Genomic DNA, 115343 nt, shown 5'->3' with positions numbered 1-115343 from the left:
GAATGAGCGTATCGATCGCCGCTTCGATGAACGCGGCTTCATCGCCATTCAGGAATTCGTAGGCCGCGACCGGTTCCTCGTCGGGGCCCGTTGTTTTGGCTACGGGATGATGCATGCCGGCCATGGCGTTCTCGGCAGCCGCGTCGCCGGCCGGCAATACACCCGATGCAGCACCGGCGCCGATGAGCTTCAGCCATGCGCGCCGATTCACTTTCTTCGGCTCGACATTGTTTTCTTCAGACATCCTTCCCCCGGTCGACGCAGGTTCGCGCTATGACAGTGCGGTGTCCTCATAAACACGCTTCGATGCATCGATGCGCGTGAACAGTATCGCCGCCACCAACGAGTAGCCCGCCAGCACGAAGAACGCAGCCGTCCAACCGCTGGCGGTCACGATATAACCAGTCATCGCCGCCGCGATGGCGGCGCCCAGATTGCCGAAAGTGTTCATCACCGCGGATACCGAGCCCGCATACACCCCGCCGATGTCCAGCGTCACCGCCCAGGAAACACCGACGGTCAGTTCGATGCCGAACACGGCGAGCGCGAAATAGCCGACGCTGACGAGCGGGTCGTTCGCGAGACAGGCCAGCGGAATGGTCACGGCAGCGATCAGGAACCCCGGAATCGCAACGACACGCCGCGCGAATTTCAGATTGCCCGTGCGCTTCAACGCGAGGTCGGAGAACCAGCCACCGCAGACATCGCCAGCCACACCGGCGAGCAGCGGCAGGCTCGCGTAGATACCCATCTGCTGAAGCTCGAACTGACGCTCGGCATGCAGATATTTCGGGAACCAGGTGAGAAAGATGCCGATGTCGTAGCCGTAACAGAAATACATCGCTGACAGCAGCCACATCTGCGGGCTGCGCAGGATGGGTCGCCAGGGCACGATCTTCGATCGATTGGCGGTGTGGCCCAACGCGCTGGCGATCAGCTCCCGCTCGGCGGCGTTGACCATGCGGTGTTCGTTGGGAGAATCGCGGTAGAACCAATACCAGATCGCCGCCCACAACAACCCCAGCACCGCGAAGATATAAAAAGGCGCGCGCCAGCCGTAGTGAGCGATGATGAAGACGACGACGATCGGCGTGAGCGCGCCGCCCAGTCGGGAACCCGCGTGCGTGATGCCTTGGGCGAAACCTCGCTCCGAGGGCAGCATCCAGCGCGACAGCGATCGGGTCGCGATCGGAAATGCGCCCGCCTCGCCCATGCCAAACAGGAATCGACAGACGATCATCGACGTCGCCGACCAGGTGAGCGCAGTCGCGGCGGTGAATGCCGACCACCATGCGACGATCGCAGGCAGCGCACGCCGGGGACCGAAGCGATCTCCCAGCCACCCGCCAGGAATTTGAAACAACGCATACGACAGTTGGTAGGCGCCGAGAATCCAACCCATCGTGACGATGGAGAAGCCGAACTCCTGCTGGATGGAAGGGACCGCGGCCGAAATCACTACCCGGTCGATGTAAGTGATCATGTATGCGGCGACGGTGAGCCACAGCACCGTGTGACGCACGCGCGTGGGCGCGATGGTCGCAGTGTGATCCACCGACGCAGCAGCCGGCGCTACGATGGCCGCATCACCGCTCGCCATGGCTGCCGCCACCTGCTGTGCTCTTGCACTCCGTTGCGGCTCGGCCCGCACAGATCGACCAGATCGTGGCTGCCGGCTTGCCTGCTACATACACCGCATGAATCGTTCGAGTGTTACGAATGTCGGCGAGAGGATCCGCATCGAGCACCAGCAGATCGGCGCTCTTGCCTGGCTCGATCGTGCCCAGATCTCTGGCGCCGATGAGTTTCGCATTGGTCGCCGTGGCGGCGGTCAATGCCTGCAGCGGCGACAAGCCCGCCTGCACCATCAACTGCAGCTCCCAATGAAGAAAATGACCCGAGAAACGCCCCGAGGGTCCGCTGTCGCTACCGACGCCATAAGGCACGCCCGCTTCGATCTCACGCTGGGTATTCTTCAACGCCAGCTCGAGCACGCCGGGGTACTGGCTGAAGTGCTTGCCCGCCGCCAGCTTCCGCTGACGCTCCGGGCTCTTCAGCGTCGTCAGTGCGGCCGGCGTGATCGACCGGTTGAAGAAGGGATCGTCGAGGAATGGCAATTGTGTGTAAGTGAACGAGGCTTCGCGGCTGAGCGTCGCCGCCATCTGGACGGTGTGGTGTCGCTTCATCTCATCCAGCAGCGCTCGATCGACGGGCAGATCGCGCACGCTGTGCGCGAAACCGTCGACGCCTTGCGAAGCGAGGGTCTTCGCGTTCTCGAGATAAAAGATGTGAGCAATGGCGCGCAGCCGATGCCGGTGCGCCTGATCGATGATGGCCTGGCTGATATCGGGCGGCATGCGCGAGGGCAAGTCGCCGAATTCGTCATCGACCCACAGCTTGATGAAGTCGACGCCCTTGGCTACCTGCTCATCGACGGCCTGGCGCGCTTCCGCCGCGTTGGCCACCGGTTTGTTCAGTCCGGCGACGCCGCCATAGGAACCTTTGAACACCAGTCCCTGGCCGGACGTGTACACGCGCGCCATGTTCGTCTGCGCCTGACGCTGATCCGCGCGGATACCGAATATCACATCGGTGTCGGTGCCGAGTACCTGCACCGCCGTCACACCGTAGGCTGCATAGATGCGCAGCTGTTGTTCCACCAGCTCGCGCGAGTAGAAATTCACGTCTTGCGTGAGGTCGTGAACCAGACCGACGTGCACGTGATTGTCGATGAGGCCGGGAAGCACGAACTTGCCGCTCAAATCGACCACTGTCGCGCCGCTGGGAAGTTTCAAACTCGCACGGGATCCCACCCAGGAGACGCGACCGTCGTCGAAGACCAAGGCGGAAGCAGCAACGGGAGCGCGGCCGGTGCCATCGATCAGCGTGAAGTTCGTCAGCACGGTCGGCGCCGCCTGAGCTGCGCACACGACCCCTAAACCGAGAACAGCGGCGACCACACGGACGGACAGCGGCACTCATCCCCCTTCGGTATCCGGCGCCTTATTGGCTGGCGCCTTAGATGGCTCATATCCTATATGATATCGGTATCATCGCGGCCGACCGGGCCAAAAGTCAAATGGTATCGCTATCAAATCTAAGGCCACCGCTGCCGAGGCGCAAGAAAAAGGCGCGAGCGGGCTATTCGCGAGTGAACTTCACGAGGCGCTGATAGGACTTCTGGAGATGCGCGCGCATGGCCGCTTCGGCCTGGTCGGGATCGCGCTGTTGTAGAGCCTTGGTTATCAGCGTGTGTTCGGTCACCGCTTCATTGGTCACCTCGCGGTGGAAGCGCAGCCGGAAGATGTGTAAATGAATGTGCAGCCGGCTGAGCGATTCCGCGATCAGATCGTTGTTGCTGCCACGGGCGATCTGGTCGTGAAATTCGGCGTCCTGATCGGCGAACTGGTCGTAGAGAGTACGCGACTGCGTCGCTTGATCCGGATTCATCTCGAGCGCCAGTCCGCATAGGTCGATCAAGGCTTTATCGCTCATTCGCTCGGCCGCGCAGCGGGCCGCGTAAGGCTCCATCAGCAAGCGGATTTCGAACAATTCCTCGAACTGCTTGCGATTCAACGTCGGCGCCGTGCAGTAGCCGATGAAGCGCTGCTTGGTCACCAGACCATTGGCCTCGAGCATGCTGAGCGCCTCGCGAATCGGCGTCTGCGAGATGCCGAACTCGCGCGCCATGCTGTCCACCGAGATGCGCGTGTTGGGTGGAATCTTCAGCGACATGATGTCTTCGCGAATACGGCTGTACGCATCCTCGACGAACCCGGACGCGCGCTTGATCTGACGTGAGTTCTCTGGCGCCGCCGGGGGTGAATTCTTGGAATGGCTGCTCATGGGGATCGGCAATCGGTCATTGGCCACCGGTATGAACGGCATTGTCGGTTACCGTGCTTGGTAATTCTATCATATATGATATAGGATGAGTCGCAGTGGACGGCCAGTCGCCATCCCGTAACGAGAGCTTTATGAGCCTATTCGGCGCCATGCGGCTGCCCAGGTCCGTGCTGTTCGGGTCCGGCCAACGGCAGGCGCTGCCGGCAGTGGCCCGGCAATTTGGCCGACGAGTGTTGATCTGCACCGATCCGAGATTGGGTGCCGACCGGGAGATCGAGACACTCATCGCCGATCTCGAGCGTCTCGGCGCGGTGGCACTCGCGTACGACCGCACTCTGCCCGATCTGCCCACCGAATCCATCGTGGATTGTTTGCGCACGGCGATGCCCTTCATGCCTGAAGTGATCATCGGCATGGGCGGCGGCAGCTGCATGGATATGGCCAAGGCCGTGGCGGTACTCGTAACTCACGGTGGCGAACCATCCACGTACTACGGCGAATATAAAGTTCCTGGCCCAGTCACTCCTCTAATCGCAGTCCCCACGACGTCAGGCACCGGCTCCGAGGTGACCCCTGTTGCCGTGATATCGGACACGGCAAGGGGCACGAAGATCGGCATCGCCAGCCCCCACCTCATTCCGCAAGTTGCAGTGTGCGATCCCGAGCTGACGTTGACTTGTCCGCCCGCGTTGACTGCATGTTCCGGCGGCGACGCGCTCACTCATGCCATCGAGTCTTTCACGGCTCTGGCGCGACCCGCGAGCCACGATCTGACCTTGCAGCACGTGTTCGTGGGCAAGAACGCACTCTCGGATCATTTCGCTCTGCTGGCGATCTCTTCGATCTGGAAGAGCCTGCATAGAGCCTACGTCAACGGTAAGGATCTGCAGGCGCGAGAGCATCTGATGATGGGCGCGCTTGCCGCGGGCTGTGCGTTCGGAACGGCGGGCACTGCCGCCGCGCATGCCATTCAATATCCCGTTGGAAATGCCACGCATACCGCACACGGCGATGGCGTGGCGTCGCTGTTGCCCTATGTGATGGAGTTCAATCGGCCGGCTTGTATCGATAGCTTTGCTCAGATTGCGCGGATGCTGGGCCTCGGCGACGCCAGCGGCAGCGACGATGATCTGTCGCGCATTCTCATCGAAGCAGTGGCCGGGCTGTTCGCATCAGTGGGCATTCCTCGCACCTTGAAAGATCTCGGGCTGCCCGCCGACAAACAACAGTGGACCGCCGAGAGCGCCATCGCGATTCAGCGTCTGGTCAAGAACAATCCGCGCCCGCTGGACCTGCCCGCCATGCAAGCCATCACCGCCGCCGCCTACTCCGGCGATCGAGCAGCGTTGCGTCACCAATGAAAGCCACCAACAACTATCTGCTGCCGGCCTCCTCCGCCGCCCCGGGACGAGCGATCCCCACCGATCTGTTGATTGGCGATCGCTGGCGTACGGGGGCCGAGAACGAGCGCATCGAAGTCATCAATCCCTCGACCGGTGAAGTGCTCGCCTGCGTTGCGGACGCCACCGTCAAAGATGGAATCGAATGCATCGAAGCCGCGTCGCGGGCCGCATCGGCATGGGCCGCGACCCCGCCGAGAAAACGCGCCGAGCTGCTGCGTTCGTGCTTCGACAGGATGGTGGCCAACAGCGACTGGCTGGCGCAGCTGATCTCGCTCGAAAACGGCAAGGCGTTGGCGGACGCCAAGGGAGAAGTGCTCTACGCCGCCGAGTTTTTCCGCTGGTATGCCGAAGAGGCCGTGCGACTGGAAGGAGAAATCAGCACCGCGCCGAGCGGCACCAATCGCATCGTCGTGATGTATCAGCCCATCGGTGTCTCGCTACTGATCACTCCCTGGAATTTTCCAGCGGCGATGGCCACTCGCAAGATCGCTCCAGCGCTCGCGGCGGGCTGCACGTGCATTCTCAAGCCCGCCGAAGAAACACCGCTCACCGCCTACGCTGTCGCGCAGCTCATGCTGGAAGCCGGCATCCCGCCCGGCGTCGTGAATGTAATCACCACCGCAAAGCCGGCGGCGGTCGTCAAAGCTATGTTGCACGAGGGCCGGGTTCGGAAGCTCTCCTTCACCGGCTCGACCGAAGTGGGTCGCCTGCTGCTGCACGAAGCCGCCGATACCATCGTCAATTGTTCGATGGAGCTTGGCGGCAACGCGCCGTTCCTGGTGCTCGACGATGCGAATGTCGCGGACGCAATCGCCGGCGCCATGGTCGCCAAGATGCGCAACGGCGGCGAAGCCTGTACCGCGGCCAATCGTTTCTACGTTCAACGTGGCGTCTACGCAGAATTCACCAGGCAACTGGTCGCGAAAATGGCTGCCGTAAAGCTCGGCGAGGGCTGCGCTCCAGACACCGGCTGTGGCGCGCTCATCAATCAGGCTGCGGTCTCCAAGATCGAGACGCTGGTCGCGGACGCGGTGAAACGAGGCGCTCGCGTGCTCTTGGGTGGCACTGCGCCGTCTGGCCCCGGTTTCTTCTTTCCACCGACCGTGTTGAGCGACGTCGCGCCAGGCTCCGAGATTCTCGAGCAGGAGATCTTCGGTCCGGTGGCCGTGCTGATGCCGTTCGATTCGGTCGATGAGGCGATTCGATTGGCGAACGACACCGAGTACGGCCTGGTCGCTTATCTCTATACCGGCGATCTCAAGACCGGACTGCGCGTCGCCGAGCGCCTGGAAAGCGGCATGATCGCGCTCAATCGCGGTTTGGTGTCGGACGCGGCCGCGCCGTTCGGCGGAATGAAACAGAGCGGCCTGGGACGCGAAGGCTCACATCATGGCATTCGCGAATTCACCGAAGCCAAATACATCGCGGTCGATTGGTGACCGGAATCTCAGATTTGCAGTTGAGCTATTTGCCACTCCACTGCGGCACGTCCTTGTTCTTGGCCATGAAGTTCTGGACACCGCGCTTGAAGTCTTCGCTGCCGTAAACCTGCTCGATGAGATCGTCGATGTTCGGCAGATTGGCGACGCTCAACCGGCGAATCATTTCCTTGCTGGCACGAGTCGTCAGCGGCGCATTCGACACCGCGCGCTGACAAAGGGTCTCCACCGCGGCGTCCAGACCGGCGGCCTCGATGAGGTTGTATAGCACTCCGCTGCTCATCATCTCCTGCGCCGAGATCACCTCTCCGAGCAACAGCATTCGCTTGGCCATGGTGACGCCGATCGCACTGGCGATGCGGGCGCAGCTGCTCATCGACAGACAGTTGCCGATGGTGCGACCCAAGGGCGATGCGAAGCGCGCGTCGGGCGTGGCGATGCGAATGTCGGCGGCGCTGAAGATATTCAACCCACCTCCCACCGCCCAACCCTCGATGATGGCGATGGTGGTCATGGGCAACGCGTCGACCGCGGCCATGCATTCGTCGATGTGTCGTTCATAGTCGATGCCGTCGCGGCCCGACGTAAATCCGACAAAGCCGCTGATGTCCGTGCCGGAGATGAAGGCCTTGCCACCCACGCCACGAAATGTCACGGCGCGAATACTCGAATCTCCCGCGATGCGCCGGCAAGTGTCGCGCAGGTCGCACCACATTCGATGCGTCAATGCGTTGTGAGCCGACGGATTGTCGAAGGAGAGCTGTGCGACGGCCTCGCGCCTCTGGTAGACCAGCCTGCCTTCACTCATGACAGCAGCCCTTTCTCGGACAACTCGCGACGAATCTCTTCGCTATGCTGATCGAGCAATGGCGGCGCATGGCGCACTCGCTGCGGCGTGCCTCGCATCTTGACCGGAAAGCCCAACGCTCGGAACGAACCCTCGACGGGATGCGGAATATTCATGACCATCTCACGCGCCGCCACGTGATCGCTCGCCAACGCCTGCTCGTAGTTGTAGATCGGACCGGCGGGCACGCCGGCCGCCAGCAAGGCCTCGACCCATTCGTGGACCGTGCGCCGTGCCAGCGTGGGCCGCAACTCATCGATCAGCTCGATTCGATTCGTCACACGCAGCGCATTGGTGGTGAAGCGAGGATCGGAGTTCAGCTCCGAGCGCTGCACCACCTCGAGAAACGTGAGCCACAGCTTCTGATTGGCCGCGCCGATCACGAAATAGCCGTCGCAAGCTCGCACCGCCTGATAGGGCGCCGACATGCGGTTCGCGCTGCCGATCGGTTGTGGCGATTTACCCGTGCCCCACAACTCCGTTGTCTCCCACACCGACAGGCCCAACGCCGCTTCGAGCAGCGAGGCGTCGATGAACTGGCCCCGCCCGGATTTTTCTCGACCCATCAGCGCGCTCAGAATGCCATAGGTAGCAAACAAGCCCGCTCCCAGGTCGGCGACTGGAATGCCATTCTTGACCGGCTCGCCGCCGGGCAGTCCGGTCGCGCTCAAGGCGCCGGACATGGCCTGAGCGATCAGATCGAAACCCGGGCGCTGCGCCCAGGGCCCCGTCTGTCCGAAGCCTGAAATGCTCGCATACACCAGTCGAGGATTCAGCTCCGACAACGTTTCGTAACCCATGCCGAGGCGAGCTGCGACGCCAGGGCGCGCGTTCTCCACCAGCACGTCCGCGGTTTTGACGAGTGCGTACAACACGTCGCGATCGGCGGGATTCTTCAAGTCGAGCGCGATGCTGCGTTTGTTTCTATTGAGGGCGAGAAAGCCCGGGCTGTCCTCGCCCTTGAGCCGAAACCCCATCGAATGTCGGGTCGAGTCGCCGACTTGCGGCGGCTCGATCTTGATGACATCCGCCCCCATGTCGCCCAGGAGCATGCAGCAGAACGGCCCCGCCATCACTTGCGTGATGTCCAGCACGCGAATTCCCGCCAGCGGCAAGCCCGTGCTGTCGTTTTGATTGGATGTATCCACGCTCTTTCTCAATGGCCTCCGCGATGATCGTCGAGATCCTGCTCCAGGTCGACGACCCGGGTCGGCCAGGCGAACTGGCAGACGCTCATTGCCGTGGCTTTCATATCGTATATGATATCGGACCTGGTAAGGGACGACAACGCGGAAGTCATAATGAAGCGAAGTCTCGTCATCGCCGTGCTCAGCGCCTTGGTAACCGCCTGTACCAGCCCGCCCGTCTCGATCGATTGGCCGACCTATCACCGCGATGCCGGTGGCTCGCGCTTCTCCCCTCTGGATCAGATCACGCCGGCGAATGTTTCGAAATTGCAGATCGCCTGGACCTACCAGATGAAGCCGCCGAGCACCACGCCGCAGCCGCCCTCGAGCGATGGTGGCGATGAAACACCGACGCGCCGCAGCCGCTTCATTCCTTCGGAGGCGACGCCGGTGGTCGCGGACGGCCGAATGTTCCTGTCGACTCCGTACGGACGTGTCGTCGCGTTGGATCCAGAGAACGGTCGCGAGCTGTGGGTCTACGAGGTGCCCAACCACGATCAGGCATCGATGCGTGGCGTCGAATACTGGCCGGGCGGCGACGGCGCGGAGCCTGCGATTTTCTTCGGCACACGCAGCGGCAAGCTCATCAAACTGTCGGCGGCAACCGGCCAGCCCATCGCGTCGTTCGCTCAGTCCGGCCTGCTCGATATGAAAACGCCCGAGGTGATGAACGGCTCGCCGCGCGCCGCATTCGGGATGAGTTCGCCGCCCCTGACTTATAAGAATCTCGTGATCACCGGATCTCGCGTGCAGGAAACTCCCTCCTTGGGAGCGGCCGGCGATGTGCGCGCTTGGGACGCCCGCACCGGACAGCTCGTCTGGACGTTTCATACCGTACCTCGCCCTGGAGAGTTCGGGCACGACACCTGGGAGGGCGACAGCTGGAAGAATCGTTCAGGCGTGAATGTATGGACTTCGCCCGTGCTCGATGCGGAGCGCGGCATCGTGTACTTGCCCATCGGCGCGCCCACCTTCGATCGCTGGGGCGGTGATCGCAAAGGTGCCAACCTGTTCAGCAACTCCATCGTCGCCGTCGAGGCGGCCACGGGCAAATACCTCTGGCACTTCCAGACCGTGCATCACGACATATGGGATCTCGATCTGCCGGCCGCCACGCTCGTCGAGGTGAAGAGAAACGGCAAGCGCATTCCCGCCATCGCGGTCATGAACAAAACCGCGCTGCTGTTTCTGCTCGACCGTGTCACCGGCAAGCCGTTGTACGACGTCAAAGAAGTGCCGGTGCCCATGGACACGGATATTCCAGACGAAGCCCCGTGGCCCACGCAGCCCATGCCGGTTACTCCGCCTCCGCTCGTGCGCATGGAATTCAAGATGTCAGATCTCGCCGACCTCACACCGGATCACCGTGCCGCCTGCGAACAATTGATCCGCGAGAAGAACATCGTCGAGAGCCGCGCCTTTCAACCCTTGCGCGGCGACTCCGCCGTGGCGAGCTTTCCCGGCAGTCTCGGCGGCATCGATTGGGGCGGCGGCGCATTCGACTCACGCCTTGGCTACTTCGTCGTGAACGTCAACGAACTGGCCAGCCCGCAGCAGCTCGCGAAGCGCCCCGACGGTTCGTGGGGTTTGAAAGACGGCTACGTGTACTTCTGGGATCAGCAGACCCGCCTGCCCTGTCAGCAACCGCCGTGGGGCAGCCTGGTGGCCGTGGATGTGAACACAGGAAACATTGCGTGGCGCTCAACCTTGGGTGTCAGCGACAACCTGCCGGAACACTTGCAAAAGACCGGCCGCATCAGCGCAGGCGGACCGATCCTCACCGCCAGCGGCCTGACGTTCATAGGCGGCACCGACGACAGTCGAATCCGCGCCTTCGACACACGCACCGGCACCGAACTGTGGACCTTCAAGCTGACGGCATCGATCTACGGAACACCGATGACTTATCGGGGCGGCAGCGGCAAGCAGTTCGTTGCGGCCGTGAACACCGGTGGGTTCGTCGGCGGCCCGATCGAGAGCGATACCGTCACCGCGTTCTCGCTGCCGTAAGTCGAGGTCGCCGATGTTTGTTCTCAGGCTCGCCGTTGTCGGATCGATGCTCGCCGGTGTGTCGCTGCAAGCCGAGCAGGCGCCGGGCGAGCCGCCGGCTGGACCGGGACTCGAGCTGATTCAGCGCAGCTGCGTCAGCTGCCACGATATCTATATGATCACTTCGAAGCGCAAGACGCCTGAGCAGTGGGCCGAGGTCATGGACCTGATGTCGGCTCGCGGCGCGGAAGTGACGCCGGAAGAAATGCAGATCATCGAAGAATATCTGTCGCGGAACTATTCAGCATCGAAGCATTGATCGAGGAGAAATCGCGAGTGGACAGCATCCTCCGACAGCTGAGCTGCCTGCTAGCAGGCTCCCTGTGCCTGAGCGGCGCACTGGCCCAACAGCCCGCCGCTCCACAGCGACCGCAACCGCTGGTTGCCTGGTCGGCAAAGCCGGAGCACGTGGCCGACTGGAACGCACCCAACAAGCCACATTGGAAACTCTCCGAAGTGCTCGCCAAACATTCCGGCCAGCGCAGCTGGCAGGAAGACATCGTCAGCGATCGGGAGTTCATCGCTCGTTACATCAGCATGGCGCCCGGTGAGAAAACCAAGCGGCAGTTCTTCGCCGACGACCGCGTTTTCTGGATCGTGCAGTCCGGCCGCATGCGCGTCGCCATCGATGGCCAGGAGCCGTTCGTCGCAACTCGCGGCTTCCTGGTGCAAGTTCCCTACCGCCTTGCCTATAGCATCGAAACCGACGGTCCGGAGCCGTCGCTGCGCTTCGAAGTGACCGGCGCGCAAGCCGTGCCGCTCTATCCGATCGATGAAACGCCGGCACCGCTCGCTGGCAGGAAATATATGAAGGTGACTTACACCGGGCACGGCACTTACGACGACATCAACCAGCCGTATCTGGATTTCCAGAAGCAAATCGTTGCCGGCGATGGGCGCGGTGGCCCATTCGTGAAGGACGACAAAACCTTCGCCAATATCATTCGCGGACCCGGCCAGCCAACGCCTCCCAGCAGCAGCCTGGGTCATTTTCACATCGGCTATTCGGAGTTCTGGCTGGTACTGGAAGGCAAGATCGATTATCTGATCGAAGGCCTGCCGCTGTTCACCGCCGAACCGGGTGACGTGGTTTACGCGCCTCAAGGTCGCTGGCATCGCGCCAGCTTCGGCGGCACGGGGCCAGCCACCCGGCTCGCGATCAATCCACGCCCGGACGGAATGCACAACTTCCAGCCACCTGAGAGCAATCGATCCCCGTGACCGTCGTGGGCAAGAATTCAACGCGGCGGATTCCGCCGCCTCTTCCGGCGAAACTCCAACTGCTGTGAAGCCTTGAACTTCGTCTCCCAACGCTTCTATACAATTGACGCTCGACGCTGCGCCATCTCTCGGCTATTCTTGCCCGATCTCCATAAATAAAATCTGCCAACCCTCGATTTCCCTGATCGTTTGGTGTGACTCTTGATCGGTTGGTCATAGGTTCGAGTCCTGTGCGGGGGATCGCTCCCTGTGTCAAAGCACTATCCGGACGCTGCGTTCGATGAACCAAAAGCTCGCAGTGACGCCTGCCATGTAAGCCGGCACCCGGTACAGCGATGCCGGCAATTGCCGCGCGTACCGCCGCCACAGCCACGTCAGCGCCAGCACGACAGCCACGAATGCGATCTGTCCCGCTTCCACGCCCAGGTTGAACGAAACCAGCGCGAGCGGTAGCGCGTCGTCGGGCAGGCCGATGTCATGCAGCGCCGAGGCGAAGCCGAATCCGTGTAACAGGCCGAACCCGAACGCTGCAATCTCAGGGCGAAGTTGCGTCGAGCTGGGTCGGCCTGCGCGCGTCTTGATGACTTCGGCCGCCACGAAGGCGATCGACAGTGCTATGCAAGCCTCCACCGGAGCGCTCGCCAGACGCAGCCAGCCGAATGTCGTGCCTGCGAGTGTGATCGTATGCGCCACGGTGAAGGCGGTAATGGCTGAGAGCAGGCGCTTGCGGTCGGCGACGAGCATCAGCAGACAGAGCACGAACAATAAATGATCGAAGCCGAAACAGATGTGCTCGACGCCGAAACGGAAATATTCGCCAGCCAGCTCCCCCATGGACTGCCGCGCGGGAATCTCGATGAAAGGCGTGGCGCCATTCACGCGCAGGGTCTTGGGTGAGCCTGCGAGCGGCTCGAAGCGCACGATCACATCGGTCAGCGTGCTTGCGAGATTCTCGAAGGCGATCTGCCTGCCGGAGATCCCGCCTTCGCAGACGATGCGCCGGTGCTCGATGGCGGCGGCATCGACGAGCGTCGCGCGCGTCGCTCCGAGATCTCGACACTGTGGCGGCATGACGGCGTCGAGTGCCAGGCGCATGTCCCCCTGCGCCGGAGTCTTCCACAGCACATCGTAGGTCGACTGCTCGATCTCGCGAATCTGCAGGAACGCGGGGCGAATTTCATGGGCCGAGGCCGGCGCGCCCGCTATCACGAGAACAGCGAACGGGATCGCAAGAATGACGAGCGTCCGCAATGGCATGCACTACATTTCCGGCCACTCGACCGTCACCGAATAACGTTGGCGCAGTCGAGCGAGGAACTGCTCGCGCTGTTGCCGGCGGCGCGCCTCGATCCAGTCCGATCGCAATTTGCCACGAATGTCCGCAAGCTCCGGGGCGCGCGCCGGTTCTCGCGTCAATACCAGTATGAGATGTGCGCCCAGCGGCGTGACGAGTGGACCGAACCAGCCCTCGCCCGCATGCGCGAACAGTGCGTCGGCAAACGTTTCGCCGAATGACGCGGCTACGCCACGTTGTGTCGTCGGCGGCAATGTCGCTGGCAACATGGATGGATCGCCCAGCCTGCTCGCGTCCGCGCCCGAGCGCAGTTGGTTCAGTAGTGCGGCCGCCTCCTCGTTCATGCGCTTCCCGCGCACGTCGGCGCTCGCCATGACCTGTCGAAACGAAATGCGTTCCGGCAATCGATAATCCGCGGCATGATCGGCCAGCCAGCCCGCGAGTTGCTCATCCGTCGGCTCCTCGCTGGCCTCGGCCTCCTCGGCCAGAAACTCGAGCTTCTGGCGCATGCGTCGACGGACGATGGTGTCGTCGGCATCGAGCCCCAGGGCGATGGCCTCGCGATAAGCGATCTCCTCGTCCGCGAAGTCGTTCACCAGCGCCTGCAACTCGGCCCGGCTCGGCATGCGCCCGGCAAGCAACCGGTAGCTCTCGGCAATCTGTTGCACGCGTCCTTGCGAGATAGTGATGAGCTCATTCGAGAACTGAACGCTGCCACCATGCATCAACTGGTTGGCCGCGAACAGGACGACGGCGATGCCCAGGAACTGCAGCAGCGGCTCGCGCATGGCGCGCGTGAACAGGTTGTTCGCGCCGCGAGCGGCCCGTTCGCTGACTGCATCATTCGGCATGCTTGGTCGGTACGAACCAGATCGGCGATGTATAGGCACGCTCCTGGATCGTCCTTGGGAGCTTCGGGTTGGGTGCCACTCCGGCACGGATCGCATCCCACGTGGACCAGCGACAGGTCGGATTCTCGATCACGCGCGCGTAGTAGAACGCATGCCGACTCGGTTCGAACTCGGGATCGCTCCAGGCGCTTTGCAGCTGACCGGCGCCTTTGTCGCGTGAGAATTCGCATGTGCCCGGATCGACGGTCGCGCCGTTGTCCGGACAACGACGAGTCGCGGCATCGACCTTGCCGCCATCGGAACAGACCACATCGAAGATCTTTTCGTGAGCCGTCCCATTGGGATCCAGCCAGCCCTTGACCATCTGGATGCGCTGAAGCGGTGCCGAATGGAGGTCGCGCATCGCGATCACGACGAATTGCGGCTCGTGCCCCGGCTCGTCGACCAGATCGCCTCCCATCGGCACTGCCTTCGCATAGGCGGTGCGCACCCCGGCTTCAGTCGCCAGATTGACTCCCTCCAACCCATGGCCCGCGAACAGCCGCACGCGGATGCGCGGGCCCGTGGTGGCAAATGTTTCCTTCCGTCGAAGCGCCGCGAACAGCGACTCGCGCGTGTTCTGCTCCGCCCATATCCCAGTCAGCCCCGCAGATCCCCAGGTAGAAGTGACCGACACGGTCTTGCCGGCCGCATAGAACTCATCCCAGCTCCGGTAATCGGCCGGCGGAACGGCACCGCGACGATCGGGCGATCCATCCAGCACGCCCACCTTCGAGAAATAATGATCCTCTTCATAAGCGCCGGCCGAGTTGTGACTGTCGCTGCCCGCGACGAAGCCCAACTTGTAGGGATTGGCGCCGAGCTGAGCCTCCAGCTCCATGCCCCGCTTCAGAGCGTCGCGCACATAGCCACCCTCGAACTTCGTGATCGGCCGGTTCACGCCGATGTATGAAGTCATCAATTCGAATCCGGCGAGCTCATCGTTCGGCGACAGCAGCGGCAGGGTCTCGGACTGCCCTTTGGACTGTGTGATTTCGACCAGCGGCTCGTTGCGCGAACGCAGCTCGGCGTAGGCGCGATCGATGGGTTGGCCGTTCCACAGGGTGCGTTCGAACATGGTGCCGTCGGAGCCGTTGCCGTTGTGAGGGATCGACAACGCTTCCATGCCTTCGCCGCGCCGCTGCTCCATCCAACGCCACAGATCCTCCGGATTCTGCGAGTCGAGCGCCGAGTAAGGCATCGCTGGAGCACGAGCGCCCGAGAAGATGATATTTCGATGCAGGTTGCGCGACTCCGGCATCGAAGTGAATTCGTAGCCGATGAAGGTCGTGAATCTACCGGGATCGTTGTTGCGCTCGGCGCTGCGCAGGGTTTCCTGCCATGCCGAGCGTGTCGCGGACAGGTCCGAGAGCTCGGGCAAGCGCTTGCCGCCGCTCAAGCTGTCGGCAAAGCGCGCGAAAGCGGCGAGGATGCCGGAGCGCTCGCTCGAGAACAGATCGCGTGCGTATGGGACCTTTGAATACGTCGTACCCGGCGTATCGATCGCCTGAACCACGCCGAGATATTCGGCGTGGTCGGTGACTGCGAGAAAATCCAGCGGCGCATGCGTGAGGCGCAGATCGAAGCCCATGGCGTGCTTGATCGTCTGGCCTTTCGCGTAGGCGTATGCGTCATCGGGATTGGCGCGCACGTTGAAGACGTAGGCATCGAATGAATTGCGCGTGTGTAGATGCAGGTCGCCGAAATACACGTCGCGCAATGGATTGGCCACAGGCGCCGCGACGGCGGCTGTTGCATCAGCCGCCGCCGTGGCCTGCGCGTCGAGCGAATCCTGCTGTCGCGGCTGCATGCATGAAGCGAGCAACAGCGAGACAGCCAGCATCGCACGACGTTCCAGCATCAGAAGCTCATCCTGAGGCCGATCTCGGCGGTGCGGCCCAGCGGATTCGCCGTCCACGGGTCGTAGCCGAACTCCTCCTGAGCCGGAGGCGGATCGCGGTCGAACGCATTGGCCACGGTGGCCGAGAGCGCCAGACCGTCATTGAACTCGAAACGATAAGTGAGATCGACGGTGATCCAGTCCTCGCCGTCCTCGCCATACTGCACACCCGGCCGCTCGTCCTTCACGGCCGACACATAGTTCACGCCGACTCGCATGTTGTGACGATCGAAGCGGTAATTGGCGGCGAAGTTGGCCCGCCATTCCGGCGCCGCCTGCGCGAAGGTGGCGAAGTTCAGCATGCCCAACCGGTCGTCGCCGGTCGAGACGATGACGCCGTCGAGCGCGGTGGGGCCGGTTTTCAACTCGGTGATCTTGGTGGCGTTCAGGCTCAGCGTCAGATCGCCGGCGGCGAGCGGCATGTCGTACATGCTCTGGAAGTCGAAGCCGTTGGTGGTCTGACCCGGACCGTTGCCGTAGCGAGTGGACACCGACGAGAACGAACCGACGCCGCTCATGCCGACGGTGCAGCCGGCATTGAAGGTCACGCGGTTCAGCAGCGGCTGCGCGCCCGGATCGCAGGTCGTGATCGTGCCGCCCGGTCCGTTGAACACCAGGCTCGCGATCTGATTGGGGTCGGCCACCTGACCGATCTGATCCTTGGTGCGGATGTCGAAATAATCCACGATCGCCTGGAAGTGATGGCCCGGCGCGAAGCCGTCGCTCTGCCAGATCACGCCGAAGTTCCTGGCGGTCGCCGTTTCCGGTTTCAGATTCGGATCGGTGATGAATTGCGCGGCCAGCCAGTTGCTGGCCGCGGCCGTGTAGGTGCGGGCCGCGACCGTCACCTGGCCAGGCACCACGCCCAATGGCGGCGCCTGATAGTTGGTGCCGTACGAGCCACGCAACGACAGCGGCCCCCAGACATTCCATTTGCCGGCGAGTTTGTAAACAGTGGCGCCGAGCCCGCCTTCGAATTCCTCGTGACGCGCGGCGGCCTGGAAATCCAGGTTCGAGAGCACCGGAATGCGCAGCTCGGTGAACGCCGAGTATTGAGTGCGTCCCAGCGAATCCGGAGGATTGGGCGCGAACAGCACGAACGGTCCCGGGCTGTCCGGCGTACAGCCGCGGAAGTTCGGATCGTTGGTCGGCAACGGCGATGCCGGCAGATTGGGCGATCCGACGCCGTTGCCGCTGGTGAATTGGGCGGGCCACTCGCACGCCAGACTGCCGTTGTACAGCGGATCCGGAATGTCTTCGCGACTCTTCACGTCGCGATACTGACCGCCCACCGCCCAACCCACTTCACCGCCCGGCAGATGCACGCCCAGACGGCCGTCGAACACCAGATCCACGGTGGTGTTCTCGTTGATCGTGCGCGTGGCGCGAGGATCGAACAGCCAACGCGTCAGCTCCAGTGAATTTTCCGAGCCCGCGGCATAGTTTGGATTGGCGAGATTGCGGACCGGCTGACCCGCGAACGAGGTGGAGAACGGATTCCACCACATGCAACCGCTCTGACCGGCGGCCGCGGGATTCTGCGTACCGAAGCGTGTCGGATCGAGGTCGGCCGCCTGACAGTTGGGGCCGCCGAAACCGTTGAGAGCCTGTTGCAGACGATAGCCGATCGTGTCCGGGTGCGTGTTGTACGCGTCCGAATGGTTGTAAGTCACCGCAAAGTCGTAACCCACGTCGCGCGCGATACCCGCCCAGTCGCCCAACGTTCCGTTGACACCTGCCGACAGACGCCAGATCTCGTTGTCGATCCGATCGGGCACACCGTAGCCCTCGCCATCGCCGAACGCGAAATTGCCACCGTGACCCAGCAGTCGATAGGTCACCGGCGTGAAGCCCGAGGCGCCGACGATACCGTTGCGAGCTGCGAAATCCGCCGCGTATGGATTCGTGATCGGCACGTAGATCTGAAACGTCGAGCCGGTCGCCATCGCCGGGCCTCGCACCATCGGCTGCGCCGGCGAAGCGAACACCTGAGGCGAGGTCACTCGGGCGTAGGAAGCATCGGCGTGAAAGTCCATGCGCTCCGAGAGCTCTGCGTTGAGTTGCAGATAGCCGCGATAGATGTCGTTGTCCTCGACCAGGCTGTAGTACGGAATGTAGTTGTAAGCGCAAGTGAAGTTGTTGTCGTACCTGCCGCCGACCGCTTCGCACGACTGACGCGTGAAATCGGCCACGATGCCCCCGACCGGCGCGCCGAATTCGCCGTCGATCGTGGCAGTGGGAACGGCCGGCAGCGTACCGCGCGGCACCCATCCTGCCAGGTTGGTCAGCGTCGACCACGGCGCGGGGTTGTATCCGGTCTTGGTGGGATCGAGCGAGTCGCGAGTGAAATCCCGTTCCAGAGCGCGCAGTCGCGAACGATGTTCGTACTCGACCGATGCGATCAGATTCACGCGCCCTTCCCCGACGCCGCCGAGGATGCCGGCGGAATAGTCGCCGTCGGAGCCATCGATGTATTTGTATTGCGCGCTCATATCGAGACCGACGAAGCGATCGCGAGTGATGAAGTTCACCACGCCGCCGGTGGCGTCGGCGCCGTAGATCACGGCTGCGCCGTCCTTGAGAATTTCCGTGCGAGCCAACGCCAGCGAGGGAATGTTCGCCGTGTTGATGTCCATGCGGCGGCCGTTGAGCAGGATCAGCGTCTTGTCGGAGCCCAGCCCGCGCAAGTTGTAGTTGACCGAGCCGATCAAGGTGGGGCCGCCGAAATAATAGGACTCGCCGGTGGTCGGCCCGGCGATGGTCAGGCTCTTGGCGAATTCCAGCGCGGACGGCGCGCCGCGCAACTCGAGGTCCTCCTGCGAATACACTTCGACCGGCAACGCGGTGTCCACCGCGGTGCCCCGGATGAACGAACCGGTGACGATGATTTCGGTCAATGCCACCTCGTCATTCGTCCCTGGAGCGGGCACCGACTGTGCCCAGACCGGCCCTGCGCCGCCGGTCACACCGATGAGCAATGCAACGCCCGAAGCCCCGTATAACGCGAGTTTCATACTGATCCCCCTGTTGGTCGTCCGATCTATCTTGATCTTCATTCACACGTGAGTGAGTAACTCACCGAAAAAATCAGCGGGCATTGGTCGGTTGGGTCACCTGCCGCACACTTCGCGAAAGCCCGCCGCCATGAACGTCGCCATGCGCTGTTTCACCGCGCCGAAATCGTCCGATTTGCACGCGCCGCCCGACAGCTTGTCGATCCGGCCGGTGCGCGCGAGCGTGAGCAGCAGCGCGCCGGTCACGAAGTGATAGCCCCAGAAAATATCTTCTTCGGAACAATCCGGCAGCGCGCGCTTGAGCAGTCCGATCAGACGCAGCACCACGGGATCGAAGTGTTTGTCCATCAGCTCGGCGCCCCACTCCGGGGTGTTGGCTACTTGCGCGCCGAGCGCCCCATAGTTCTTCCAGCGCTCGCCGCCTTCGATATAAAGATCGAGGTCGGTATCCAGAAACGCATGTAGCGCGCCTTCCACCGTCGGCTCGCCGTTGGTCGCGAGGTCGTATTCGTCCAAGGCCCGCATGCGACGCGTGCTGGTGACGACGGCGCGGCGGGCAAACACGGCGTCGAACAGTTTTTTCTTGTCCTTGAAGTAATAGTTCATCAACGTGTGGTGCACGCCCAGACGTTGCGCCACATCCTTCAGCGTGACCCCGTACAGACCGTGCTTGGAGAACAGCCCCTCCGCCGTGTCCAGGATCTGTTCCATCGTTTCCGCCCGCTGTTCCGCCTTGCTGACACGCTTGCGGCCGGCCGGGCGCCGCTTCGGCGCAACCGGGTGCTCACCTCGAGTTTTTGTGTGTGCCAGCACGATTCAGGCTCCGCCCTCTTCGGCAGTCGGAAACAGACCATCGCGTCATTCCCCCACGGACGCGGCGACGGTCTGCAACCCGAAGTGAGCCATCAAGTCGGTCCGATGTCAACATTCACTCTCACGCGTGTGAGTGAAAAGCGCGCCGACCGGGTCAGCGCCAGACTTGCTCAGCCAGCCGCAGCAGGTTGCCACCGAGGATCTTGCGCAGGCTCGAGTCGCGATATCCCAACCGCATCAGTTGCGCCGTGATATCGGTCAGCCGCTCGGGCTCGACCAGTCGCATGCCGACGCCGTACCCCATTCCGGCGGGAAACGTTGCGGCCATCTTTTTCATGTAGTCGTCGAGCTCCGAGCTGTCGAACACATAATCCAGCCCCAAGCCGACATGGTCCTCGCCGATCAGGTTTACCGCATAGTCGATGTGCCGCGCGATGGTTTCGGTGCGCGTGTCGTTGGCGCCCAGAAAGATGCCGACGCCGTTGATGCCAACGAGGCCGCCGCGCTGTGCGCATGCTTTCATCAGGTCGTCTGGAATGTTCCGGGGATGGTCGTGCAGCGCGCGCGGATTGCTGTGAGAGAAGAGCACCGGGTTGGGCGAATACTCGATCACTTCCCGCGCCGTGCGATATCCGGTGTGCGAGCAGCACACCATCATGCCGACGCGGGTCATCTCGTCGATCACCTTGCGTCCGAATTCGGTCAAGCCGCTGTCGGCATCCTGACAACCGCCGCCGGCCGGGTTGTTCTTGTTGTAAGCGATCAGCATCCAGCGCACGCCCAACTCGTAGTACAGCGACACCAGGCTGGCCTGATCGGCGACCGCGCACATGCCCTCGATATCGAAACAGACGGCCAGCTTGCGCTGCTCGCGGGCACGTCGCAGATCGTCCGTCGACTTCGCGAGCACGTATGCGTCAGGTCGCGATGAGAACCACTGGATGAAGTGAGCCAGCATGCGGACATGATCTTCGACCGTGTTCTCACCGAACCCGACATTCACCGTGACCGCGCTGAAGCCCGCATTCCGGTGACGCTCGATCTGCTGCAGAAAAGTGTCGTCGTTCGGCCGCAACGGCATGCACGCATGGTTGTCCCAGGCGAATGTGTCACGGACCAGGTCGCGGGCGCGGGCTGTGTAGTCGAGCTCATCGATCATGCGATCCCCTGGGGCTGCGATTTCTCAACACGACAAATAATAAACAAGAGATCAACCCGGCCGGCGCGACGACCACGCTGATCGCGGTACCCACGGCTGCCGGTTCGCCGAATCCTCGCTCGGTGACCAATGCTACCGCTGTCGGGCCGAATCCCAGTCCCAGCAACGTATTGCAGAAGGCGAGCACCGACATGCTGACACCGCGCAGCTCGTTGGGCACGATTTCCTGTAGCGCGGCGATGCCGCCGATACCGCCGAGCGCCGAAGCGAACGTCCAAAGCCCCAGGCCCGCGAGCACGAATCCAGGATGGTTCACCGCCACCAGCGAGGCGCCGAATGCCGCAACGAGAGCGCCCGCTGCAACCAGGCCCAGACGTGCGCGAGTGCCGCCACGTCGTGCAGCGGCATCGGACAGCGCACCGGCGGCAAGCGATCCAGTCACGCCCGCCACCGCCGTGATCGCGCCCATCAGCGTACCGATCTGCTCCGATGACCAGGCAAAACGGCGCGAGAGCGAGGCTGGCACCCACGAGAACAATCCATAGTCACCCACCGACAACAACGCCATCCCCAGATAGAGCGGCACGAACAATCGCCAGTCGCGTACGAAGCGGCTCACGACTTGCGACAGCGGCATGTCGTGCCCCGTCGTTCCAGTACGCGCCGGTTCGCGCAGCGTCAGAAACAATAGCGGAACGATCAAGCCGCAAATGCCGACGACGACCAGCACGATACGCCACGGCGCCGCCTCGCCAATCAACGGCAATGAGCTCAGCGCTCCCGTCTCCGCCGCGCCAAGCAATATCCCGCCGATGGCGACAGCGGCCGGGCCGCCCACTACCGTGCCCATCATGAAAATGCCGATGGCAGTGCCGCGACGCTCCGGCGGAATGCTGTCGGCAAGCATCGAGACGCCAGCGGGCGCCAGCGCCGCTTCACCGATACCTACGATCAAGCGGCCGACGAACAGACTCCAGAAGTCCGGCGCCATTCCACAATACGCGGTGCCGAGACACCAGGTGATGGCGCCGAACAGCAGCAGACTGCGGCGACGGCCACGATCCGCCAGCCGACCCAGCGGCAATCCGGCCAACACGTAGATCACTACGAAAGCAGCTCCCTGCAGCAGACTGACCTGCGCGTCTGAGATGCCCAGGTCGGCGCGCAACGGATCGAACAGCGCGCTGAGAATGAGCCGGTCGGTGTATGAAACGAACGCGGCCAGACAGAAAACGGCGACCATCCACCAGCCGCGCGCGGCCGATGGATAAGTCGCCGTATCGTTACCGAGCGGCACCGCCGTCGATTGGACGTTCATGGACGAGGCGACACTACCGGTAGCAGCAAGTAGGAAGCCCGCAGTCGGTCGTGATAAACCGTCTGCTGCGCGATCGCCCGTTGTGTTTCGGTGCCTATCGGGCCACCGGTGTTTGGATTCACATCGAACTTGCCGAAGGCGCTCGATGCGATCTCCAGTCGCAAGCGATGCCCCTTCTGCAACTCGACGCAGGTGGACCAGGCATCGATCTCATACTCCTCCACCTTGCCAGGGGTGAGCAGCCGTTCCTGATCCGGTCCATTGCGAAATCGGGCACGCACGACGCCGTCATTCAGACGCTGCGCGAATCCGCTCGGATGCACATCCAGAATCTTGGCGGTCCAGTCGGTGTCGCGCGCCGAGGAAGCTGCAAACAATTTGACTCGCAATGGGCCACAGATCCGCACAGGTTCGTCGACCACCGGCCCGGTGTAAACCAGCAGATCCCGTCGCAACTCGATCTCGCTGAAATCGTCGGGACCGCCGACTTGATGCCAGTTGAGCGCGGTCAGATACGGCACTGGATTGGCGGGATCGGCCTGGAATCGATCGGGCTTTTCGCTGCCGGGCGCACGAGTGCTGAGCACACCGTCACCCTCGCGTCCGTTCGCGTTGCCGCCGCTGCGGAGGTAGTACCTGGTGTATCGAGTGCGAGCGATCGGCCACTCGTTTTCATCGACCCATTGGTTGCGGCCCATGACGAACACGCGCACCGGCGCCTCACGATCGACGCCGTTGTCGATCTGCTTCAGCCAGCGATCGAACCAGCGCGCCTGCAGCCCATCGAAATCGATCACGGCCTGCGGTCCGAAATCGATGGCGCCGAGTTTTTGTCCGGCATTCACGGCATGCCCCCAAGGACCGATCAGCATGCGCTGGCGCGCCTTGGCCTGAGGCGTGCGGGCGCGAGTCGTCATGTTGATGAAATTTTCAGTGGTACCGACCAGGACATCGTCGTACCAGCCGCTCACGTGCAGCATGGGTGTATCGACGTCGAGCAACCGATCCTGATAGGACTGACGCTGCCAATACTCGTCGTTGGCGGGATGCGCCACCCAGTCGCGCCACACCTGCAAATCGCGGCCGATTCGCCGGTCCATCGTCACCAGCGGACTGCTACTCAACGCAGCGTTGATATCGGGACCGTCCAGATCCTGATTGATCCGTCCATCGAGGCCTGCGAGCCACAACAATGCGGCGGGCATGTACACGCCAGAGGCCGTCGGAAAATTTCGGTTCGGATCGGGCGGCGTCACCGTCGGGACCATCGCAGCCAGGTGCGGGCTGCGCAGCGGGGCCGCGTAAACCTGTGTCCAGCCGAGATACGAGCCGCCCAAAGTGCCAACCTTGCCGCTCGACCAGGGCTGCGCCCCCGCCCACTGCTGGCTGTCGAAACCGTCCGTCGCCTCGTTGATCAACGGGTAGAAACGTCCGTCGGAATCGCCTCGGCCACGCACGTCCTGAACCATGAATACATAGCCGCGCGAGGCCCAGTAGCGTCCCTGCCTGGCATAGGAGTTCGCGCTTCCTTTGTTCTTCGTATAAGGCGTGCGCGTCAACAGCACCGGAAATCTACCGTCCGCCTTGGGACGAAAGATATCCGCCGATAACGATGTTCCATCGCGCATCGGAACGCGCACGTTGAGCTCGTACTCGACGTCGTGACCCGGCTCGTTCGGCGTCACCTCGGCAACGACGGCCTGCGCCATCGTTGCCGCGATGAACACGAGCATCCACCATTTCAGGTTCGGCATGCTCAATACCGATATGTGACTTCCAACCCCACGGTCCGCGGCGTAACCACCGTCACGTAGGTGGCTGGAGTCAACGGATACGGGTTGTAACGCTTGTCGATTTCGCCGAGCTCGTCCGTCAGGTTCTCACCGAACAGTTCCACCGACCAGTTGGCGGCGTTGATGCCGATGCGGGCGTTGAGCAGACCGTAGCTGTCCAGATGCCGGGACGCGGCAACGGACGGGTTGAAACGCGTGTCGCGCGCACCGGTGTGCTGATAGCTCAGAAAGGCGAAGCCCTCGAAGCTTTGACCGAGCGGCCGGGTGTAGTCGAGCGATGCGCTGTAGGTCCACTTCGGAACATAGGGCGCGCGATCGCCTTCGCGGCCGCCGACAAACACCAGGTCCTCGTTCAACGTGCTATCGGTGTATCCAGCACCGCCACGCACCGTGAGGTAATCGGTGGGACGCACGATCGTCTCTACTTCCGCACCGTAGATATCCAGGCCGCCGGCGTTGACGAAGACATTGAAGCCGCAGCCGAGCTGATCGGTGACCTGGGGCTTTTTCCAATCGATCTTGTACGCCGCGACGTTGACAGTGAGGCGCCGGTCGAGCCAATCCGTCTTGGTGCCGACTTCAAAATTCCATAGATGGTCGGAGTCGAAGCTGTCCGGCGCGTTCGACAGACCGCGACTCTGCAAATCCGCCGTACATGCCGGTTGCGGAATCGGTTCGTTGGTGCCGCCGAGACGGAAGCCGCGCGCGGCTTGCACATACACCATGCGATCCCGATCGATGGCGTAGGAAAGGTTCACGCGCGGATTGAAACCGTCCTCGTCGTTCTTGAAGCGACCGACGCCGATGTTGGGATAGGCGAACACGCCGAGAAAAGTGATATCCGCCTGCTGTTCGGCCCGGAAGTAGCGGCCGCCGGCGGTGAGCTTCAACGCATCGGTCAGCGGGAACACCACTTCGCCGAACAGCGCGACCTGGTTCTCCTTCACATCGATATTGCTGAAATACAGCTGATCGATGTTGGCATCGAAATCGCGACTGTCGATACCGGCCACCGCGTCGACGCCGGCCACCGTGTAGTCCTGCGAATAGAAGTTGGTGCGATCCTCGTAGAAAGCACCGACGGTCCATTGCAACCAGGAGTCGGACTTGGACGCCGCCCGCAGCTCGAAGCTGTAATCGCGCTGATTGGAGCGATTGTCGAACGTGCCACCCAGGCCGTCACGGAAGCCGGTGATGAAGTTGGTGAAGGTGCCGTTCTCGGAGAAATATTGCAGCTTCTTGCGGCGGTAGGAGCCCACCGCGGTCACCTCCAACGGATCGAGCTGCTGAGTGGCGCTGAGCGACACGATCAGATTGCGATCGTGGACCGGCTCGTTCTCGGCGACGTAGGTTTTCAGCTCGCCCGCCTCGGCGGCATATTGCGAGATCGCGCGGAAATCCGACTGTTGAAAGAACACCAGGCTGTCGACGGTGAGAGTTTCGTTGGGCGTCCACCGCGTCGCCACGCGACCGCCGCGGCTGAGCTCGGAATTAGCGTCGTCATCTCCAGTTGCAACGTTGTCGATGAAGCCACCGACGTCGCGATAGAAACCCACGGCGCGCATGGCCAGCACGTCGTCGATCAGTGGCACGTTCAACATTGCATCGAACGAATTGCTGGCACTGCCATGCTCGGTGCTGGACATCATGCCGCGGACTTCGCCGGCGACGCGGTCGAGCTGAGGCTTGCGAGTGATCATGCGGATCGCACCCGCCATCGAGCCGGCACCATAGAGCGTGCCCTGCGGGCCACGCAGAACTTCGATGCGCTCCAGATCGAACAGCTTCAGGTTCGGGCTGTAGCGTTGTACGGCGATCGGTGTTTCATCCAGATACACGCCGACCGTTTCCTTGATCTCGGTCTGATCGTGATTGACGGGACCGGTGGTCACGCCGCGCACGATGATCTGACTGTTGTTGCGAGTACCGGTCAATTGCAGTCCGGGAGTGACACCGGCGTAATCCTCCAGCGAATCGGCGCCCATGCGCCGCAGCTCCTGCTCGCCCAGCGCGCGGATGCTGACGGGGACATCTTGAATGGATTCGGAACGTTTGGTGGCGGTGACGATGACTTCTTCCAGACCGCCGCCGGTTTGATTCGTGTCCTGCGCCTGACCGCTCGGACTGTGCAAACTCAAGCCAAGCAGTGTGGCCACGACAGGCGCGTGCAGCTTCATCGATCAACCCCTGGTCATTTTGTTCGCCGACGAAATCGATACTACAGATATTTTATCCAATTTCAACAACGCAACCCGGTGACGTCACATCAGAGGCGTCGCCGATACTGCGTAAACCAGGGCACCAGTCGCGCGATCGCCTCCTCGGTCTGCGCCGCTGAAATGGCGAAACAAAATCGCACGAAGCGATGCCCCTCGACGGGATCGAAATCGATGCCAGGTCCGAGGGCGACGCCGGTCTGCTCGAGCAGCTCGCGACAGAACGACAGGCTGTCGGCGGTCAGATGCCCCACATCCGCATAGATATAGAACGCACCATCGGGAGGCGCGATGGTTTGCAAGCCCAGGCGCGGCATGGCTTCGATCAACATCGCGCGATTGCGCCGGTACGTCTCGAGGTTGGCGTCGAGCTCGGCTCTGCAATTCAACGCCGCGATGGCCGCGTGTTGACTGACGGAGGGCGGCGTCAGGAACAGGCAACTCACGTAGTCACGAATGCGCTGAACCCGCGACTCCGGCGCAACGAGCCAGCCCAGGCGCCAGCCAGGCATGGCGAAATATTTGGAGAAACTATTGATGACGAGCGCGTCCGGCTCGAACTCCAGAATCGAGTGAGTGCGCGGACCGTAGCTCAGACCATGATAGATTTCATCGGAAATCATCAGGATTTCCCGCTCCCGACACACGCCAGCAATCGCGCGCAGTTGCTCGGGAGATAGAATGGTCCCGGTCGGGTTGGCGGGGCTGGCGATGATGATCGCTGCCGGCGCCGGGTCGATACGGGCGATGGCCTCCGCCGTCCATTGATAACGAACCTCTGCTCCGCATGCGATCTCGACAGGAGTGAGGCGCAACGCGCGCAGTGTGTTTCTATATGCAGCGTAGCTCGGCCGCGAAATGGCGACGCGCGCACCGGGCTTCAGATGCGAGAGCAACGCCAGCACGAGCGCGGGCGATGCGCCGGCGGTGACGACGAATCTGTCCGAGGAAATGTTCAGCCCGTATTCGTCGCGATAGTGACGCGATAGTCCCTGTCGCAACGAAGGACTCTCCCAGTAGCCCATAGGATCGGTATCGATCGCGGCTTGCGCGGCCTGTCGCGCTCCTCGAGGCGCGCCGGCCGACGGCTGACCGAATTCCATGTGCAGAACCGAGCGTCCCTCCTCGGCCAGACGGCGAGCCAGCAAGCTCAGCTCCTTGGCGTGGAAGGGCGCGATCCCGGCATCGACCATCAGCTCGCTCATAGAATTGGCTCGCACTGTTCAAACGGATAGACTATTGTAGATTATATCCAATTATGCAACTGGGAGCCCTCGAGATGCCAGAACCGATGCGGGATGCCGTGCAACTCCACGGCATGGAGATCGAGATCCTCACGCAAGGCGAAGGCCCGCTGGTCGTGTGCCTGCACGGCTTTCCCGATCAGCCCCGCACCTGGACTCCACTCATGAGCAAACTTGCGGCGAATGGTTTTCGCGCCGTCGCGCCAGCGCTGCGTGGATATACCCCGGCCGCCAAGGCGCCCGATGGAAATTATCGCGAGTGGGCGACCGCATCCGATGCACTCGAACTCATATCGGCGCTTGGTTACGAGCACGCGGCGATCATCGGCCATGATTGGGGCGCAGCGGCGGCGTACACAGCCGCGGCGTTGGCACCGGAAAGAATCAAACATCTGGTGACATTGGCCGTGCCATACGGCCCCGCCTTCGGTCGCGCGATGCTGTTCGACGGCGATCAGCAGCGGCGCTCCTGGTATTGGTTCTTTCTGCAACTGCCGTTCGCCGAAGCGGCAGTGGCGCACGAGGATTTCGCGTTCATCGCGCGGCTCTGGCGAGAATGGTCACCCGGCTTCGAACTGCCCGCCGCGCAGATGCAGGAGCTGAAGCAACGCCTGGCGGTGCCGGGCGTGCTGCCAGAAATTCTGGCCTACTATCGTCAGGCCCTTGGCGCCGGCCCCGCTCCGCCGGGTGAAATCGCCGCCAGACTCAAACAGCCCATCACCGTTCCCACGCTCTATCTGCACGGCCGGAATGACGGCTGCATCGGCGCCGACCTCGGCGCAGCGATGGCGCCATTCTTCACCGGAAGCCTGCAACGTCGGGTGATCGACGGCGTCGGTCACTTTCTGCACGCCGAACAGCCGGACCTCATCGGCGCTGAAATCCTCGCCTTTCTTCGTGCTCAGGCCTGATCACTCGCGACCATGACAACCACGACCGATGCTCTCAGCTCGACTGGCGCGACGACGCTGGTCGACACACTCACCGCCAACAATGTGCGCGCCTGTTTTGCCAATCCAGGCACCAGCGAAATGCATTTCGTCGCCGCGCTCGACCACTGCCCCTCGTTGCGCCCCATCCTTTGTCTGTTCGAAGGCGTCGCCACTGGCGCCGCCGACGGTTACGGTCGAATGGCGGACTGGCCGGCGTGCACGCTCCTGCACCTCGGCCCCGGCTATGCCAACGGCGCCGCCAATCTTCACAACGCGCGCCGGGCCTACACCCCCATCGTCAATATCATCGGCGATCACGCCACCTATCATCGGGCGTACGACGCACCACTGAATTCCGACATCATGTCGTTGGCGCGACCCAACTCGGTGTGGTGTCGTTCAGCCGAAAGCGCCAGCGAGATGGCCGCAATCACGGTCGAAGCGATTCGCGCCAGCCTCACGCCGCCGAACGGGCCGGTCAGTCTGATACTGCCCGCCGATACAGCCTGGAGCGGACTGCGAGCCGAGCCGCCGCCGAAAGTTACGGCGCCCGAACGGGCGCGCGTCGATAGCCAACGTATCGAGGCAATCGCCAGAGCCGTTCGCGCGGCAGCCAAACCTGTGCTGCTGCTGGGTCATCAAGCCGCTCTCGACGCCGGTCTGCGGCAAGCGGCCAGGCTCGAAGCTCTGGGCGTTCGCGTGTTCGTCGACACCTTCATCGCCCGTCAACCTCGCGGCGCCGGGCACTTCGCCCCCGCGCGCCTGCCGTATCGCGCCGAAGGAGTGAAAGCGGAGCTCGCCGGCGTCGATGTAATGATTCTTGCGGGAACCGACTCACCCGTCGCCTTCTTTGCGTATCCAGGCCAGCCCTCCTCCTTCGTCCCCGAAGGCTGCCGGGATATATCACTCGCCTCTCGCACCGAAGATGCCGTGCATGCATTGGCGGATCTCGCCGATGCCCTCGAAGCGCCGCTGCGAGGACCGACGCAGGAATTGCATCTGCCCGAGGCGCCGAGCGGCAAGTTGACGCCGCTCAGCGTTGGCGTATCGATCGCGAGACACCTGCCCGAAAACGCCATCGTTTGCGACGATTCCGTCACTTCACGCGATGGCGTCACCGCCGCGAGCAGCACAGCCCGACCTCACGAAGTACTCGCCTTGACCGGCGGCTCGATCGGCATCGCCATTCCTCTGGCGATCGGCGCCGCCGTGGCCAAGCCCGCCTCCAAGGTTGTCTGTCTCAGTGGCGACGGCGCGGCGATGTATACGCTGCAAGGTCTCTGGACCATGGCGCGTGAATCGCTCGACGTGGTCACGATCGTCTTCGCCAATCGTTCCTACAAAATATTGCATCAGGAATTCACTCGCACCGGCGCCGGCTCGCCGCACGCGTCGGCGGCGACGCTGTTGAATCTGACCCCGCCCGACCTGGATTGGGTGTCTTTGTCCAGAGGCATGGGCGTGCCCGCCACGCGTTGCCAGACCGCGGAAGAATTCGAGAACTGTTTTCGACGGGCCAGCGCCGAACCCGGCCCCTGTTTGATCGAGGCCGTGCTTGCCTAGCCGGCCGGCGGCATCCTGCCGATTTAATCCAATTGCTGCTGTTTAGGGACGCCGGTATGCTGTATCGGATGTATTCGTTTGGGATGTAGTGTGGCCAGAGAAGCGACGAAACGTATTTCCAAACCGGTCGCGCGAGTGACCGTCGTGGACGCCGTGACCGAGCAATTGCGCCGCCTCATCCTGTCGGGCGCGGTGAAGGACGGCGCGCCGCTGCGCCAGGACGCGCTCGCCGAAGAAATGGGCACGAGCCGCATTCCGGTCCGTGAAGCGCTGTCCCGGCTGGAAAGCGAAGGACTGGTCGCGAGCTTCCCGCACCGGGGCTATGTCGTCACCGGCCTGTCGCGCAGCGAAATCCAGGAGCTGTTCGATCTGCGCGTCATGCTCGAACCCGAGCTGATCCGCCTGGCAATACCCAATCTCACCGAAGCGGTGTTCAGCGAGGCGAACGCGTTGATCCGCAAGTTCGACGACGCCATCAGCGGCGACGACATCCATTCCTGGGGCGACCTGAACCGGCGTTTTCACATGGTGCTGTACGCGCCCTCGAATCGCACCCGGACGCTCGAAATCGTGCGCGGCCTGCTCATCAATTCCGAGCGCTATACGCAGGTGCTGCTGACCTTGGGCAAATCTTTCTCCCGGGCGCTCGAAGAACATGCGGCATTGCTCGAGCTCTGCCGCAAGCGTCAGATCAATCAAGCCGTGGCGCTGACGCGCGATCACATCCAGGCGAACGGCGACGAACTGCTGATGCTGCTCGACAAGCGCGGCTTCGCTTCATAGCGCCGCCGCGCCCGGCGCTTCACTCGACCTCGAATTTCACTCCCTGCGCCAGCGGCAGCGAACGTCCGTAGTTGATGGCGTTCGTCTGACGGCGCATATACGCCTTCCAGGAATCCGAACCGCTCTCGCGGCCTCCGCCTGTTTCCTTCTCGCCGCCGAAGGCACCGCCGATCTCCGCACCCGAGGTGCCCATGTTCACATTGGCGATACCGCAATCGGAGCCCCTGGCGGACAGGAACTGCTCGACCTCGCGCATGTCGGTTGCGAAAATCGATGACGACAAGCCCTGCGGGACCGCGTTCTGCAACTTGATCGCCTCATCGAGGCTCTCATATTTGAGTACGTAAAGAATGGGCGCGAATGTTTCCTCACGCACGCAGGCCGCCTGCTCCTTCATCTCTACCAAGGCAGGACGAACGTAGAAGGAGTCCGGGCCGTTGACATCGACACGCGTGCCGCCATGAACGCGGCCGCCGGCGGCGCGTGCGCTCTCGAGCGCTTTGGTCATTGCTTCGTATGCAGCGCCATCGATCAGCGGTCCCACCAGTGCATCCGTGCGCAGCGGATCGCCGACGCTGACCTTTTCATAAACACCGATCAGCCGAGGCACGATTTTATCGTAGACATCCGCGTGGACGATGAGACGCCGCAGGGTCGTGCAGCGCTGACCGGCGGTTCCCATGGCGCCGAACGCAACGGCGCGCAGTACCAGATCCAGATCCGCCGAGGGTGTCACGATCGCGGCGTTGTTGCCGCCCAACTCGAGAATGGCTCGGCCAAAACGCTGCGCGAGACGCGCTCCCACTTCGCGCCCCATTCGAGTCGAGCCGGTGGCTGAAACGACAGGGATGCGCGGATCGTCGACCAACAGCTGGCCGATTGCACGGCCGCAGATCAATACGCTCGACAGGCCGCGCGGCGCATCTTCACCGAAACGTGACATCACGCGCTCAACCAGCGCATGTACTGCAAGCGCCGTCAGCGGAGTCTTATCCGAGGGCTTCCAGAGCACGCTGTTGCCGCAGACAAAGGCCAGGGCAGCATTCCAACTCCACACCGCTACGGGAAAGTTGAACGCCGAGATGACGCCGACCGGCCCGATGGGATGCCATTGCTCAGTGATGCGATGGTCGTGTCGCTCCGAGGGAATGCACAGGCCATAGAGCTGGCGCGACAGCCCCACCGCGAAGTCGCAGATATCGATCATTTCCTGCACTTCGCCCAGGCCTTCGGAGATGGCTTTGCCGACCTCGATCGACACCAGCCTGCCGAGCGCCTGCTTGTGCACGCGCAATTCCTCACCGAGTTGTCGCACGAACTCGCCGCGTCGAGGCGCTGGCACCATGCGCCAGTGTTGAAACGCCTCGTCGGCCTGGGCGATGAATCTCTCGGCTTCAGCAGTGCTGGTCTGGTGCACTTCGGCGATTGCCTCGCCGGTGACCGGCGATCTGACCGCGAGCGTGCCGCCCTGGAGCAATTCAGCATCGACGCCCAGTTGTTTCAGAAGAGTGTGTGTTTCGATCCGTAATGCAGTGGTCATGAACGAACGGCCTCGTCGCTGATGCTAAATGCGGGCACCGGTGAAATGCGCAAGCTGGGCACCCACTTCGTAAAAGGCTTCCTTGACGGTGCGTAAGCTTGCAGGCGACACGTCGGTGACCGGCAAAGGAAGATCGTGAATAGAGACATCGCCGAGCGCGAGTCGCGCCAGGTTGCGACCCATCACAGTACCCGGGCCGATGCCGCGCCCGTTGTAGCCGCTGATCGAAAATACCTGTCGGTCGTGGATGTGCAGCCTTGGCAGCGCATCGGCAGTCATGCCGATCATGCCGAACCACTCGTGGTCGATCGCTACATCGCCAAGCTGCGGAAACAGACGTATCAGCTCCCGACGGCTCCAGTCTCTGTGAATCTGCGCACCGCCGCCACGCAAGGCGCCGACGCTACCGAAGATGAGGCGGCCCGATCGATCGAGACGGAAGGAAGAAAGGATCTGCTTGGTATCCCACGCGCCCTGTCGCTCGGGAAGAATCGATTGGCGCACCCGTTCACTCAACGGCGCCGTGGCCAGCTGAAAGTACGGCAATCTCACCTGCTCGTTCTTGATTGCGGCGCCAATGTCCGTGGAATAAACATCGGTGGCCAGGAGCACGCAACCCGCCGTGACGCTGCCACGCGCGGTGCTGATCTTCCACCGGCCGGAAACATCTTCCCTCCGCAGCGCTGCGGACCGGATGAACACGGACGCGCCAAGTTCAATTGCAGCCTTTGCCAGACCACGCACGTAGGCCAGCGGTTGTATCGTTCCCGCGCGCCGATCCAACAATGCGCCCTCATACCGCTGAGTGCCGACCAGGCGCTCGACTTCTTTGCCGACCAGCAACACCACATCGGCACCGCGAGCTTGCCACTGGCGCGCCCGCTCCTTGATTTCCTCGAGCCCGCGCCGTCCCACTGCACAATGCAACGTGCCAGTGCGCGTCACCTCACAATCGATCGCGAATCGCTCGATGAGATCGAACACCACCGAGGGCGCTTCGCCCAGCTGCGTGAGCAGGCGTTCACCATACTCGGCGCCAAGCACGCGCGGCAACTCATCGGGCATCACCCACATGCCCGCATTGACCAGCCCGACATTCCGACCGGAGCCACCAAAGCCAATGTCGTTTTTTTCCAGAACGATGGCGCGGACGCCTCGCTGCGCAAGATGCAGCGCCGCTGAACATCCAGTGAAACCGGCGCCCAGAATCACGACATCCGCTTGCAGATCGCCCTCGAGCTCACGGGTTGCAGGCGCCGCCGGCGCCGAGCTCTCCCAGAGCCCGTGCGAGCGCGGATCATCGTTCATCGCATCCCCCATGATGGGAATGCCAAGCCAACGCGGCTGCGGTCAGATCGGACAGCGCGGTGCCTACCGCCTTGAACAGTGTCACCGGTCGGTGACGAACCGCCGGGTCTCGTGTGAGTAACTCAGCCAGCCCGCCACGAATCGCCTCACGACCGATGATGCCTCGTTCGATCGGCGAGCGTAGATCGCCCGCTTCAGCCAGCGCCGCAGCGACATCGTCGACATAAATCTCGGCGGCAGCGATTCCCACATCGTCGATCTCGCGCATATCGGGCCGATAGCCGCCCACCAGATCCACGTGCACGCCGGGGCGCAGCCACTCGCCCATGATCAGCGGCTCGGTGGCACGCGTGGCCGCCGAGACAATGTCCGCTTCGGCCACGGCTGGCGCAAGTCGGCGTGCGACTTCAATCGTGAGCCCCGGCAAGCGCCGACGAATTTCCTCCGCACAGCGCGCCGCCTTATCGGGATCGCGCGCCCACACCAGAATGTTACGAATGGGTCGAATGCTGGCGTGGGCCTCCGCCAGATAGGGCGGGAGATGCCCGGCCCCCACGATCAGCAGAGTGCTCGCGGCGCTTCGAGAAAGCTGACGGGCCGCCAATGCGGAGATTGCGGCGGTACGACGCGCAGTGAGCTTGCTCGCATCCATGGTCGCAACCGCGCCCCCGTTCTTCATGTCCAGAAGAATGAACAAGCCGTCGATCACCCGCCGGGGCGTCTCTCGATTCTCCGGCACGATGGTCAGCAGTTTGACGCCGGCCAGACCATTGGCGATGGCGGGCATGATCAACAGCTCGCGACTGCCATCCTTCAAATTCTGACGAAGCGGAACCTGGGCCGGGCGCCGGAACGCGTCCGCCAAGGCCTCGATGAGCGCCGGCGTCTGCAGCAGCCGGTTCAGCGCGGCGCTATCGAAATGAGGCGGGCTCACCGCCTGCCCCTGAGTACGCCGGCGCGATCACTTGATCCCATCAGATTCTCTCGTTATTGGATACAAAATCCATTAGTGCCGCTATTGTACTGGGAGTGATCTAAAACACCAGCGCTGGCTGAGCCCTGTTGATGCGGCTCGATAGTCTTCAGTTCCACGATGCAGCCGTTATCTGCTGCACAGCATCGAATCATTTGCGATCCGCGGTGAAAAAATGATATTGGATAAAGTCTCCAAAAATACACACGGGGAGGACTAGCAATGAAGAGGTCACGTCAACTGGCTTGCGTGCTGTCATCGACGCTGGCGATCGGCGCCGCGGCTCACGCCCAAAACGCATCCGACATCAATCAATTGGAGGAGGTCGTAGTGACGGCGCAAAGACGCGCCGAACGCCTGATCGACGTGCCTCAAGCAGTTTCCGTGCTCTCCGCCGACGACCTCAGTCGCTCGGGCGTGACTCAGCTGCGAGAACTGGCGAGCGCCGTGCCGGGCATTTCTCTCTCCACGCGCGGCGCTGGTGAAAACCAGATTTCTCTGCGCGGCATCACCGTTGGCGGCGTCGATGTCAGCGCGACGGTGGGCACGTATGTCGATGAAGTGCCCTATGGGTCGAGCAGCGGCTTCGGGCGCAACTCGCACTACGGCTCGGACGGCTCGCTCTTCAACGTGTCACGTATCGAAGTCCTGCGTGGACCGCAAGGCACGCTCTACGGCGCAAGCTCGATGGGCGGCCTGATCAAGTATGTGACAGTCGAACCCGATGCCACGCAGTTCAGCGGCAGCGCCAATTCCGGAATCTCCAGCACCGAGGACGGCGGTGTCTCCTACAACGGTGCGCTGGCAGTAAACATTCCTGTGACGGACGTGGCCGCGCTGCGCCTCAGCGGGTTCTACACGCACGACGGCGGCTTCGTCGACAATCCGAGCAACCGTGACAAAGACGTGAACCAGGCCGACCTCAGCGGTCTGCGCGCCGATTTCCTGATGAAACCGACGGAGGCGTTGTCGATCCGGCTGGTCGCCGAGTTGCAGGATATCCAACGCGACGGCACCGGCACCGTCGACTTCACTCCCGAGCCGAACGCTCGCCCCGTGGTCGACGATCTGAGCCAGGTTCGTCCCATCGCCGAGCCCTTCGATCAGACGTTTCAATTGTTCGCCGGCACCGTCAGCTACGATTTCGGTGGCGTCACCCTGACCAGCATTTCCAGCTATCAGGAAACCGATACCAAGAACGTGACCGACCTGTCGCCTTCGTTCGTGCCACTGCTCGCCTCGGTCGGACTGCCCTACGGCGGCATCGGCCTCACCGATCGGCCGCGCACGGAGAAGTTCACGCAAGAGATCCGCCTCGCCTCCAGCGGCAAGCATCGTGTCGATTGGATCCTCGGCGGGTTCTACACGGACGAAGACAGCACCCGAGCCTCAGCGACCGTGCTCGAGGACGTCTCGGGCGCGCCCGCGCCAAACTACATCTCGGCTTTCGGCATGCCGCTGGCCCTCATCGACGCGCCGTCGACCTATGAAGAACTGGCGTTCTTCGGCGACTTGACCTTCCATCTCACCGATCGTTTCGATGTCACGGCGGGGGCTCGCTATTCGACCATCGATCAGACCTACAACCAGACCCTCAGCGGGCTGCTGCTCGAACCTTTCACGGGCTATTTCCCGGCCAGCTCGGATGAAAACGTCACCACCTATCTGGCCAACGCGCGCTACAGCTTCAACGAACATTCCACGCTGTACGTCCGCTATGCCACCGGCTATCGCCCGGGCGGCCCGAATTTCGTGGTGCTGCCCGGCACGCCCTCGACCTTCGAGTCCGATTCGTTGCACAGCTACGAAATCGGCTACCGGATCGAGAGCAGCGATCGCGCCTACTCGCTCGATACAGCGGTGTACCACGTCGACTGGTCCGATATTCAAGTGTTCGATCTGACCAATCCGCTGGGCGGCATGCGCAATTCCGGCCGGGCCACCATCGATGGCTTCGAGCTCGCCGCGGTCGCGCGTCCGATCGATGATTTGCGTTTCAGTGGCAGCTTTGCCTATCAGGACGCGTCGCTGTCCCGGGCGGATCCGAATCTCTACGCCGCGAAAGACGATTCGCTGCCGAACGTCCCCGAGTTCACCGCCGCGGTCGATGCGGACTATGAGTTCTCGTCGAGTACGCTGCGACCGACGATCGGTGCCTCGTTGCGATACGTTTCAGAGCGTGACACGACCTTCAGCCTGGCTCCCCTGCGCCACGATCTGCCTGCGTACACCAGTGTCGACGTGCGTGGCGGACTCACACTCGGCGCGGTCGACCTGCAATTGTTCGTCTACAACGTGAGCAACGAACGCGGCGAGCTGTCGGCAATCACCGCTTCCGGACAACCGTCCGTGGCAATGATGCGGCCACGCACGTTTGGTGTGTCGCTGCGGACGCAGTTCTAACCTGCCATCGATGCCGCATGCGAGCGCACGTTCGCATGCGGCAGTTTGTTTGTCTGCCGGGGAGCGTCGATGACGAACGCCACAATAAAGTCCGATCTGTTGCGCTGGCAGCTGATCTGCATCGTCGCGGTATTCGTAAACGCGACGCTCGAGACCATGCTGGTGCCGGCACTGCCGTCGATTCGCACGGCGCTCGACCTCACGCCCTCGCAGGTGACGTGGGTATTCACAGCGCTGACGCTGTCCGCCGCGGTGTCGCTGCCTTTGCTCGGCCGCCTCGCCGATATCTTCGGCAGTAGAGAAGTTCTCGCCGCGGTATTCGTAGCAATCACCGTTGGGATCGCGCTTGCGCTGTTCGGTGGTAGCTTCGAAACCTTGCTGGCGGGTCAGGCGCTCCAAGGACTCGGCATGGCGCTGGTCCCGCTGTCCGTCGCCATGCTGAGCGCGGCGAGTGTGGATCGCTCGAAACTCAGCACCGCACCGTTGATGCTCGCAGCCGCGATCAGTACCGCAGCAGGGCTGCTGCTCGCGGGCGTCGTTCTGCGGTGGACGGATTATCGCGGCCTCTTCTGGATCGCGCTGGTACCGAATGTAATCATCGTGCTCGCCGCAATCCTCAGCTTGAAAGGCTCTCCGCGAGCGGCGGCGTCACAGCGACGCCTGGACGAAATCGACTGGCTGGGCGCATCGTTGCTCGCTGCGGCACTCCTGTCCGGCCTCATCGCTGTCACTCTCGTGGAGAGCGCTGGCTGGAGCGCGCCGCTAGTGCTTGGCCTGCTCGCCAGCGCCATCGTCGTGACACTGCTATGGATCCGGCGCTCGCTCAGTACTCCCTCGCCGATCATCGACCTCAGGCTGCTTCGCGATCCGGCGATCAGTCGCACGGCCATCATTCAAGCAGCGACCGGCTTCGGCACCTTCGCCGCGTTCGTGCTCGTGCCGCTCCTGATCGTATCGCCAACCGGCACCGGCGGCCTGGGCTTGAATGAGTCCGCCGCCGCCTACGCGCTCGCGCCCTTCGGTCTGGCCAGCATTCTCGCGCCAATGTTTGTAGCGCCGTTGCGCAAGCGTCTGGGCGCTGCCGTGGTGATGATCGCAGGCAGCGTCTTCGCCACGCTCGCACCACTCACGCTCGCCTTCGCCCCGAATATCTGGATCGTCGCCACCGCCACTGCCGCGCTCGGCTTTGGCATCGGCATGATCCTGACCCAAACGTTCGATCTGGTCGGTTCCATCGTGCCGCCCGACCGCGTCGCCAGCATCGGCGGACTCGTCTATGTCCTCAAGATGATCGGCGCCGCCATCGGCGGACAGGTGACCATCAGCTTTGTCCACGTCGAAGCCAACGCGCAGAGCTTCCTGACGGGATTCGTGATCGCCACCGCTGCGATGCTGATCGCCGCGCTGGCGGCATTCTCCTTGCGCAGTCGGCAGGTTTCCGGAGCAGCTTCAGCGGTGCAGGCACAATGACAACTTCGCATACCCTCGATTTACAGCCTCTCCTGGACGCACGTCGCGACGAGTTGGTCGCCGCCGCGCTCGGCAGATACGAGAACGGCACGTTCACTTATGCCACCGTCGGGCGGCCCCGACTCGACGCCGAGGGCGCCGTCGACGTCGATACCCGTTTCAAATGGGGATCGGTGACCAAGCTCATCACCGCCTTTCTGGTCTGTCAGCTCGCGGATGAAGGCCGGCTGCGTCTGGACGATCCCATCGACAAACATCTGCCCGGCTTCAGTGCTCGCATCGGCGACAACGGCACAACCACGATCCGTCATCTGCTCGCGCACCAGGCCGGGCTGGTCGATCTGTTCGAACGCTTCGATGACGCCGGGCAGATCATCGCCCGACTTGCCGCGGAAGGCTCGATCGCAGCACCGGGCACGTTGTTCTCCTATACCAATGCCGGCTACGCATTGCTCGGCGCGCTCATCCAACAAGTCTCGGGGCGATCCTGGCGCGACAGCGTGCTCAATCGCATCATCGATCCGCTCGATGCACGCACCGCCGTGTTTGTCGTTGCACCGGATGACGCGAATACCGCGAGCGACTATATGTTCAAGGATGGTGTTCCAACCGCGGCACCGCTCTGGCCGCACACCGGGCCGTTTCTCGAAGCTGCCGGTTCGAGTTTCGCCTCGGGCATTCGCGACGCCACTCATATTATCTCTTCGGTGATGTGCGGCCACGACTCCGCCAAGCCCGGCGGTCCGGCGTGGATCGGCGCCGCCATGCTCGCGGAAATGCACAGTGTGCAGGCTCGGCTGCCCGGTCCCAGCGTGCTGGCGAAATCCTGGGGGCTCGGCTGGTCGGTGGATGCCGAGCAGGGAACGGTTGCGCACATGGGCGGAACTTCCGCGTTTGCGCTTGGAATCCCCGGCCAGCGTCGCTTGGGCATCTTCCTTTCCAATACCCCCAACGGTGCCGAAATCGGACGCACCGAGTTTCGACGCATCTTCAATTTGCCCCAGCCGGTCACGGTGCCGACAGCTCACGACACGGATATGCACACAGTGGTCGGACGCTACACGAGCCCGTTGTTCGCGTTTGAGGTTCAAGCGGAGCACGGGCGTTTGTTTGCGACCTCGAATCTGTCGCCCGACCGCGTCGAGCTGCAGCCGACAGGGCGGCGAAGCTATCTCGCACGCATCAGCAGCGGCCGCGAAGGAATCGAAACGGAAGTCAACTTCCTCGGCGATGGCAGTGCGCCCACTCACATGCATATCGCACTACGCGCGCTACGTCGCGCCTGAAGCACATGAGTACCGAGCAAACTCAAATCTTTCACTCCGACCAGTTGCATTGGAAGGAGGTCGACGTGCGCGGCACACCCATGATGGAAGCCCGCACCATGAACGGTGAGCATGGCATCTATTCCGCCTTCTATCGCTTGCCGCGAGGCACCGAGATCAGACCTCACAGACATGAGTCGTGGGTTCAAGTGATGGTGATCGAGGGTTGCATGCGCGTCACCGCGGCCAGCGGCACCGAGCTCATCAAAGCCGGCGATTGTTACGTCGTGCCGCCCGGAGGCAGGCACGCCGAGCAGTCGGTCGAGGACACGTTGGTGCTGGTCGTCAGTCCGGACCCGTGAACCCGCTCAGCAGAATTCATCATTGGAACGACCCATGACTCAGCCACTTGCATCGCCGGGGCGCTACGACTTCGGCCTCACACCGGAACAGGAAGCGACCGCCGGGCGCATCCACCGCGAGGCGATCGTATTCGATCTGCTGTCCCAACACGCCGGCGCGAACATCTTCGACCACTATCCCGCGGATCTTCGTGCCGAGCTCGCGGCGACGCTGGAGCAGGCTGGCAACTACTACGAGAAGTTCCTGCGCTCGGTGATCTGGCCATACGAGATTTCGCGACGCGGCCAGTCCGACTTGATCGCGGATTGGTATCGCCAGGCCGGCGTGACAGTCATATCGCATGGCATCTCGGTCGAGGACATCCCGGGGCATCTCTACGATCTGCTGGTCGTCCCCTACCAGAACCTGCCTTGGTTACGGCACGTCACCACCGCGAAAGAAATGCGTCAGGCCAAGGCTGATGGCGTCATCGCGTCCTATGCGAATTGCCAGCCCGACAGCTCGATCCCGCACGACCTGGGAGCAATCAACCTCGCCTATCAACGCGGTCTGCGCTCGCTGATGCTGACCTATAACAATATGACGACGGTCGGCGTGGGCTGCACCGAGCGCGTCGATGCGGGCCTGTCGAATCACGGCGTCGACGTGGTCAAGCGCTGCAACGACATCGGCATGATCGTCGACGTGAGCCACTGCGGCCACGAAACCTCGATGGATGCGTGTCGCGTGTCGAGCAAACCGGTCACCGCGAATCACACCTGCGCTCGTGGTTTGTATTTCCATGCGCGGGGCAAGAGCGACGATTGCCTGCGCGCCATCGCCGACACCGGCGGCGTCGTCGGCATCGTGGCCGTGCCGGCGTTTCTTACCGACGATCCTGCGCCAACCATCGAGCACATGCTGGATCACATCGACTATGTCGCCGACCTGGTCGGCTGGCAGCATGTCGCGATCGGCTCGGACTGGCCGCTGCAGGCGCCGCGCGACGTCCTGGAACCGATATTTCAACCCGCCAACAAGATCGTCGGCTTCCGCAAGGAACATCGCCTCGACGTGACCGTGAACCTCAAAGGGTTCGACGACGTGAGGGACATGCCGAACATCACGCGCGGCCTGGTGAAGCGCGGCTGGTCCGAACAGCAGATCAAAGGAGTGCTCGGAGAGAACGCGCTGCGCGTCTTCGAGAACGTATGTGACGCTTAGTGCGGTCGGTAAGGCGTCGGGTCGAGCGCGGGCGTCACTCCCAGCATCTGATCGACGAGAAGCTTCGCCGAGCCCACGGCATGCGTCCAACCGAGATGGCCGTGGCCACAGTTGAGAAACAAACCCTCCGGTCCGGCGCGACCGATGCTCGGCAGCCCGTTCGAAGACATGGGACGAAGCCCGGCCCAGGGCTGTGCCGTCGAGCGGTCGACGCTGGCCGCGATATGCGGGTAGACGTTCTCGAGCAAGCGGAAGAGATTGTCGATCCTCGCCTGACGAATCCGTTTGTCATGACCGGCAAACTCGGCGGTTCCGACCAGGCGCAGTCGATCCCCGATCGGCACCAGCGCCGCATGCATCATGTCATCGATGACCGTCATGCGCGGCCACTCCACCCTCGCGTCACGTCGGATCGTAACGGAGTAGCCCTTCGCCGGCCGGATCGGAATTCGCAATCCAACGGTCCGTGCGAGCGGCACGCTGCCGTTGCCGGCTGCAAGCACGATGCGATGAGTTTCGATACGGCCTCGATCAGTCTCCACGGCCAGCACGCGGCCACCTCGGTTCACGAGGCGAGTGACCTTCACACCGCAACGGATCACGCCGCCCTGCTGTCGGATGCTATCCGCAAGCGCTCGACAGAATTTATAGGCATCACCCGATTCGTCATCGGGATAGCGCAGCGCCGCCACGATCTGAGATCGAATCGGCGCGAGTTGCGGCTCGGCGGCCACCGCGGCGTCGGCGTCGAGGACCTCGTATCGAAGCCCCAGGTCAGTCAGATAGCCCGCAATCCGCTGCGGACCGGCGAGCGCGGCGGCGTCTCGAAAAACCTTCATCGAGCCGGTTGCGGCCGCGTCGTACTCGAGCCGCAAGGTCTCGCGCAACTTGCTCGTCTCCGCGACCGAATATGCAGCGAGCGCGTAACTGGCGCGTGTCGCCTCGCGATGCCTCGTCACACTCGAATTGCGCAGAAAGTCGATTCCCCAGCCGATGAGCGAGGGCACCGCACTGATCCTGAGTTTCATGGGCGAGTATGGATTGAACAGCGACGCGGCCAGTTGCCGATACACGCCGGGCCCGTTCCAGGGATCGGGCATCGCCGGCGTCAGCATGGCCCCGTTCGCATAACTGCTTTCCAATGCCACATCGTTCGCGGCTTCGAGCAACTCGACCGGCTCGCCGCGCGAGATGAGCTCCCATGCAGTCGTGAGCCCCATCAAACCGCCGCCGATGATCACTGTCTTGGCATTGTTCATGCGTCAAGTGTCGCAGCGAAGGCCACACAAAGCGCAGCGTCGCGTGCATGAAATGCCCGGCGCATAGCTTCGCCGTGCGGAACGCATAAGAACCGGTCGCGACAGGTCGCGACTATTTCTTGCCGCACTCCTTGCCGCGCGCGTCGAAGTACGATCGGGGCGCCCGGCCAAACTGCCGTTTGAATGCGGTGGTGAAGTTGGTGATGTGTCCGTAGCCAATGGCGGCGGCGACCTCGGCCAAGGAGCTGTCGCCATCGGCCAGCAGGTTCCAGGCATGATTCATTCGCAGGTCCTGCCAATAATCGCCGGGCGTCATGCCATAGAGTTGTTTGAAACCATAGCGGATCTTGTTGCGATTCAAGCCGACGCGCCGGACGAACGCGTCGATGTCGGGGGCGTTGCGAAGATCGCTGCTGATCATGGCGCGCACTTGATGAAGAGCGGCCTTGTCCCGCGTGGAGAGCCGTATCGGCGCAGCGGCCTGCTTCTCCCGCTCGGCCAACGCGGACAACGCCAGACACAGCAACTGATTCACGGTCGCGCAAACGTATTGGTGTCTGAATTCGCCTTCCAAAGTGAGGGTCAGCAGACTTGCCGTCGACGCGGTCATCACCGGCAGCAACGGCAGCTCGAAGTCGCGCAGCTTGTTTTCGTTCCCCGCCAGCCAATCGCCGAGCGAGTAGGCGCAGGTCCGCATCAATTCCGGATAACGCTGCCGAAGATAGCTGACGTGAAACGCGATGCTGACGCCCCGCCGGGCGCTCTCGGGTCCGACGGACCAGAAGCAGGTGGTATTCCGAGGCACCACGGTGAGTGCGCACGTCGCTCCGGGGCGTCGCGCCGGGCCAAAGCCCTCGACCTCGAGGCTGCCATCGCCATCCAGTCCCAGATACAACCATCCATAGTCATCCGCGATCACTTCCGCCCAGACCGACTCACCGACGCGTCGCTGGTCGGTGCGCCAATCCGCGATGAACGCATGCAAGCCTTCCGCAACGTGCACGACTTCGGAGAAGCCGGGATCGTCATCGTCCATCGCCAGCGGCGTATGCAGCCTGAGGCCCAGGCCGGCGGGATACGGTTGCCAGCGGGCCGGCCGGAATCCCTGGATGCCCAAGCCGCTGTCGGCACCGACGAGTTCGTTGATATCGTAGGAGAAGCGCGCGGTCGCGCGTCGATTCGCTGTCGGCTTCATGACCGCCGCAGGATAACGCGGAATGCTCGAAAATCCAGCCGTCCCTTATGCCCGGGCGCGACCGGACTATGCGGAACGCACTTTGTTACCAGCGCGGATACACAGTGACCTGCGTCTCGCGGCACAATGCGGCGAGTGCCGGTACTGCAAACGTCGGCTGACCAGAGCGAATCCTCATGAATCTGATCCTGTCACAACGCGCACTGAAGCTCACCAGCTCGGTCATCCGCGAAATCCTGAAAGTCACGGAACGGCCCGAGATCATCTCCTTCGCCGGCGGCCTGCCCTCGCCCGAAACCTTTCCGGTCGATCGGCTGCTGGCGAGCACCGAATCGATTCTCAAAACGGCACCGATGCCGGCGCTTCAGTACGGTCCGACCGAGGGTTACCTGCCATTGCGGGAATGGATCGCCGCACGCCACTCCACCGCCTCGATGCGCATCGATCCGGCGGACGTGTTGGTCACCACGGGTTCCCAGCAGGCACTGGATCTGCTCGGCAAGATCCTGATCGATCCGGGCAGTCGCGTACTGGTCGAGACCCCGACCTATCTCGGCGCGTTACAAGCCTTCTCGCTCAGCGAACCGAATTTCGTTTCCGTGCCTTCGGATGAGCAAGGCCCGCAACCCGAAATGCTGACCAACGATCTGCTGCACGGCGCGCGCTTCATGTACTGCCTGCCAAACTTCCAGAATCCCACCGGGCGACGCATGCCCCTGGCGCGACGGGAGCAACTGGCGCAGGTCGCCATCGACGCAGGGTTGCTCATTGTCGAGGACGATCCCTATGGCGCCCTCTCCTACGACGGCGAGGTGCTGCCGACGTTGAAATCGATGATGCCGGAGCACGTCGTATACCTGGGCTCGTTCTCGAAGGTACTGACACCCGGGCTGCGCGTGGGCTATCTGATCGCGCCCCAGGCTCTGCATCGCAAGCTCGTGCAGGCCAAGCAGGCCGCCGATCTGCACACGCCTTCGTTCACCCAGCGCATCGTTTACGAAAGCGTCAAGGACGGCTTTCTCGACAGCCACATTCCCAAGATCCGCCAACTCTACGGGCAACGCTGCGACGTGATGCTGGCAGCGATGCGCGAGCACTTCCCGCGCGGCGTGACGTGGAATCGGCCCGAAGGCGGCATGTTCATCTGGGTGACGCTGCCGTCGGGCATCGACAGCATGGAACTGCTCAGCAAGGCCATTGCGCAGAACGTTGCCTTCGTCCCGGGCGAGCCCTTCTTCGCCAGCCAACCGCAAAAAAACACCCTGCGCCTGTCGTTCGTCACCGTGTCGCCCGAACGGATCCAGCGTGGCATCGCCATTCTGGGCGCGCTGCTCGCGAGGGAGTGCGGCGCCTGATACATCCGCTCAGGCGGACAATGCTTCGGAAATTGCGACAGCCATCGACGCGATTCGGACAACCTCGAGACTCGAGACCGGCGGCCCGGTTTGCAAACCCGCGCCGCTGTGCTCCCATGGCCGCTCCTCATCGACGAGCACCCCATGAAAAAAATCGCTTCCGTGCTGACCCTCGGCTGGCTGTTGAGCGCAATCGCCGTCGGCGGAGTCGCCCAGGCCCAGCGCGTGGATTCCACTGTCGCCATCGGCCAGAGCACTCACATCTGGTCCAGGACGTTACAGGAACAGCGCCGCCTGCTGATCCATTTGCCCAAGCACTACGCGCAATCGAACGAACGTTATCCGGTACTGTATCTGCTGGATGCCGAAGCGCAGTTCGCTCACACCAGCGGCATCGTCGAGTTCCTCGCCGGCAACGGCCGCATTCCGGAACTGATCGTCGTCGGCGTCACCAACACCAACCGCATGCGCGATCTCACGCCCGCGAGCGCCGATCCGAAGCATCGTAAAGAGCACCCGACCGCGGGCGGTGCCGATCCGTTCCTGGCTTTTCTGGCGGACGAACTGGCCCCGTGGGTCAACGCGAACTATCGCACTCAGCCCTATCGCATCCTGGCGGGCCATTCACTCGGCGGCCTGTTCGCGGTACATGCACTGATCAATCGACCGCAAACCTTCCAGGCCTATCTCGCCGTGAGTCCATCGCTTTGGTGGAACGATCGGGCCAGCGTGCAACAGGCCAAGGCGCGGCTGGGCGCCACGCCGCCGGGCCGGCATTTCCTGCGCCTGACCTGGGGCGACAACGAGAATGTGATTCGGGATTCGACCGCCGAGCTGATCGACTGGCTCAAAGCGAACCCGCCGCCGAATCTGCAATGGTCGCAGCGCTACTACGCCGGCGACGATCACGGCACCACACCTCATCGCAGCCATTACGACGGGCTCGAAGAGCTGTTCGCGAACTGGCAGCCGCGTTTCGAGATCGACGATGTGAATCAGAAGCTCGATCTCGCCGCCATCGAAGCCCACTACGCCAACCTGTCGCAGCAGTATGGATTTACGGTGAGACCCACGGCCGACGCCATCGACCACGTCGCTCGCAATCTCGCGGACCAAAAAGATCACACCGCCGCGCTCGAGCTGCGTCGACGCAACGTGCGTGACTATCCGTGGCTCGCCGAAGTTCATGCCTCGCTGGCGGACACCTTGGTAGAACTGAACCGCCCCGAAGAAGCCCGGCGCGAATATGACCAGGCACTTCAGTTGCAACTCCAGGACGAGAGCCCCTACCAGGACCCGCTGGTGTCCTACCGCGAAAAGCTCGAGAAACTGACCAAACCCGCGGGCCGCTAGCCCGCGCGTCGCGCTCAACATCGATCTGAGCGACAACGCGACTGCGTATGTGCAATATGCCACCGGCTTCCGCGACGGCTACAGCAACGGCCGCGCCGCCGGCCTGCATCTCACCGACCGCGGCCCGGACCTCTTCAATGTGCCCGAAGATGTCGACGTCGAGAAAATCAAGAACTACGAGCTGGGGTTCAAGGGCGTGTTCTTCGATCGCCGCCGGCGCGGTGTTCTATATGGATTACACCGACCTGCAGGTGTACGGCGGCTCGGTGCTGGATATTGCCGATGAACCCGCTTTCAACATCAATGCCGGCGAAGCCGCGATCCGCGGCTTCGAGCTCGAAGCCACGGTGCGCCCGTTCACGGGCGTGGAGCTGCACGTGGGCGTCGGCCACGTCGACTCCGAAATCAAGGAAGTGCGCTTCACCGACGAAGACGTTCTGAAAGACGTGGCCATGCCCACCGTACGTCCCTGGACCGCGAACGCCAGCGCCACCTATGAGCATGATTTGGGCATCGGCGGGCTGCGCGCCAACTATCGAATCGACTACGTCTGGCAGGCGCGCAACTACGATTCGCTCGGCGAGGGTGACCTCACCGACATCTATCCCGCGTTCGACACGGTCGATGCCAGCATCGGCGTCATTGCCCCGAAGTGGATGTTTCGCTGTTCGCCACCAACTTGTTGAACGAGAAATACTGGCTGTCCAGCTTCACGGATTTCACGGCGCCGGCGCATGGCGCGCTGATCCTCTACCAGCCCCGCATGGTGGGCGTGCGCATGAATATGCGCTTAAAGGATTGACCGGACCTCCTTGAGGCCGAGGCCGGGCTGCCAAACGGAGCCCGGCCTTTGTCATGGCTGCGGTAAAACCGCCGACTCAGCGGTTTCTGCATCACCAACCCATTGAAAATAGGGATTATTTCTCACGACCCTGATCAACCGACAACCATACTCAAAAGATATGGCTCATCAATGAACCATATATTTTACGTCGAGGAGCCAACCGGCTATGGTTCCCTCACCCTGCGGCTACCGGCCCTGGCGCCCGCCCTGTTGAGACCGGTGCCCACCAGAATCTGTCATCTCGATCAGGAGTACGGTTGTGTCGAACTATGCAAGCACCGCGGATCAAGCCGGCGCGGTCATCGCTCAAAACGGCCCGAGCTGGAGCGCCATCAGCCCGGAATATGTCGCGCGGATGCGTCTGCAGAACCGCTTCAAGACGGGTTTGGATATCGCGCGCTATACCGCGAAGATCATGCGTGAGGACATGGCCGCCTATGACAAGGATGCCGGTCAATACACCCAATCGCTGGGCTGCTGGCATGGCTTCATCGGTCAGCAGAAGCTGATCTCCATCAAGAAGCATCACGGCTCGACCAAGCGTCGCTATTTGTATCTGTCCGGCTGGATGGTGGCGGCGTTGCGTTCCGAATTCGGTCCGCTGCCGGACCAGTCGATGCACGAAAAGACGTCCGTGTCGGCGCTGATCGGCGAGCTGTACACCTTCCTTCGTCAGGCCGATGCTCGCGAGCTCGGCGGTCTGTTCCGCGATCTCGATGCGGCGCGTGGCGCGAAGGATGCGGCCAAGGAAAAGGACGTACTGAGCCGCATCGACAATTTTCAGACTCATGTGGTGCCGATCATCGCCGACATCGATGCCGGCTTCGGTAACGCCGAAGCGACTTACCTGCTGGCCAAGCAGATGATCGAAGCGGGTGCCTGCTGCATCCAGATCGAAAACCAGGTGTCGGATGAAAAGCAGTGCGGTCACCAGGACGGCAAGGTCACCGTGCCGCATGAAGACTTTCTGGCCAAGATTCGCGCCGTGCGCTATGCGTTCATGGAACTGGGCGTCGATGACGGCGTCATCGTCGCTCGTACCGACTCCCTGGGTGCCGGCCTGACCAAACAGATCGCCTACACGCGCGAACCCGGCGACCTCGGCGATCAGTACAACAGCTTCCTGGATTGCGAAGAAGTGACGCCGGACACCATGAAGAATGGCGACGTCATCATCAATCGCGGCGGCAAGCTGCTGCGTCCGAAGCGTCTGCCCAGCAACCTGTTCCAGTTCCGCACCGGCAGCGGCGAAGATCGTTGCGTGCTCGACTGCATCACCAGCCTGCGCAACGGCGCCGACCTGCTGTGGATCGAGACCGAGAAACCCCACATCGGTCAGATCAAGGGCATGGTGGATCGTATCCGCCAGGTCGTGCCGAACGCCAAGCTGGTTTATAACAACAGCCCGTCGTTCAACTGGACCCTGAATTTCCGTCAGCAGGTGTTCGATGCCTGGAGCAAGGACGGCCGCGACGTGTCGGCTTACGACCGTGCCAAGCTGATGAGCGCGGACTACGACGCCTCCGAGCTGTCGAAGGAAGCCGATCGTCGCATTCAAAGCTTCCAGCGCGATGCGGCGCGCGACGCCGGCATTTTCCATCACTTGATCACGCTGCCGACGTACCACACGGCTGCCTTGTCCACCGACAATCTGGCCAAGGGTTATTTCGGCGAAGAAGGCATGCTGGCTTATGTTGCCGGCGTCCAGCGCAAGGAAATTCGCGAGGGTATTGCCTGCGTCAAGCATCAGAACATGTCCGGCTCGGACATCGGCGACGATCACAAGGAATACTTTGCCGGTGAAGCCGCGCTCAAGGCCGGCGGCAAACACAACACGATGAATCAGTTCTAAGAGACTGTTGATCGGGCGGCCCGGGGAGCCCTCCTCGGGCCGTTTGCTTTTCCCGCTATTTCAGATCGAACACTTTGCCGGGATTCAGGATGCCGTTCGGGTCCCAGGCATCCTTGAGCTTGCACATGAGCTCGACCGCGGCCGGGCCGAACTCGTCGATCAGTTTGTCGCGCTTGCCCGGCGCTGAGAGGCCAGATCACTGCGTCGGGCGGATATCCTTGCGCGAACGCTTCGCCACGACCGTGTTGCTCGCGAACGGCTGTTCCGACGCTCAGTCGTTCGCCGAACAACGGACGCAATTGCTCGATGGCCCGCGCCACCCGTGCCTTCGCGTCTGGCGACGGACCGATCGTGATGTATCTGCCAATGTGGTAGCTGTACAGTCGACCGCCATCCATGTCGGCCGTGCAGGCCAAGCTGTCGCGCGCAACGGGCAACACCTCTCTCTCGAGGTACTCGGCATAAGAAACGAAAGCAGGCTTCACTATTTCCTCGACGAGTGCCCGCCCCTTCTCAGCCAAAGCAGCCATCGCATCCTGCGAGAGCTTGTAGCTCACGTTGACGCGTGGATTCACGCTCGTAAAAGTGCCTTCATTGGCGTTGCTGGCCGGCAGACCGAAGCTGGCCGACGTCGCCGTGAGCGTGCGCTTCTCATCGTAATAGCGAAGTCCACCAATCAGAGTGAGCCGATCAGTGGCGTGCCACGCCAACTCACCGAAAGCCGCCCATGCCGTGGACTCGCTCGTGGCACTGGCCGAGATGAGATCGAAGGGAGCGCTGCCAGCGCCGTCGTGGTTCTGGATATTCCGTCGCGATCCAACTGCCGGCCGTACAGTCCCACGGTCCAGTCGAGCACGCCGCCAGGATTCGACGCCAGTCGAATTTCGTCCGTGTAGACATCGATGTTGGAAGTCGAGCCCAGCCCCACGCTGGTGATGAAGCCGTTGGGAAAGCCGAGCAGCGGCAGCAGCGGCACATACACAGACGACAGGTCGGTGGTCGTATCGTTCTGCGCATTCAGATAACCGAAGCTGTTGACCAGCGAACCCCAGCCCAGATCCAGACGCAGTACTGCGTTCACGACGTCGTACTTCGGACTGTTCAACTCTGAAATGAGCGCGTTGCTGCGTCGCCGTCGTCGTCGGACACACAGGTAGCTGCGGCCGCTGGCGATCTCGCCGAGATCCGCGCCGTAGAGGCGGCTGTAGGCCTCTTGAATCACATCGTCGACATCGGCTGCACTCAAACTCCGCACCTGACGGCGCAGCCAGCCACGCACCTCCGGCTCGTGCGGAAGGATGTGGCCGATCACCCAGCGATGGCGGAAGGCGGGGTCCAAGGTCTGTGCGGCTCGAAATCAAGGGAACGCAAGATAGGGGATGAACCAGAACGGCAAAACACTACCCTAGCGCGCCGAATAATCGCCGCGCACCCAGTCGGGCAGCTCGGCCGGGGTGAACTTCTCGTTCTCCACGAAATCGATGTCGCGATTCACCATGAGCATCTCGCCGGGACCGAGGCGGTGCGACTCGGGCCTCGGCGAGGCGTAGGCCTTGCCGACTCGAAGGTGACCACGCAGCACCAGAACTTGCGCACCGGGCTGCTTGGCGTGAGCGTCGATGTAGAAGCGCGCGGGCTCGTCGCCCTCCACGACGACTTCCAACAGCGTCGAGCGCAGGGTCAGCGTCGCGGTCGCCGACGTGTCGATCACCGCCTCGCCGTCCAGCCATAATTTGTGCTCGGAGCCCGCGCTCGGCTCGAGCTGGCTGCGCCCAAGAACCCGAGCGAGCACGCCGTCACCCAATTCGACCGAGTGGATCCGGCTGCGCTCAAAGGAGTCCCACCCGACCGCCAGGGCAATGGCGACACCGACGAGAACCGCGATCCCAATCGCGGCACGCCGCTGCCGGAGTTCCAGTGGTTTCGCGCGCATTGCCGGAGCTTACAGGCTTCGGCGGCGCAGGTCGCTGATGCCAGCCAGGCTATCTCGGAATCACCGGCAGCGTGATGTGCGACGGGTACTCGCGCGAGTGATGAATGGTCTGAGTTGCCATCTGCATACGCGTCTCCATACCGAACTCGCCGCCGGTGTTGGGATTGCGATCGAAGCGCGGAAAGTTGCTGCTGGAAATATCCACCCGAACGCGATGTCCTCGTTTGAATACATTGCTGGTCGCCCACAGATCGATGGTGTACTCATAGATTCGACCCGGGCTCAGCAACGTGGGTGTTTCGAATGACTCCCGGTAGCGCGCGCGAATGATGCCATCCGCGAGATTGTAGGCCTTGCCGTCGGGGTGGACATCGACGAGTTTCGCGGTGAAGTCCGTATCCCTGGCCGAGGACGCGGCGTACAGGGTGACAGTGACAGGCCCGGTCACTTCCAGGTCGCGCGACAGCGGCGCCGATGTGAACACCAGAATATCATCGCGCTCGCCGAGCTTGGCCTGATCGTACGGACCCGCCGGCGTGGGCTTGAACATCAGATTGCCGCCGAGCGTGGGCACCGGGTTCATCGGATCGTAGACGTAGTCATCGGTGGGCTGGCGGGAGGTCGGTTTGCGCGCTTCGAGCACGCCGTCGCCGCCGGGGCCATTCGCCTTGCCTCCGCTGTGGAAGTAATACTTCGTGTACTGCGTCCGGGCCAGCGGCCATTCCTGTTCGGAGCGCCAGCGGTTCTCGCCCATCACGAAAATCCGCACCGGCGGCTCGTCGATGAAGCCGTCCTCGTTGCCCTTCAACCAATGATCGAACCAGCGCGCATGCAATCCTTCCAGATCGGGGACCGCGTCGGGCCCGAAATCCAGCTCGCCGAGCGCGGTTGCCGGCTGGGGTGTATGCCGCCAGGGGCCGATGAGAAGTTTTTGATGAGCTCGCGCATGTTCGCTGCGTGCCTGTTTGCGCATGTGGGTGTAGCTCGACAACGTGCCTCGTAGAAACACGTCGTACCAGCCACCGATATTGAAGGCAGGCACGTCGATCTCACCGACCCGGGCGGCGACGTCGAACTGCTGCCAGTAGCTGTCGTAGGTGGGATGAGCGATCCAGTCACGCCAATGCGGCAACGACACGCCCAGCGCTGTATCCATGGTCTGCAATGGCAGATGCCGCAACACCGGTTGCCAATCTCGCTGCGGTTCCTGGTTGGTGCGCGACCCCATCAATGCCGCCCAGCCGAGCCGCGAACCGAGTGAAAGCGCCCCGCCTGGATACGCGACATCCTGGTAGTAGTTGAAAGGCGTCATGGTCGGAACCATCGTCGCGAGTGCGGGTGCGCGTAGATGCGCACTCAACCATTGAGTCGACGCCAGGTACGAAAGACCCTGCGTCCCGACTTTTCCATTCGACCAGGATTGGGCCGCGGCCCACTGCTGAGCGTCGTAACCATCCGCTGCCTCCGAGGAGTACGGATAGAACGCCCCTTCCGAATCGACACGTCCGCGTACGTTCTGATGCACGAACACGTAACCGCGTCGTACCCATCGCTGCCCGGCCTCGACCCAGGTCTGCTCCGCTCCGTTGTGATACGGATCGCGCACCAGAATGACCGGATACCGTCCGTCACCCGCCGGACGATGAATGTCCGTGGACAAACGGACGCCGTCGCGCATCGGTACCATCACGTTGTAGTCGACAACGATGCCAGCATCGTCGGCGCGCGTCAGTGCCGCGGCCGTCATCAACACAACGAACAACAGCAGACATTTTTTAATCGTCGTTCTACTCATCTCAGTTCTGCCTCACGACCAGGGAGCTGCCGGCAAAGCGCGCGGGATCGACATTGCGAACGTACTGGCGCGTGCGTCCTGCGGGCCCCAGGAAAGTCACCTCGACGGTAACGCGTTCGGTTCGAGGCAGGCCGAAATGCACCGGCTGCACGCTTTGCGAGTCGTAGCCCTCGCCCGTCGTCACCAAACGCGTCCCCAGCACCTTGCCCGCCGCATCGAACAGACGTACCTCGGCACCCGCGCGAGAGTGGCGGCCCTGTCGATCAAGCACCGTGACCTGCAGCGAGCGCGGCGCATCCCGGCGTGCAACTTCGTTCTTCAGCACCCAATGACGGCCGGCATCGCGACTGTCGGTGAGCGACAGGTCCAGATCGCCGTCACCATCGAAATCCGCCCACTGCACACCGTGATCGGCGTGGTTCAACACATCGGTCGCGGCTATCACATTGACGAACCCGTGCCCCGTGTTGCGCAGGAGCAGATCTTTCGGCTCCAGCCCGTTCGCGCCACGCACGTAACCGGCGATGTAGAGGTCGAGCAGACCATCCAGATCGTAGTCGCCCCAACTCGCTGCGACCGCGAGCCCCCGCTCAGTGATGCCGAGCTCCCTGGCGACATCGACGAATCGGCCGCCGCCGTCATTGCGATACAAAAGATTCAATCCATACGAGGCCACGAACAAATCCAGATCGCCGTCGTTGTCGTAATCGCCGACCGTGCAACCGACACCGCCCTCGGCGAGTCGACGCTGCGGCTGATCCATGTTCAGCTCGGGCGCGACATCGGTGAACCGGCCGCCATCGTTGCGATACAGGGCATCCTTGTCGCCCTCCTGATTGGCGACGAATACATCCAGGTCGCCGTCCTGATCCATGTCGAACCAGCAAGCGCCCACCGAGCGGCGGACGTCGGCCAGCCCGAGTTCCTTGGCGACGCTCACGAACTTGCCACCGTCGTTGCGGAACAAACCGTTCTCGCCGATGCGATTGGCCACGAACAGATCCAGGTCGCCGTCGTTGTCGTAGTCGATCCAGTTGGATTGGCGGCTGCTGACGCCGGGCATGGCCACGCCGGCGGCTTCCGCCACCTCGACAAACCCTCGGCCCGCATCGTTGCGATAGAGCAGGTTGCGACTGGCGATGGGCACCTTGCGCGTGCCTGCATACAAATCGAGGAAGCCGTCCGCGTCGTAATCGCCCCAGGACAATCCGCGGACCTCATCGCCTTGCGTGGGCAGACCGAGCGTGGCGCCGACATTGCTGAAGCTGCCACGATCGTTGCGATAGAGCCGCACCTCGCCACTCTTGAACGAAACCGCCAGATCGAGATCGCCATCGTTGTCGAAATCCGCCCAGGCATTCGCCAACGCGCCCGGCGCTGCGAACACTTCCGGCTGGTACACGGTGAACTGCGGCGCAGGGCCATTGTCACGCTCCAGAGCCAGTTTCGTCGCGGCCGACTCGGCGCGAGCCGTCTCGCCCACTGGCAGCAGCGCCCGGCATCCGAGGATTAGAGCGCCAGTACGGCACAGCCAGCGACCCTTGTTCTTGATCATCAATAAAGCTCCACGATCCGGCCAGGACACGACGATTCCGACCCCGACGATGCCGCGAGGCGTGCGCTCACGCCGGCAGTGCCTGAGTCGACTTGCGGCGAAATACGAAATAGACCGGTGCTCCGAGCAAGACCATGAGGAAACCCGGAAGGGTCGTTGCCGGTCGATACGCAAGCAAGGTACCGAGGATCGCGACCGCGCCACAGATATAAAAGGCAGGCACGATGGGATAGCCGAAGGCACGATACGGACGCGGCACGTCGGGTCGTAGCCAGCGCAAACGAAACACACCGGCGACCGTCAGCACGTAAAACAGCAAGGCCGCGGAGACGGTGTAGTCGAGCAGGTTGTTATAGAGATTGCCGTAGGCCTGGGTCGCGGGATCGTGGGTCCGGATCAGCACCAAGGCCGACGCCCACACCCCTTGCATGGCCAGTGCGACGCCCGGCACCTGCGCGCGATTCAGCGCTTCGGCGCGCCGGAAAAACAAGCCGTCGCGTGCCATCGCGTAATAGGCCCAGCCGCCCGACATGACCAGCGCGTTGATACAACCGAACGTGGAAATCAGGATCGCCACAGCCATGACGGCCGCGCCGAATGAAGGGAACATGGCATCGAGCATCACGGCGGCCACGCGATCGTTCGGCGCGGTTTGAATCTGTTCCCAGGGCAACACCACCAGATACGCCAGATTCGCGCACAGATAGATGCCGATCACCAGCAAGGTGCCGGCCGCGAGCGCTCGCGGCAGATTGCGTTGCGGGTCGCGGACCGATCCCGCGGTGAACGTCACGTTGTTCCAGGCATCCGAGGAGAACAGCGACCCGACCTGCGCGACGCCAAGTGCGACCATCAAACCGAACAAAGTCTCCGGCGACAGCCCCGGCGCCGTCGGCGTATAGCCGCGCGGCTCCCAAAGGTTGCCGAAGTTGTCGCGGACCGCATCGACGTTCCAACCGATCAGCACGCCCAGCACGATCACGATCAGCAGCGCGCCGAGTTTCGCGGACGTGAACAGATTCTGGATGAGCTTGCCGTATTTCAGGCCGCCGATATTGGTCCAGGTCAGCAGCGCGATCAGCAGCACCGCGACCGCCTGGCCGGTCGACAACGACACGGCATAGCGGCTCGACAGATGAATCGGCGGAATCAGATAGCGATGATCCGCGGCCCACGGCCAGAGAATCTCGAGAAAGCGCGCGAACGCCACTGCGACCGCGGCGATCAGGCCGGTCTGGATGACTAGAAACAATGTCCAGCCATACAAGAATCCGAGCAGCGGCGACCACGCCTCGCGCAGATAAACATACTGGCCGCCGGCACGCGGCATCATCGCCGCCAGCTCGGCATAGGACAGTGCCGCCGCCATGGTCAACAGCCCGGTGATGAGCCATGCGGCCAACAGCCAGCCGGGACTGCCGACCTGTCGAGCCATCTCGGCGGACACGATGAAGATGCCCGAGCCGATCATCGACCCGGCGACCAGCATGGTGGCATCGAAGCAGCCGAGCGTGCGCTTGGCTTCCTCACCCACCGGCGCGGCCTGAGGATTCGCGGTGCTCGACATGATCCCGCCTCAGTTGCCGCTCTCGACCCGCTGCAGCTCGCCGCCGAACAAGCGACCGGCATCGAGCGTGACCGCGTGTCCCCGAGGATCGATTTTGAAAGTGGCGAAGCTCGCGTGGCCCGCCATGCCACCGGTCCAGATCATGCGAAAGGTATCGAGATGCCAATGTTCCAGCCGCCCCAGGAACGCGCCCGGCACACGCAACTGGAGTTGCCCGTCCGCCAGCTCGATGTGCACTCGGCCCACCTGCGGATTCTGGTATTCACCGACGTAGTCCGTCAGTGGCAGCGACGGCGATGTGTTGGGTAGCCTTTGCCCGGCTTGCTCGCGAGCGGCGACTGCGGCTTCCTGCTCGCGCTGCTCGACGACTTGCAGCAGGTCCGCGCTCCAGTCGTGCCGTGGCAGACCCAGCAACGCATCGAACACTCGAAAAGAAATCAGCCGGTTGAACGCCGCCAGATTGCCGCGACCAAAGCTGTTCGCCAGCACGATCACGCCGATGCGCCGCTCGGGCAACATCGCGCCGAACGCAGGAAAGCCGAGGATGCCGCCGGAGTGACTGACGTACTCATGGCCGCGATAGTCGTTGTGAAACCAACCGAGCGCATAGGACGGCCGATCGGTCGTGGGGCTCACGCGTTGCACCGCTGCCCAGATCGGATCCGGTGAATTCGCCATCAGCATCTGTGGCGCGTGCATCTCCGCGACGGTGTCCGGACGGAGAATCTGGACACCGCTCGCACGCCCCTGTTCCAGCTGCATCCGCAACCACTGCAGCATGTCGGTCAGATTTGAGACGATGGCGCCGCCCGCCGCCGCGTTGTCGTACGACTGCCAGGGTATGACTCGCACTCCTTCGGGAGTGAGCCAGTGAGGCATCGCCACGTTGTTACTACGCGCGCTCGACGCATTCACCACGGCACCGGCGCTCGGCACGCCATGAAAACTCGGCGCGACGTACGCGTCATCCCAAAATTGATAAGGACTCGTGCCGCTGGCCTGCATTTCCAAGGGTTCCAGCAGGCGCCGCTTGACGAAGTCTGCCCACGGTTGACCGGTAACAGCTTCGATCACCTGTCCCGCCACGCCATACATGAGATTGCTGTAGAGATACTGGTGGCGAAACTCCGCGGTCGGCTCGACGTAACGAGCCCGACGCACGATCTCCTTGGCGTCCAGCAGAGTCACCACCATCATCGTTGATTCGATGCCGGTGCGGTGCGCGAGCAAGTCGCGAATAGTGACATGCTCGGTCAGCCAGCCATCGCTGAGCTGAAACCACGGCAGATGATCGATGACCCGGTCGTCCCACTTCAGCCGGCCTTCATCCACCAGCAGCCCGATGGCGGCGGCCGTGAACGCCTTGGTCATCGATCCGATCTGGAACAGCGTCCGCTCATCGACCCGCGGCTTCGCCCCCACCTGGCGCTGCCCGAAGCCCCGCGCATAAATCACTTTGCCATCCTGCACGACGCCGATCGCCGCGCCCGGCACTTGCCAATCCACCAGCGCCTGCTCGACATATCGATCCAGATCGCGCAAGGCATTGCCGGGCGCGGCATCGGCAACCGCGACCATGCCGAGCCACGACAGGCTCAGCAATCGCACCCACCACACGGAACAAACATTCATGCCGCATTCCCCGTCGACCGCGACGCCCATACCTGCTGGAACACGCGTCGAAAATTGCCCCCGGTCAGTTGCGCGATCTGCCGATCGCCCAAGCCGCGCGACCGCAATCGCGCCACCACCGGCTCGATCTCCAACATCGCCAGGCCGGTGTGTTCCAGGCCGACGAGGTGGATCACGTGCTCGATGTGCCTGATCGTCTCTTCGACTTGCGCGCCCTGCTGGCCGCCGACTGGCAAAGGCGAATGACCGACACCAATGACACCGCCGCGCGCGGCACATGCCTTGATCTGCTCATCGGTCGCGTTCAGCGGATGCTCTTGCAGAGCCGCGGCGTTGGTGTGACTGAAGATCGTCGGGTGCGCGCTCGACGTCATGACTTCGAGGCTGCCGCGCCGGCCCATGCGAGCCACATCGATCACGATGCACTCGGCGTTCATGCGCTTCACGGCACTGGCGCCCAACGATGTGAGCGACAGATCCGATCGTTCCAAAGCACCGTCGCCGTAGGCGCCCTTCCAGTCGCAGGCCATTCCCATCACCGCAATGCCCGACGCGCGCAAATCCGCCAGATCGTCGAGCTGGATCGCGAAACATAGCGGGTCTCGCAAACAGGCAATCACGCCGAGCTGATCCGGCGCTGCCGGTTCGGCATTCGACTGCACGATCGCAGCCTCGGCGCTCGAGACCCAGCGCCGCAGGCGCAACCAGTTTCGGAATAAAACATCGCGTGTCGGCGCGGCGTCGAGACTGACCAGCAACGAGCCGATTCCCAGGGCACGCGCCAATCGCACTTGCTCCGTGAACTGTGGTTCAGCCCCCGGCCGCATGTCTATTTCGAGCGCCGCCGTCACGAAGGCGCTGCCGCGATTGTTTGTAACGCTGCGTGTTTCTTCCGTCTCGTGTGCCGACGACACAGCCGTCACGGGAATCGCGGCGGCCAGACTGACGAAGCTCCGCCGCGTCAACGCGAGCGTGTCGTTGCGATTCATTCCCCCCACACCTCGCGCCACACGCGCAGCCAGTTCAATCCCATGATTCGCTCGATACGCTCGCGCGCATAGCCAAGACGCATCAGCCCGGCGGTGATCAGCGGCACCCCGCTGAAGTCGTCGAGATGCTCGACATAGATCCAGTCCTGTTTGTGCTGCGGATAAACGTCGGCGGGAAAGAACGCCGGATCCACGGCGCCGACGCCACGCCGGCCGATGATCTGATCCAGACCGATGCCCACGTGTTCATCGCCGACCAGCCGCACCACGTAGTCGATGTGACGCAGATACTCATCGAGCGGCGCCGACTTCGGCCCGGGCGAACGCTGGTCGGCGAGGAAGAAGTTGAATGCGGGGATGCCGACGACGCCACCCCGCCGCGCGATCGCGCGTATCAACTCGTCGGTGATGTTGCGTCGGACATCGCGTAAAGCGCGCGGATTGGCATGCGAGCAAACCACCGGCCCACGCGTCTGTTCGATGGCGTCGAAGCCGGTCGCCTCGCTGGTATGTCCGCCCACGTCGACGACGACCCGCAGCGCCTGCAAAGTCCGCACGACCTCCACCCCGAAATGACTCAACGGCCCCATCTGCGGGTCCAGGCAGCCCGAGCCCACCGCGTTGCCGAGGTTGTAGACCAGGCCGGAGGAGCGCAGCCCCAGGGCCTGGAAACCATACAACTCATCGAGCCGGCCCCGCCCCAGTTCGACGCTTTGCCAGCACGGGATCAGCGCGAGCTTGCCTTGCCGGCGCGCCGCCTCGATCTGCGCGATCGACGTCGCTTTCAGCGCACGATCCCGGCACTCGTGCAGAAACCGATGCTCGGCCGAGCCGACCTCCAGCCGGAGCGTCGTCATGTTTGCATGCACGCCTCCGGCCTGCAGCGTGCGCAGTACCTGCTCGCTGAGTCCGGAAGCGTCGAGGCCGTTCACGACGAACAGTTGCTCGTGCAATGAGCGGGCCTCGCGCCACAGGCCGCTGTCCAGGGATTCCACAGCTGTCCCCGCCGCTCAGAAATTCTTGGCGATGGACACCCAGTAACTGCGCAGGCGCGGATCGCCCAACGGGCTGTAGTAGTAGCCTTGCACGCCGTAGTAGGCGTCGAACGGCGGCACCTTGTTGAACACGTTCTTGATGCCGAACTGCACTTCCGTGCCGTTCAGCAGGCTGGAGCCGCGCCCGCCGTCGTAATCCTCGAAGCGATAGCTGGCGAACAGATCGTGATAGCTCTGACTCGGGATGCGGTCGCTGCCCTGCGCAAGGACGTAGGCCTGCGTGCCCAGGTCATACTGCTCGTACGAGCCGAAGTGACGCATCGCCCAGCCGGCACTGACGTTGTCGAGCGTCCAGCTGATGCTGGCGTTGGCCTTGAATTTCGCCGGCCCGCCGCGGCCGAGCTCGTTCACGATATCTTCCAGCGGCGCGCCCACGCCGTTCTGGATCCAGTAGTGACCTACCCGCGTCGCCATCGCGAAGAACGCGAACGTGCCCAGGTCGGTGCGCTTGCGATATTCCAAGGTGAGATCGAAGCCGTCGGTCTTGCCCTCGTTGGCGTTGATCAGTGTGGCATCCACGTCGGTGATCGCACCCACGGTCTCACCCGGCGCCGGAGCGGCGCGCGTGACGCGGCCCGGAAACTGGCTTTCCAGATTCACGACCTGCTGCGCGGTCGGCGTGATGACCACGTTATCCTGTTCGAGCCGGTACCATTCCAGCGTCAGCCGTGCGCCTTCCAGAAAGTCGGGCTCGAACACCAGGCCGACGTTCCAATTCTTCGATTCCTGCGGCTTGATGCTCGGATTGCCGCCGTACTGCGGATGAATGTTGGTCAACGCATTGCCCCGCAGGGGATCGAGCACCGTCGCCGCGGCGTTCGGATTGTCGATCGGCGCGGCGAGCTGCGTGTAACCCGGCGGCAGGAATGCCGTGCCATAGCTCGCACGTAACATCAGGCTCTCGACCGGCTTGTAACGCACGCCAATCGTTGGATTGGTCGAGCTGTAGTCGATCTCCGTCTTGGTGAGCGGCACATTGGTCGCGAGCTGCGCCGGGGTGCCGCGCAGGTAATATTGTGTCGGGCCGGTGGTCACCGAGTAGCGCTCCATGCGCGCGGCGATCTGCACGTCGAGCAGACGCACGCCGGGAATCGCGTTCAGCGGCGAATAGAACGGCACTTTCAACTCGGCGTAGATGCTATCGGTGTTCTGCTCTTGATCGAGAATGACCCGGTCGGAATCGTCCTCCGGAAAGCCGGCGTAGCGAAACCACTGCGTGCCGCGCTCGAAACCTTCCTTACGATGTTCCAATCCGATCGCCAACAGCGGTTGACCGGCGGGCATGTGCCACAGCGGACCTGCGGCACGCAGGCCGACATCGTTCAACTCGGCCGGTGCGTTGTACTCGTAACGTCCGAGATACGGCGCCAGATTCAAAGGATAGAGTTGCGTGTTGACGAAAGGATTGATCGCACCGGTGGCCAGTGCCGTATTCAAACGCGCGGTGTTGGCGTTGGTCGATCCGAACGTCACCTCGGTGTAGTTCCAGGTGTAGTCGGTCTGCAGGCGCCAGTCATGCGGCAGATCCATCGTTGCACCGACGGTGGCGCGACGGTTGTCGATCTCGGCGTAGTACGGCGCCGAGTACGGGTCCGGCATCGTGATGGTCAGATTCTGCTGGAACGGATTGACCGGCGAGCTGGCCGGCACCGGCAACGTGAACAGCGAGTTGAAGCCCGACTCGGCGCTGTTGCGGCCCATGGAGAATTCCACGAATGCCTCGATGTGCTCGGTCATCTTGCGGCGGATCGACGCCTGGAACGACTTCACCGTGGGCGCGCTGCCCATGTAGAAACGGCTGCCGGTGTAGTAGTTCGAGGTATCGGGCAGATTGAGATTGTAGGAGCCGGCATTGGCCAGCAGCCCCGCGTTGAGCGATGCCAACGGCGAATCCGGCGCGATGTTGGCCGGCACATTCGTATACGACGAACCCAGCGGCGTACCGTCGCGAAAGATGAGCGGCGAGCCGTTCGCCGACGCGATGTTGGTGGTCGCGCCGGCGTTGAACGGCGAAGCGTTCGAGTACAACAACGCCGGATAGTTGCGCAGCACGGTCTCGATGCCCTTGCGTGCGATCTGCGGCCGATCACCGCGCAGCATCGGATCTGCATCGGAGTAGCTGCCGGTCAGCAGCACATTGGTCCGCCCTTCCTCGAAGTTGAAGCCATAGGCGAGGTCGATCTTGCGAATCGCCGCATCGGTCTCGAAGGTGTTCTCGTAGGTCGCCTTGATCTGCGCGCCGTCGTAGTTGTGCTTGAGAATGATATTGACCACGCCGCCGACGGCCGAGCCGCCATAGATCGCCGCGGACGACGATGGCAATACCTCGATGCGATCGACGGCGGCCAATGGAATCGAATTCACATCGGGCTGATTGGCGGTGCCGGTGAAGTTCGACACCGAGGTGCGCCGGCCATTGATCAAGATCAAGGTCTGGTTGGAACCGAGGCCGCGCAGATTGATGGAACTGATGTTGCCCTGACCGTAGGTCGCGTACTGACTGTTGGCCAGCGGCATGGCGTTCATGGTCAGTTTCTGCTTGAGATAATCCTCGACGTTGGCGGCGCCGGACTGCTCGATGGCGGCGTTGTTGAGGATGTAATAGGGTTGCGCGTCGTTCGCGGTGCGCACGATGTCGACGTTGCGATCCATGAACGGCTTCTTCGCCGTCACCATGATCTCTTCGACATCGTCGCCGCTGTCACGCGAAGTCGTGGTTTTTTTGGTGGCGGCCGGGCGAATCATCAACGCCCCCGCAGGCGAACGTTCCGCGATCAAACCGGTGCCCGAGAGCAACCGCTCGATCGCGGCTTCAGTCGTATATTCGCCTTTGAGCGCCCCGGCGTCGCGGCCCGCGACCACCTCTTCAGTAAAAATGATTTCCAGACCGGAGACTTGGCCGAAGGTCTTCAAGGCCTGCGACAGCGGTTGACTGGCGATGTCGAAATGAAAACTGCGCTCTTGCGCAACCGCCGCGGTCGCCAGCAAGGCAATCACTGCCTTCACGGCCACGGACGTGGCTCTTTTCGGTGGGCAAATCATTCTGTCGCTCTCCCCAAACATCCGTCGCCGTGACATACGACGACCCCTCACTTAAATAGAGACGCGACTTTTCGAACGATCCTCCAATCCGTGCGCAAAAAGTTCCAGCGCACGCTAGCGATGACGCAACAGGATATCGCCGCTGCGCAGATTCTCGGCTCGCACCGGCAGATAAGCCGTCACCGTGGCAACGAAACTTTCTACATCGCCGGTGTTGAACACGCCGCTCATGCGCAGCTCGGCCGCGCGCGGATCGGCGATGCGCAACGCACGGGCGGAGTAGCGGTTCATGCGCTCGATGACCGAAGCCAACGGCTCGTTCTCGAAAACCAGCCGGCCGCTTTGCCACGCCGTCGTTTGTTCGACATTGGCAGTGGTCACGGTGGGTGCGGTACCGGCGGCAAGGACCAGTTGTTCACCGGCGGCAAGCTCGATGGTTTGATCGCGTCGAACCGGACGCGGCCTTTCGCTGAGCGCCACTGTTTCTTTGCGGACGGACTCATCCGCGTCGGTGAAAATGACCACATGCCCCTCGATCAGGGTGATCAGGGCCTCCGAGCCGATGAGATCGACGTTGAATGCGGTGCCGGTCGCCACCACCTTGCGGCCGGCCGCGTAGACGGCAAAGGGACGCTGGACGTCCTTGGCTACATCGAATCGTGCCTGGCCGCTCAGCAGACTCAAGTCACGCGCCTCCTGCGAGTAGCTGACGCGGACTTCGGTCTGTGAATCGAGTGCGATCTTCGAGCCGTCCGTCAGCGTCACGACACGACGTTCGCCGACCTGCGTGCGATAGATATCGGGCCGCCCCGCGTGCCAGGTCAGAAATCCGGCGATCATCACGACCGCCATGGCCGCGGCGGCGAGCAACCTCATGCGCCCCCCCGAGGATCGCAGCCAGCGATGCCGTCCGGCATCGCGCGCACGTCCCAACGCGGCACGCCGCAATTCGATCAGTTCAGGCGAGTGAGCCTGTTCGCCAAACAGTTCCCACGGCCCCTGCACCTGAGACCACGCCCGGCGATTGTCCTCGTGAGTTGCCAGCCACGCCTCGAACGCGGAGCTGCTGTCGATACTCTCTTCAGTCAGCCGGGTTCGCCACGCCGCCGCCTCGGCCAGTCGCAGCAAGCGCGCCGCCTCCTCTGCACTCTCGGTACGCATCATGTCCTTATCTCCTGCCATACCTGATCGCCAGATGCAGCGTCGCCTTCATGACGTGCTTCTCCACCGTGCTCTGGCCGATGCCGTACAGCGCGGCGATGTCCTTCTGCTTCATGTTTTCCAGCCGGAACAGGATGAAGATATCGCGCGTCCTGGTTCCCAGCTCCTCCAGTGCCCGCAGCGCATCCGCCAATGACTCGCGACTGGAGATGACCCGTTCCGGGGACATTTCCTCCGCCAGCCGCCACTCGCCCTCGCCCTCCTCGATATCCTCGATGGGCACGAAGCCGGGGTTGCCGTCCCGCTCGACCCGGCGGCGACGGTCGCGCAGCAGATTGATCGCAACCTTGAAAACAAAACTCTCCGCGCGCTCGATGCGCTCGGTCCGCTCCGAACCGATGGCTCGGACTACCCGCAGCAGCACCTCCTGCGTCAGATCCTTGGCTTCCTCGTGGTCATGACAACGCCGCAGGAAAAACGTCATCAGCGGCCGCTGAAAGCGACTACTGAGCTGCAAACGTAAGTCAGTAATCAAAGGTTGCACGGATGCACGACCATCCCCCGGTAGTAGCGCGACCTTAACACGGTCGAGCCGGCCGAACGCCGCGCCCGAAACTATTTCGCCGCCCGTGGAGGATTGTCGAAAATTCGACGTCTTACCTTATTAATGCGGGGATGCCGCCAGTCTGCAGGTGCCGCTCGAACCAGCTCACGATACGGGCGGCTCGAACAGCGCGTCTGGAGTGTGATATGCGGCGGCAGGCTGGAGCGCATCACGAGGCGGCCGAGTAGCACTGCCACCGAGGCGGGAAAACTGGCCCCATGAGGAACGCGCAGCTGGTGCGCACCATGGCGCCACATGCTTGCGGTGGCTTTACGGCTCGAACCGATAGCTCAACTTGATCAGCAGTTGCTCCTCGTCGCGAAGCGAGAAGCTATCGCGCAACGAGCGGCCCAGGTTCTGCGCCAGCGGATCTTCGTTGTAACCGCCTCGGCCGTATACGACGTAGAGGTAGGACAGCGGTGCGAGCTCGTAGCGGTAGCGGAGTTGCACGCCCAGATTGGCCACGCTGAAATCGTCGACCGGGTCGTTGCTCTTGATGGCATTGCCGCGTGAGTCGATGCGATAGGCCTGACGCAGCTTCGCGTTGATGCCGATCGCCTGCAGTTTCAGGCGCAGCTCCTGTTTCGGGGTCGCGATCCAGTTGATGCCGGTATCGAAGTGGGTCTCCCGGCTGGCGAAGCTGCCCACCAGGTTGCCGCCCTCCCAGATGATCCAGTCCGGGTTGTAATCGACGTAGCCGCCGACGTAGACGTTGAAGGCGTCGCTCACATGATAGGTGGGCACGATCGAGAAGCTGTAACCGAGCACCTTGTTGCCGGCCAGCTTGCCGCTGAACAATTCGGCCTCGGTCGTGTACGACCAGTTGCCCCGGCGCGGGCGCTCGATCGTGAAATAGGAGCCGAAGCTCGGTGGACGATTCATCGCGCCGTTGCCGCGAGTCACCAGGTCGTCGACACCGGCGCTGTTGATCACGATCTGGCCATATTCCCAACTGCCATTGCGCCAGCGGCTCTCGCGAGTCAGCCGCAGCTGATGATTCAGCAGCTGCCCATGATCGTCGTAGGTCTCGATGAAGCGGCCCCGCCAGTCTTTCGATGCGTAGCGCGATGTCTCGGGCAGTTCGGTGAAGCGACGGCTCAGTTGCACGTGCGCGTAGTTGTAGTTGTTGCGTGACAGATAACCGGCATCGTTCAACTGCAACTCATCACCGAAATGCATGCCGACGAACTGCGCGCGCCAACGTTGATTCCACTCGTAGTCAGTGATGAGCGTCGCGCCAGTGTCGCGAACACTCTCGCCCGCCTGCTGGATGTCGCTGCCCACGAGTCGCGTGCGCACGTTCCAGCGCGCCGTCGGACGCCAGTCGTGATCGATGCCGACGACGCTGGCTTCGCGATCGTAGAACGGTCGCTCGACGTTGGTCGCCATGATGCCCAGGTTCTGGGTTTCAAAGTCGCGAACCAGGCGCAGCGCGCTGAAAGTACGACCGGCTTCTCCAGCTTCATCCGCCGCGAACACGCCGTACTTCATCGAACCGACACTGCCGTTGAGCTTCAGAGCCGCGGCGATATCGCCCGAGCCATCGCCATCATCGGCCGGCCCGCCGACGCGGCGTGTATAGAGCAGCTGACTGTCGTCGGACGGCGTGGTGAATTCGAAGATGCCCTGGTTCTCGGTGAAGAACGGGCGCTTGTCGCGGATGAAGATTTCCGTCGCATTGAAATTGACGATCAGATCGTCGCTCTCCACCTGACCGAAGTCGGGATTGACCGTCGCCGTCAGCTGGGTCTGACCGCTGGGCTTCCAGAACAGGTCCAGGCCGCCATCGAGCCGGTTGTCGCGATCGACGTTGTCCCGCAACGCCGAGACGAACGGAGTGATCGCCAGCAACTGCTGGCCATAGTTGGTCAGCTCGATCGGCGCGAACTCGGAAAGGAAGCGCGGTCGCTGGATGCTCGCGTACGGCCACGCCGAGCGCTCGCCGGTGTAGCCGATGACCCGATCCAGATAGACCTTGACGACGCGCTGGTCACTGGTCGACTTGCGCATCGGCGCGATATGCCAGGGCAGCAGCACCTCGACACTCCAGCCGTCCCGGTCGCGCTGGACCGCGTGACGCCACTTGCCATCCCAGTCGGCATTCAGATCGTGTTCGTTACTGAGAATTGCGTCATAGACACCGTCGGTGGCGCTGACCGTGAAGACATAACCGGTGCGTCCGTCGCCGTCGAAGTCGACCATGACGGTGACCCGATCGACCTGATCTTCGAAGTCGCGCTGCACGCGCTGCTGGGATAACGGCACCGAGTCCGGATGGCGATTGCGAAAGGCCACCGCCAGACCCTGAGGCGTGGCTAAGACAAACCCTTCCGTCGCCAGCGACGCGGGGTCGCCGTTCAACGGCTCCACTTTACGGAAGTCGGTGATGTGCTGGGCGCCCTGCCACTCCTCGGGATCGATCCGGCCGTCGACCTCGATCGCAAGCGCCGGCATCGCGATCAGACCGCACAGGACCAGGAGAACAACAGTGGGAAATGAATGCCGCATCCGATGTGTCAGTGACCTGTCGTCCGCTCGCCGCCCGCGACCACGGTGTAATTGCACGCGCCGCGGCCTTGCGTGGTAATGAGGCCGTTGATGAATCCATCACGGACACACTCGCAGCAAACCAGCTTGTTATTTGTGTTGCGCGAAAGCTTAGCAACGGCTCGAGCCGCGCGACGCGGCTGAGTTCACAGGTCCGAGAACTGGACCGGTCAAACGGGGGCCGAGTGGCGGGCCACCATCGCCGTCCGGCGCCGACTCACTCTCGCGCCGCGCGTCGCAACGCTCTGCCCGGATACTTGCCGGTCGGCCGACCGGCGCTCCACGTCACCTCGCCATTGACCCACACCTGGCTGACTCCCGTCGCCAGGCGGTTCGGCGTCGCCACCGTGGCCCGATCCTGAATCGTCGCGGGATCGAACAACACCAGATCCGCCACCAGGCCCGGTCGCAGATAACCGCGATCCTTGAAGCCCATGTGATCGGCCGCCATGCCGCTCATCTTGTTCACGGCGCTCGCCAGCGTCAGGACGCGGTCTTCCCGCACGTACTTGCCAAGAACGCGCGCATACGATCCTGCGCCGCGCGGATGTGAGCCATTGGTCTCACCGTCCGAACAGATGTTTGCATGTGACCAGCGCATGAGGGTCGCGATGTCAGCGCCGCTCATGCTGGTGCCGATGATGGTCTCCTTCGCCCCCTTCGCCTTCGCGTCGCGAATCAGCTGCAGATAGAGCTCGGCGGGATCGGCCTTGCGCTCGGCGGCGACCTGCGCGAGCGTCTTGCCGACGATGGAGCGGTCCGCATCGTACGTCGTGAAGCGAATGCCGTCGGGCTTGATCGTGTTGGCGAGCACCCACCGCGCGGCCGTCACATCGTTGAAGTCGCGCTCGGGCAGCGCCACCGTCATCGTCGACTGCCAGTACTCATAAGGATAGATATCTAGCGTGGCATCGATGCCTTCGGCACGGGCCGCATCGAGCATGGCCAGCAGCTTCGGTGCCTGCCCCCACAGCGACACCATCGACAGCTTCGCATGCGACAGTTGCACGGGAATGCGCGCCTCGCGCCCGACTCGTAACAACTCGTCGATCGATTTCCACAACGTCACGTTCTCGTTGCGGATGTGACTGATGTAGCGCCCGCCATAGGGCGCGGTCGCTTTGCCCAGCTCGACCACTTCGGCAATGTCGGCGTAGATGCCCGGATCATAGCCGAGGCCGGAGGACAGACCGAGAGAGCCGTCGCGCATGTCGGCCGCGAGCAGCTCGGCCATCTTCGTTATTTCCTGCGGCGTGGAGACGCGCCGATAGTTCTTGCCGATCACGGTGGAGCGCAGCGTGTTGTGGCCCGTATAGGACGCCACGTTGACCGCCACCGGCGCCTGCTCCAGAGTCCGCCACAACTTGCCGATCGGCAGTTCCGAGCTGCCGTCCTGCCCGACGACGATGGTGGTAACGCCCTGGCTCAGCAATTCGTCGCCGCTGCGCTTCTTGAACAAGCCGCGTTCGTGATGACTGTGAGTATCGATGAAGCCCGGCGCCAGCACTTGGCCATTGCCATCGTGAACCTGTTCGCCGGGCCGGGCCTGCAACGCCCGCCCGACCTCGACGATGCGCCCATCCGCGATGCGCAGCGCGCCCGGATAGGATGGAGCGCCGCTGCCATCCAGGATCACGACATTACGAATCAGAGTGGCGACAGGCTCGGCGGCCGCCAGGGAAGCATTGCTGGACAGCGCGCAAGTCAGCAGCGCCGCCGCTCGCAGCAAGGAACGTGTTACGACGATCATGTCTCGATGATACAAGCGAGACTCTGTCGAACAGCATTGAGCCGGGGCCGGAGTCTGTTTGCCGCAGGCCAGTGATCACGACGGCGGCGTGGCGGGATACCGCAAACGAAGCACCTCCAGCATCGCCCGCAGGCCCTGCGCAACCGCCCCGGGCGCACGGCCCGGCTTGTGCTCGCCGGACCAGGCGAAAATATCGAAATGGATCCAGCGCGCGACCTGGCCGATGAAGCGTTCGAGGAACAGCGCGGCGAAGATGGGCTCGCCGCCGGCCAGGTCGGCGCGATGATTCGCCAGGTCCGCAATCCCCGGCACCAGCCAGCGTCGATAGCCGGGATGCAACGGCACTCTCCAGACCGGATCCGCGGTGAGCGCCGCAGCCGCTTCGATCTGTCCGGCCAGTTCATCGTCGGAACTGAAGAAGGGGGCGATATCCGGCCCGATCACCGAACGCATCACGCTGGTCAGCGTCGCGAAGTCGACCAGCAGATCGGGCTGCTCTTCGGCGGCCGCTGCCAGTGCATCCGCCAGCACCAGACGCCCTTCCGCATCGGGATGGGCAATCTCCACCGTCGTGCCATTGCGCGCCCTGATCACGTCGCCAACATGAATGGCACGTTCGCCGATGGAGTTATCCACCATCGGCAACAACACACGCAAGCGCAGTCGTAGTCGCAGCGACATGACCATGTGCGCCAATGCCAGCACGTGGGCAGCACCGCCCATATCTTTTTTCATGTGCCGCATGCGATCGAGCGGCTTCAACGCCAGTCCGCCCGTGTCGAAGCACACGCCCTTGCCTACCAGCGTCACCAGCGGATCGGTTTCATCGCCCCAGCTCATATCGATCACACGCGGGGCACGTTCCGACGCGCGACCCACTGCATGCACGAGCGGAAATCCCGCTTGCAGCTCCTGTGGGTCGCTGACAACTCGGATCGTTGCCGCATGGGCCGCGGCCATTTCACGCGCGGCGACTTCAAACTCCGCCGGGCCACAATCGGCAGCCGGCGTATTGATCAGGTCCTGCGCAAGCTGGCAGCCACTGTAAGTAACAGCGGCGAGCTGCGCCTGCTGCGCATCCGAAGACTCGATCCGCAGCTGCGGCGCCGGCCGTGCCGTCGTTGACGAACGATATCGATCGAAACGATACGTCCCCAGCGCCCACGCGAATCGTATCAGCCGCTCATCGGCGCCACCCGGCAACGCATCGAGCAGGTAAGTGCCCGAAGGCAAAGTCGCTGACAGCTGCGCAAGGTCCAGCGGATCGAATCGCTCGGCTGTTCCCAGCCCCGCAATCACTGTAGCGATGCCGCCCCGATCATCCGGCACACGCAGTACCTGGCCGCGATCGCCGGTGAATCCATTCACCTTCATACAGACGCGCGAGGTCTCATCGAGCAACGGCGCCCCCTGGACTTGCTCGCCCTTGAACATCAGCCGCAGTGGAATCATGGCGCCGGGCTCCCCGGAAAGCGACGGAACCACGTGTCCATATGGTCGATCGATTCCAGATAATGACTCGGATGACACTGCAGCCCGTGATTTTCATCCGGGAAGCGAACCAGCGCTGTGGCAATCCCTCGCAGCTTCAGCGCGGTGAAATACATCTCCGCTTGCGCGATGGGTGTTCTTCGATCCCGTTCACCGCATAACAGGATCGTCGGCGTTGAGACATTGCCGACCAGCGATAGCGGCGAGCGACGCCAGTAATGCTCGAGCATGCCGGCTTCCCAGGGCGGCGCCGGCAACCAGTAGTACGGATAGTAGTCCGGCCGATCCACGGTCAAGGCCATGCTGGTCCAGTCGGTAATGGGATAAAGCATGGCGGCCGCTGCGAAGCGCTGAGTACGGCCGATCAGCCAGCTCGTCAGCACGCCTCCTCCGGACTCACCGCAGACATACAACCGGCCCGTGTCGACGTGTCCGCGACCAATCACAGCATCGACCGCTTCAACCAGATCGAAGTAATCATCGCCAGGAAAGGCGTGATGAATGAGCTGAGTGAATTCCTCACCGTAGCCCAGCGAACCGCGCGGATTGACCATCAACACCAGATAGCCCCGCGCCGCCAGCAGTTGCGCAGTGGTGGTGAAATGCGGCCCCCACGACAGATACGGCCCGCCATGAATCCACAGCACCAGCGGATATTTCAAGCGCGGGTTGAAGTCCGGCGGGCACACCAGCCACGACTGGATGCGCCGCTGCCCGGCGCTGCTGGTGAACCAGAGCTCCTCGACGCGTCCGATCTCACGTCGGCGCAGCAGTGCTTCGTTGTTGTGAGTGATGCGACGGGTTTCGCCGGTCGCCATCGTTGCAACCGCAACTTCATCCGGCCCCTCCTTGCTCGCCACAGAGAACGCCACCACGCCATCTCGCGAGACTGACACGGCCTTGTCCCACATCACGTAGCCGCTGCCAGTCGAGCCGCCGACATCGCGGCTCACGGTCCGCCATGCCCCATCGAGCCCCACCCGCGCCATGCATCCGGCACCGTGATGCGGATAGAGGACGAGCAATCCACTACTGTCCGGCAGCCACTGAAAATCCGAATGAACTTCCATGTCCTGCACGTGGGCCAGCGCGCGCAGCTCGCCGCCGTCACGATTCAGCACGTAGACCACGTTGGTATGAAACGCACGGCGCCGGTTCCTGAATCCCACGAAGGCGATCCAGCGGCCATCCGGCGAGACGGCAGCGTTGCTCGCCACGCCATTGAAGCGGGTCAAGCGACGCACCTCACCGGTCGCAATCCGATATTCGTAAACGTCGCACGCTATCGCCGTGTGCGGATCGTGCGCTCCGGCGGCGGCCTCGGTGCGATTCAGAGACATCACGATGCTGGCGCCGTCTGGTGCCCAGGAGATCGCACCGTAGCGGGTCACCTTGACGGTGGATGCGAGCGGTCCGCCGTGATCGAATGTGCCGTGCGTGAGTTGGGTCAGGTGGCCCGACGACACATCGGCCAGAAACACCTGATACGTGCCCGACGGCAAATCGTTTGCTACGCCTTCGACGCCCCGGATCAGACGTTCGCTGTAGACCCCCGGCGCGGCCCAATGCTCATTGCGCAGCGTGGCCCACTCAGGGGGCGCCGGCGTCTCGACAATCTCCGGCACCCGCTTGACGCAAGCGATCTGCGATCCATCCGGCGACCAGGCAATGCCGCTGCAGGATTCGCGCGCGTGCGTGAGTTGAGAAACCTGCTCGTCATGCGCGTCCCAAAGAAATATCTGCTGTGCCGAGCCGTCATGGCGAAGAAAGGCAAGCCGCGTCCCATCGGACGACCAGCGGGGTGCAGTTCCCTCGCCCAGACAAATCTGCCGCCGCGAGCTCACGGTCACGACCCAGACCGTGCATTCATAGACATCGCGCGATGCATCGGCTCGATACTGCACGTAAGCCACGCGTTGTCCGTCCGCCGAGATCTGCGGACCGACGGCGTGGATCATCTCGAAAAAATCGGCGGGTTGAAGACGGGAGCCGTGCTCCTGCCTGACTTCGGGTATCGCGTTCACAGCAGTGCTTCCGGTAGGTCGGCGTCGATCATCGAGCGGATTTGCGGCGCTTCGGCGCCTTCACGGGTTCCCGCAGCCGCTGCATCAGTCGTTCCTTGGTATCGCTGATGTGGCTGCTCATGAGCTTTTCGGCCCGCTCGGCGGCCCCCGAGCGCAGCGCCTGCAAGACCCGTTGATGTTCCAGCAGTCCGAGCCGCTGCTGATCCGGCCGACTTGCGACCTCCCGCAGCCCCATCTGCATCTGGACCGCGAGCCCCTCGAGAATGCCCTGCAGCCGCGGATTGCCCGAATAGCTCGCAATCGTGGCGTGGAACTGCGCATTCGTATCGAAATAGCCATCGGCGTCGTCGCGACGTACGCACTCGCTCTGCCGCTCCAGGATGTCGCTCAGCTGCTTCAGCCCTTGTTTGTCGATGCGCGTAGCGCACAGACGGGCGCACAGGGCCTCCAGCGCTTCACGGATTTCGTGAATTTGCAGCAGATCGTCAGGCGCGACACTGGCGACCACCACGCCGCGGCGTGGCCGCTCCACCGCCAGGCCATCCGCCACCATTTGCAACAAGGCTTCCCGCACCGGACTGCGCGACACCTGCAGCCGCCGCGACAGCTCAGGAACGCTCAGCGGCGAGCCGGCGGGCAAGCTGCCGTCGAGAATTGCCGCGCGCAACGTGGCGCGTACCGAATCCACGATGCGTCCAACCGGTTGCAGGCCTGGCAGATCCATCAGCGTTCTCCTCAGAGGGGTGTCCTCAAGTATTTGCATTTTACATGTAACCTGCAAACACACTACAGTGCCGCATCGCTCTCCCGTGACGGACGCCGATGCCAACCACTGCCACAGCAGCATCCCGCTGGTACGTACTCATCGTGCTCGCGATAGGCAATGCCGTCGCGGGGGCCGACCGCGCGGTGCTGGCGGCCGTCCTGCCACTACTGAAGGATGAGTTCGGCTTTTCGGACACACAGCTGGGATTGCTCACCGGCTATGGCTCCGCCCTGTCGTATGCGCTGCTGGCAGCAGTGATCGCGCGGGTCGCTGACCGGCACGGCAAATCCCGCGTGATCGCCTTTTGTCTGCTGCTCTGGAGCGCGTCGGTCGCGCTGATCGGCGCGTGCACCAAATTCTGGACGTTCGCCGTGGCACGTTTCGCGGCGGGCATCGGCCCCGCCGGCGTCTGGCCGGTTGGCCAGGCACTGATCAGCGATCATTTCCCGCCGGAACGCCGCTCAGGCGCGCTGGCGATTCACACGGCCGGAGACTATGCCGGCGGCGCTCTGCCGCTGATCGCAGGCGGTTGGATCGCCACACATTACGGCTGGCGTGCCGCCTTCTACGCGGTCGCCATCCCCGGCATCGTTCTAGCCGCGGTTCAATGGTTCACGATCCGCGACCGTGACGCGCCGCTGCCGGTAACGGCGATGGAACCCGCGCTTCCCGCCGATGTTTCCTGGCGAGCCGGCCTGCGTACGCTGCTGGAATCGCGATCCTTCGTGCACATCGTGCTGGGATTCGCCTGGGCTTCCTTTGCCGTCTACGGGCTGAGCCAGTGGATGCCGACGTTCTATCACCGGCAATTCGGCCTGGCGCCGGACGCGGCAGCGAGCATTTTCGGCGGCGGCTACGGGCTGGGCGCGCTGCTGGGACTGCTGCTCGGGGGTGCGTTTGGCAACTGGCTGGCGGCGAAGGATCCGGCGCGGCTCGTCGGCTTCTGCATGGTGACCTTCCTGCTGACGTTTCCGGCGATCTCGCTGGTGCTGTTCGCTCCCAATGTCACCGTGGCCTTCGCCGCGCATGTCGCGGCCATCATGTTCGGCTCGATGCCCAGCGGTCCGCTGTATGCGCTGGTGCAGAACTCGGTGCCACCCCATCTGCGCGCCTTTGCATCGTCCGTGTTTCTGGTCACGCTGACCCTGTTCGGCGCGGGTGGCGGACCTCTGCTCATCGGCATCTTCAGCGACACGCTCGCCCCGTCGCTGGGCGAGCAGTCACTGACCTACTCGATGTTTCTAGTGAAGTTGCTCGGCGTGATGCTGTTTCTGCATCTGTCCCTGGCAATCAAGCACGTGCGCGCCGACATGGCTGCCGCCGCGATAGCGCGCAATCAGGCATCGTGACTCAGCAGTTCACTCAACGCCGAGAAGTCACGGCTTTCGGCAACCGGGCGCGGCAGATCAGCCGGACACGGCAGTCCCACATGGTTGTGCCAGAACACCGGCATGCCCACGCGAGTCGCGCCGAGCAGATCGAACGGCGAGCCCGCAACGAACAGCGTCCGCTGTGGCAATGTGCCGAGCTCTTCGAGCATCAATCGATAAGGCCGCTCGTGAGGTTTGTAGAAACCCGCGCGTTCGGCCGACACGATCGCACTGAAGACGCCGGCTCGCGCGGCGGCCCGCTGTGCGAGTCGTTCCGAACAGTTGGTCACGATTGCCAATCGGTAATGCGCGCTCATCGCACGCAGACCCTCAGTGACACCCGGCCACGCAGTGAGCTCGTCCCAGCGTGCGACCAACTCGTCGGCGAGCGCCACGGGCAGACCCACTTGCGCGGCGGACTCAGCAACCAGTGCTTCGTAAGGACGATAAGCACCGGCTCCATACGTGGATTGCAGATAGGCCGCTCGCCATGACATCGCTTTGTCCCGACTGCCGGCAACGGATTCCCACAACGTCCATGAATCGAGCAGCGCTGTCAGCAGATCGAAAGCGACCGCGTCGTACTTCTTCAATTCGTATCCCCTTGAGACATTCCGCGCATCATCGGGCGGGGGCCGCACGGCGACAATCAGTTCGTGGCACCTACACAGTTAAGGCGGCCGTTAATGATCAGCGCTGAGGAGCTGCGTTTCTTTTCGGTCATCGCCACCTCGCCATCGCTGGCGGCGGCGGCCCGCCAGCTCGACGTCACGCCGCCCGCCGTCACCCAAAGGCTGCGGCAGCTCGAGCTCAAGCTGCAAGTTCGTATCGTCGACCGCTCCACCCGGCACCTGCGCCTGACCGACGAAGGCGAGTTGCTGGCGGCGAAGGGCTTCCAGATCCTCGCCGACCTGGAAGCGCTGGCCGAGACGTTGAATGCGCGTCGCGGCACCGTCGCGGGCAATCTGCGGGTGGTCGCCCCGTTCGGCTTTGGACGTCGTTTCGTCGCACCGGTCGTGGCTGCCTTCAGCAGCCGGCATCCAGCAGTGAATCTGAGTCTGATGCTGTCCGAGAATCCCGCCGGCATCAGCGAAGATCGCTGGGACATATTGATTCACGTCGGCGAGCTGCGCGACTCATCGCTGATCGTCCATCGGCTGGCACCGAACGACCGCGTGCTTTGCGCCGCCCCCACCTATCTCGAACGCCATCGCGAACCGCTCACGCCGGAGGAGCTCGAATCGCACGAGGCGATCGTCCTGCGCGAGAACGACGAGGATGTCACTCTCTGGAAGTTCTCCAACGCGCGCCGCGCCACGACGTCAGTGCGAGTTCATCCCCGGATGACCAGCAACGATGGCGACGTCGCGCGCGAATGGGCGATCGCGGGGCACGGCATCATCATGCGTTCCGAATGGGATGTGGCCGACGATCTGCAATCCGACAAGCTGGTACGGCTGCTCAGTGGTTATCGCCTGCCCGCAGCCGACATCGTTGCACTGACGACGGCGCGCACCGGCCGCGCCGCGCGCACGAGCACATTCCTTGCCGATCTGCGCGCTGCGCTCGATCCGGTGCCGTGGCGAATATCACTCAAATCAAAGCGCGGCACGCCACGCTCGCCGCGCGCACGTTAAGCATGACCTTAATTCACAACGTCGCAGCCATTAATTCCCCCGTGAGAGCTTCGGCAGGATGATCGGTCGAACTGGCCATTCATCGGGAATAGAGAACATTCATGAACAAGCTTCCCCTGCGGATGTTGATCGCATCCACCTGTATCCTCGCGAGCACGGCTTCACAAAACGTTCTGGCCGCGGCAGCGGACGGGCCGGCGCTCGAAGAGATCGTCGTTACCGCCAACCGCAAGCAGGAATCATTGAGCAAGGTATCGGCGAGCGTTGCCGCGTTCACGCCGGAAGTCATCGACGCGAAAGGCATCAAGTCGGTCGAGGACGTGGCTCGCTTCACACCGGGTGTGACCTTCGGCCAGAGCGGCGACGGCCTCACCAAACGCATCGCCATTCGAGGCATTGCCTCCACGGTCGGCGCCGCAACCACGGGCATCTACATCGATGACACGCCCATCCAGGTTCGCGGCGGCACCGGCGTCGTGACCGAAAACGTCTACCCTGCCATCTTCGACCAGGAGCGCATCGAAATCCTGCGCGGTCCGCAAGGAACGCTCTATGGCGCTGGCGCCGCCGGCGGTGCCGTTCGTTTCCTCACCGCGCAGCCGAGCCTTACTGACTTCTCCGGTTACTCACGCGCCGAACTTGCATTCACCGACGGCGGAGACCCGACCTATGAGGCAGGCGTTGCCGCGGGCGGCCCCCTGTCACGAGACAAAGTCGGGTTTCGCGCCAGCGCCTTCTTCCGCAACGACGGCGGCTTCATCGACTCCGTCGACTACACGAGCGGCGCGACTCTGCGCGACAACAAGGACTCACAGCAGACCACCGTACTGCGCGGCGCGCTGACCTTTGCGATCGGCGATGCACTCACCATCACTCCATCGGTGCTCTACCAGAACAAGGAAGCGGACGGGACCGGCTACTTCTGGACTGCGCTGTCCGATCCAGACGCAGGAAAGTTTCGCAGTGCCTGGCCCGAACAGGAACCCTCCACCGATGAATTCTGGCTACCCGCACTGAAAGTGAGCTGGAATCTGTCGAGCGTCGAGTTGATTTCCAACACGTCGTACTTCGATCGCTCGCTGGAGCGTTCGTCCGACTACTCCACGCTGTTGTGGGCGCTGCTGGTCGGCAACCCCAATCGCCCGGTATCCAACATTCCCGGATACCGCGCGCTGTCGAACGCCGACGTTGAACAGGATACGTTCACCCAGGAGATTCGCCTGCAATCCACCAATGCCGACAGCCGGCTGCAATGGGTGGCGGGCCTGTTCTACGAGAAGGCACGTCTCTACACCAATCAATACGTCGAAGACCCGTACCTGCCGCAACTGTCCCTGCAGGAATACGGCCTGACGATTCAGCAGGCGTTCGGCCAGGGGCTGGCCGACGGCATCTACAGCTTCGTCGTCGATCAACACGCGACGGACCAACAGCTTGCCGCGTTCGGCCAGGTGGACTATGCGCTGACCGAAACACTCAAAGTAACGGCGGGCGTGCGCGTCGCCAGCACCGAGTTCGACTATGCACGCACCGGCAACGGTCCGCTGAACTGCCTGAACTGCTCATCCGGTGGTCATCAGGAAGAAACGCCGGTGACGCCGAAAGTCGGCTTCACTTATGAGCCTGACGACCGCAATCTCTACTACGTCTCGGCGGCCAAGGGCTACCGCGTCGGCGGCATCAACAACCCGTCGACCACGACGACGCCGACCTGTGCCGCCAACCTTGCGCTGCTCGGGCTGAGTCGCGTGCCTTCGACTTACGATTCCGACAGCCTGTGGAGTTATGAGATCGGCGCGAAGAACCGTCTGGCCGACGGCAGGCTGCAATTGCACTCGAGCCTCTATTTCATCGACTGGTCGGACATTCAACAAGCGGTGACGCTGGGTGGCTGCGGTTCTTCCTTCAAGGCGAATCTGGGAGACGCGACCAGCAAAGGCCTGGACATCGCCGCGGAGTTCCGGCCGATCGACAACCTGACGCTCACGCTGGCCGCGGGCTACACCGATGCCAAATATGCCGAAACCGTTTACGCCGGCCTGAATACGGCGACCAATCCGCCGACGCGCCGAATCCTGGTGTCCGATGGAAATTCTTTGGGGGTGGCACCGTGGAACGCCACCGTCTCCGCCGCATACGACTTCGTCATTGCTCAGCGTGACGCATACTGGCGCGTCGACTATGCCTACACCGCCCGCGACGACGAAGACACGCCTTACCGTGACTCGATCACAGTCAATTACGACAAGGACGCGCGACCGGATCCGGCCATTCGCCTGCTGAACGCGCGCACCGGGATGCGTATCGGCGGCTGGGACGTGTCGTTGTTCGGAGAGAATCTGCTGAACGAAGCGCCACTGCTCGGCCGCTATCACGATATCAAGGGCATGCCACAGTTCTTTGCCTCGACGCTGCGGCCGCGAACGATTGGCTTCACCGGCATCTTCCGCTTCTAAAGAAGAGATTGCGACCCGCGCCGCTCGACGGCGCGGGTCGCTGCCGAGTTACTGACCCAGCACCCGGCGGCAATAGTCGAGGCACTTGCCGACCTCCACTTCCGCATCGTTCGCGCTCTTGTACTCGTACTCGATGTTGCCTGGGAAGTCGTACCCACGTGCCTTCATCAGCAGCAACACCTCTCGCAGCGGAGTATCGCCTTCACCGAACGGCACGGCCGGCCCGTCGTGGTTGCGACGATCCTTCAGATGCAGATGGGTGATTCGCTCGTGATGCTCGCGGATGAACTCGACGGGATCATGGCCGTCCGCCGAGAAATGACCGATGTCGAGGTTGACACGGATGCGCGGAGAAATTGCCAGCGCGCGCGCAATCGACTCCGGCCCGGTGATTTCATTCGCGTCGTTGAGACCGGCGTGATTGTGAACCGCCACGATCATGCCGTATTTGTCCGCGAAAGACGCGACTCGAGGTAGCACGCTGAGTGTCGAAGACGATGCGATCAGCGATGCATCGAGCGCACGCGCCATCTGAAAGCCGCGATCGATCTCCGCGTCGCTCCAGTCGTCGCGGAAGCTCAGGTTGTAGGCATTCAAGCGAATGCCCGCCCGACGCCACTGCGCGGCGACATCCGCGAAGTGCTGAAGAGAAACCTCGAGCCGCCAGCGTCGCAATTCCTCGCGTACCGTCGCACGTTGCGCCGGTGATGCGGGATCCATTCCCAGCAGCACCCGCTGGGCCGCCACGCCACCGAACTCGATATGAGGCGAATACAGCTCCCCCTCCTCGATACCGAGGCGGGACATCGCTTGTAACGCCTGTTGCAGCGGCCGGTCGCGAAAGCTATACGATTGCATACCGAGCCGCACGCGAGGAGCGGCTGCGGCGGATGCATCGAATGCGCCGCTACATGTAACTGCACCCAGGCCAAGCACGAACGACCGTCTGGAAATTGGCAAGATCACGACTCCTCCGGCGAAAAGCCGAGGTTCACCGCCAGCTGCACGGGAAACAATCAGCACGCGCCGCTTTCAGTATTAAGACCCGCCTTAACCGGATCGTGGCTCGCCTGGTCCACAATGCCCGAAATCATCGCCCTGGTCATCGATCCGGGCCCTCAGTTCTGGATCATTGAGATGTCCAACACTCGCGACGAGGTCTATGACGCCATCATCGTCGGCTCCGGCGCTGGCGGTTCAATGGCGGCTTACGTTCTCACTCACGCCGGTCTGCGCGTGCTGTTGCTCGAGAGCGGCCGCGCCTACGATCCCCGCAGTGAAACTCCGATGTTTCGCACCAATGCGGACGCGCCGCTGCGCGGTGCCGGCACCACCGACAAACCTTTCGGCTATTTCGATGCCACGGTCGACGGCGGCTGGAGCGTACCCGATGAGCCCTACACCGTGGCAGAAGGATCGACCTTCAAATGGTGGCGGGCGCGCATGTTGGGCGGGCGTACCAACCACTGGAGTTGTGCCAGCCTGCGCTTCGGACCTTACGACTTCGAAGAATTCACGCGCATCGGGGTCGGGGTCGACTGGCCGATCGGCTACGAGGAGCTCGCGACCTATTACGACCGCGTGGAGCAGCTCATCGGCGTCTTCGGTGCCGCCGAAGGCATCGAGAACAGCCCCGATTCGCCGCCAGGCATTCTGCTGCCGCCGCCCGAACCCCGGGCCGGCGAAGTGTTCGCACAGCGAATCTTCGACCAGCGCTTCGGCGTCCGGGTCGTGCCGATTCATACAGCGGTTCTGACGCGCCCCCTGCCGGATCGCGCCGCCTGTATCAATGCCACGCCGTGCATGTGGGGCTGCTCCATCGGCGCGAAATTTCAGACGCCGACTTCATTGCTGCCGACGGCCCTGAAAACCACGCGATTGCAGATCCGCACAGGCGCTGTTGCTTGCGAAGTCACGCTGAATTCACAGGGCCGGGCCAGCGGCATCGTGTACATCGACAGGAAAACCGGCGCGCACATCCGCGTTAGAGGCCGCAGCGTGGTGCTCGCCGCGAGCGCTTGCGAAACGGCGCGGCTGTTACTCAACTCGAAGAGCGCAATGTTCCCGCAGGGCCTCGCCAACAGCTCCGGCCAGGTCGGACGCAATCTCACCGATACCGCGGCAACGTCGATTTATGCGCACGTCCCGGCGCTGGCGGAGCTGCCCGTCGTCAACGAAGACGCCACGTCACTGAATCATGTGTATGCACCGTGGTGGGGTTTTCGCGACCAGGCGCAGGGACGCCTCGGCTTTGCGACCGGGTATCACACGTCGATCTCGACAGGACGCCGGATGCCCTGGATCGAGGACGCGTTCGTGAACAAACCCGGCGAGCCGCCCGTGTATGGCGCAGCGCTGCGGGAACGCGTGCGTTATTCCTATGGAGCCGCGATCAGCCTCGCCTCCAGAGGCGGCATGATTCCGAACGACGATTGTTATTGCGACCTGGACCCGACCGTCAAAGATCGCTGGGGTCTGCCGGTACTGCGCTTTCACTGGCGCTGGGGGCCGCACGAACGCGCCCAGAGTCAGCACGCCAACAAATTTTTCCGGGAGGTGATCGACGCGATGGGCGGAACCGTTCTCTCCGGTGCCGAGCCCGGCGAGGCGCGCATCACCAGCGGCGGTGAAATGATCCACGAGGTCGGCACCACGCGGATGGGCGCGAAGCCCGGCACGTCCGTGCTGAACCAGCACTCGCACGCCTGGGACGTGAGGAATCTGTATGTCGCGGATGGCGGCTCCTTCGCGAGTCATCCCGACAAGAACCCGACCTTGACCATTCTGGCACTCGCCTGGCGCGCCAGCGAGCATCTCGCGAACAGCCTGATCAAACGGGAGCTCTGAACGCTCATGACTTCCATCACACGTCGCGAGGCGCTGCAATTCGCAGCAGCGATCACACTCGCAGCCATGCGACCGCAGCTGGCAATGGGCATGCCGGCGCAGAGCAATGGCTATGGCACCGACCCGACGCTGCTGACTCCAGTTGCAACCTGGTCGCGCATCCTGACCGAGGCACAGCGCGCGCTGTTTACAGCACTCTGCGATATCGTTCTGCCGGCGGCGGGCGCGCACCCTTCGGCCTCGCAGGTCGGCGTCGTCGATTTTCTCGATGAGTGGGTCAGTGCACCGTACCCAGCCATGCAGCGGGACTGCCAACTCCTGATGTCAGGCGCGGCAGAGCTCGACCGGCGAATGCAGGAGCGTTACGCAACACCCTTTGCCAACGCATCGGCAGTCCAGCAGCGCGAGATCTTCGAGTCACTGTTCGGCGCAGACCTGCCGTTACGCAACTTTCCCGCTCGCGTCGTCAATCTGATCTCCGGCGGGTACTACACGACGACAGCCGGCTACGCAGACATGGGCTACGTCGGCAATCGCGCGATGGCAGTCTTTCCGGCGCCAACGGCCAACGTGATACAGCAGATCGACGCAGCGATCGCTAATCTCGCGAAACGCTGGTAGACACCCGCCGACCGGCCTTCCAGATCGAGTGAATGGCCACGGAATCTTCATACAGCAAACTCAAGTCAGCGAGCGGATTGCCGTCGATCACGAGCATATCGGCATAGGCACCGGCAGCGATGGTGCCGAGCTGCCCTGTCATGCCGACGATCTCGGCATTGACCGCCGTGGCTGAGTTCAGCACTTCGAACGGTGTCTCCACTTGTGCACGCAGGCGGAACTCATCGCGCTGATGCTTGTGCATGGGCCCGAGCAGATCGGTGCCAAAGCCGAGTTTCACGCCGGCTTCCCGGCAGGTCCGCACGGCTTCGATCCCTTGGCCATAGACGTCGTTCAGTTTATCGAGCAGATGTTTCGGAGCACCGTCCTCCAGACCGCTGCGGCGAAACGCTTCGTAGGTGGCCAACGTCGGCACTACATACGCGCCCGCCTTGACAACGAGCGCCGCGGTCGCACGGTCGATGAGATTGCCATGCTCGATGGTCCGCACGCCCAAGCGAACCGCGCGGGTAATCGTCTCCGGGGTGTAGGCATGCGCGGCGACATAAGCACGACGGCGGGCTGCCTCGTCCACCACGGCGACAATTTCGTCCTCGGCGAATTGCATCATCCAGATGGGATCGCTGGGGGACGCAATGCCGCCGGAGACAAATATCTTCAGATGATGAGCGCCTTTGCGAAGTGCTTCTCGCGCGGCCCGGCGTATGGCGTCGACACCATCGACGCGCTCCGCCAGCAAGCCGTGACCGGCGCAACCGCAGACCGACTCATCCTCGTGAGGAGCTCGAATATCGCCGTGCCCGCCGCTCTGACTGAAGGCCCGTCCGCAGTAGAACAACCTGGGTCCTTCGAACACACCCTCCTGAAGTGCGCGCCACATTCCGTAGTCGGCGCCACCCACATCACGGATCGTGGTGAAGCCACGACGCAAGGCATCCTCCATGATGACTCGTCCGGTCTGCGCGACGTAGGTGGGAGGCAGCTTCTCCAGTGCGACGAGATCGGCCCGGGAGGCGTATGCATGGAAGTGCGCGTCGATCAATCCTGGCATGACCGTCCGACCTTCGAGATCGATTGCTATATCTGCGGCCGCTGTATCCGCCTCGGCCCCAACAGCGAGGATCCGATCGTCGCCGATGAGCAAAGCGCCGGGCTCACTCAGCCCGTCGCGAAGACCGTCGAAAATGCGTGCGTTCCGCAGCAGCGTCCGAGTCATTGCGCAATCTCCGCGTTAGAAATTCAACCAGACGGTCTGACGCCGCAAATAACTCTTGATGCCTTCGACGCCCCCCTCCATGCCCATGCCCGACTCACCCACGGGCTCCGATGAAAAGCCGTGGCCGGGCCCCTCGCCCGCGGGAAGCGCCGCGTTCAGCAGTACCGACGAGCGAATACCCTCCGATAATTTCATTCCTGTGGAGATGTCGCTGGTCCATGCATACGCCAGCAGTCCAAACGCGGTGCTGTTCGCGAGCCTGATCGCCTCGTCCAGGTCACGGAACGTCAGTACCGACAGCACCGGGCCGAACACTTCTTCCTGACAGATCGGCTCATCGACCGACTTCGCGATCACGACCGTCGGAGCGAAGAAACATCCGCCCTCCTCCGGCAAGGACGGTCCACCGCCAATCACCCGGGCACCGGCGCGCCGGGCGCCATCGATATAACTCGCCACTCGATCGCGCTGCCGTGCCGACGCGAGCGGACCGAACGTGGTGCTGGCGATCAGCGGATCGCCCGGCACCAGGCGCTCGAATCCGCGAACGACTTTATCCACCAGCTCATCGACGATCGACTCGGCGACGATCAGCCGCGAGCCGACACTGCACCACTGCCCCTGGTTGGTCGTGATCGTCGCGGCAACCATCGCCGCGACGGCGTCGAGATCGACAGCATCGTCCATGACCACGTGCGGCGACTTGCCGCCGCACTCCGCCAGCACGGGTTTCATATTCGACTGCGCCGCGTAGCCCAGCACCAACTTGCCGACTTCGCTCGAGCCGGTGAAGCTCACCATGTTCACGGCGTGATGCAGGCTGAGCGCTTTGCCCACGATCTCGCCTTTGCCGAGCACGATATTGAGCGCGCCGGCGGGAAGCCCCGCCTCGACCGCCAGTCGCGCCAGTTCGAGAGCGGAACGCGGCGACAGCTCGGAAGGCTTGACCACGACCGTGTTGCCAGCCGCAAGCGCTGGAGCCATCTTCAACACCGCGTTGAACGTGGGGAAATTCCAAGGTGTGATCGCCGCAACCACACCGCGTGGCGCCCAGCGTTGCATGACCAGACTGCGCTGCGCGCTTGGCAGCGTTTGTCCGAATATCTTGTCGATGGACTCGGCATTGAAACGCAGCAGCGACGCCGCGGAGCGCGCGTTGAACGCCGCCACGCTCACGGGCTTGCCCATATCCTCGGCGTCCAGCTGATCGAGCGCGGCGGCCTGCGCTTCGATCGAGTCGGCCCAGCGGAATAGAATCTTCTTACGCAGCGATGGCGCGAGCCCTTCCCAACGTTTGTCCTGAAACGCCTCGGCGGCATCGCTCACCGCCGCACTGACGTCCCCCTCATCGCCGGCGGGCATGGCGCAGATCGCCTTGCCGGTGAAAGGGGTGGTAACCGCCAGCGTGGCGCTACCCAGTGATGGACGATCTCGTCCAGCGATGAAATTGTTGAGTGACACCATCGACATCTGTTGCTTGCTCAATTCAGGGGGCGCTCGAGAGTGGTCCGGATCAGCCGGTCGGTCGCGCCACGGAGTGTTTCCAGGGGCACCGAGCCCACCGATAGAATTGCATCGTGAAAATCGCGCACGTCGAATTTCGCGCCCAGTGCGCGTTCGGCTTTGCGCCGACAATCACGGATGCAAGCCTCGCCGAGGTAGTACGACAATGCCTGCGCCGGCCAGGAAATATATCGATCGACTTCCGACTCGACTTCGTGTCGTGACAAGGTGGTGTTGTCGGAAACGAAGGCCATCGCCCGTTCCCGGCTCCAGCCGAGCCAGTGAATGCCGGTGTCCACGACCAGGCGCGCGGCGCGCCAGATCTGATAGTCGAGCATGCCGAAACGTTCGTGGGGCGTTTCGTAGATCCCCATCTCCAGACCGAGCTCTTCACAGTACAGCGCCCAGCCTTCGGCGTAAGCAGGCAGATAGGTCTGCCGCCGGAACGCCGCCAGAGATTCATCCTCTAGCGCGGCGGCGATCTGGAACGCATGGCCGGGCGCGGACTCGTGCAGTGTGAGCGCCGGCAGACTGTATAGAGGCCGCGTGTCGAGCCGATGAGTGTTGAGCAGATAAATGCCCACGCCACCGCGGCCTGCGGTGAAATACGGAGCGATCTCGGCAGGAACCGGCTTGATTGCGAACCTCGCGCGGGGCAGCTTGCGGAAGTACAGATGCGCGACGGCGTCGAACTTTTTCGCGATCCACGCGGCGCGCATCAGCAGCTCCTCTTCCGACTTCGCATAGAACTGCGAATCGGTCCGCAGCTGCGCGACGAACTCAGCCAGGCTGCCGGCATGCCCGGCTTCGCGCATGGTGTCTTCCATCGACGATCGCAGCCGGGCCACTTCTTCCAGTCCAAACCGGTGAATCTGCTCCGGCGCGATGTCGTCCGTCACGTGCTCGCGAATCTTCGACAGATAGTATTCGCGGCCGTTTGGTAGATCCGCCGCCGCAATGCTCGTGCGACACCTCGGCGTGTATTCTTCTTTGAAAAAGCGAAGGAGCGCGGCATGCGCCGGGATGACGCACTCGTTGATCGCGCGAATCGCTTCATCACGGAACGCCGCCGCCGAGGGATCGCGAAAAGGCTTGAAGTAAACGCTAGCCTCCGCGGGCGATTCGACGACCGCCACAATCGATCTCTCGCGCCCTGCGAGGGTGACCCGCGGCGGTGTGAAGCCACGACGCAGTCCCGCTCGCATCAGCGCAATCATCTCGTCGAAATAGCGCGGCAGGTCGCGCATCTGAAGTATCCATCGCGCGAGATCCTCCGCGCGGCGAATGGGACGCCTGGCGATAGCCGCCACGTCCGTCCAGAACGCGCTATCGGAGTTCACCGGCATCTCAAAATCGCGTCCTTTGTGACGCTCGATGAGGCACGCGATCTGATTGCGATAAACCCGATAGTCGATCTGGCCGCGCTCGCTCAACGCCGTCGGATCGATGCGGTCGAGCTCGAGCGCAACGCGCGTCCAATGATCCAGTCGAGCCTGGTACGCGGCCGGACTGGCATCCGGCAAGCGGTCATAGAGCGGCCGATCCGGATCGATGGCGACATCGAAGCCGCCGAGATCGGCGAACTGATCCAGACGCCACGCCCACTCGGTTTCATGAATAGTCCGGAACCGCTCGTTCATGCCGCCACCGACGCGCTGCGCGTCCCGGCAAGTGCCCAGGCCAGCTTCATGCCGATCATCATGCAGGCAGCATTGGTATTGCCGCTGATCAGCTCCGGAAAGATGGAGGCGTCGGCGAGCCACACATTGGTTGCGCCATTCAACTTCAGGTCGGGCGAGACCACGGCCTGCGCATCGCTTCCCATGCGACAGGTTCCAGCGATGTGATAAGCGATCTCGGTATTGCGACGGACGTGGTCGCGAAGATGCGCCTCCGTCTGGATCTGCGGTCCCGGCGTAACTTCCTGCTTCACGAGCTCGCGCATGGCGGGCGCTTGCACGATCCGCCGCGCGATCTTGATGGCGTTGACCAGCGCGGTGATATCCCCTTCCCCGCCGCCCAGCAGATCAGGAAACAAACGCGGCGCCGCGTTTGGATCGTTCGACGTCAACTGCAGCCGCCCGCGACCTTTGGGATAGCTGAGGTTTGCGTAGATCGTGAACGACGGCACCTTGAGCACCGACTCGGCGTGCGTCACCGCGTCCTGAACGCCGATCGGCAGAAAGTGATATTGCAGATCGGGATGGGTCAGTCCCTCATCGCTCTTCACGAAACCCGCCGCCTCGAAAGCGCCGGCGAGCAGGCCCTCGCGATGCAGGACGAACTCCGCCAGCTCACGCAGCGATTGACCGAAACCCAGCGGATTGCGCGATCCGATCGACGTCTCGAAGACCAGGCGGACCAACGGATGTTCCATCAGATTCCTGCCAACCTGCGGCGAGTGGATCATCGCGGGAATGTCGAGCGCTTTGAGCTCGTCGGAGTCGCCGACTCCCGAGAGCAGCAGCAACTTCGGCGTGCCTACCGCACCGGCGCTCAGGATGATGCGATCGGCGCTGACGCCGATGTCCTCGCCCGCTCTCTTGCACAGTGCATGCGTTGCCGTGCCACGCTCATCGAAGACCAGGCGCTGGACTTCGCATTCCGACCAGAGAGTGAAATTCTGACGGCCGCGGATCTCTGCAATGAACGCGTCCGCAGAACTGCACCTCATGCCGCGACGTTGCGACAGCTGCGCGAGCCCGAAGCCGGTTTGATCGCCATCGTTGTAGTCGTCATTGATCGGATAGCCCGCCCCAGCGCTCGCCTCGAGAAATGCGCGCGTCAATGGATGGGGACGAGTCACCGTCCGCACGCCGAGCGGACCCGCGTGTCCTCGGCCCGTGCCGGGACGATCGCTCGATTCCAGGGCAGCGAAGATCGGCGCCACGTCGCGCCAGCTCCAGCCGGGGTTTTGCAAGCCCGCCCAGCGGTCGTAGTCGGATGGTGCGCCTCGCACGAACATCATGCCGTTGACACTACTGCTGCCGCCGAGAATGCGCCCTCGCGCCCAGCTCTCACGACGGCCTTCACGACTGCCATCCGGCTCGGAGACATAGCCCCAATCGAAGCGGCTCACCGCCTCACGCACGAATCCAGGCACGCGCGTGTGGAGAGTACGCGTGTCTTTGCCCGCTTCGATGAGCAGAACTTTTCGGGAGGTGCGCGTCGCAAGACCGTAAGCGGCGGCGCATCCGGCCGAGCCGCCACCGATGATCACGTCGTCGAAGTGGATGCGTTTAGCCATACGCTGCAGTGTCAGCCCTTCGGACTCGACGAGTGTGCGTGAAAGAATTGGAGCCGCGAGCCGCGCGCGACGCAGACGATGGAGAACTTCGAGGACAGCTCTTCACCGGTCGCGGCGCGAATGGTCGTCGTCCCCTCGGCAAGCCAATAGGCATCGGATAGCGCGTGACACCTGGCGACGTCGAAGCGGATTTCGGAATAGCCCGCTTGCGCAAGCTCACCGATCCACCGCAGATAGTCCTCGCGATTCACGAACGTGCCATCCACCACCGCACTGAATTCGTCGGCATAGTGACCGGGCATGCGATCGAGCCGATGCTCGTTCATGTCGAGCGCGAACTCCGACAAATAATCGCTCACGCGCTGCATTTGCTCGCGACCTCCTGAGATTCATGCGCGGCCGAGCGCGTGTGACGATTGTGAGCTGTCATCGCGAACACCACCGCGAGCGCGGGAACCTGGCAGAGCAGGCTCATCCACAGCAGGTTCGTGAGCTCACCGTCGCGCTGCGCACCGAGCCCGATCACTGCGCCTCCAAAGGTCGGCCCGACAGCAAAGGCCACCATCGCGATCGTGAAAAAGTAGCCGTTGGCGCGCCCCGACCGGTCGAGCTCGGAAAGAAAGCCCATGAACAGCGGATAAAACACACCCCAACAGAACATGAAGCCGACACACGCCAGCATGAAGGTGCCGGGATCTTCACTACGACTCAACAACAGCGCCAGTGCCGCGATGGCCCCGAGAATGGCGGCAGCGACACCCACCGACTTCGCGATGTGCTTACTGAACAGCATGACGACGCCCGCGCCGACGACTGCAGCGAGGTGCGCAACCGCCGCGGCACCTGAGGCCTTCTGATACGTCAGCCCTGCCAGCTTGCCGAACTCAGCCGCATAGGGCCAGAAGCTGCCGACGCTCAGATAGAAGAACGCGGCGGCCGTCAAACTGACTGCAATCAGCACGCGGCGCTTGCCGGTCTCACCCACAGCGCCCACCTGCTGCACACCCTCCGCCGGTTGCAGAGGCATCCAGCTCATCAACGCCATGGGCAGCGCGACCAGCGCGGCCATGGCAAGAAACAATGGCGCCGGCCCCAGCAAACCTTGCAGCCACGGAATCAGAAACATGAGCCCCATGCCGGCGATGGCGACGGTGACGGCGACCAGCGCGCTCACTCTCTCGGCGCCGAGAAACGTGGCGATGGCTGCCGCGCACACTGCCTGTGCCGCGCCGTGCCCGATGCCGGCGATGATACGAGTCGCCGCAATCTCATAGACGGAGTGCGCTAGTGCGGACAGCGAGTTACCCATCACTATGAGCAGCGCCGCGACGATCAGGGTGCGTCGCCGCCCGACCCGATCGAGCACGCTGACCACGAGCGCAATCGTAAGTGCCGTCGCTGCGGCTTCGATGCCGACGATGAAACCGGCACTGGACCGTGTGATATCGAGAAACGACACATAGGTGCTGATGATCAGCGGCTTCAACGTGACGTTGGCGTGTCCGGCAATGGACAACATCATCACTGCAAGCGAACTCAGCAACCAGCGGCTCGAACTCGTCGAATCGACGGAAGTCATTGCATGACTCCGCGTTCACGCAGTGCGCTGAAAGCCTCGGCAATGCCACGCAGCCATGCAAGCACTGGCGGTTCGATACGTTCCCGATAGGAGGCCACCAGCTCTTCGTGATAATCCGCGAGCCAGGCGATTTCGCCCCGGTCGAGCAACGTTGCGTCGATCAAGCGCGGATCGATGGGCAGCTTCGAGAGCGTCTCGAATTTCAGGAAGCCTGGGTGACTCGACGGCACGGTCAGCAGATGACTTTCCACACGCACGCCGAAATCCCCGGGCACATAGCAACCCGGTTCGTTGGACACGATCATCCCGGCGGCCATCGGCGCCACCAGCGGATGATCGATTTCTTTGCGAATGTACGGCCCTTCATGGATGTTCATGAAGTTGCCGACGCCGTGGCCGGTACCGTGACCGTAATCCTTGCCCTGGCTCCACAGGAACTGTCGCGCGAAGGTGTCGAGCTGCGTGGAATGAATGCCATCCGGGAACTGCGCGCGCGCCATCGCGATCCAGCCTTTCACCACGAGGGTGTGAGCTTCCACGTGCCGCGCTTCGGGCACCCCGACAGCGAAGCAGATGGTGTTGTCGGTCGAGCACCCGGCGTACTGACCGCCGGTGTCCATCCAGAAAACCGGATGGTCGTTGATCACGCGATTTGACGCAGGCGTGGCCACATAGTGAGGCAGCGCCGCGCTGGGCCCACTCGCCGAGTGATTGTTCATCGACAGGCCCAGATAATCCGCACTCCGCTCACGCAGCGCCGTGACCTTTTCGTCCGCCTCCATTTCAGTCACGGTCCGTTCTTTAACGGCCTGCAATAGCCACGCGAGAAAACGAACAACCGCGGCCCCATCGATCAAATGCCCCTCGCGCGCCACTGCGATCTCATTCGGATGTTTGACCCATCGAGCGTGCGTGAGCGCGATGTCATGGAGCAACCGGCCGACCCGCCTGACGATCTGCGCGTGCCAATGAGACATCTTGCGAACGTTCGCAGCCACTACTCGTTGAGCAGCCGCCTGACGTAACGAATCCTCGAACGCTTGCGGTGCGCGCAGCTGAATCAGATCCCCCATGAGTGCCGCCAACGATGGCTCGAGCCGCGTGTCATCGACAAACCAAAGCACCGCACCTTCGCGCGGCACGAGCACGCGCGAGCGCGGAATCGGAACGATATGCCGCCGTTGCGGCAACGCCTCGACGCTGTCGCGAGTGCGAACGTTGAGAAGCCAGGCTACGTCCTCCGGATCGCAAACCACCAGGAGATCCTGATTGCGCTCTGTCATGCGCGCGCGTACCTGGGCGATCTTCGCTTCGCGCGCGAGACCAGCGAATCTCACGGGATAGTCGAAGATCGAGGCGCGGCTCGCCGCTGGACGCGATGTCGTCCAGAGATCGTCGATCAGATTGTGCGGATCGAGCTGCACGTCGAAGCCCGCGCGAGTCGCGTCATCGATCAGACGCTGCAGCTCGGGCTCGCTGTGAAGTCGGGGATCGACGGTAAGCGTCGCCCCCGCCGGTAGTGCACGCCGCAGCCAGCCCAGTCTCGCCGCGTCAGTGGCCGGACATACCTCGACCACCTTCGCATCCACCTGCTGAAGCGCCTGCTCGGTGTAACGCCCGTCCACGAACAATCCGGCGCCGTTACGCGCAACGATCACCGAGCCTGTGGAACCGGTGAACCCGGTCGCCCACGCCAGCCGTCGATCGTGCGGCTGGCTGTACTCGCTCAGGAACTCATCCGATGAAGGCACCAGCACCGCATCGTAATGGGATGCCGCGAGCCTCGCCTGCAGTTGCGCCAGGTTCGTCATGTCGCGATCAGAACTTATGGTCCAGCTGCAATCCGATGGTTCTCGGCTGGATCGGCGTGAACAGCGGGCGGCTGCGATCCGTCAGGAATGTGAGACCGGTGTAAGCGCGATCGTCGAACGCATTCTTCACATACAGGCGCGCCTGCGTGTCGCCAAAGTCGAGCCCGGCATACAAGTCCGCGACGTTCTGCGAGCCCATCGGGAACGGCTGACCGGTGCCGCGGAACTGATTGTCGACGCCGGCCTTGTAGTGATACCCCACTCCCGCCAGCAGCGTCAGGCCCATCGACAGGTCCTGCGTGTAGTCGGCTGTCACCGCGCCGGCCCAATCGGCGGAGGCCGGAAGCGGATCGCCGTCGCGACCACCGACACCTGGCGCATCCGCTGTGAGCTTCGCATCGGTGTAGGCGAGATTGGCACCGAGCCGCAGCCCATTGTCGAGTGCATACGCCGTGCTCAGCTCGACACCTCTGCTGACCGCGGTCTCGCCGTTCCCTGGATAGCTGAAGCCGTTGGCGTTGGTGACTCGCAGTTGAATGTCCTTCCAATCGATGTGGAAGGCGGCGATATCGAATTGGAAACGGCGCTCGAAGAAAAAGCCCTTCACCCCGAGCTCGTAATTGGTCAGGCGGTCCGGATCGAACGTCGCCGGCACGCCGAGCAATGGATTGCCGCAGGTGTCGCAGCCGCCTCCCGGACGATAGCCTGTCGCGACTCGCGCATAGATCATCGCGTCCGGCTGAAAGTGATACCGGGCGTTCACCATCCATGTGGTCACGCCATCGTACGGGCGCTGCTGGCAAGCGTAGGTGCCATTGTTGCCATAGATGCCGATGAATCCGGGATCGCAGCCCGCCGACTTGTTCTCGCCGTAGCGAATCCCCGCGCCCACGTCGAACTTGTCGGTGAAGCGATACGTGGCGTTGGTGAACAACGCCCATTCCTTATATTTGTTTCGAGAGCCGGGCGTCGTGCCCAACAACAGAATGTCGTTTGGCGCGGGCAGCGGCACGCCGTAGTCCGCATAAGCGCGGAAGTCGTCGTACTCATCGGGCTTCTCGCCGGTGTAGAAGGCGCCAACCATCCAGTCGAGCGCCGTTCCTCCGGGCGAGGTCAGCCGCGCTTCCTGGGTGAACTTCTTGACGGTGGTGCGGAAGGTGTAAGGAATGAGTGCCGTCGGCGCACTCGGCACGTACGGAATTCCGGACAGATCCAGCGTCAGCGTGTTACGCATGTCCGCGTAGCTGGTCGAGCTGGTCAAGGTCGCGAAGTCCAGATCCCAATTGATCCGCAGCGAATAGTTCTCCGCGTCCTGCTCGTACTTCTCGGCGAAGCGCGTCGAGCGGATGGCCGCCCCATAGTAGGGCCGCTCGGTCTGGCCGGTCAGATTGACCGCGCTGAGGTCCGCCGCGCGGGTCCGTTGCATCAGTACGCTCGCCTCGATGTCGAGCTTGTCGGTCGGCGCGAACAGCACGGCGGCGCGCCCGCCACTGGTTTCGCTGGAGTTGGAATCCTCTTTGCCGATGCCGATGTTGTCGATGTAGCCGGCGGTGTCGCGCTTGTAGCCGCTCACGCGCAGCGCCAACCGATCCTGCACGATCGGGGTGTTCAGCGCCGCCCGCACGCCCCAATCCACTCCGTCACTGCCTCGCACGCTCGCCACATCGGTGCCGGCGCGAAACTCGGTCTGCGCCAGGTCCGGCTTCTTGAGCGAGTACTTCAGGATGCCGCCCATCGCGTTCGCTCCGTACAGCGTGCCCTGCGGACCTCGCAGCACCTCGATCTCGGACACGTCATAGGGCATCAGATCCAGCGTGTAGGTGCCGCCTCGTGCACCGCCGAAGCCGCCGGCCGACGCACCCGTCGGTTGGTCATCGATGTACGTGACGACCAACGGTGCGTTGAAGGAGTTGTTGTAGCTGGTCGCCAGGCCGCGGATGACGACGCCGTTGATGCCAGGCGCGCCATTGTTCGACACCGCCAGTCCAGGCACATAGGCCGCGAAATCCGTCAGAGAGTTGGCGCCTTTGTTGGCCAGCGACTCCGATTGGATGACCGAGACGGACAGCGGCACTTCCGTCACTTTTTCCGATCGCTTCTGCGCGGTGACGACGATAGCCTCGATGATCGTCCGATCCGCAGCCGCGTCCGCCGGCTGCTCGTTCGCGCCCTGCGCGACGACGATGCACGGTGCGAGCAGCGTCGAGCCGATCAGTACCGACGCCAGCTTCGCGCTCGAATGTTCTTTGTTCGCCCCAGTCCCCATGAGAACCCTCCTCGTTGACCCCACGCTAGGATGGCTCAGCGGTAAAAAGCCGCTTGACCGGGCGTTCGGCAAATTACACCGGGGGTACTTTCTTGCAGCCACCGCCTCGCGGCCTTTTGCCCCGGCCCGCGCTCTTCGCTATATTCGGCCGGTGGCTCAACCTGCGGGCACGCCCTGTGGCGTGCTTGCCACGACCGAGGCTGTTCGATGGCGGTGACCGATTACCGCACGCTCATTGATTCTTCACGAACCTACAACGGCCTCACATGGAATGAAGGAGTCTACGCGGCGGGCGACGGCGTGCAGTTCCGTTCCGCCGACGGCGCTTTCCACGAGGCCGTGCGCCTGTCGGATCGCGCCTATCTATTCCTGACCGAAGTCTCGCCGGCCCGCGACAGCTGCGACACCCAGGTGGTCGAGGACAGCGACTGGCTGCACGTTCAGTTCCGCTTCAAAGGCAGCGGCTTCGAGCAGGTCGGCGCACGCCATCTGATCGAAACCCCGGAACGCTCGTGCATCGTGTCGCGCTATCCGCAAGGCTCGGTCATCGAGCGCGAAATCCCGCGCGCCGAGACCTGGAAATACGCCTGCCTGTACCTCTGCCCCACCGCTCTCACCAGTCTGCTGGATATCGATGCGTCGATGCTGCCGGAAACCTCGAACTGGATGGCCCTGCAGCGCTATCCGGAATTCCGCTGCAACACTCTGCCTCTGTTCCCGGCATTGATCGCGCCACTCAGCGACATATTCGCCTGCACCTTCCGGGGGCAGATGCGTCGCGCCTACATGCGCGCCAAGAGCCTGGAAATTCTCGCGACCCTGCTGCATACCTTGGATCAGGCCAGCGAGCCGCCCAAAGAGAACGCCATCAAGTTGAGCTCCGCCGATCTCACCAAGCTGGCGCAGGCCCGCTCGATCATGGCCGAGCATCTGGTCGACCCGCTGTCATTGGCCGAGCTGGCGCGTCGTGTCGGCCTCAACCGCACCAAGCTCGCCATGGGTTTCAAGGCAACCTACGGCGACTCCGTCCAGGCGTACTGGCGCGACGCCCGACTGGTACGCGCGAAGGAACTGCTGCAGTCGGGAGCCATGGAAGTCACGGAGGCGGCGTTCAGCGCGGGCTATTCCGAGCTTTCTTCTTTTACCCGCGCGTTCACCCGGAAGTTCGGCATCCTGCCCAAGACGCTCAAGCGCAAGGTTGGCATCGATGCGGGGCGCAGGCGGGACAGGACGCCATCGCTCTGATCTCAATCGGCGTCCGGCACCCGCACGTCGGCGGGCGGCGTTTCCTTGCGCAGATGTTCGACGAAGTAGTTCCACACTTTACGGTTGGCGTAACCGCTGCGGTAGAAGGACTGGTGATTCACCGTGGGATGAATGAACAGATCGAAGTCCTTGTTGGCGCGGATCAGCGCATCGGCCATCTGCAGAGTGATCCCGACGTGCACATTGTCATCGACGAAGCCGTGGGCCAGCATCAGCTTGCCTCGCAGACGATCGGCATGCTCATAGTTGGTGGGCTCGAAATGATCCGGATGGTCCTTGGGCAGTCCCCGCTCGCGGTTCACTGGATAGATGAATAGATCGAAATCGTGACTGCCGGCGGAGGCGACGCCCACCTTGAACAGCTCCGGCTGCTCCAGCATTGCATGCACCGTGCTGAAGCCACCGGCTGAATGGCCGTAGACGCCGACCCGGTCGGCGTCGATGAAGCGGTGGCGCGCGGCCAGTTGCCGGATGGCCGCGACGTGATCGTCGAGATTCACATCCCATCGGCCGAAACCAAGATCCTGCATCGACTGCGATCGCAGCGGCGTGCCGCGGCCGTCGACGAACATGACCACAAAACCCAGCTGCGCCAGAGCGAGCGCACTCTGACGGTCCTGCAGGAACGAGCGCGGCGCTTGGGTTCTGAAGTTCGCCCCGTACGTGGCATCGATCAGCGGATACGATTGCCGCTCGTCGAAATTCGCAGGCAGGAACAACACGCCGTAAATATCCGTCTCGTCGTCGGCGGCTTTGACGCTGAAGCGCTGTGGCGACGTCCAGCCCTGCTCCACCAATCGGCTCGTATCGGCGCGGCCCAGCTCGAGAATCTCCGCACCCGCACTGGAACGCAGCACATGCACCGGAGCCTGCGCGACGGTCGAGTAGGTGTCGACGAAGAATCGACCGTCCGGCGAGAACTTGATTTCGTGATGCGCACTCTCCGGTGTCAGCAAGGTCAACTCGCTGCCATCGAAACGCACCCGGTACAAATGCGAGTAGTAAGGATCGTGGCCGGTCTCGCGCCCGCCGGCGAGAAAGTACAGCCAGCGCCCGGCTTCATCGATGTTTGCTACCCCGTGCACGGCCCACTCGCCTTGGGTGATGGCATTCTTCAGCGCGCCGGTCGTGCCATCGTATAAATAGTAGTGGCCCCAATCGCTGCGCTCCGAATAGACGATGAACTCCGCACCGTTGCCGATGGGAAGAAAGCGCTCGCCCTGATCGACATCGGGCTGCAATGCTGTCGCGACAGGTCCATCGGTGACGATGGCGCGCGCACGGCCGGTGGCGGCATCCGCTTCATATAATGTGATCGAGCGATAATCGCGGGTCTCCGGCGCTGCGAAGATCCTGGTTCCGTCCTTGCTCCATCGCAGTCCGCCTTCAGGCGTCGGGCCGTAGCCGATGCCCGGCTTGAGAATCGCCAGATTGGTCCGCTTGCCGGTGCGCAAGTCGAACACCATCAGCTCCGCTTCCTGACGCTGCTCGCTGCTGGGCCAGGCGGTGTTCTGAAAATGCACGTACGGCACTTGATGTTTGGCACCGGGTACCACCGGCACCAGGTGAGGAAGCTTGTACATGCCGCGCTCGTCGACACGATAGGTCAACAATCGATCGCCCTCGGGCGACCACAACCCATACGGTCGCGATTTCTTTCCCGCCAGCCGCGTGGTCAAGGAAGCCGACGCCCATTGCGGGACGAGGCCGTAGACGTAGTCCGGCTCGGCATCGGTTGTGAGCTGCGTCTGCCGACCGCTCGGCAACTCCACGCGATACAGATTGCCTTCGATGACCTTGACACCCCAGCGCCCGTTCGGTGCTACGAGCACATCCTCCGCAACGGAGGGTGCCGCCTTGGCTCGCGGCTCCGGCGGCTCGACCTCGCTACGCTTCCCATCATTCGCGGCGAGGTCGATCTCGTAGTAAGTGCCACCGGCGGCGGTCGTCCATTGATAGCGCAGCTTCTTGCCGTCAGCGCTCCACTGCGGATCGACGCTCATGCCGGAGACATGTTTGCCGACCGTCCACGGCAGATACTCTGACGCATGCTCGTAGCGTTGCTTCAGTTGTTCCGGCGTCGCGCTCCGTTCTTTCTTTGGAGCGCACCCCACGACCGCCAGCGCGGCCACGGCTACGATCGTCGCAAGCTCAGTCTTTGTCCGGCCGCAAGCGCCTGGCGAGAAACTCATAAATTTCCTTTCTTGCCTGACGGCCCACCGCGGTGTCGAGCTCACCGAAGCCGTGACCGCCAGGCGCGTTGTCGACGGAGAAAACCAAGAAGGTCGTCTGCGCGGGCGCGGAACAGTCTGGCCAGGAGATCCACTGCAGGTTGAATCGAGCTCACCATGCCCCTTTATCCGCACCGAGCACCGGGCGGATAGACCCCCGCCCTACACTCTATGACTGCTCAGGCTCGCTCAATAGATACCGTTTTTTTACGGCGTTGAGTTCCGTGATATCTCGGATTTGCGGACCGGCCGGATCGGCTAGCTTCAGCAAGCTATGAGTTGACGTTGGGTGCTCGACCTGGAAATGCGCCCGGTTCGCTGTCGCATTCACGAATGAGCCAGGCGGCGGCGGCGCCGGTCGCCAGCAATCCCACCAGCGCCAGGAGTACGACCTGATAGTTATCGGAGGTCGACGACAATAGCCAGCCCACAGCCAACGGGGATAGCAGCCCCGCGCATTGGCCGGCCGTATTGGCAACGCCCAACGCCGTTCCAGCCAAGCGCTTGGGCACCACCAGCAAAGGCAGGGTGAACAGCCCGGACAGCGCGACACACAGCGAGCACAACGTCAGCGTGAGAAAGGCAACGGCCATTTCTCCCGTCGCCGACTCCGCGGCCATGAAAGTAAACACCGCACTCGCGGCGAGGCCCATCGAGATCGGCACCACTCGCCGGCCCGAGAAGTAACGATCCGAAATGAAACCGCCGAGGTAGTAGCCGACGGTGCCGCCCAACGCGGGAATGGCCGCATAGATCCCCATCTTGGAGAGGGTGAAGCCATGCACCTTGATCAAGTAGGTCGGCAGCCAGCTCAGAATGGTCCAGTTCGCGGACAGCGACAGGAACAGCACCACTGCACACCACAACAACTGCCTGCTGCGAAACACCTCCAGCGCCGCGGTGGCGCGAGCGATCTTCGCCGGCTCACCGACAACCTCGCTCGAAGATGACGCCGGCGGCTCCTTGATGTATCGGAGCACGAACGGCAGCAGGAGGAGTCCGGGCAAGAGCAGTGCCATGAAGGCTCCGCGCCAGCCAAACATCAATATCATGAACGCCGCGAATGGCGGCGCTATCGCCGGCCCGATCTGAGTGGCCGCGAGCTTGATGCCGTTGGCACGTCCCAGTTCATGCGCGGGAAACCACAGCACCAGACTCTTCGAAGCGGCCGCGGGAAAGACTCCCTCGCCCGCGCCGAACAGCAACCGCATGACCAGCAGCATCCCCAAGCTGTTGACCAGCCCGGTGCCCGCGATGCACACCGACCAGACGACCAGCGAGCACGCGATGACTCGCCTCGGCCCGTAGCGGTCGGCGAGGATTCCTCCGGGAATCTGCATAGCCGAGTAGCCGACGAAAAAGGCGCTGAGCACCATGCCTGCTTGCAGCGAGTCGAGGCTGAACTCGGCGACGATCGCCGGCAGGACGCTGGCGATCACCATCCTGTCCATGAAACAGACCAGATAGGTCGCGAATACCACCGCAAGGACGGAATGGCGTCCCGCCCACTTCATGCTCATACGTGCGCGGCGCCCAGCGTGCGACTGTACAGATCGAACATCTTCGACCAGCTCGCCTCCGACGCACCGGCCTCATAGGTGTGTCGCTCGGCAAAGCAATAGCCGTGCTCGGCGCCGGCAAAGATGTCCATTCCGAAGGCGAGACCGGAGGCGTCCAGAGCGCTTTGGAAGCGAGCGAGGTAATCCGCCGGCGTGGTGTGATCGTTGCCGCCGAAGCCGAAATACAGGTTCGCCTTGATGCCGGAGAGATGCAGATGAGGCGAGTCGGGTTGATCGGTGACCAGACGCGTGCCGCAGATCGATACCCCCGCGACGATCTGATCCGGGAATTGACGCGCGGTGGTGGTAACGAAGCGCCCGCCCATGCAGTAGCCGACCGTGCCGACCGGCCCCGAGCGAACCTGCGGATGCGCCGCGAGATACCCCAGCATGGCGGCAGTGTCGTCCTTGACGTTGTCATCGGTGAGATTGTGATAGGCGGCACGCATCACCGCCGCCATGCCGTCGTGGCGCCTGGTCAGATCGAAGCGGATGGTGCCGTAGCGGTAATAGAGATCCGCGACGATGCAGAAGTATCCTTGCTTCGCGATGCGCCGAGCCATGTTTTTCAGCTCCTCGCGCATGCCCCACGCGTCCACGAAAAAAATCACGGCGGGTACGGGCCCGGTGCCCTCCGGGCAGACAGTGAAGGCCGGCATCGCTGCGTGTCGGGTGGTGACCAGGACATCGTGTTCGATCATGGTCGCTCAGCTCCCGAACTTGAAGACGTGCGTTTTGTTTGCCAGCTCCGGCACCGACATGCCGTCGCGAATGTCGGCATAGCGCCTGGCCTCGCCCGCGATGATTTCCTGGGCGCGCTTCAGCACCGACGGCACCAGATTGCGCGGCACGAAACAAACGCCGCCTTCATCGGCGATGACCAGATCGCCCGGCGCGCATTGCACGCCGTCGATGCTGACCGTTTGATTGACAGCGACGGTTTGCAGCCGCCATTTGCCGGTGATCGAACAGGGGCCGCGACTCCACACCGGGAATGCGATATCGCGCGTCTGACTCACGTCGCGAATGCCGCCATCCACGATGGCGCCGATCACGCCTTGACGGTGCGCGATCGACGCCGAGATGCCGCCCATGTTCGACACCTTGTCCACGCCCTGCAGCACCAGCACGTCGCCCCGCTGCGCCAGGTTGTGCGCCTCGATTTCCGCCATCTTCGAAACACGCTCGAGCGCGTCCTTGAAGGGCTGATTGCGTTGAGGAACATTGCGCAGCGTGAGCGCGGGACCGCAGATGCGGGCATGGCGCAAAGTCACCGGCAGCGTCGACCCCGGCACGCACCCCTCGATGCCGTGCTCGTCCAACGCATCCGAGACCGCGCCACTCATGTCCTCGAGCGCCATGAAGGCGTCGATGATCTCCCTTGGATAGCGCGGCACCTCGAGCATGCCGAAACACTCGCGGGGCAGCTTGCCGCACAGCTTTTTCTCACTCACCGATCTTCTCCACTAGAAACAACCCTTGCGATCGCGAAGCGTGCCGCCGCAGCTGTTGTCACGGTCGAACAACGCCCGCTCCCGGGCGATGAGCTCATCCGAGAACTTCACCACCTGGAAGGAGTTGTCCCAACTGATGAACCAGATCTCCCGGGCATTGTTCGCGAAGCGCACGTTGGTCACGCCGTCTCCGGAGTGATACTTGGTCGGTCCGGTCGTGATGCCGGTGTCCCGGAAGGTTTGATAGAGAGACGCCGCTCGCGGCGCGACGCCGACGGCCGGCGGCTTGTAGTAGGCGAGCTCCCTGGGCCGCTTGATGTCACTCACGTCGAACACGCGCACGCCGGCCTGGAAGGACGCGCAGACCATCAGCCGTGCATCCTGAAAGTTATCGAAGTCGCAATTGAACGAGCTGTAGCCGTAGTCGTAGATGGGCTCATACGCCGCGGCCATGCAGTGCTTGGGATCTTGAATGGCGAGCTTCACCGCGGACGCGGACGATGGCACGTAGCCGTCGAGCTCGAATACGTGCACGTAGCCGAATCCCGGCTTGCCCCAGCTGCACGCCTGCTCGGCGGTGAACGCCGGAGTGGCGCCGCGACCTCGACTCGCCAAGGGACCGGTGAACACCCGGCCGGTCGGCCCACCGGTCCACTGAACGTAGCGCAGGACTCCCGAAGCATCGCTCTGAAACAGATAACGCTTGCCACGCACCGTCACCGGATACGTGTAGTGACTGCTGAAAGTGTCGTCCCAGTAAAGCGGTTCGCCCTGCAGCTTGATGCGCGCATGGGGCGCCCTGGCCTGAACTTCGGAGACATCGGCGACCACCAGCCCCTGCGGTTGCATGTCCGCCAGCCGCCGTTCGTTGCCGATGGAGCCGCCGATCGGGAAATACACCGTGTTGCCGTCGTCACTCACCGAGATGTTGTGAAATCTCGCGAGCCTCGGATCGTCCGGCGTCAGACGCGCAACCACCTGGGGACGCGACGGGTCCGAAATATCCAACGCCGAGATCATGTAGCCTTCGTTCTGTTTGCTGCTCTCGTTCCTGCCGGGAGCCGCCCAGAACGTCTTGCCGTCGCGGGTGAAATCTCCGGTGTGCAGATAGAAGTCGGGAATGACGCCGCTGAACTTCAGCACCGGATTCAGACAATCGGAGATGTCGTAGATGTCGGTCGTCTTGCCGTACTTGTGAGTCTGGTCGACCGCCTGCCCGATCAGCAGGCCGCGGCCCAGATGAACCGCGATGGACTCATGACCGTGCAGCATTCCGGGCGTCTGCAGGTACCTGGCGATCTTCGGCCGCGCCGAATCGCTCACGTCCACCACGACGACTCCCGGGTTCTCCAGCACCGGCGCAAGTTCCGGCGCCTGCCACTGACTGAGGTAGGCGCACTTGTCGCTGATGGCGAAGCCCATGCTCGCGCCGTGCTCGCCGGTTTGACTCACCAGCTGCAGGTTGCAGTTGAACCCGCCCGCTTGCGAGCCCGGTCCAAAACGATCGGCCAGCGGCGTCTGGCCCTGAATTCCCGACTCGGTGCGATCGCCCTTGCCGCAGGTCGCGGCGGTGGCCACCGGCCCCACTGGCGCACTGATGGGAGGCGCAGCGAATGCAGGTGATGCCGTCGCCACCAGCGCTGCCACCAGTACCGCTGAGGACGGACGTGCGTAAGCCCGAGCGCTCGATGTCTTCTCGTTGAACACGATGTTTCCCGATGAATTGTGGAGGGCGCCGGGCCCGGCGGCGACTCGAAGTCGACAGCGCTACTCGAGCTGCAATGCCGCTCGAATCTCGCTGCGGGCCCGGTCGAAATCCGCACGGAATGCAGGATTCAGCTGCGCGGCGTAGAACAGCACGCTGGCCGCTGTGCGCGCACCGGTGGTCGAATCGCTCGGAAAGTGCGAACCGCCGATGACCGGCTCCCAGGCAACCGTGTCGGCGCGGGCAAAGATCTCCTGCGCCTTCTCGGGAATCATCGCCGCCAGCACGAACGCCGCCGCGTAGGCTTTGGCGGAGTGCCCACTCGGATAACTGCCGATGATCGCCTCGTCTTGCTTGCCGCCTTTGCCGGTCGCGCCGACCTTGCTGCGACCGGCCCACTCCACGTCCGAGGACAGCACGAACGGCCGCGGACGATTGATCTTGCGCTTCGCCTTGGCCGCGGCCGAAGCGACATCGTCGTTGAAGCGATCGAACAGCGCCCGGCTCGAAGCCGACAGACTCTCCGGATTCCAACGCCAGCCCAATCCTTTTGCGTAACGCAGAAAGGAGAATCTTTCATAGATCATCTCGGGCGTTTTGCGGCCGCTCTGTTCCCTCAGGACGGTCGCCAGATCGTCGGCCTCGGCGCGCGAGCCTTGCGCCGGCGCCGGCGGGATGAACATCACCAGATCGAGGTGCTCGGTGTCGACATAGTTGCCGCGATTGCCGTCGGCCCTGGCGGAGCCTGCCAGGGCGACCAGCAGCATCAATGCCGGAATCAGGAAGCTGCGAATAGTCATATCAGTGTCCCACCCTGAAAGCGCGATCAGTGCCAGTCGTACTCAAACTGGATGCCATATGTGCGAGGCGCCGCCGCGCTGTACATCATCACGATGTCGGACGGGAACAACACTTCGGCGTACTTCTCATTGGTGAGGTTCCTGGCCCAGACCTTGGCACTCCACTGCCCTTGCGTCGGCGTGTAGGTCACGGAGGAATTCACCAGGGTGTAGCTCGGATGAACGTTCAGGCCCTGAGTGTCATGGTTGCGCTTGCCGTGATAGGTCGCCGAGCCCGTCAGCGAAAAGGTGCCGAACCGGGTAGGCACTTCATAGCTGGCGCTCGCGGTTCCCATGACCTTCTCGGTGTACTGAACCTGGGCACCGGTGCCGTCGATACCGACCGTCCGCCACGTGATGCCGTTGGCATTCGGCACGTACGCGATCATTCCTTGATAGTCGGTGTACTCGGGGTCCAGATACTCGAAGGCCGTGGACAACGTCAGGTTCTGAGTGGCCCGCAGCGTGAGGTCCACATCGATGCCCTGATAGCGACTGCTGGCCGCGTTCGACAGCGATTGCGTTCCCCCGATGTTCCGCGAGACCACCACGTTGTCGACGTTGTAAAGAAACAGCGACGCATTGGCGCGCAGCCGGCTGTCGAACAGCATCGCCTTCACGCCGACCTCGTAAGCATCGACCGTCACCGGCTCCAACGGGGGATTCGCGGACGTGTTGGCCATGTTGTAGTAGGCGCTCTGGAAGCCCGTGGCAAACGACGCATAGCCCAGCACGTCGTCGCGCAAGTCGTGTTCCAACACCGCTCGATAGGTCACTTCGTCCCACGTGCCCTTGGGTCGCGGATTGGCCGCCGCTGCCGTGCTGAGAACCGGCACATAGACATCCGGCGCGGCCACGCTGTTTCTGACCGCCGGTGCGCCCTCGATGCTGCGGTCGTCCCTCGTGTAACGCACACCCAGTGTCGCGCGCGTATGGTCGGCAAACAGCGGCGCCGTCATTTCGGCGAACGCCGAATAGGATTCGGTGCTTTGCTCGTTGCTGATGATCGTCTTCACCACTCCCGTGGGCGGAGCGGTGCGCTGGTCGGTTCGGCCCTCGTTGCCCGCCTCGTTGAACAGCACGAACACGCCGCCGATCCATTTGATGGTCGAGTTGGACGGCGACAGCAATTGAAACTCCTGCGTCGTCGCGTTGCTGTAGATCGAGCCGCCCGTGCCCGGCTTCAGTCCCGCCACCTGCCCGACCGCCGGCGTGTCCGGCAGATACGGCACGCTGAAAGCATAAGGAATATTGGTGTTGGCCCGGTCCTCGCGATACGCCGTGATACTGACCAGCTGCGCCCAGGAGAAATCGTGCTCGATCTTCAGACTGGCGCCGGACGAGCGGGACTCACGCAATCCCGGCGGACCGTACGAGTCGTAGTACCCGCCGACGTGCGACGGACCGATCGTAATGAACGGATAGACGCCGCGCGTGAATGCAAACGTGCCTGGGTTTTGACCGAACGCCCAGTCCGCGATGAATGTCACCGTCGTATTGTCGCCGGGTGTCCATTTCAACTTGGATCGAGCCGAGTAGCTCTCCTCGGAGATGTAAGACGGCGATCCGTCGTAGAGATTCGTGCCCCAGCCCTCGCCCTGCTGCTCCGTCGCGAGCGCGATGCTGCCCGCGAGATTCTCGGTGATGCCGGCCGTCCCGTAGAAGCTCGCCTTCCATGTGTCGAAGTTGCCGTAGCCGATACGAACATTCGCCGCGGGCGTGTGTTCGGGATCTTTGGTCGCGATCGAGATGACGCCGGCCACCGCGTTCCGGCCGAACAAGGTACCTTGCGGTCCCTTGCTCACTTCTATCTGCGCGAGGTTGTCGAGCATCAAGTTCGACGCGGTGCTGTTGACGTAATAGACGCCGTCCACGTAGGTACTGACGCTGGGCTCTTGCCACGGTCCGCCGCCTGGATTGCCCACGGCAAAGCCACGCAGCTGCGCGCCGAAAGCACCCGAGATGCTGATGTAGGTGAGCCCCGGCACGGCCTGCGACAGATCTCTCGCATCGTCGATCTGCAGCAGCTCGATCGATTTCTCGTCGAACGCCGCCACCGTGATCGGCACTCGCTGCACGTTCTCACGACGCTTCTGCGCCGACACCACGATCTCCTGCAATGTGCGCCCCGGCATCGGCGGCTCGGCACTCGCCATCTCTGTCTGCTTCTCTGCCTCCGCCTCCGCGACGCGGGAGCTCGTCGCTTGAGCCAGATGCAAGGTGTTCGCGCTCACGTCGGTCATGGAGTAGGCAACGGGCTCGCTGCCCGGGCGCTTGATCACCACCACCGACGACGGCGTGATCTCATAAACCAGACCGGTGCCGTCGAGCAGCGTCCGGATCGCCTGTTCCGTCGTGAAGTGGCCTTTCAAGGCCGGCGCCGTCTTGCCCGCCACCAGCTCGGCCCGGTAGAAAAGTTTGTAATGCGAGGCGAGCGCCAGCTGTCGCAGCGCCGAATTGAGATCCTGGGCAGGAATATCCAGGGAATAAGTGACGATGCGGCCCAGCGGCTGAATGGCGGGCGCTTTGTTGTCGGCAGCCGTAGCCGCCGAGGCCGTCAGCGCCGCAACGACTGCAATCGAGCAACCGACGACGCTGTTCGTCGACCGTTGAATGAACATGACTTCCCCCTTCGAGATTCATCGAGCGATCTGTGTCGCTGCTGCCAATTAATACGCGCGACGAGGGAAGATCCGGAAAAATTCTCTGTGGCGCGTGGCGCGAGCGGGAGGGAAGAAATCGTCGACGGGCGACTAGCGAGCTCGCAGGCGGATCGTCGACGGCTCCGAGTAATCGACCGCCGTCGGAATCGATGTCTCGATCGCCTCGACGAATGCCTCGGTGTCGCCGGCATCGAACACCCCGTTGACTCGCATGCTGGCGAGCTCCGGATCGACAATCCGAATCTGCAGGTTCGAGTAGCGATTGAGTTGACGGATCGCCCGCTCCAGGGGCTCGTCGTCGAAAATGATCTTGCCTTCGCGCCAGGCGTTCGCCGCCTTCAGGTCGGCCTTGATGAGCGTCGGTGGGCCGTTGCCGGCGACACGCAGCGCCTCGCCCGCGCTCAGCTCGATGACGCCGGCCGGCGCGTTGTTCGAACGTGACGTCCTGGCTCTCGCCGAGGACGGCTCGTGCGGTGCTGCCGCTATCGAATCCTGCGTCGACGCATCCTCCGCCACATCGCCACTGAGCTCCGAGATGACGGCGACGCGCCCCTCGGACATCGCGACGTTGAATTCACGATCGATGTACTCGACGGTGAACTTCGTGCCCAGGGCGACGATGGTCCGCTCCCCCACTTGCACCTTGAAGGGCCGTCCGGCATCGCGCGCGACCGAGAATTCCGCCTGCCCTTCCAGGAGTTGCACGATGCGGGCGTCGCGCGAGAATCGCACCTTCAGGCGCGTATCCGCATCGAGCGCGATGCGTGAATAGTCCTCGAGCTCGATGACCCGCTGCTCGGCGACCTGCGTGCGGTATTCGCCTGGCCGGAATCCGAACGGCGCCCAAACATAGATTGCGCCGAGCGCGGCCAGCAAACTCGCGGCCACGCCCGCCGCTCTCACGTCGTTCCTGCGCCACGCCGAGCGCACCGGAGAGGACCAGCGACGGCTGTTCGAACGACGCGCACGCGCGAGTGCCTGCTCGCGAAACAGCAGCAGCTCGGCGGACTCGCCATGCTTGCCGGCGTCCGTCCAGGCGCGCGCCGCCTCTTCAAAGGCGGTGGCATACAGCGGATCGGCCGAACACCGGCTCTCGAGGTCCGCTTCGTCCGCCTCGCTCCACTCCCCGATGTGACGTCGAATGAACGCCAGCGCGGCTCGCTCTTCGCGATCGGCGGCGGAAGACTGCGACTCGGATCGATCCTGGAAAGTCATGTTCCATCCCGCTGGCGAGCGCATCGAGCCAGATGCACCAATGCCTTCGCCAGCTCCTTCTCGACCGTGCTCACGGATACACCCAACATTTGCGCGACGGCGCTCTGCTTCATGCCCTCCAGGCGCACCAGCATGAACACATCGCGGGCACGCTCACTCAGCTGCGCCAGTGCGGTAGCGACATTGAACAGCTCCTGCTCAACTATCAGTACGCGCTCGGGAACGATTTCCTCACTGGTAATCGATTCCATGGCGCCGGCCGCGCCGATGGTCTCCTCGGTCCACTGCACCGTCGTCCCACGCGTTATCGCCCGCCGGCCGCGATCGCGCCACCGGTTGACGGCCGCGCGAAAGATATAACCCTTGGCTTGTTCGGGCGACTTCCACGTGGCGTGGGCAAACGCCCTTACCAACACGTCTTGCGCCAGGTCCTCGGCTTCATCGGCCGAGCCGCACCGACGTTCGAAAAATTTCACCAGCGCCGGTCGCATCTGAGCGACGATCAGCGGCGCCTCCGACGCTTCGATCTCGGACGCCCCTTGCTCATTGCTATCGGCGATCGGCGCGCGCGCGGACTTGGGCTCGGACGGAGCAGGCATTCTGGAATTCCTCGCCTCGACGCCTCCGTCCTGGTGGAGCAATCGTTGGTTCGCGCAAGAGTGAACCGATCGCAAGCCCGTTTCAAGAGCCGCGGGCGCCGTGCTGATTATGGATTTTCCGGCCTCGTGCGTAGTAGTAGTTGGGAGGCTCTGCCCGCAAGCCGGCGTGGTCGAGCGCTACTGACCGAGTCACGCGCTCAATCTGCTCACCATCGGAGCCAGCCAGCGCTGGTACGGCGCCCACTTGGGCACATCGCGTTTCACCACACCGCCGCGCACCTGAACCGCGCTGGCAGTGACGACGCCACGGCGGCGTGAGCCGATCTCCAGCATTGCCGGATCGAAGGACAGCCCGCAGAATTCCGTCACACGCTTGAGTTGCGCTTCCGGCTCTGTGAGGAGCCGCGCATAGTTCACATCTAATATTCGTCCGGGCAAGAGCGCGTGCCAGTGTTTCATCAGCCCGGCGTATCCGTTGTAGTAGTCGGCCAGTTCACTCAGGTCATAGCTGTACGGGTTCGCATCGGAAAACAGCTCTCGCAGATTGGAAAAGCAGATTTCCACCGGATCCCGAACCATGTGCAGGATCTTTGCACGAGGCAGCGCCTGGGCGATGAAACCGAGGTTCAGAAAATTGGCAGGCAGCTTGTCAGTGAAGTAGCGCGAGCCACCGAGCCGCCAGCCGATGCTGTCGAGATAGCGCCTGCCAGCCACGCCGAAATCGGTGTCGCGGGCTCGTTCCGCAAGCGTCACATCGATTACACCCTTGCAGTGGTGGTCCGTCGCGTAGCGCATCGCGCCGGTGAATTCGTAGAGCTCGCCCAGCGCCGCGACCTCCGGGTGGCCGGCGAGCATCTGCTCCAGCAATGTCGTGCCGGAACGATGCATGCCGACGATGAAGATCGGCGTTGGACCCGCATTCGTCGGGTCGCGAGTCGTGCTGGCAGGTTCGATTGTCGACAATACGTCGAACAACTGTTTTTGTTTGCGAGCGTCGTAGCTCAGCCGCGATCGTTTCGCGCGACAGCCCTGCATCAATGCCGCCCAGGCTTCGTCGTATCGATGCAGATCATCGAGCTCTTTGTGAAGTGCGAACGATAGCAATGCGATGTCGTCCGCGGAGCGTCCCTGGCGTGCCAGCTCTCGCCTGATCGCGTCCACGTGATTGCGCTCGACACTCTGTCGCCGCAATCCAGAACGCAGCCAGTATCCCTGGGCAATTTCCGGTGCCCTGTGGATGGCACGCTCCACATCCCGCCCGGCCTCGTCGAAACGTCCGAGATAGGTGAGGATCTGAGTCCGCGCCAGCAGCGTCGTCGGATAATTCGGGTCGGCCCGGTAGGCTTCATCGAGAAAGGCGATCGCGAGCTCCGGAAGATTCAAATAGGTCAGCTGCGCTCCGGCGGCGATCAATAAGGGAATGGACATTCGGGTGAGCGGCCCGGCCCGCTGGATGCATCCCAGGATCTCTGTCGATCTGTTGAACGTGCGCAGGCGTGGTAGCAGCTCCGCCAGAATCCTCTCATCGGTTGTTCCGCTTCGTGCCGCGGCGAGCGCGAAGCCTTCGGCGCGACGATAACTCCCTCGCAGCGAATACATATAAGACAGCTGCACGAGCGTGTACGGCTCGCCGGGCACCCGCGCAAGAATCCCTTCGTACGCAGCGATCGCTCCATCCCAATCCCCTCTGGCAGCCAGCGCCTCCGCGCTGGCCCAGCTCTCGCGAAGAGATACGGCCGCCGGAAGGCGGCCGTAACTAGAGGTCACTGTCGATTCGCTCAGAAGTTATAAACCAGCGAGAACTGGAATTCCCGCGGCGACTGGAATGCCCGGGGCACGAGATAGGTGCTGGCCGGCGTGCCAGTGGCAGGATCCTCCGCGCGGTCTTCAACCGCCACGGCTTCCTGCTTGTTGAGGATATTGAATATATCCATCTTCGCCGTCAGCCCCTCGGCCCAGCGCGGCGTGTACGCGAAGCTCAGATCGATCGTGTAGGTCCAAGGCAACCGGCCCGCCGTGCCGCGCGGCCTCGGCTCCGATGGACCGTCGACGCCACCCGCCTCCGTGGTGCCACAGCGGAAGAAGGCCGGACCGTAGCCATGCACTTCGCCGTGATACGGATACAACACGCCGAGGCAGTTCTTCGGCCGCCCGGATTGCACCAGCAAATTGGTGCCCACCGCCAGTTCGTCCGTGATCGCGTAGCTGCCGAACACCTTCAACGAGTGACGACGATCGTTCGGCAGATAGCCGTACGAATCCACGCCGAGCTCGCGGTAATCGAAGTCCTGAGTCACGCTGGTATCGTCCTGACCGATGTCGGACTTGACGCCGCCTTCGGTGTTGCCCTTGCTGTAAGCCAGTGTGTAGGACGCCTGCACGAACGTCTGATCCCAATTGCCGTTCCAGAACAGCTCGAGCGCTTTATAGCTGCGACGAGCCTTCGACGACAGCAGATTTCCGTTCACCCGCGTCTCCGTGAGTGTGCCGGTGTCGTAGAAGTCGGTCATGAAGACCGCGTCCTCGCCGGGGTTGAACATGCGACAGTAAGGAAAGCCGCTGTTCGGCAGGACCGCCTGGCGGCCGTTGCCATCGACCCAGGCTTCCTCTTCCTCATCGAAGGTGAAGCCCGCGCTCGTCAGGATCGGCGTGTAGTCGCAGTTGTCGTCGATGGCGGCTTTCAGATCGCGATAGATCGCACGGGCACCGACATTCTGATGATTGGTGATGCTCATCTGCGCGCCGAGGATGAACTCGTCCTGGTACATCGGCTCCAAGTTCTTTGATGCGATCGTGGCCGGGTTCTTGCCCTCGCCGAATTCGCCGTTGACGTACCGGAACGTCCCTCGCGACGTGAGCCCCGTCGGCGCGCCCGTCACGGGATCGACTCCCGTGAAGTTGTAGTCCTCGCGCGTGAACAATGAAGCGCTCGCGCCGCGAATCGCGACACTCGCCGTCAGCGGCAACGCATATCGGCCGGCGTTGGCGTAGATCTTCATCGACGAATCGCCTCGCACGTCCCAGGAGAAGCCAAGGCGCGGACCGAACTGGTTGTCGATTTCGACATACGACTCGCCCGCGCCATTCAGATTCTTGAAGCTGTCCCAGCGCAAGCCGGCGGTGAACAGGAAATTGTCGGTGATGTTCCAGTTGTCTTCGACGTAGAACGCGCGTTGCTCGACCTTGACGGTGGAGCCTTGGTTGACGATCTGCTCGCGCACCACGTCGACCCCCGCCGCGGTGGTCGAGTAACGCCACTGGCGACCGCCTTCGATCGATTCACCCGCCACGGACTCGAAATCATCGAGATCGTAGCCGAAGCGCACCAGGTGTGCGCCGAGCTGCCACTCCGCATCGATGCGGAACTGGTCGCGTTGATCCTCGGCGTCCTGGCGCTCGATGTTGCCCAGGTTGTCGAACGTGGCTGTGATGTTGCACGTACTCGCATAAGTGCCGGTGATCTCGCGACGCGACGCCGGCCGCGCATCGACGATCACCGGACAGCCGGTGGCAGGCGTGTTGAGATTGCCGCTATAGGCAACACGGCGGCCATCCGCCGTCATCAAGTGCAAGCCTCGCGAATATTCGCCGCGACCATACAAAGCGGACACGTTCAGATCGTCGGTGATGTAGCTGGTGTACTTGGCGACGAAATTGGTGCCGCCGCTCTCTTCGTATTGAGTGCCGACCAGGCCGAGCCGGTCGGCCGCACCGAGCGTGTTCAGATACGCCCTGCTGGTGGTCTCTTCCGAGTCCGAGAAACCGGTCAGCTCGAACGAGTTGGAGTCGTTGATGTGCCAGTCGAGTTTCACCAGCCAGCTGGGCGTCTCGGTCTTGTCGTTGGTATTGTTGGCCTGAGTGACGTTACCCCAACGGTCCTCTTCATGCTCGGCGTATCCGATCAATGCATAGGCGAACAGCTTGTCCTTGACGAGCGCGCCACTCGCCCAGACATTGGCCGTCCACTCGGAAGTCTCCTCCTCCGAGTTGATGGAACGCACCGTGCCGAAGCTGCTGGGCTCGAGACGATTCGAGTACCTGGCATTCCGGGTCTTGCTGCGCATCGCCGCCGGCGACCAGTAGATGCTGGAACCCGACTGGAACTCGTTGGTGCCGCGCTTGGTCGTCTGGCTCACGACGCCGCCCAGCGAGCGGCCGAACTCCGCGCCATAGCCGCCCGTCTTCACCTGCTGCTCGGCGATCGCTTCGAACGGAATCTTGGAAAAATTCAGACCGCGGAACGAGTTCGTCACATTGAAGCCGTTCACGTAATACTGATTCTCGGAGACCGACGAGCCACCGAACGACGGCAGTTTGCCATCCGAGAACGCAGTGTCGCCGCGCACGGCGCCTGGCGCCAGTAGCGCGGCCGACGTCAAATCGCGAGCTACGGGTATTTTCGCCAGCTGCTCCGCAGACAGGACGGTCACCGATTCCGCCGACGAAACGTCGATCGGAGTGACGCGCGCGCCGGTGACGACGACGTTTTCCAACTCGACGACGTTGCTCGCCATTGCAACGAAACTCACCGCGGTACCACCGCCGGCGCTGACCAGCACGCCCTCGCGAACCAAGGTCGTGCCATCGGCATGGCGCAATGTCACTTTATATTTTCCCGGCGACAGCGCGGGCACGCGATACGAACCATCGTTGCCCACGGTAATTTCACGCCGGAACCCCGTCCCATCGCCTTCCACCACGACGACATCTCCCGATGTCGCCTGCCCAAACACGCTGCCGCTGGTACTCTGAGCGAACGCAGCTGGCGTAGTGGCAATCAGCGTGGTGGCAAGCGCGCCGGCCAGACGACTGGCGTTGCGGCGGCCCGCCGATGCATTGACTGTGAGCGCCTGCCGCACGGCCAGCGCGAGTGTGTTTCTCATCAACATGAATTTCTCCTGGGCAATGTTCTTTTGAATTGCCACGCGAAAAACCCATCGCTGCGAGACGATGGGAGTCTGCGTCGTTGATCCTTCCCCGTTGTATTCGTCGCTCTTCTGATCGGCGTGGATGTTTCCTGTGCATGGAGACATCACGACATGCCGGGAGCATACGGCCGCGATTTGCTCGCGGAAAAGCCAGATAACGCAATGATTTTTGCGTTATCTGGACAACGAACGGGGAGGAATATTTCAGGAGTGGCGGGCGCCGATCGACGCAGCTACTCGTAGCGGTACCGCACCTCGATACCGATCTCACGCGGACGGATCAAAACATAGTCGCCGCCGAACGGCAGCGGCTCACACGAACCGCGCCGGCCAGCGCGTTGGCGCCAAACACCGTGCCTTGCGGTCCACGCAGCACTTCCACTCGGTCGATGTCGACGAACCGTGGCGTCGCGTGCTGACCCAGATTGCCGCCACCCTGCGCGCTCATTGGAACTTCACCGAAATAGGTGGCGACGGTCGGCGGTGTGCCACCGCCACCGGGAGAGATGCCGCGAATACGGATGGTGGTGTCGCCCGGGCCCGCGTCCTCGTAGTAGACGCCGGGTACGCTGCCGAGAATGTCGGCGTACTGCGTGATGCCCTTGGACTGAATGTCCTGCGCAGTGATCGCGGTGACGACGATCGGGACATTGAGCAACGGCTCCGGGTGCTTGGTCGCCGTGACCACCACCTCTTCCAACTGAAACCCGCCATCGGTTTCAGCGGCCGTGGCCAGGTTCACCCATCCTGGAACAGCCGCCAGCAACGCCAACGAAATGCGCATCGTCATCCTCCCCGCCCGTTATGCGAATGAAGTTCTGGGCAGGCTTGGGACTGGGTCAGCTTCGGTCTCCTCCCCCCGGGCGGGTAAAGATCATTCCCCCGCCTGGCATTGGCCGGACAGCAGGTCCAGCTTCATGCAGCTCAGCTGCATCCCGGTAATCTCGAATTCCATGGCGTTGGACACGGAGATGTTGCCGGCCGCATGCTCGGCGTTCTGCTGGCGCTTGTAGCTGCGAAGCAGGAGTGGATAGAACAAGGCACTGAAGTCATAGCCTTCGCGGATTTTCCTGGCGAGGGCATAGGCACCCGGCACGTCGCGCACCTGGTCCCGATACATCAACGGTCCGGAAAGAAAAATGAGTGGCGCGTCTGTCGCGAGCAGCAGCGGCTCCGCCACCTGCAGGCCCTCGGTCGCGTGACCGGTCTGCGTCCAGACCCAACTGGCCAGCACGCGAGTGGGCACCTGCCACTGCGCCGGCGGCCCGGGAAGCTTCGACACCAGCGCACTCGCCTCCTGACCCCGCCCCAGCTGCAACTGTTCGTACGCCTGGTTCGCCAGTCGGATCTCCTTCAGCCGGCTGCTGCGCTCCAGATCGACTCGATATCGATCCAGCAGGGTGCGCTCATAGGGACGTATCTTCGTGTTGCCATGACATTTCTCCCAGGCCTCGCTCACCTCGGTGAGCCGCACTTCCGCCAACGGATGCCTGAGTCCCAGCTTCTTACCGAGATTGCCGAACAGAACCTTCGGATCGATCTGATAACGCTTCTGCTTTTCGTTGATGGGCTCCGAGGTAATCCATTTCTCGGACTCCGGCGCCTTGGTGCCGATTTTCTCGATCAGGTCGCGCATCGCATAAGGCTTGTAGCCGGCGCTCGCCAGCAGTTGCATGCCAACCCGGTCGGCTTGCAACTCCTCCTTCCTGTTCCAGAAGGGAGCAACCACCGAATAGTTCGCCAGATCCGCGGCCGCGAAGGGCACGACGTTGCCTCCGGCGACGGCCGCCACCGTCATGCCGACATTCGTCAGCCCGCTGAACCATTTCGAGCGATCGGTCGACAACGAATGTTTCAAGAGCACATGGGAGATCTCATGAGCCAGCAGCGCGGCGATCTCGTCATCGCTCTGCAACCAGTCGACGACGCGCCAGCTGACGTAAATCGCGCCCACGGGATCGGTGTATGCCACTTCCTTTGGCGAATCGATCACATACACTTTCAAGCCGGTGACTCGCGTCGGCCACTTGGCGAGCAGGCGCGCGGCAATCTCGTTGTAGTAGGCGTCGAGCTCGGGGATAGAGAGAACTCCAGTGGAGTCCAACTGCGACAAGGCGAGACGGTGCTGGCCGGATTCGGCGTTGAAGGCCATCTCTGCTTGCGGCGCGGGTGCGCAGTCCGTCGCGGCGAGCACGCAGCTACTCGTGACAAACGCCCCGATCAACCCTGCGACTGCCGTCCACGGCGCGCTCATGGGCAGACTCGCTTGAACACCCGGACCGACGAAGCACCCGAGGCCGTAGTGCACAGACGCCGGTCGCCACCACGTTCCGTCATGGGCACCAATGCTGCGGAAGGAGTGCACGTCCCCTCTTGCGTACGAACGTTCGCTGGACTCACATACAAAGGAATCTCGCGTCCGTCCTTCCGCAACGTCACTCGATAGCGCGTGCCATCGCTGGTGAGTTGCGCCGGGATGCTATCGCTGTTCCGGTCCAGCAAACAAAAGATCTTGCCGAGCTCGTAGCGCTTGCCGTCGTCGTCCAGGAGCACGATCGATTTGTTGTCGACGAATCCGAGCAACAGCACGTCGCCCCCTGGAACGATGTCCTCGGCCGATACCTGGGGCACACCTGCAATCATCACGGTCGCCATGAGCACTATCGATGCCGAACAACGCTTCATGACATCAACCTCCATTGGAACGCCGCAGAATGTAGGGGGAGAACAGCAAGACCAGCGCCAACGACCAGGCGACCTGCTGGCCCAGCGGCCACCTGAGGGACTGCTGGATCAGCAGACTGGTGCCGACCAGCACAGCCAGAAACAACGCAGTCTTTCCCAGGCCTGCCGCCCTCGACTGAGTTGCCGGCAGGAAAGGGACGATGAATGCAAACAGACACATGAGCGGCAGCATCACTAGAAACGGATGCCGTGGGATCAGCGGCACACGTTCACCCGCGGCGAGCAGGTTCTCGAGCGCGGTGGCATGGAACGCCACCGCCGGCATGTCCGGCCCGAACCGCGGGGACTCCAGATCGTTCGGAAGATGGGTTCCGATGAGCCAGATCCGCTCCCCGGCCCATTGTCGGAACATTTCCAAACCAGCGGCATCCGCTGCAGCCA

Annotated in this window: 85 protein-coding genes and 2 pseudogenes (2 of these 87 only partly in view); 23 read left to right on the top strand and 64 right to left on the bottom strand. The window is 62.8% G+C overall.

Annotated elements, in window-relative coordinates; genetic code table 11:
- The 4 genes from EKO19_RS29010 to EKO19_RS28995 form a co-directional block, all read right to left on the bottom strand.
- Positions 1–244 carry the 5' portion of a gluconate 2-dehydrogenase subunit 3 family protein gene (locus EKO19_RS29010; RefSeq protein ID WP_129780873.1) on the bottom strand. It extends 506 nt beyond the left edge of the window, so only the first 244 of its 750 coding nucleotides appear in the window; the start codon lies at positions 242–244; the stop codon falls past the left edge of the window.
- Positions 245–271: 27 nt separating this feature from the next.
- Positions 272–1600, bottom strand: coding sequence for an MFS transporter (locus tag EKO19_RS29005; protein WP_129780872.1), 1329 nt, complete (start codon positions 1598–1600; stop codon positions 272–274).
- Entirely contained in the window at positions 1587–2978 is a 1392-nt protein-coding gene (locus EKO19_RS29000; protein WP_129780871.1) for an amidohydrolase family protein, read from the bottom strand. The genes EKO19_RS29005 and EKO19_RS29000 overlap by 14 nt, the downstream gene beginning before the upstream one ends.
- A 163-nt stretch (positions 2979–3141) precedes the next feature.
- Positions 3142–3846, bottom strand: coding sequence for a GntR family transcriptional regulator (locus EKO19_RS28995; RefSeq protein ID WP_129780870.1), 705 nt, complete (start codon positions 3844–3846; stop codon positions 3142–3144).
- A 131-nt stretch (positions 3847–3977) separates the two neighbouring features.
- On the opposite strand from EKO19_RS28995, the gene EKO19_RS28990 reads away from it, so the two are divergent.
- Both EKO19_RS28990 and EKO19_RS28985 read left to right on the top strand, forming a co-directional pair.
- Positions 3978–5207: an iron-containing alcohol dehydrogenase gene (locus EKO19_RS28990; RefSeq protein ID WP_129780869.1), complete on the top strand. Its 1230-nt coding sequence runs from the start codon at positions 3978–3980 to the stop codon at positions 5205–5207.
- Positions 5204–6688: an NAD-dependent succinate-semialdehyde dehydrogenase gene (locus tag EKO19_RS28985; RefSeq protein ID WP_129780868.1), complete on the top strand. Its 1485-nt coding sequence runs from the start codon at positions 5204–5206 to the stop codon at positions 6686–6688. Before EKO19_RS28990 ends, EKO19_RS28985 begins: the two co-directional genes overlap by 4 nt.
- Positions 6689–6713: 25 nt before the next feature.
- Here EKO19_RS28985 and EKO19_RS28980 read toward each other — a convergent pair whose 3' ends face one another.
- Together EKO19_RS28980 and EKO19_RS28975 are read right to left on the bottom strand one after the other, a co-directional pair.
- On the bottom strand, positions 6714–7496 hold the full coding sequence (locus EKO19_RS28980) for an enoyl-CoA hydratase (RefSeq protein ID WP_129780867.1): 783 nt from the start codon (positions 7494–7496) through the stop codon (positions 6714–6716).
- Complete coding sequence (locus tag EKO19_RS28975; RefSeq protein WP_217705677.1) at positions 7493–8683, bottom strand: CaiB/BaiF CoA transferase family protein; 1191 nt, start codon at positions 8681–8683, stop codon at positions 7493–7495. The genes EKO19_RS28980 and EKO19_RS28975 overlap by 4 nt, the downstream gene beginning before the upstream one ends.
- Positions 8684–8836: 153 nt before the next feature.
- Between EKO19_RS28975 and EKO19_RS28970 the strand changes: the two genes are divergently transcribed.
- Genes EKO19_RS28970 through EKO19_RS28960 form a run of 3 tightly spaced genes read left to right on the top strand, consistent with a single transcriptional unit; the run spans position 8837 to position 11992 of the window.
- The gene (locus tag EKO19_RS28970; protein WP_217705676.1) at positions 8837–10732 is read left to right on the top strand and encodes a pyrroloquinoline quinone-dependent dehydrogenase; all 1896 of its coding nucleotides are present in this window, start codon (positions 8837–8839) and stop codon (positions 10730–10732) included.
- Between the two features lie 13 nt (positions 10733–10745).
- Positions 10746–11030 (top strand): hypothetical protein, encoded by a 285-nt coding sequence (locus EKO19_RS28965; RefSeq protein ID WP_129780866.1) that lies wholly within the window; start codon positions 10746–10748, stop codon positions 11028–11030.
- Positions 11031–11047: 17 nt separating this feature from the next.
- Positions 11048–11992: a cupin domain-containing protein gene (locus tag EKO19_RS28960; protein ID WP_129780865.1), complete on the top strand. Its 945-nt coding sequence runs from the start codon at positions 11048–11050 to the stop codon at positions 11990–11992.
- Between the two features lie 252 nt (positions 11993–12244).
- On the opposite strand, the gene EKO19_RS28955 is transcribed toward EKO19_RS28960, so the two are convergent.
- The 10 genes from EKO19_RS28955 to EKO19_RS28910 form a co-directional block, all read right to left on the bottom strand.
- Positions 12245–13249 carry a HupE/UreJ family protein gene (locus tag EKO19_RS28955; RefSeq protein WP_129780864.1) on the bottom strand — a complete coding sequence of 335 codons (1005 nt, stop codon included), beginning with the start codon at positions 13247–13249 and terminating at the stop codon, positions 12245–12247.
- A gap of 3 nt (positions 13250–13252) precedes the next feature.
- A complete protein-coding gene (locus EKO19_RS28950; RefSeq protein WP_157995483.1) occupies positions 13253–14137 on the bottom strand; it encodes a peptidyl-prolyl cis-trans isomerase in 885 nt (294 codons plus the stop codon).
- Positions 14127–16037 (bottom strand): DUF3604 domain-containing protein, encoded by a 1911-nt coding sequence (locus tag EKO19_RS28945; protein WP_129780862.1) that lies wholly within the window; start codon positions 16035–16037, stop codon positions 14127–14129. The genes EKO19_RS28950 and EKO19_RS28945 overlap by 11 nt, the downstream gene beginning before the upstream one ends.
- Positions 16037–19090: a TonB-dependent receptor domain-containing protein gene (locus tag EKO19_RS28940; RefSeq protein ID WP_129780861.1), complete on the bottom strand. Its 3054-nt coding sequence runs from the start codon at positions 19088–19090 to the stop codon at positions 16037–16039. The genes EKO19_RS28945 and EKO19_RS28940 overlap by 1 nt, the downstream gene beginning before the upstream one ends.
- 96 nt (positions 19091–19186) lie before the next feature.
- Positions 19187–19801 (bottom strand): TetR/AcrR family transcriptional regulator, encoded by a 615-nt coding sequence (locus tag EKO19_RS28935; RefSeq protein ID WP_129780860.1) that lies wholly within the window; start codon positions 19799–19801, stop codon positions 19187–19189.
- 256 nt (positions 19802–20057) lie between these two features.
- The gene (locus tag EKO19_RS28930) at positions 20058–21062 is read right to left on the bottom strand and encodes a dipeptidase (protein WP_129780859.1); all 1005 of its coding nucleotides are present in this window, start codon (positions 21060–21062) and stop codon (positions 20058–20060) included.
- Entirely contained in the window at positions 21052–22380 is a 1329-nt protein-coding gene (locus EKO19_RS28925) for an MFS transporter (RefSeq protein WP_129780858.1), read from the bottom strand. The genes EKO19_RS28930 and EKO19_RS28925 overlap by 11 nt, the downstream gene beginning before the upstream one ends.
- Complete coding sequence (locus EKO19_RS28920; protein WP_217705674.1) at positions 22377–24134, bottom strand: CocE/NonD family hydrolase; 1758 nt, start codon at positions 24132–24134, stop codon at positions 22377–22379. Before EKO19_RS28920 ends, EKO19_RS28925 begins: the two co-directional genes overlap by 4 nt.
- 2 nt (positions 24135–24136) lie before the next feature.
- A complete protein-coding gene (locus EKO19_RS28915) occupies positions 24137–26350 on the bottom strand; it encodes a TonB-dependent receptor (protein WP_129780857.1) in 2214 nt (737 codons plus the stop codon).
- 89 nt (positions 26351–26439) lie between these two features.
- Positions 26440–27594, bottom strand: coding sequence for a pyridoxal phosphate-dependent aminotransferase (locus EKO19_RS28910; protein ID WP_217705673.1), 1155 nt, complete (start codon positions 27592–27594; stop codon positions 26440–26442).
- Positions 27595–27668: 74 nt separating this feature from the next.
- Here EKO19_RS28910 and EKO19_RS28905 point away from each other — a divergent pair, with 74 nt between their 5' ends.
- From EKO19_RS28905 to EKO19_RS28895, 3 genes are all read left to right on the top strand, one after another.
- Positions 27669–28544 (top strand): alpha/beta fold hydrolase, encoded by an 876-nt coding sequence (locus EKO19_RS28905; RefSeq protein WP_157995482.1) that lies wholly within the window; start codon positions 27669–27671, stop codon positions 28542–28544.
- A gap of 12 nt (positions 28545–28556) precedes the next feature.
- A complete protein-coding gene (locus tag EKO19_RS28900; protein ID WP_129780855.1) occupies positions 28557–30128 on the top strand; it encodes an acetolactate synthase large subunit in 1572 nt (523 codons plus the stop codon).
- Positions 30129–30218: 90 nt separating this feature from the next.
- Positions 30219–30911: a GntR family transcriptional regulator gene (locus EKO19_RS28895; protein WP_129780854.1), complete on the top strand. Its 693-nt coding sequence runs from the start codon at positions 30219–30221 to the stop codon at positions 30909–30911.
- A gap of 19 nt (positions 30912–30930) precedes the next feature.
- Here EKO19_RS28895 and amaB read toward each other — a convergent pair whose 3' ends face one another.
- The 3 genes from amaB to EKO19_RS28880 are packed head-to-tail and all read right to left on the bottom strand — an operon-like array spanning position 30931 to position 34693.
- On the bottom strand, positions 30931–32451 hold the full coding sequence (gene amaB / locus EKO19_RS28890) for an L-piperidine-6-carboxylate dehydrogenase (RefSeq protein ID WP_129780853.1): 1521 nt from the start codon (positions 32449–32451) through the stop codon (positions 30931–30933).
- Between the two features lie 24 nt (positions 32452–32475).
- Positions 32476–33759 (bottom strand): NAD(P)/FAD-dependent oxidoreductase, encoded by a 1284-nt coding sequence (locus EKO19_RS28885; protein WP_129780852.1) that lies wholly within the window; start codon positions 33757–33759, stop codon positions 32476–32478.
- Positions 33749–34693 carry a hypothetical protein gene (locus EKO19_RS28880; RefSeq protein WP_217705672.1) on the bottom strand — a complete coding sequence of 315 codons (945 nt, stop codon included), beginning with the start codon at positions 34691–34693 and terminating at the stop codon, positions 33749–33751. Before EKO19_RS28880 ends, EKO19_RS28885 begins: the two co-directional genes overlap by 11 nt.
- A 261-nt stretch (positions 34694–34954) precedes the next feature.
- Between EKO19_RS28880 and EKO19_RS28875 the strand changes: the two genes are divergently transcribed.
- From EKO19_RS28875 to EKO19_RS28855, 5 genes are all read left to right on the top strand, one after another.
- On the top strand, positions 34955–37135 hold the full coding sequence (locus EKO19_RS28875) for a TonB-dependent receptor (protein WP_129780851.1): 2181 nt from the start codon (positions 34955–34957) through the stop codon (positions 37133–37135).
- Between the two features lie 69 nt (positions 37136–37204).
- The gene (locus EKO19_RS28870; protein ID WP_129780850.1) at positions 37205–38605 is read left to right on the top strand and encodes an MFS transporter; all 1401 of its coding nucleotides are present in this window, start codon (positions 37205–37207) and stop codon (positions 38603–38605) included.
- On the top strand, positions 38602–39891 hold the full coding sequence (locus EKO19_RS28865; RefSeq protein ID WP_129780849.1) for a serine hydrolase domain-containing protein: 1290 nt from the start codon (positions 38602–38604) through the stop codon (positions 39889–39891). Before EKO19_RS28870 ends, EKO19_RS28865 begins: the two co-directional genes overlap by 4 nt.
- Positions 39892–39896: 5 nt before the next feature.
- Positions 39897–40232, top strand: a complete 336-nt coding sequence (locus EKO19_RS28860; RefSeq protein WP_129780848.1) for a cupin domain-containing protein — start codon at positions 39897–39899, stop codon at positions 40230–40232.
- Between the two features lie 34 nt (positions 40233–40266).
- The gene (locus EKO19_RS28855; protein ID WP_129780847.1) at positions 40267–41436 is read left to right on the top strand and encodes a dipeptidase; all 1170 of its coding nucleotides are present in this window, start codon (positions 40267–40269) and stop codon (positions 41434–41436) included.
- Here the strand turns inward: EKO19_RS28855 and EKO19_RS28850 are convergent.
- A complete protein-coding gene (locus tag EKO19_RS28850; RefSeq protein WP_129780846.1) occupies positions 41433–42695 on the bottom strand; it encodes an FAD-dependent oxidoreductase in 1263 nt (420 codons plus the stop codon). The two genes, EKO19_RS28855 and EKO19_RS28850, sit on opposite strands and share 4 nt — an antisense overlap.
- Positions 42696–42807: 112 nt before the next feature.
- A complete protein-coding gene (locus EKO19_RS28845; RefSeq protein WP_129780845.1) occupies positions 42808–43890 on the bottom strand; it encodes a helix-turn-helix domain-containing protein in 1083 nt (360 codons plus the stop codon).
- A gap of 176 nt (positions 43891–44066) precedes the next feature.
- On the opposite strand from EKO19_RS28845, the gene EKO19_RS28840 reads away from it, so the two are divergent.
- The 4 genes and pseudogenes from EKO19_RS28840 (at position 44067) to EKO19_RS28820 (ending at position 49294) form a co-directional block, all read left to right on the top strand.
- The gene (locus EKO19_RS28840; RefSeq protein ID WP_129780844.1) at positions 44067–45245 is read left to right on the top strand and encodes an aminotransferase-like domain-containing protein; all 1179 of its coding nucleotides are present in this window, start codon (positions 44067–44069) and stop codon (positions 45243–45245) included.
- A 144-nt stretch (positions 45246–45389) separates the two neighbouring features.
- On the top strand, positions 45390–46598 hold the full coding sequence (locus tag EKO19_RS39600; protein WP_129780843.1) for an alpha/beta hydrolase: 1209 nt from the start codon (positions 45390–45392) through the stop codon (positions 46596–46598).
- A 49-nt stretch (positions 46599–46647) separates the two neighbouring features.
- A pseudogene (locus tag EKO19_RS28825) lies at positions 46648–47284 on the top strand (TonB-dependent receptor domain-containing protein).
- 417 nt (positions 47285–47701) lie between these two features.
- Positions 47702–49294, top strand: coding sequence for an isocitrate lyase (locus EKO19_RS28820; protein WP_129780841.1), 1593 nt, complete (start codon positions 47702–47704; stop codon positions 49292–49294).
- 55 nt (positions 49295–49349) lie between these two features.
- Here EKO19_RS28820 and EKO19_RS40030 read toward each other — a convergent pair whose 3' ends face one another.
- From EKO19_RS40030 to EKO19_RS28740, 17 genes and pseudogenes are all read right to left on the bottom strand, one after another.
- A complete protein-coding gene (locus tag EKO19_RS40030) occupies positions 49350–49457 on the bottom strand; it encodes an FAD-linked oxidase C-terminal domain-containing protein (protein ID WP_175597247.1) in 108 nt (35 codons plus the stop codon).
- A 427-nt stretch (positions 49458–49884) separates the two neighbouring features.
- Positions 49885–50445, bottom strand: a pseudogene (locus EKO19_RS38745) (TonB-dependent receptor domain-containing protein); the annotation flags it as partial.
- A 254-nt stretch (positions 50446–50699) separates the two neighbouring features.
- A complete protein-coding gene (locus tag EKO19_RS28810) occupies positions 50700–51227 on the bottom strand; it encodes a hypothetical protein (protein ID WP_129780839.1) in 528 nt (175 codons plus the stop codon).
- Positions 51228–51276: 49 nt separating this feature from the next.
- A complete protein-coding gene (locus EKO19_RS28805) occupies positions 51277–53022 on the bottom strand; it encodes a CocE/NonD family hydrolase (RefSeq protein WP_129780838.1) in 1746 nt (581 codons plus the stop codon).
- A gap of 1 nt (position 53023) precedes the next feature.
- A complete protein-coding gene (locus EKO19_RS28800; RefSeq protein WP_129780837.1) occupies positions 53024–54577 on the bottom strand; it encodes a CRTAC1 family protein in 1554 nt (517 codons plus the stop codon).
- Positions 54578–54644: 67 nt separating this feature from the next.
- Positions 54645–56144: an APC family permease gene (locus EKO19_RS28795; protein WP_129780836.1), complete on the bottom strand. Its 1500-nt coding sequence runs from the start codon at positions 56142–56144 to the stop codon at positions 54645–54647.
- A gap of 9 nt (positions 56145–56153) precedes the next feature.
- Positions 56154–57776: a serine hydrolase gene (locus EKO19_RS28790; RefSeq protein ID WP_175597237.1), complete on the bottom strand. Its 1623-nt coding sequence runs from the start codon at positions 57774–57776 to the stop codon at positions 56154–56156.
- Positions 57773–58765: a dipeptidase gene (locus EKO19_RS28785; protein WP_129780834.1), complete on the bottom strand. Its 993-nt coding sequence runs from the start codon at positions 58763–58765 to the stop codon at positions 57773–57775. Before EKO19_RS28785 ends, EKO19_RS28790 begins: the two co-directional genes overlap by 4 nt.
- On the bottom strand, positions 58762–59760 hold the full coding sequence (locus EKO19_RS28780) for a dipeptidase (protein WP_129780833.1): 999 nt from the start codon (positions 59758–59760) through the stop codon (positions 58762–58764). The genes EKO19_RS28785 and EKO19_RS28780 overlap by 4 nt, the downstream gene beginning before the upstream one ends.
- A 15-nt stretch (positions 59761–59775) precedes the next feature.
- Positions 59776–62832 carry a TonB-dependent receptor gene (locus EKO19_RS28775; protein ID WP_175597236.1) on the bottom strand — a complete coding sequence of 1019 codons (3057 nt, stop codon included), beginning with the start codon at positions 62830–62832 and terminating at the stop codon, positions 59776–59778.
- A gap of 144 nt (positions 62833–62976) precedes the next feature.
- A complete protein-coding gene (locus EKO19_RS28770) occupies positions 62977–64026 on the bottom strand; it encodes a FecR family protein (protein ID WP_175597235.1) in 1050 nt (349 codons plus the stop codon).
- 4 nt (positions 64027–64030) lie between these two features.
- A complete protein-coding gene (locus tag EKO19_RS28765) occupies positions 64031–64567 on the bottom strand; it encodes an RNA polymerase sigma factor (protein WP_281281123.1) in 537 nt (178 codons plus the stop codon).
- 330 nt (positions 64568–64897) lie between these two features.
- A complete protein-coding gene (locus tag EKO19_RS28760; protein ID WP_129780829.1) occupies positions 64898–67135 on the bottom strand; it encodes a DUF5916 domain-containing protein in 2238 nt (745 codons plus the stop codon).
- A gap of 256 nt (positions 67136–67391) precedes the next feature.
- Positions 67392–68924 (bottom strand): N-acyl-D-amino-acid deacylase family protein, encoded by a 1533-nt coding sequence (locus EKO19_RS28755; RefSeq protein WP_129780828.1) that lies wholly within the window; start codon positions 68922–68924, stop codon positions 67392–67394.
- A gap of 75 nt (positions 68925–68999) precedes the next feature.
- Positions 69000–70376: a leucyl aminopeptidase family protein gene (locus EKO19_RS28750; protein WP_129780827.1), complete on the bottom strand. Its 1377-nt coding sequence runs from the start codon at positions 70374–70376 to the stop codon at positions 69000–69002.
- Entirely contained in the window at positions 70373–72373 is a 2001-nt protein-coding gene (locus EKO19_RS28745) for an alpha/beta hydrolase family protein (protein ID WP_129780826.1), read from the bottom strand. The genes EKO19_RS28750 and EKO19_RS28745 overlap by 4 nt, the downstream gene beginning before the upstream one ends.
- Positions 72374–72467: 94 nt before the next feature.
- The gene (locus EKO19_RS28740; RefSeq protein WP_175597234.1) at positions 72468–73163 is read right to left on the bottom strand and encodes a GntR family transcriptional regulator; all 696 of its coding nucleotides are present in this window, start codon (positions 73161–73163) and stop codon (positions 72468–72470) included.
- Between the two features lie 98 nt (positions 73164–73261).
- On the opposite strand from EKO19_RS28740, the gene EKO19_RS28735 reads away from it, so the two are divergent.
- Positions 73262–74554, top strand: a complete 1293-nt coding sequence (locus EKO19_RS28735) for a spinster family MFS transporter (protein WP_129780824.1) — start codon at positions 73262–73264, stop codon at positions 74552–74554.
- Here the strand turns inward: EKO19_RS28735 and EKO19_RS28730 are convergent.
- Positions 74542–75168, bottom strand: a complete 627-nt coding sequence (locus tag EKO19_RS28730; RefSeq protein WP_129780823.1) for an HAD-IA family hydrolase — start codon at positions 75166–75168, stop codon at positions 74542–74544. The two genes, EKO19_RS28735 and EKO19_RS28730, sit on opposite strands and share 13 nt — an antisense overlap.
- Before the next feature lie 93 nt (positions 75169–75261).
- Between EKO19_RS28730 and EKO19_RS28725 the strand changes: the two genes are divergently transcribed.
- Both EKO19_RS28725 and EKO19_RS28720 read left to right on the top strand, forming a co-directional pair.
- Positions 75262–76212: a LysR family transcriptional regulator gene (locus EKO19_RS28725; protein ID WP_129780822.1), complete on the top strand. Its 951-nt coding sequence runs from the start codon at positions 75262–75264 to the stop codon at positions 76210–76212.
- A 101-nt stretch (positions 76213–76313) separates the two neighbouring features.
- Positions 76314–78668, top strand: a complete 2355-nt coding sequence (locus EKO19_RS28720; protein WP_129780821.1) for a TonB-dependent receptor — start codon at positions 76314–76316, stop codon at positions 78666–78668.
- Between the two features lie 48 nt (positions 78669–78716).
- Here EKO19_RS28720 and EKO19_RS28715 read toward each other — a convergent pair whose 3' ends face one another.
- Complete coding sequence (locus EKO19_RS28715) at positions 78717–79526, bottom strand: sugar phosphate isomerase/epimerase family protein (protein WP_129780820.1); 810 nt, start codon at positions 79524–79526, stop codon at positions 78717–78719.
- A gap of 222 nt (positions 79527–79748) precedes the next feature.
- Between EKO19_RS28715 and EKO19_RS28710 the strand changes: the two genes are divergently transcribed.
- Positions 79749–81515 (top strand): GMC family oxidoreductase, encoded by a 1767-nt coding sequence (locus EKO19_RS28710; protein ID WP_217705671.1) that lies wholly within the window; start codon positions 79749–79751, stop codon positions 81513–81515.
- 6 nt (positions 81516–81521) lie between these two features.
- Positions 81522–82136, top strand: coding sequence for a gluconate 2-dehydrogenase subunit 3 family protein (locus EKO19_RS28705; RefSeq protein WP_129780818.1), 615 nt, complete (start codon positions 81522–81524; stop codon positions 82134–82136).
- Here EKO19_RS28705 and EKO19_RS28700 read toward each other — a convergent pair.
- Genes EKO19_RS28700 through EKO19_RS28665 form a run of 8 tightly spaced genes read right to left on the bottom strand, consistent with a single transcriptional unit; the run spans position 82114 to position 93758 of the window.
- On the bottom strand, positions 82114–83352 hold the full coding sequence (locus EKO19_RS28700) for a metal-dependent hydrolase family protein (protein ID WP_129780817.1): 1239 nt from the start codon (positions 83350–83352) through the stop codon (positions 82114–82116). The two genes, EKO19_RS28705 and EKO19_RS28700, sit on opposite strands and share 23 nt — an antisense overlap.
- A 15-nt stretch (positions 83353–83367) precedes the next feature.
- A complete protein-coding gene (locus tag EKO19_RS28695) occupies positions 83368–84837 on the bottom strand; it encodes an aldehyde dehydrogenase family protein (RefSeq protein ID WP_129780816.1) in 1470 nt (489 codons plus the stop codon).
- The gene (locus EKO19_RS28690; RefSeq protein WP_129780815.1) at positions 84834–86495 is read right to left on the bottom strand and encodes a DUF885 domain-containing protein; all 1662 of its coding nucleotides are present in this window, start codon (positions 86493–86495) and stop codon (positions 84834–84836) included. The genes EKO19_RS28695 and EKO19_RS28690 overlap by 4 nt, the downstream gene beginning before the upstream one ends.
- Positions 86492–88102 (bottom strand): GMC family oxidoreductase, encoded by a 1611-nt coding sequence (locus tag EKO19_RS28685; RefSeq protein WP_129780814.1) that lies wholly within the window; start codon positions 88100–88102, stop codon positions 86492–86494. The genes EKO19_RS28690 and EKO19_RS28685 overlap by 4 nt, the downstream gene beginning before the upstream one ends.
- 11 nt (positions 88103–88113) lie before the next feature.
- On the bottom strand, positions 88114–88470 hold the full coding sequence (locus EKO19_RS28680) for a nuclear transport factor 2 family protein (RefSeq protein ID WP_129780813.1): 357 nt from the start codon (positions 88468–88470) through the stop codon (positions 88114–88116).
- Positions 88458–89681 (bottom strand): MFS transporter, encoded by a 1224-nt coding sequence (locus EKO19_RS28675; protein ID WP_129780812.1) that lies wholly within the window; start codon positions 89679–89681, stop codon positions 88458–88460. The genes EKO19_RS28680 and EKO19_RS28675 overlap by 13 nt, the downstream gene beginning before the upstream one ends.
- Complete coding sequence (locus EKO19_RS28670; RefSeq protein WP_129780811.1) at positions 89678–91492, bottom strand: M24 family metallopeptidase; 1815 nt, start codon at positions 91490–91492, stop codon at positions 89678–89680. The genes EKO19_RS28675 and EKO19_RS28670 overlap by 4 nt, the downstream gene beginning before the upstream one ends.
- A 7-nt stretch (positions 91493–91499) precedes the next feature.
- Entirely contained in the window at positions 91500–93758 is a 2259-nt protein-coding gene (locus EKO19_RS28665; RefSeq protein ID WP_129780810.1) for a TonB-dependent receptor, read from the bottom strand.
- A 207-nt stretch (positions 93759–93965) separates the two neighbouring features.
- On the opposite strand from EKO19_RS28665, the gene EKO19_RS28660 reads away from it, so the two are divergent.
- The gene (locus tag EKO19_RS28660; protein ID WP_129780809.1) at positions 93966–95003 is read left to right on the top strand and encodes a helix-turn-helix domain-containing protein; all 1038 of its coding nucleotides are present in this window, start codon (positions 93966–93968) and stop codon (positions 95001–95003) included.
- A 2-nt stretch (positions 95004–95005) separates the two neighbouring features.
- Here the strand turns inward: EKO19_RS28660 and EKO19_RS28655 are convergent, their stop codons facing one another.
- The 16 genes from EKO19_RS28655 to EKO19_RS28585 all read right to left on the bottom strand — a co-directional run.
- Complete coding sequence (locus EKO19_RS28655) at positions 95006–97156, bottom strand: S9 family peptidase (protein WP_175597233.1); 2151 nt, start codon at positions 97154–97156, stop codon at positions 95006–95008.
- A gap of 19 nt (positions 97157–97175) precedes the next feature.
- Positions 97176–97304, bottom strand: a complete 129-nt coding sequence (locus EKO19_RS39590) for a hypothetical protein (protein ID WP_281281121.1) — start codon at positions 97302–97304, stop codon at positions 97176–97178.
- 223 nt (positions 97305–97527) lie between these two features.
- The gene (locus EKO19_RS28650; protein WP_129780807.1) at positions 97528–98775 is read right to left on the bottom strand and encodes an MFS transporter; all 1248 of its coding nucleotides are present in this window, start codon (positions 98773–98775) and stop codon (positions 97528–97530) included.
- Positions 98772–99515 carry a dienelactone hydrolase family protein gene (locus tag EKO19_RS28645; protein WP_129780806.1) on the bottom strand — a complete coding sequence of 248 codons (744 nt, stop codon included), beginning with the start codon at positions 99513–99515 and terminating at the stop codon, positions 98772–98774. The genes EKO19_RS28650 and EKO19_RS28645 overlap by 4 nt, the downstream gene beginning before the upstream one ends.
- Before the next feature lie 6 nt (positions 99516–99521).
- Positions 99522–100268, bottom strand: coding sequence for an RraA family protein (locus EKO19_RS28640; protein ID WP_129780805.1), 747 nt, complete (start codon positions 100266–100268; stop codon positions 99522–99524).
- A gap of 12 nt (positions 100269–100280) precedes the next feature.
- Positions 100281–101975, bottom strand: coding sequence for an LVIVD repeat-containing protein (locus EKO19_RS28635; RefSeq protein WP_129780804.1), 1695 nt, complete (start codon positions 101973–101975; stop codon positions 100281–100283).
- Positions 101976–102035: 60 nt separating this feature from the next.
- A complete protein-coding gene (locus tag EKO19_RS28630; protein ID WP_129780803.1) occupies positions 102036–102773 on the bottom strand; it encodes a phosphatase PAP2 family protein in 738 nt (245 codons plus the stop codon).
- 26 nt (positions 102774–102799) lie between these two features.
- Positions 102800–105433, bottom strand: coding sequence for a TonB-dependent receptor (locus EKO19_RS28625; protein WP_129780802.1), 2634 nt, complete (start codon positions 105431–105433; stop codon positions 102800–102802).
- A gap of 132 nt (positions 105434–105565) precedes the next feature.
- Positions 105566–106690, bottom strand: a complete 1125-nt coding sequence (locus EKO19_RS28620; RefSeq protein ID WP_157995479.1) for a FecR family protein — start codon at positions 106688–106690, stop codon at positions 105566–105568.
- Positions 106687–107289: an RNA polymerase sigma factor gene (locus EKO19_RS28615; protein WP_129780800.1), complete on the bottom strand. Its 603-nt coding sequence runs from the start codon at positions 107287–107289 to the stop codon at positions 106687–106689. Before EKO19_RS28615 ends, EKO19_RS28620 begins: the two co-directional genes overlap by 4 nt.
- A gap of 189 nt (positions 107290–107478) precedes the next feature.
- The gene (locus EKO19_RS28610; RefSeq protein WP_129780799.1) at positions 107479–109056 is read right to left on the bottom strand and encodes a tetratricopeptide repeat-containing sulfotransferase family protein; all 1578 of its coding nucleotides are present in this window, start codon (positions 109054–109056) and stop codon (positions 107479–107481) included.
- An 11-nt stretch (positions 109057–109067) separates the two neighbouring features.
- A complete protein-coding gene (locus EKO19_RS28605; protein WP_175597232.1) occupies positions 109068–112178 on the bottom strand; it encodes a TonB-dependent receptor in 3111 nt (1036 codons plus the stop codon).
- A 319-nt stretch (positions 112179–112497) separates the two neighbouring features.
- Positions 112498–113001 (bottom strand): TonB-dependent receptor plug domain-containing protein, encoded by a 504-nt coding sequence (locus tag EKO19_RS28600; protein WP_157995478.1) that lies wholly within the window; start codon positions 112999–113001, stop codon positions 112498–112500.
- Positions 113002–113091: 90 nt separating this feature from the next.
- Positions 113092–114471, bottom strand: coding sequence for a M48 family metalloprotease (locus EKO19_RS28595; protein WP_129780796.1), 1380 nt, complete (start codon positions 114469–114471; stop codon positions 113092–113094).
- The gene (locus EKO19_RS28590) at positions 114468–114902 is read right to left on the bottom strand and encodes a hypothetical protein (protein ID WP_129780795.1); all 435 of its coding nucleotides are present in this window, start codon (positions 114900–114902) and stop codon (positions 114468–114470) included. Before EKO19_RS28590 ends, EKO19_RS28595 begins: the two co-directional genes overlap by 4 nt.
- 4 nt (positions 114903–114906) lie before the next feature.
- A protein-coding gene (locus tag EKO19_RS28585) for a CHASE2 domain-containing protein (RefSeq protein ID WP_157995477.1) crosses the window boundary here: on the bottom strand, positions 114907–115343 show its final stretch. The gene runs 850 nt beyond the window's last position; the window shows 437 of its 1287 coding nt (coding positions 851–1287); its start codon lies beyond the right edge, outside the window; the stop codon is at positions 114907–114909.

The organism is Peristeroidobacter soli, assembly GCF_004138485.1.
Classification (GTDB): domain Bacteria; phylum Pseudomonadota; class Gammaproteobacteria; order Steroidobacterales; family Steroidobacteraceae; genus Steroidobacter; species Steroidobacter soli.
Note: the sequence above shows the minus strand (reverse complement) of the source record. Positions and strands in the feature narration are given on the sequence as shown.

Coding starts and splice junctions, on each gene's coding strand:
- EKO19_RS29005 (WP_129780872.1), bottom strand. CDS start 1,600: ATGGCGAGCGGTGATGCGGCCATCGTAGCGCCGGCTGCTGCGTCGGTG.
- EKO19_RS28995 (WP_129780870.1), bottom strand. CDS start 3,846: ATGAGCAGCCATTCCAAGAATTCACCCCCGGCGGCGCCAGAGAACTCA.
- EKO19_RS28990 (WP_129780869.1), top strand. CDS start 3,978: ATGAGCCTATTCGGCGCCATGCGGCTGCCCAGGTCCGTGCTGTTCGGG.
- EKO19_RS28985 (WP_129780868.1), top strand. CDS start 5,204: ATGAAAGCCACCAACAACTATCTGCTGCCGGCCTCCTCCGCCGCCCCG.
- EKO19_RS28980 (WP_129780867.1), bottom strand. CDS start 7,496: ATGAGTGAAGGCAGGCTGGTCTACCAGAGGCGCGAGGCCGTCGCACAG.
- EKO19_RS28970 (WP_217705676.1), top strand. CDS start 8,837: ATGAAGCGAAGTCTCGTCATCGCCGTGCTCAGCGCCTTGGTAACCGCC.
- EKO19_RS28965 (WP_129780866.1), top strand. CDS start 10,746: ATGTTTGTTCTCAGGCTCGCCGTTGTCGGATCGATGCTCGCCGGTGTG.
- EKO19_RS28955 (WP_129780864.1), bottom strand. CDS start 13,249: ATGCCATTGCGGACGCTCGTCATTCTTGCGATCCCGTTCGCTGTTCTC.
- EKO19_RS28950 (WP_157995483.1), bottom strand. CDS start 14,137: ATGCCGAATGATGCAGTCAGCGAACGGGCCGCTCGCGGCGCGAACAAC.
- EKO19_RS28945 (WP_129780862.1), bottom strand. CDS start 16,037: ATGCTGGAACGTCGTGCGATGCTGGCTGTCTCGCTGTTGCTCGCTTCA.
- EKO19_RS28940 (WP_129780861.1), bottom strand. CDS start 19,090: ATGAAACTCGCGTTATACGGGGCTTCGGGCGTTGCATTGCTCATCGGT.
- EKO19_RS28935 (WP_129780860.1), bottom strand. CDS start 19,801: ATGGAACAGATCCTGGACACGGCGGAGGGGCTGTTCTCCAAGCACGGT.
- EKO19_RS28930 (WP_129780859.1), bottom strand. CDS start 21,062: ATGATCGATGAGCTCGACTACACAGCCCGCGCCCGCGACCTGGTCCGT.
- EKO19_RS28925 (WP_129780858.1), bottom strand. CDS start 22,380: ATGAACGTCCAATCGACGGCGGTGCCGCTCGGTAACGATACGGCGACT.
- EKO19_RS28920 (WP_217705674.1), bottom strand. CDS start 24,134: ATGCCGAACCTGAAATGGTGGATGCTCGTGTTCATCGCGGCAACGATG.
- EKO19_RS28915 (WP_129780857.1), bottom strand. CDS start 26,350: ATGAAGCTGCACGCGCCTGTCGTGGCCACACTGCTTGGCTTGAGTTTG.
- EKO19_RS28910 (WP_217705673.1), bottom strand. CDS start 27,594: ATGAGCGAGCTGATGGTCGATGCCGGGATCGCGCCCTTCCACGCCAAG.
- EKO19_RS28905 (WP_157995482.1), top strand. CDS start 27,669: ATGCCAGAACCGATGCGGGATGCCGTGCAACTCCACGGCATGGAGATC.
- EKO19_RS28900 (WP_129780855.1), top strand. CDS start 28,557: ATGACAACCACGACCGATGCTCTCAGCTCGACTGGCGCGACGACGCTG.
- amaB (WP_129780853.1), bottom strand. CDS start 32,451: ATGACCACTGCATTACGGATCGAAACACACACTCTTCTGAAACAACTG.
- EKO19_RS28885 (WP_129780852.1), bottom strand. CDS start 33,759: ATGAACGATGATCCGCGCTCGCACGGGCTCTGGGAGAGCTCGGCGCCG.
- EKO19_RS28875 (WP_129780851.1), top strand. CDS start 34,955: ATGAAGAGGTCACGTCAACTGGCTTGCGTGCTGTCATCGACGCTGGCG.
- EKO19_RS28870 (WP_129780850.1), top strand. CDS start 37,205: ATGACGAACGCCACAATAAAGTCCGATCTGTTGCGCTGGCAGCTGATC.
- EKO19_RS28865 (WP_129780849.1), top strand. CDS start 38,602: ATGACAACTTCGCATACCCTCGATTTACAGCCTCTCCTGGACGCACGT.
- EKO19_RS28860 (WP_129780848.1), top strand. CDS start 39,897: ATGAGTACCGAGCAAACTCAAATCTTTCACTCCGACCAGTTGCATTGG.
- EKO19_RS28855 (WP_129780847.1), top strand. CDS start 40,267: ATGACTCAGCCACTTGCATCGCCGGGGCGCTACGACTTCGGCCTCACA.
- EKO19_RS28850 (WP_129780846.1), bottom strand. CDS start 42,695: ATGAACAATGCCAAGACAGTGATCATCGGCGGCGGTTTGATGGGGCTC.
- EKO19_RS28845 (WP_129780845.1), bottom strand. CDS start 43,890: ATGAAGCCGACAGCGAATCGACGCGCGACCGCGCGCTTCTCCTACGAT.
- EKO19_RS28840 (WP_129780844.1), top strand. CDS start 44,067: ATGAATCTGATCCTGTCACAACGCGCACTGAAGCTCACCAGCTCGGTC.
- EKO19_RS39600 (WP_129780843.1), top strand. CDS start 45,390: ATGAAAAAAATCGCTTCCGTGCTGACCCTCGGCTGGCTGTTGAGCGCA.
- EKO19_RS28810 (WP_129780839.1), bottom strand. CDS start 51,227: ATGCGCGCGAAACCACTGGAACTCCGGCAGCGGCGTGCCGCGATTGGG.
- EKO19_RS28805 (WP_129780838.1), bottom strand. CDS start 53,022: ATGAGTAGAACGACGATTAAAAAATGTCTGCTGTTGTTCGTTGTGTTG.
- EKO19_RS28800 (WP_129780837.1), bottom strand. CDS start 54,577: ATGATCAAGAACAAGGGTCGCTGGCTGTGCCGTACTGGCGCTCTAATC.
- EKO19_RS28795 (WP_129780836.1), bottom strand. CDS start 56,144: ATGTCGAGCACCGCGAATCCTCAGGCCGCGCCGGTGGGTGAGGAAGCC.
- EKO19_RS28790 (WP_175597237.1), bottom strand. CDS start 57,776: ATGAATGTTTGTTCCGTGTGGTGGGTGCGATTGCTGAGCCTGTCGTGG.
- EKO19_RS28785 (WP_129780834.1), bottom strand. CDS start 58,765: ATGAATCGCAACGACACGCTCGCGTTGACGCGGCGGAGCTTCGTCAGT.
- EKO19_RS28770 (WP_175597235.1), bottom strand. CDS start 64,026: ATGATGCGTACCGAGAGTGCAGAGGAGGCGGCGCGCTTGCTGCGACTG.
- EKO19_RS28760 (WP_129780829.1), bottom strand. CDS start 67,135: ATGCGGCATTCATTTCCCACTGTTGTTCTCCTGGTCCTGTGCGGTCTG.
- EKO19_RS28755 (WP_129780828.1), bottom strand. CDS start 68,924: ATGATCGTCGTAACACGTTCCTTGCTGCGAGCGGCGGCGCTGCTGACT.
- EKO19_RS28750 (WP_129780827.1), bottom strand. CDS start 70,376: ATGATTCCACTGCGGCTGATGTTCAAGGGCGAGCAAGTCCAGGGGGCG.
- EKO19_RS28745 (WP_129780826.1), bottom strand. CDS start 72,373: ATGATCCACGCCGTCGGTCCGCAGATCTCGGCGGACGGACAACGCGTG.
- EKO19_RS28740 (WP_175597234.1), bottom strand. CDS start 73,163: ATGGATCTGCCAGGCCTGCAACCGGTTGGACGCATCGTGGATTCGGTA.
- EKO19_RS28735 (WP_129780824.1), top strand. CDS start 73,262: ATGCCAACCACTGCCACAGCAGCATCCCGCTGGTACGTACTCATCGTG.
- EKO19_RS28725 (WP_129780822.1), top strand. CDS start 75,262: ATGATCAGCGCTGAGGAGCTGCGTTTCTTTTCGGTCATCGCCACCTCG.
- EKO19_RS28720 (WP_129780821.1), top strand. CDS start 76,314: ATGAACAAGCTTCCCCTGCGGATGTTGATCGCATCCACCTGTATCCTC.
- EKO19_RS28715 (WP_129780820.1), bottom strand. CDS start 79,526: ATGCAATCGTATAGCTTTCGCGACCGGCCGCTGCAACAGGCGTTACAA.
- EKO19_RS28710 (WP_217705671.1), top strand. CDS start 79,749: ATGCCCGAAATCATCGCCCTGGTCATCGATCCGGGCCCTCAGTTCTGG.
- EKO19_RS28705 (WP_129780818.1), top strand. CDS start 81,522: ATGACTTCCATCACACGTCGCGAGGCGCTGCAATTCGCAGCAGCGATC.
- EKO19_RS28700 (WP_129780817.1), bottom strand. CDS start 83,352: ATGACTCGGACGCTGCTGCGGAACGCACGCATTTTCGACGGTCTTCGC.
- EKO19_RS28690 (WP_129780815.1), bottom strand. CDS start 86,495: ATGAACGAGCGGTTCCGGACTATTCATGAAACCGAGTGGGCGTGGCGT.
- EKO19_RS28685 (WP_129780814.1), bottom strand. CDS start 88,102: ATGGCTAAACGCATCCACTTCGACGACGTGATCATCGGTGGCGGCTCG.
- EKO19_RS28680 (WP_129780813.1), bottom strand. CDS start 88,470: ATGCAGCGCGTGAGCGATTATTTGTCGGAGTTCGCGCTCGACATGAAC.
- EKO19_RS28675 (WP_129780812.1), bottom strand. CDS start 89,681: ATGACTTCCGTCGATTCGACGAGTTCGAGCCGCTGGTTGCTGAGTTCG.
- EKO19_RS28670 (WP_129780811.1), bottom strand. CDS start 91,492: ATGACGAACCTGGCGCAACTGCAGGCGAGGCTCGCGGCATCCCATTAC.
- EKO19_RS28665 (WP_129780810.1), bottom strand. CDS start 93,758: ATGGGGACTGGGGCGAACAAAGAACATTCGAGCGCGAAGCTGGCGTCG.
- EKO19_RS28660 (WP_129780809.1), top strand. CDS start 93,966: ATGGCGGTGACCGATTACCGCACGCTCATTGATTCTTCACGAACCTAC.
- EKO19_RS28650 (WP_129780807.1), bottom strand. CDS start 98,775: ATGAGCATGAAGTGGGCGGGACGCCATTCCGTCCTTGCGGTGGTATTC.
- EKO19_RS28645 (WP_129780806.1), bottom strand. CDS start 99,515: ATGATCGAACACGATGTCCTGGTCACCACCCGACACGCAGCGATGCCG.
- EKO19_RS28630 (WP_129780803.1), bottom strand. CDS start 102,773: ATGACTATTCGCAGCTTCCTGATTCCGGCATTGATGCTGCTGGTCGCC.
- EKO19_RS28625 (WP_129780802.1), bottom strand. CDS start 105,433: ATGTTCATTCAACGGTCGACGAACAGCGTCGTCGGTTGCTCGATTGCA.
- EKO19_RS28620 (WP_157995479.1), bottom strand. CDS start 106,690: ATGACTTTCCAGGATCGATCCGAGTCGCAGTCTTCCGCCGCCGATCGC.
- EKO19_RS28615 (WP_129780800.1), bottom strand. CDS start 107,289: ATGCCTGCTCCGTCCGAGCCCAAGTCCGCGCGCGCGCCGATCGCCGAT.
- EKO19_RS28605 (WP_175597232.1), bottom strand. CDS start 112,178: ATGTTGATGAGAAACACACTCGCGCTGGCCGTGCGGCAGGCGCTCACA.
- EKO19_RS28600 (WP_157995478.1), bottom strand. CDS start 113,001: ATGCGCATTTCGTTGGCGTTGCTGGCGGCTGTTCCAGGATGGGTGAAC.
- EKO19_RS28595 (WP_129780796.1), bottom strand. CDS start 114,471: ATGAGCGCGCCGTGGACGGCAGTCGCAGGGTTGATCGGGGCGTTTGTC.
- EKO19_RS28590 (WP_129780795.1), bottom strand. CDS start 114,902: ATGAAGCGTTGTTCGGCATCGATAGTGCTCATGGCGACCGTGATGATT.